At 41.5% G+C, this 115343-nt stretch carries 112 protein-coding genes; 52 read left to right on the forward strand and 60 right to left on the reverse strand.

Features of this window, described 5'->3' with window-relative positions:
- Positions 1-258: 258 nt before the first annotated feature.
- From secB to cysE, 3 genes are all read left to right on the forward strand, one after another.
- Positions 259-735, forward strand: a complete 477-nt coding sequence (gene secB / locus AC4IFT_RS13605; protein ID WP_273804047.1) for a protein-export chaperone SecB — start codon at positions 259-261, stop codon at positions 733-735.
- Positions 735-1763, forward strand: coding sequence for an NAD(P)H-dependent glycerol-3-phosphate dehydrogenase (gpsA, locus tag AC4IFT_RS13610; protein ID WP_273827516.1), 1029 nt, complete (start codon positions 735-737; stop codon positions 1761-1763). The genes secB and gpsA overlap by 1 nt, the downstream gene beginning before the upstream one ends.
- 62 nt (positions 1764-1825) lie before the next feature.
- Complete coding sequence (cysE, locus tag AC4IFT_RS13615; protein ID WP_219245111.1) at positions 1826-2647, forward strand: serine O-acetyltransferase; 822 nt, start codon at positions 1826-1828, stop codon at positions 2645-2647.
- Between the two features lie 45 nt (positions 2648-2692).
- Here the strand turns inward: cysE and AC4IFT_RS13620 are convergent, their stop codons facing one another.
- From AC4IFT_RS13620 to cpxR, 26 genes are all read right to left on the reverse strand, one after another.
- On the reverse strand, positions 2693-2863 hold the full coding sequence (locus AC4IFT_RS13620; protein WP_273827517.1) for a type II toxin-antitoxin system Phd/YefM family antitoxin: 171 nt from the start codon (positions 2861-2863) through the stop codon (positions 2693-2695).
- Between the two features lie 110 nt (positions 2864-2973).
- Positions 2974-3477, reverse strand: a complete 504-nt coding sequence (gene trmL, locus AC4IFT_RS13625; RefSeq protein ID WP_490751578.1) for a tRNA (uridine(34)/cytosine(34)/5-carboxymethylaminomethyluridine(34)-2'-O)-methyltransferase TrmL — start codon at positions 3475-3477, stop codon at positions 2974-2976.
- 143 nt (positions 3478-3620) lie between these two features.
- The gene (gene galE / locus AC4IFT_RS13630; protein WP_490751579.1) at positions 3621-4643 is read right to left on the reverse strand and encodes a UDP-glucose 4-epimerase GalE; all 1023 of its coding nucleotides are present in this window, start codon (positions 4641-4643) and stop codon (positions 3621-3623) included.
- Between the two features lie 17 nt (positions 4644-4660).
- Positions 4661-6739: a polysaccharide biosynthesis tyrosine autokinase gene (locus AC4IFT_RS13635; RefSeq protein WP_490751580.1), complete on the reverse strand. Its 2079-nt coding sequence runs from the start codon at positions 6737-6739 to the stop codon at positions 4661-4663.
- A gap of 35 nt (positions 6740-6774) precedes the next feature.
- Entirely contained in the window at positions 6775-7203 is a 429-nt protein-coding gene (locus AC4IFT_RS13640) for an arsenate reductase/protein-tyrosine-phosphatase family protein (RefSeq protein WP_490737748.1), read from the reverse strand.
- Between the two features lie 5 nt (positions 7204-7208).
- Positions 7209-8363 (reverse strand): polysaccharide export protein, encoded by a 1155-nt coding sequence (locus AC4IFT_RS13645; protein WP_490751581.1) that lies wholly within the window; start codon positions 8361-8363, stop codon positions 7209-7211.
- A gap of 57 nt (positions 8364-8420) precedes the next feature.
- Positions 8421-10325, reverse strand: a complete 1905-nt coding sequence (locus AC4IFT_RS13650; RefSeq protein ID WP_490751582.1) for a polysaccharide biosynthesis protein — start codon at positions 10323-10325, stop codon at positions 8421-8423.
- 22 nt (positions 10326-10347) lie between these two features.
- Positions 10348-10899: a sugar transferase gene (locus AC4IFT_RS13655; protein ID WP_166267096.1), complete on the reverse strand. Its 552-nt coding sequence runs from the start codon at positions 10897-10899 to the stop codon at positions 10348-10350.
- Positions 10896-11825, reverse strand: coding sequence for an NAD-dependent epimerase/dehydratase family protein (locus tag AC4IFT_RS13660; protein ID WP_490751583.1), 930 nt, complete (start codon positions 11823-11825; stop codon positions 10896-10898). Before AC4IFT_RS13660 ends, AC4IFT_RS13655 begins: the two co-directional genes overlap by 4 nt.
- Before the next feature lie 102 nt (positions 11826-11927).
- Complete coding sequence (locus AC4IFT_RS13665; protein ID WP_490751584.1) at positions 11928-13094, reverse strand: nucleotide sugar dehydrogenase; 1167 nt, start codon at positions 13092-13094, stop codon at positions 11928-11930.
- 16 nt (positions 13095-13110) lie between these two features.
- Entirely contained in the window at positions 13111-14541 is a 1431-nt protein-coding gene (locus AC4IFT_RS13670) for a phosphomannomutase (RefSeq protein ID WP_490751585.1), read from the reverse strand.
- Positions 14542-14608: 67 nt separating this feature from the next.
- On the reverse strand, positions 14609-15364 hold the full coding sequence (locus AC4IFT_RS13675; protein WP_490751586.1) for a glycosyltransferase family 2 protein: 756 nt from the start codon (positions 15362-15364) through the stop codon (positions 14609-14611).
- Positions 15365-15419: 55 nt separating this feature from the next.
- Positions 15420-16829, reverse strand: coding sequence for a mannose-1-phosphate guanylyltransferase/mannose-6-phosphate isomerase (locus AC4IFT_RS13680; RefSeq protein WP_275075991.1), 1410 nt, complete (start codon positions 16827-16829; stop codon positions 15420-15422).
- A 6-nt stretch (positions 16830-16835) separates the two neighbouring features.
- Complete coding sequence (locus AC4IFT_RS13685; RefSeq protein WP_166267086.1) at positions 16836-17312, reverse strand: GDP-mannose mannosyl hydrolase; 477 nt, start codon at positions 17310-17312, stop codon at positions 16836-16838.
- A 14-nt stretch (positions 17313-17326) separates the two neighbouring features.
- Positions 17327-18289: a GDP-L-fucose synthase gene (gene fcl, locus AC4IFT_RS13690; RefSeq protein WP_490751587.1), complete on the reverse strand. Its 963-nt coding sequence runs from the start codon at positions 18287-18289 to the stop codon at positions 17327-17329.
- Between the two features lie 10 nt (positions 18290-18299).
- Complete coding sequence (gene gmd / locus AC4IFT_RS13695) at positions 18300-19406, reverse strand: GDP-mannose 4,6-dehydratase (RefSeq protein WP_490751588.1); 1107 nt, start codon at positions 19404-19406, stop codon at positions 18300-18302.
- A 1-nt stretch (position 19407) separates the two neighbouring features.
- A complete protein-coding gene (locus AC4IFT_RS13700; protein ID WP_490751589.1) occupies positions 19408-20256 on the reverse strand; it encodes a hypothetical protein in 849 nt (282 codons plus the stop codon).
- A 10-nt stretch (positions 20257-20266) separates the two neighbouring features.
- Positions 20267-21013 carry a glycosyltransferase family 2 protein gene (locus AC4IFT_RS13705; protein ID WP_490751590.1) on the reverse strand — a complete coding sequence of 249 codons (747 nt, stop codon included), beginning with the start codon at positions 21011-21013 and terminating at the stop codon, positions 20267-20269.
- Between the two features lie 23 nt (positions 21014-21036).
- Positions 21037-22254 (reverse strand): EpsG family protein, encoded by a 1218-nt coding sequence (locus tag AC4IFT_RS13710; protein WP_490751591.1) that lies wholly within the window; start codon positions 22252-22254, stop codon positions 21037-21039.
- Between the two features lie 26 nt (positions 22255-22280).
- Complete coding sequence (locus tag AC4IFT_RS13715; RefSeq protein WP_490751592.1) at positions 22281-23543, reverse strand: glycosyltransferase family 4 protein; 1263 nt, start codon at positions 23541-23543, stop codon at positions 22281-22283.
- On the reverse strand, positions 23540-24448 hold the full coding sequence (locus AC4IFT_RS13720; protein WP_490751593.1) for a hypothetical protein: 909 nt from the start codon (positions 24446-24448) through the stop codon (positions 23540-23542). The genes AC4IFT_RS13715 and AC4IFT_RS13720 overlap by 4 nt, the downstream gene beginning before the upstream one ends.
- A gap of 18 nt (positions 24449-24466) precedes the next feature.
- A complete protein-coding gene (locus AC4IFT_RS13725; RefSeq protein ID WP_490751594.1) occupies positions 24467-25777 on the reverse strand; it encodes a phenylacetate--CoA ligase family protein in 1311 nt (436 codons plus the stop codon).
- A complete protein-coding gene (locus tag AC4IFT_RS13730; RefSeq protein ID WP_490751595.1) occupies positions 25774-27159 on the reverse strand; it encodes a flippase in 1386 nt (461 codons plus the stop codon). The genes AC4IFT_RS13725 and AC4IFT_RS13730 overlap by 4 nt, the downstream gene beginning before the upstream one ends.
- A gap of 579 nt (positions 27160-27738) precedes the next feature.
- Positions 27739-29178, reverse strand: coding sequence for a capsule assembly Wzi family protein (locus tag AC4IFT_RS13735; protein WP_490751596.1), 1440 nt, complete (start codon positions 29176-29178; stop codon positions 27739-27741).
- Between the two features lie 485 nt (positions 29179-29663).
- Positions 29664-31034 carry an envelope stress sensor histidine kinase CpxA gene (cpxA, locus tag AC4IFT_RS13740; protein ID WP_047756819.1) on the reverse strand — a complete coding sequence of 457 codons (1371 nt, stop codon included), beginning with the start codon at positions 31032-31034 and terminating at the stop codon, positions 29664-29666.
- Positions 31031-31729, reverse strand: a complete 699-nt coding sequence (gene cpxR / locus AC4IFT_RS13745) for an envelope stress response regulator transcription factor CpxR (protein ID WP_219245090.1) — start codon at positions 31727-31729, stop codon at positions 31031-31033. Before cpxR ends, cpxA begins: the two co-directional genes overlap by 4 nt.
- Positions 31730-31879: 150 nt before the next feature.
- Between cpxR and AC4IFT_RS13750 the strand changes: the two genes are divergently transcribed.
- Complete coding sequence (locus AC4IFT_RS13750) at positions 31880-32455, forward strand: Spy/CpxP family protein refolding chaperone (protein ID WP_490751597.1); 576 nt, start codon at positions 31880-31882, stop codon at positions 32453-32455.
- Between the two features lie 274 nt (positions 32456-32729).
- Here the strand turns inward: AC4IFT_RS13750 and AC4IFT_RS13755 are convergent, their stop codons facing one another.
- The gene (locus tag AC4IFT_RS13755) at positions 32730-33707 is read right to left on the reverse strand and encodes a phage integrase (RefSeq protein ID WP_490751598.1); all 978 of its coding nucleotides are present in this window, start codon (positions 33705-33707) and stop codon (positions 32730-32732) included.
- 66 nt (positions 33708-33773) lie between these two features.
- On the reverse strand, positions 33774-34067 hold the full coding sequence (locus AC4IFT_RS13760) for a helix-turn-helix transcriptional regulator (protein WP_369474697.1): 294 nt from the start codon (positions 34065-34067) through the stop codon (positions 33774-33776).
- Between the two features lie 129 nt (positions 34068-34196).
- Here AC4IFT_RS13760 and AC4IFT_RS13765 point away from each other — a divergent pair, with 129 nt between their 5' ends.
- From AC4IFT_RS13765 to AC4IFT_RS13810, 10 genes are all read left to right on the forward strand, one after another.
- A complete protein-coding gene (locus AC4IFT_RS13765) occupies positions 34197-34469 on the forward strand; it encodes a Cox family DNA-binding protein (protein WP_490751599.1) in 273 nt (90 codons plus the stop codon).
- 1 nt (position 34470) lies between these two features.
- Positions 34471-34653, forward strand: a complete 183-nt coding sequence (locus AC4IFT_RS13770) for a KH domain-containing protein (RefSeq protein WP_219245085.1) — start codon at positions 34471-34473, stop codon at positions 34651-34653.
- 1 nt (position 34654) lies between these two features.
- The gene (locus AC4IFT_RS13775; protein WP_490751600.1) at positions 34655-35089 is read left to right on the forward strand and encodes a DUF5347 family protein; all 435 of its coding nucleotides are present in this window, start codon (positions 34655-34657) and stop codon (positions 35087-35089) included.
- Positions 35090-35163: 74 nt separating this feature from the next.
- Positions 35164-35385: a DUF2732 family protein gene (locus AC4IFT_RS13780; RefSeq protein ID WP_369474690.1), complete on the forward strand. Its 222-nt coding sequence runs from the start codon at positions 35164-35166 to the stop codon at positions 35383-35385.
- Complete coding sequence (locus AC4IFT_RS13785; protein ID WP_490751601.1) at positions 35378-35599, forward strand: TraR/DksA family transcriptional regulator; 222 nt, start codon at positions 35378-35380, stop codon at positions 35597-35599. The genes AC4IFT_RS13780 and AC4IFT_RS13785 overlap by 8 nt, the downstream gene beginning before the upstream one ends.
- 1 nt (position 35600) lies before the next feature.
- A complete protein-coding gene (locus AC4IFT_RS13790) occupies positions 35601-36434 on the forward strand; it encodes a DNA adenine methylase (protein ID WP_490751602.1) in 834 nt (277 codons plus the stop codon).
- Positions 36434-36757: a hypothetical protein gene (locus tag AC4IFT_RS13795; RefSeq protein ID WP_435557599.1), complete on the forward strand. Its 324-nt coding sequence runs from the start codon at positions 36434-36436 to the stop codon at positions 36755-36757. Before AC4IFT_RS13790 ends, AC4IFT_RS13795 begins: the two co-directional genes overlap by 1 nt.
- Positions 36750-39146, forward strand: coding sequence for a replication endonuclease (locus AC4IFT_RS13800; protein ID WP_490751603.1), 2397 nt, complete (start codon positions 36750-36752; stop codon positions 39144-39146). The genes AC4IFT_RS13795 and AC4IFT_RS13800 overlap by 8 nt, the downstream gene beginning before the upstream one ends.
- 3 nt (positions 39147-39149) lie before the next feature.
- The gene (locus AC4IFT_RS13805; RefSeq protein ID WP_210848713.1) at positions 39150-39401 is read left to right on the forward strand and encodes a hypothetical protein; all 252 of its coding nucleotides are present in this window, start codon (positions 39150-39152) and stop codon (positions 39399-39401) included.
- Positions 39398-40246 (forward strand): terminase large subunit domain-containing protein, encoded by an 849-nt coding sequence (locus AC4IFT_RS13810; protein WP_490751604.1) that lies wholly within the window; start codon positions 39398-39400, stop codon positions 40244-40246. The genes AC4IFT_RS13805 and AC4IFT_RS13810 overlap by 4 nt, the downstream gene beginning before the upstream one ends.
- A gap of 447 nt (positions 40247-40693) precedes the next feature.
- Here the strand turns inward: AC4IFT_RS13810 and AC4IFT_RS13815 are convergent, their stop codons facing one another.
- Together AC4IFT_RS13815 and AC4IFT_RS13820 are read right to left on the reverse strand one after the other, a co-directional pair.
- Positions 40694-41725 carry a phage portal protein gene (locus AC4IFT_RS13815; protein WP_490751605.1) on the reverse strand — a complete coding sequence of 344 codons (1032 nt, stop codon included), beginning with the start codon at positions 41723-41725 and terminating at the stop codon, positions 40694-40696.
- Complete coding sequence (locus AC4IFT_RS13820; protein ID WP_490751606.1) at positions 41726-43444, reverse strand: terminase large subunit domain-containing protein; 1719 nt, start codon at positions 43442-43444, stop codon at positions 41726-41728.
- A 147-nt stretch (positions 43445-43591) separates the two neighbouring features.
- Between AC4IFT_RS13820 and AC4IFT_RS13825 the strand changes: the two genes are divergently transcribed.
- From AC4IFT_RS13825 to AC4IFT_RS13900, 16 genes are all read left to right on the forward strand, one after another.
- Positions 43592-44440, forward strand: a complete 849-nt coding sequence (locus AC4IFT_RS13825) for a GPO family capsid scaffolding protein (protein WP_490751607.1) — start codon at positions 43592-43594, stop codon at positions 44438-44440.
- Positions 44441-44469: 29 nt separating this feature from the next.
- Positions 44470-45522, forward strand: a complete 1053-nt coding sequence (locus tag AC4IFT_RS13830; protein WP_490751608.1) for a phage major capsid protein, P2 family — start codon at positions 44470-44472, stop codon at positions 45520-45522.
- A gap of 54 nt (positions 45523-45576) precedes the next feature.
- Positions 45577-46374 carry a phage terminase small subunit gene (gene gpM, locus AC4IFT_RS13835; protein WP_490751609.1) on the forward strand — a complete coding sequence of 266 codons (798 nt, stop codon included), beginning with the start codon at positions 45577-45579 and terminating at the stop codon, positions 46372-46374.
- A 93-nt stretch (positions 46375-46467) separates the two neighbouring features.
- Positions 46468-46953, forward strand: a complete 486-nt coding sequence (locus AC4IFT_RS13840; RefSeq protein ID WP_490751610.1) for a head completion/stabilization protein — start codon at positions 46468-46470, stop codon at positions 46951-46953.
- On the forward strand, positions 46953-47153 hold the full coding sequence (locus AC4IFT_RS13845; protein WP_490751611.1) for a tail protein X: 201 nt from the start codon (positions 46953-46955) through the stop codon (positions 47151-47153). The genes AC4IFT_RS13840 and AC4IFT_RS13845 overlap by 1 nt, the downstream gene beginning before the upstream one ends.
- Before the next feature lie 2 nt (positions 47154-47155).
- Complete coding sequence (locus AC4IFT_RS13850) at positions 47156-47437, forward strand: hypothetical protein (RefSeq protein ID WP_206085896.1); 282 nt, start codon at positions 47156-47158, stop codon at positions 47435-47437.
- Positions 47437-47982, forward strand: a complete 546-nt coding sequence (locus tag AC4IFT_RS13855) for a lysozyme (protein ID WP_490751612.1) — start codon at positions 47437-47439, stop codon at positions 47980-47982. Before AC4IFT_RS13850 ends, AC4IFT_RS13855 begins: the two co-directional genes overlap by 1 nt.
- Positions 47983-48025: 43 nt before the next feature.
- Positions 48026-48481, forward strand: a complete 456-nt coding sequence (locus tag AC4IFT_RS13860; RefSeq protein ID WP_490751641.1) for a lysis system i-spanin subunit Rz — start codon at positions 48026-48028, stop codon at positions 48479-48481.
- A 151-nt stretch (positions 48482-48632) separates the two neighbouring features.
- A complete protein-coding gene (locus tag AC4IFT_RS13865) occupies positions 48633-49043 on the forward strand; it encodes a phage tail protein (protein ID WP_490751613.1) in 411 nt (136 codons plus the stop codon).
- Positions 49044-49057: 14 nt separating this feature from the next.
- On the forward strand, positions 49058-49699 hold the full coding sequence (locus AC4IFT_RS13870; RefSeq protein WP_272569586.1) for a phage virion morphogenesis protein: 642 nt from the start codon (positions 49058-49060) through the stop codon (positions 49697-49699).
- The gene (locus AC4IFT_RS13875) at positions 49696-50325 is read left to right on the forward strand and encodes a phage baseplate assembly protein V (protein ID WP_490751614.1); all 630 of its coding nucleotides are present in this window, start codon (positions 49696-49698) and stop codon (positions 50323-50325) included. The genes AC4IFT_RS13870 and AC4IFT_RS13875 overlap by 4 nt, the downstream gene beginning before the upstream one ends.
- Positions 50322-50660: a GPW/gp25 family protein gene (locus AC4IFT_RS13880; RefSeq protein WP_490751615.1), complete on the forward strand. Its 339-nt coding sequence runs from the start codon at positions 50322-50324 to the stop codon at positions 50658-50660. The genes AC4IFT_RS13875 and AC4IFT_RS13880 overlap by 4 nt, the downstream gene beginning before the upstream one ends.
- Positions 50661-50663: 3 nt before the next feature.
- Positions 50664-51572, forward strand: a complete 909-nt coding sequence (locus AC4IFT_RS13885; protein ID WP_490751616.1) for a baseplate assembly protein — start codon at positions 50664-50666, stop codon at positions 51570-51572.
- Positions 51565-52176 (forward strand): phage tail protein I, encoded by a 612-nt coding sequence (locus tag AC4IFT_RS13890; protein ID WP_490751617.1) that lies wholly within the window; start codon positions 51565-51567, stop codon positions 52174-52176. Before AC4IFT_RS13885 ends, AC4IFT_RS13890 begins: the two co-directional genes overlap by 8 nt.
- Positions 52173-53849, forward strand: a complete 1677-nt coding sequence (locus AC4IFT_RS13895; protein WP_490751618.1) for a phage tail protein — start codon at positions 52173-52175, stop codon at positions 53847-53849. Before AC4IFT_RS13890 ends, AC4IFT_RS13895 begins: the two co-directional genes overlap by 4 nt.
- Positions 53849-54466, forward strand: coding sequence for a tail fiber assembly protein (locus tag AC4IFT_RS13900; RefSeq protein ID WP_490751619.1), 618 nt, complete (start codon positions 53849-53851; stop codon positions 54464-54466). The genes AC4IFT_RS13895 and AC4IFT_RS13900 overlap by 1 nt, the downstream gene beginning before the upstream one ends.
- Before the next feature lie 35 nt (positions 54467-54501).
- On the opposite strand, the gene AC4IFT_RS13905 is transcribed toward AC4IFT_RS13900, so the two are convergent.
- Genes AC4IFT_RS13905 through AC4IFT_RS13930 form a run of 6 tightly spaced genes read right to left on the reverse strand, consistent with a single transcriptional unit; the run spans position 54502 to position 59959 of the window.
- A complete protein-coding gene (locus tag AC4IFT_RS13905) occupies positions 54502-54930 on the reverse strand; it encodes a phage tail protein (protein WP_165880252.1) in 429 nt (142 codons plus the stop codon).
- Positions 54931-54935: 5 nt separating this feature from the next.
- Positions 54936-57752 (reverse strand): phage tail tape measure protein, encoded by a 2817-nt coding sequence (locus AC4IFT_RS13910; protein WP_490751620.1) that lies wholly within the window; start codon positions 57750-57752, stop codon positions 54936-54938.
- Positions 57749-57901, reverse strand: coding sequence for a GpE family phage tail protein (locus AC4IFT_RS13915; protein ID WP_336432368.1), 153 nt, complete (start codon positions 57899-57901; stop codon positions 57749-57751). The genes AC4IFT_RS13910 and AC4IFT_RS13915 overlap by 4 nt, the downstream gene beginning before the upstream one ends.
- Complete coding sequence (locus AC4IFT_RS13920) at positions 57901-58200, reverse strand: phage tail assembly protein (RefSeq protein WP_349484342.1); 300 nt, start codon at positions 58198-58200, stop codon at positions 57901-57903. The genes AC4IFT_RS13915 and AC4IFT_RS13920 overlap by 1 nt, the downstream gene beginning before the upstream one ends.
- Before the next feature lie 55 nt (positions 58201-58255).
- Positions 58256-58768 carry a phage major tail tube protein gene (locus AC4IFT_RS13925; RefSeq protein ID WP_210848729.1) on the reverse strand — a complete coding sequence of 171 codons (513 nt, stop codon included), beginning with the start codon at positions 58766-58768 and terminating at the stop codon, positions 58256-58258.
- Between the two features lie 3 nt (positions 58769-58771).
- A complete protein-coding gene (locus AC4IFT_RS13930) occupies positions 58772-59959 on the reverse strand; it encodes a phage tail sheath subtilisin-like domain-containing protein (RefSeq protein WP_490751621.1) in 1188 nt (395 codons plus the stop codon).
- Between the two features lie 155 nt (positions 59960-60114).
- On the opposite strand from AC4IFT_RS13930, the gene AC4IFT_RS13935 reads away from it, so the two are divergent.
- A complete protein-coding gene (locus tag AC4IFT_RS13935; RefSeq protein WP_490751622.1) occupies positions 60115-61239 on the forward strand; it encodes a phage late control D family protein in 1125 nt (374 codons plus the stop codon).
- 50 nt (positions 61240-61289) lie between these two features.
- Positions 61290-61541 carry an ogr/Delta-like zinc finger family protein gene (locus AC4IFT_RS13940; protein WP_112860265.1) on the forward strand — a complete coding sequence of 84 codons (252 nt, stop codon included), beginning with the start codon at positions 61290-61292 and terminating at the stop codon, positions 61539-61541.
- Between the two features lie 30 nt (positions 61542-61571).
- On the opposite strand, the gene AC4IFT_RS13945 is transcribed toward AC4IFT_RS13940, so the two are convergent.
- Positions 61572-62306: a hypothetical protein gene (locus tag AC4IFT_RS13945; RefSeq protein ID WP_490751623.1), complete on the reverse strand. Its 735-nt coding sequence runs from the start codon at positions 62304-62306 to the stop codon at positions 61572-61574.
- 298 nt (positions 62307-62604) lie between these two features.
- Between AC4IFT_RS13945 and AC4IFT_RS13950 the strand changes: the two genes are divergently transcribed.
- From AC4IFT_RS13950 to AC4IFT_RS13985, 8 genes are all read left to right on the forward strand, one after another.
- Positions 62605-62907, forward strand: a complete 303-nt coding sequence (locus AC4IFT_RS13950; RefSeq protein WP_225820369.1) for a type II toxin-antitoxin system RelE/ParE family toxin — start codon at positions 62605-62607, stop codon at positions 62905-62907.
- Complete coding sequence (locus AC4IFT_RS13955; protein ID WP_273804020.1) at positions 62904-63188, forward strand: addiction module antidote protein; 285 nt, start codon at positions 62904-62906, stop codon at positions 63186-63188. Before AC4IFT_RS13950 ends, AC4IFT_RS13955 begins: the two co-directional genes overlap by 4 nt.
- Positions 63189-63267: 79 nt before the next feature.
- Entirely contained in the window at positions 63268-63849 is a 582-nt protein-coding gene (locus AC4IFT_RS13960; RefSeq protein WP_490751624.1) for a HutD/Ves family protein, read from the forward strand.
- A 226-nt stretch (positions 63850-64075) separates the two neighbouring features.
- Entirely contained in the window at positions 64076-64828 is a 753-nt protein-coding gene (loiP, locus tag AC4IFT_RS13965; RefSeq protein ID WP_490736221.1) for a metalloprotease LoiP, read from the forward strand.
- Between the two features lie 217 nt (positions 64829-65045).
- Positions 65046-65687 carry a lysophospholipid acyltransferase family protein gene (locus tag AC4IFT_RS13970; RefSeq protein WP_490736223.1) on the forward strand — a complete coding sequence of 214 codons (642 nt, stop codon included), beginning with the start codon at positions 65046-65048 and terminating at the stop codon, positions 65685-65687.
- Complete coding sequence (locus tag AC4IFT_RS13975; RefSeq protein ID WP_490736225.1) at positions 65684-66628, forward strand: phosphatidate cytidylyltransferase; 945 nt, start codon at positions 65684-65686, stop codon at positions 66626-66628. The genes AC4IFT_RS13970 and AC4IFT_RS13975 overlap by 4 nt, the downstream gene beginning before the upstream one ends.
- 395 nt (positions 66629-67023) lie before the next feature.
- Positions 67024-68001 (forward strand): 6-phosphofructokinase, encoded by a 978-nt coding sequence (gene pfkA / locus AC4IFT_RS13980; RefSeq protein WP_490736227.1) that lies wholly within the window; start codon positions 67024-67026, stop codon positions 67999-68001.
- A 411-nt stretch (positions 68002-68412) separates the two neighbouring features.
- Positions 68413-69426 carry a sulfate ABC transporter substrate-binding protein gene (locus AC4IFT_RS13985; RefSeq protein ID WP_490736229.1) on the forward strand — a complete coding sequence of 338 codons (1014 nt, stop codon included), beginning with the start codon at positions 68413-68415 and terminating at the stop codon, positions 69424-69426.
- A 140-nt stretch (positions 69427-69566) separates the two neighbouring features.
- On the opposite strand, the gene AC4IFT_RS13990 is transcribed toward AC4IFT_RS13985, so the two are convergent.
- The 5 genes from AC4IFT_RS13990 to AC4IFT_RS14010 all read right to left on the reverse strand — a co-directional run bounded on the left by AC4IFT_RS13990 (position 69567) and on the right by AC4IFT_RS14010 (position 75756).
- Positions 69567-70523, reverse strand: coding sequence for an OmpG family monomeric porin (locus tag AC4IFT_RS13990; RefSeq protein ID WP_490751625.1), 957 nt, complete (start codon positions 70521-70523; stop codon positions 69567-69569).
- 113 nt (positions 70524-70636) lie between these two features.
- Positions 70637-72517 carry a glycoside hydrolase family 3 protein gene (locus AC4IFT_RS13995; protein ID WP_490751626.1) on the reverse strand — a complete coding sequence of 627 codons (1881 nt, stop codon included), beginning with the start codon at positions 72515-72517 and terminating at the stop codon, positions 70637-70639.
- Positions 72518-72942: 425 nt separating this feature from the next.
- Positions 72943-73887 (reverse strand): autotransporter outer membrane beta-barrel domain-containing protein, encoded by a 945-nt coding sequence (locus AC4IFT_RS14000; protein WP_490751627.1) that lies wholly within the window; start codon positions 73885-73887, stop codon positions 72943-72945.
- Positions 73888-74192: 305 nt separating this feature from the next.
- Complete coding sequence (tpiA, locus tag AC4IFT_RS14005) at positions 74193-74963, reverse strand: triose-phosphate isomerase (RefSeq protein WP_219245045.1); 771 nt, start codon at positions 74961-74963, stop codon at positions 74193-74195.
- A 178-nt stretch (positions 74964-75141) separates the two neighbouring features.
- Entirely contained in the window at positions 75142-75756 is a 615-nt protein-coding gene (locus AC4IFT_RS14010) for a DUF1454 family protein (RefSeq protein WP_490736238.1), read from the reverse strand.
- Between the two features lie 51 nt (positions 75757-75807).
- On the opposite strand from AC4IFT_RS14010, the gene AC4IFT_RS14015 reads away from it, so the two are divergent.
- Positions 75808-76227: a DUF805 domain-containing protein gene (locus tag AC4IFT_RS14015; protein WP_490751628.1), complete on the forward strand. Its 420-nt coding sequence runs from the start codon at positions 75808-75810 to the stop codon at positions 76225-76227.
- 46 nt (positions 76228-76273) lie between these two features.
- On the opposite strand, the gene fpr is transcribed toward AC4IFT_RS14015, so the two are convergent.
- Entirely contained in the window at positions 76274-77020 is a 747-nt protein-coding gene (gene fpr / locus AC4IFT_RS14020; RefSeq protein ID WP_490736242.1) for a ferredoxin--NADP(+) reductase, read from the reverse strand.
- A 438-nt stretch (positions 77021-77458) separates the two neighbouring features.
- Between fpr and emrD the strand changes: the two genes are divergently transcribed.
- Complete coding sequence (gene emrD, locus AC4IFT_RS14025) at positions 77459-78643, forward strand: multidrug efflux MFS transporter EmrD (RefSeq protein WP_490751629.1); 1185 nt, start codon at positions 77459-77461, stop codon at positions 78641-78643.
- A 36-nt stretch (positions 78644-78679) separates the two neighbouring features.
- Here the strand turns inward: emrD and AC4IFT_RS14030 are convergent, their stop codons facing one another.
- The 3 genes from AC4IFT_RS14030 to AC4IFT_RS14040 form a co-directional block, all read right to left on the reverse strand.
- Positions 78680-82384 carry a hypothetical protein gene (locus tag AC4IFT_RS14030; protein ID WP_490751630.1) on the reverse strand — a complete coding sequence of 1235 codons (3705 nt, stop codon included), beginning with the start codon at positions 82382-82384 and terminating at the stop codon, positions 78680-78682.
- 197 nt (positions 82385-82581) lie between these two features.
- Complete coding sequence (gene glpK / locus AC4IFT_RS14035; RefSeq protein ID WP_490751631.1) at positions 82582-84108, reverse strand: glycerol kinase GlpK; 1527 nt, start codon at positions 84106-84108, stop codon at positions 82582-82584.
- Between the two features lie 3 nt (positions 84109-84111).
- Positions 84112-84972, reverse strand: a complete 861-nt coding sequence (locus AC4IFT_RS14040; protein ID WP_206085966.1) for an MIP/aquaporin family protein — start codon at positions 84970-84972, stop codon at positions 84112-84114.
- A 310-nt stretch (positions 84973-85282) separates the two neighbouring features.
- Here AC4IFT_RS14040 and zapB point away from each other — a divergent pair, with 310 nt between their 5' ends.
- Positions 85283-85522 (forward strand): cell division protein ZapB, encoded by a 240-nt coding sequence (zapB, locus tag AC4IFT_RS14045; RefSeq protein WP_004265299.1) that lies wholly within the window; start codon positions 85283-85285, stop codon positions 85520-85522.
- A 432-nt stretch (positions 85523-85954) separates the two neighbouring features.
- Here zapB and rraA read toward each other — a convergent pair whose 3' ends face one another.
- From rraA to priA, 7 genes are all read right to left on the reverse strand, one after another.
- On the reverse strand, positions 85955-86473 hold the full coding sequence (gene rraA / locus AC4IFT_RS14050) for a ribonuclease E activity regulator RraA (RefSeq protein WP_219245038.1): 519 nt from the start codon (positions 86471-86473) through the stop codon (positions 85955-85957).
- A gap of 120 nt (positions 86474-86593) precedes the next feature.
- The gene (locus AC4IFT_RS14055) at positions 86594-87517 is read right to left on the reverse strand and encodes a 1,4-dihydroxy-2-naphthoate polyprenyltransferase (protein WP_219245037.1); all 924 of its coding nucleotides are present in this window, start codon (positions 87515-87517) and stop codon (positions 86594-86596) included.
- A 186-nt stretch (positions 87518-87703) separates the two neighbouring features.
- Positions 87704-89038, reverse strand: a complete 1335-nt coding sequence (hslU, locus tag AC4IFT_RS14060; protein ID WP_353244369.1) for an ATP-dependent protease ATPase subunit HslU — start codon at positions 89036-89038, stop codon at positions 87704-87706.
- A gap of 11 nt (positions 89039-89049) precedes the next feature.
- Complete coding sequence (hslV, locus tag AC4IFT_RS14065) at positions 89050-89580, reverse strand: ATP-dependent protease subunit HslV (RefSeq protein WP_004265304.1); 531 nt, start codon at positions 89578-89580, stop codon at positions 89050-89052.
- Positions 89581-89746: 166 nt separating this feature from the next.
- Positions 89747-90562: a cell division protein FtsN gene (ftsN, locus tag AC4IFT_RS14070; RefSeq protein ID WP_490751632.1), complete on the reverse strand. Its 816-nt coding sequence runs from the start codon at positions 90560-90562 to the stop codon at positions 89747-89749.
- A gap of 73 nt (positions 90563-90635) precedes the next feature.
- A complete protein-coding gene (gene cytR / locus AC4IFT_RS14075) occupies positions 90636-91664 on the reverse strand; it encodes a DNA-binding transcriptional regulator CytR (RefSeq protein WP_219245034.1) in 1029 nt (342 codons plus the stop codon).
- A gap of 349 nt (positions 91665-92013) precedes the next feature.
- Positions 92014-94212: a primosomal protein N' gene (gene priA, locus AC4IFT_RS14080; RefSeq protein ID WP_490751633.1), complete on the reverse strand. Its 2199-nt coding sequence runs from the start codon at positions 94210-94212 to the stop codon at positions 92014-92016.
- A 218-nt stretch (positions 94213-94430) separates the two neighbouring features.
- Between priA and rpmE the strand changes: the two genes are divergently transcribed.
- Positions 94431-94646, forward strand: a complete 216-nt coding sequence (gene rpmE, locus AC4IFT_RS14085) for a 50S ribosomal protein L31 (protein WP_430263186.1) — start codon at positions 94431-94433, stop codon at positions 94644-94646.
- 88 nt (positions 94647-94734) lie between these two features.
- Here rpmE and AC4IFT_RS14090 read toward each other — a convergent pair whose 3' ends face one another.
- From AC4IFT_RS14090 to metJ, 3 genes are all read right to left on the reverse strand, one after another.
- Positions 94735-95457: an outer membrane protein gene (locus AC4IFT_RS14090; RefSeq protein WP_490751634.1), complete on the reverse strand. Its 723-nt coding sequence runs from the start codon at positions 95455-95457 to the stop codon at positions 94735-94737.
- 249 nt (positions 95458-95706) lie between these two features.
- On the reverse strand, positions 95707-96450 hold the full coding sequence (locus tag AC4IFT_RS14095; RefSeq protein WP_490736261.1) for a hypothetical protein: 744 nt from the start codon (positions 96448-96450) through the stop codon (positions 95707-95709).
- A 210-nt stretch (positions 96451-96660) separates the two neighbouring features.
- Complete coding sequence (gene metJ / locus AC4IFT_RS14100; protein ID WP_004265315.1) at positions 96661-96978, reverse strand: met regulon transcriptional regulator MetJ; 318 nt, start codon at positions 96976-96978, stop codon at positions 96661-96663.
- A 315-nt stretch (positions 96979-97293) separates the two neighbouring features.
- Here metJ and metB point away from each other — a divergent pair, with 315 nt between their 5' ends.
- The 3 genes from metB (at position 97294) to ppc (ending at position 103950) form a co-directional block, all read left to right on the forward strand.
- On the forward strand, positions 97294-98454 hold the full coding sequence (gene metB / locus AC4IFT_RS14105) for a cystathionine gamma-synthase (RefSeq protein ID WP_490736263.1): 1161 nt from the start codon (positions 97294-97296) through the stop codon (positions 98452-98454).
- An 11-nt stretch (positions 98455-98465) separates the two neighbouring features.
- Positions 98466-100907, forward strand: coding sequence for a bifunctional aspartate kinase/homoserine dehydrogenase II (locus AC4IFT_RS14110; RefSeq protein ID WP_490736265.1), 2442 nt, complete (start codon positions 98466-98468; stop codon positions 100905-100907).
- A gap of 403 nt (positions 100908-101310) precedes the next feature.
- On the forward strand, positions 101311-103950 hold the full coding sequence (ppc, locus tag AC4IFT_RS14115; protein WP_490751635.1) for a phosphoenolpyruvate carboxylase: 2640 nt from the start codon (positions 101311-101313) through the stop codon (positions 103948-103950).
- 247 nt (positions 103951-104197) lie between these two features.
- Here the strand turns inward: ppc and gadC are convergent, their stop codons facing one another.
- The gene (gene gadC / locus AC4IFT_RS14120; RefSeq protein WP_490751636.1) at positions 104198-105745 is read right to left on the reverse strand and encodes a glutamate/gamma-aminobutyrate antiporter; all 1548 of its coding nucleotides are present in this window, start codon (positions 105743-105745) and stop codon (positions 104198-104200) included.
- 101 nt (positions 105746-105846) lie between these two features.
- Positions 105847-107247, reverse strand: a complete 1401-nt coding sequence (gene gad / locus AC4IFT_RS14125; RefSeq protein WP_490751637.1) for a glutamate decarboxylase — start codon at positions 107245-107247, stop codon at positions 105847-105849.
- A gap of 668 nt (positions 107248-107915) precedes the next feature.
- Between gad and AC4IFT_RS14130 the strand changes: the two genes are divergently transcribed.
- Complete coding sequence (locus AC4IFT_RS14130; protein ID WP_490736273.1) at positions 107916-108197, forward strand: hypothetical protein; 282 nt, start codon at positions 107916-107918, stop codon at positions 108195-108197.
- 231 nt (positions 108198-108428) lie between these two features.
- Here the strand turns inward: AC4IFT_RS14130 and metF are convergent, their stop codons facing one another.
- Positions 108429-109313, reverse strand: a complete 885-nt coding sequence (metF, locus tag AC4IFT_RS14135) for a methylenetetrahydrofolate reductase (protein ID WP_490736275.1) — start codon at positions 109311-109313, stop codon at positions 108429-108431.
- A gap of 232 nt (positions 109314-109545) precedes the next feature.
- Positions 109546-110700 (reverse strand): acetylornithine deacetylase, encoded by a 1155-nt coding sequence (gene argE / locus AC4IFT_RS14140; RefSeq protein WP_490726793.1) that lies wholly within the window; start codon positions 110698-110700, stop codon positions 109546-109548.
- A 102-nt stretch (positions 110701-110802) separates the two neighbouring features.
- Here argE and argC point away from each other — a divergent pair, with 102 nt between their 5' ends.
- From argC to argH, 4 genes are all read left to right on the forward strand, one after another.
- The gene (argC, locus tag AC4IFT_RS14145) at positions 110803-111807 is read left to right on the forward strand and encodes an N-acetyl-gamma-glutamyl-phosphate reductase (protein ID WP_490751638.1); all 1005 of its coding nucleotides are present in this window, start codon (positions 110803-110805) and stop codon (positions 111805-111807) included.
- 12 nt (positions 111808-111819) lie between these two features.
- Positions 111820-112596, forward strand: coding sequence for an acetylglutamate kinase (gene argB / locus AC4IFT_RS14150; protein WP_490736279.1), 777 nt, complete (start codon positions 111820-111822; stop codon positions 112594-112596).
- A gap of 44 nt (positions 112597-112640) precedes the next feature.
- On the forward strand, positions 112641-113861 hold the full coding sequence (locus AC4IFT_RS14155; RefSeq protein WP_490736281.1) for an argininosuccinate synthase: 1221 nt from the start codon (positions 112641-112643) through the stop codon (positions 113859-113861).
- 79 nt (positions 113862-113940) lie between these two features.
- Positions 113941-115317 (forward strand): argininosuccinate lyase, encoded by a 1377-nt coding sequence (argH, locus tag AC4IFT_RS14160; protein ID WP_490736283.1) that lies wholly within the window; start codon positions 113941-113943, stop codon positions 115315-115317.
- The last annotated feature ends 26 nt before the right edge of the window (positions 115318-115343 follow it).

Consider the following 115343-nt stretch of genomic DNA (forward strand, 5'->3'; position numbering starts at 1 on the left):
GTTACAGGTAGGCAGCAAGTGAAGGTATCCAAGGAGCATACATCAGTATGTGACTTGGGTAACGCAATGCAGCGAACCCCCTTGTAGCTCAGAATAACAGGGTTTCCCTTAAATTATTTGAGTTACAGGTAGGCAGCAAGTGAAGGTATCCAAGGAGCATACATCAGTATGTGACTTGGGTAACGCAATGCAGCGAACACCCCTGTAGCTCAAAGAATAACAGGGAAAACTCATATGGAAGTTAAAAGGTACTAACTTATGTCAGAACAAAACAACTCAGAAATGGTTTTTCAAATTCAACGCATCTACGCAAAAGACGTTTCTTTTGAAGCACCGAACGCACCACATATCTTTCAACAAGAGTGGCAGCCAGAGATCAAATTAGACTTAGATACATCTTCAAGCCAGCTGTCAGAAGGCGTTTATGAGGTTGTTTTACGTGTGACGACTACGGCAACTTTAGGTGAAGAAACCGCATTCCTGTGTGAAGTTCAGCAAGCAGGTGTTTTCTCTATCGAAGGTATCGATGGCACACAAATGGCACATTGCTTAGGTGCATACTGCCCGAACATTCTGTTCCCATATGCGCGTGAAGCGATTACTAGCTTAGTGGGTCGTGGTACATTCCCACAATTGAATTTAGCGCCAGTTAACTTTGATGCTCTGTTCATGAACTACTTACAGCAGCAACAAGGCGAACAAGCGCAGAACTCAGAAGCTCAACAGGACGCTTAATGAATACTGCTTCAATGTCAGTGATCGGTGCCGGCTCATACGGCACCGCTTTAGCCATTACGCTTGCCCGTAATGCGCACCAAGTCGTGTTATGGGGCCATGACCCAAAACACATTCATCAATTAGAGCAAGACCGTAGTAATCAGGCATTTTTGCCTGGCGTTTCTTTCCCTGATAGTTTATCTCTCGAAACGGACTTAAAACGTGCCGTTGAGGCGAGTCCCAATATCTTGATAGTCGTACCGAGCCATGTTTTTGGTGATGTACTCAAACAAATCCAACCTTACTTGCGTGCTGATTCACGTATTATCTGGGCAACCAAAGGCTTAGAAAGGGATACGGGGCGTTTGTTGCAAGAAGTGGCACGTGAGGTATTAGGTAACGAAATTCCGTTGGCAGTGCTATCGGGGCCGACATTTGCTAAAGAATTAGCGGCGGGCTTACCGACAGCAATTTCAGTCGCGGCAAGTGATAGCCAGTTTGGTGATGACTTACAAAAGCTGTTTCATTGCGGCAAAAGTTTCCGAGTTTACAAAAACCCCGATATGGTTGGTGTACAACTTGGTGGCGCAGTGAAAAACGTGATTGCGATTGGTGCGGGGATTTCTGATGGCATGGGCTTTGGGGCTAACGCACGTACGGCGTTGATTACCCGTGGTTTAGCTGAAATGAGCCGCCTTGGCGCTGCATTGGGTGCAGATCCTTCAACCTTTATGGGGATGGCAGGGTTAGGTGACTTAGTGTTAACCTGTACCGACAACCAATCCCGTAACCGTCGCTTTGGTATGATGCTAGGCGATGGCGTGACGGTTGAAGAAGCAGAAAAAGAGATTGGCCAAGTGGTTGAAGGGTATCGGAATACCAAAGAAGTCCGCGCACTCGCTGAACGCGCAGGTGTGGAAATGCCAATTACGGAGCAAATTTATCAAATCCTCTATTGTCACAAGAATGTGTTAGAGGCGGCGCAAGCGCTATTAGGCCGTGCGACGAAAGATGAAATTGCGGATATGCCAAAACTGCATGATTAATAAAAATTAACCTAATTAAGTTATACCATAGGGTAAATATAAAAATAGATAGGTGAGTCATTATGTCGCGTGAAGAATTGGATAGAATTTGGGGCTTCATTAAAGAAGAAGCGAAGTCGCTTGCTGACTGCGAACCACTCCTAGCCAGTTTTTTTAACGCGACGTTACTCAAGCATGACAACTTGGGCAGTGCGCTCAGTTATATGCTGGCGAACAAACTCAGCTCACCTATCATGCCAGCGCTTGAAGTTCGCGAAATCGTTGAAGAAGCGTATCGCAATGATGAACAAATGATTTTCTCCGCTGCAATGGATTTATCCGCTGTCCGCCTACGTGACCCTGCCGTCGATAAATATTCCACGCCGTTACTTTATCTAAAGGGCTTTCATGCGCTGCAAGCTTATCGTATTGGTAATTGGTTGTGGAAAGAAGGCCGTCAAGCACTCGCGGTTTACCTGCAAAACCAAATCTCAGTATCTTTTGGCGTGGATATCCACCCAGCTGCTCGCATTGGTTGTGGCATCATGCTCGACCATGCGACAGGTATTGTGATTGGTGAAACAGCTATCGTGGAAAACGATGTGTCGATTTTACAGTCTGTTACCCTCGGCGGGACAGGTAAAACTTGCGGCGATCGTCATCCCAAAGTCAGAGAAGGGGTAATGATTGGGGCAGGGGCAAAAATTTTAGGCAACATCGAAATCGGCCGTGGTGCCAAAATTGGTGCGGGTTCGGTTGTTCTTCACCCTGTACCTCCTCATACCACAGTGGCGGGTGTTCCTGCACGTATTGTTGGCAAACCAACCAGTGATAAGCCATCCTTAGAAATGGATCAAAACTTTAATGGTAGTATTTGGGGGTTTGAAAATGGGGATGGGATTTGAGTTGTGGAAAGGCGTAAAAGATAGGTTAGTTGCTCACTATCGTTGTTATTCTTCAATAGGTTGCTTTTTAAACACATTTCCCATTTTAAACTGAGTAATCGATTTATTTAAATGTTCGGCATTAGCGGGTGAACGTAATAAATAAGTGGTTTCATCAATACTATCTAATGGGGTATTAGTGGGTTGCTCAGTTTGTTTAGTAACGGTTTCTTTCATTAATATATCTCTCTTATGCTCAGAGCTATCCTCTCAATAATTCGAGCGGTATGTAGCTTGGGTGTCGGAGTGAAGCCTCACTCATACCGCTTGAGGTATATCGAGTAATTCTAGTCTTTTAGCAATGCCCCCGGATACCCCAATTGCCTCCATGCCTCAAACACGACAACAGCAACTGAATTGGATAAATTCATACTGCGGCTATCGGCCAACATTGGAATGCGAATTTTTTGTTCCATTGGCATATTATCGAGCACATAAGGTGGCAACCCGCGCGTTTCCGGGCCAAACATCAAATAGTCATTTTCTTGGTAGCTGACATTACTGTGGCTTGGCTTACCTTTGGTGGTTAGAGCAAAGACCCTCGCACCACTTTCAGACTGGTTATTATCTGGGTTTAACCCTTCACTTTTTAAAAAGGCATAATAATCATGATGATGTTTGATATCGACAAACTCGCTGTAATCCAGCCCAGCACGGCGTAAGCGTTTATCATCCCACGTAAACCCTAGCGGGTGGATAAGGTGCAAACTAAAGCCCGTGTTAGCACAAAGGCGAATAATATTACCGGTGTTTGGTGGTATTTCTGGTTCGAATAAAACAATGTGTGGCATAGCGTTTGATTGATTTTATGATGATAAAAATGATGGGAAGAGTGTACGCGCAAATCGTATTATTTTCATGCGGAACTTTTATTTGCGCGCCAAAAACAAAAAAACGCGCCATAGAGGCGCGTTTATAAAGTCGCTAATTGAGGTTAGCTTTTATAACCGTTTGGGTTCATGGACTGCCAACGCCAAACGTCATCAGCCATATCTTGAATGGAATATTGTGCGGTCCAACCTAAATCACGTTGTGCTTTCGCTGGCGTTGACCAATATTCCGCGATATCACCAGCGCGGCGCTCAGAAATGGTATAAGGGATGGGGTTACCAACTGCTTTTTCAAAAGCAGCGACAACTTCCAATACACTTGTTCCTGTGCCTGTTCCTAGATTATAGATATGAAGGCCTGCTTGTTGGCTAACTTTATTCAAAGCAGCAATGTGACCATCCGCTAAATCCATCACATGGATATAATCACGTACACCTGTGCCATCTTTAGTTGGGTAATCCCCACCAAATATAGCGAGCTCTTTACGGCGACCTACTGCGACTTGGGCTATAAATGGCGTAAGGTTATTTGGAATACCATTCGGGTCTTCACCCATAAGGCCTGAATTATGAGCACCTACAGGGTTAAAATAGCGCAGTAATGAAATGGACCATGTATTATCGGCAATATTTAAATCAGTCAGAATACGCTCAACCATATACTTGCTGGTACCGTATGGGCTATTGGTATTACCCACCGAAGCGTCTTCCGTTAATGGAATATGCTCAGGCTCACCGTATACAGTAGCAGAAGAGCTAAAAATTAGGCTTTTTACACCCGCTTTTTTCATGCTCTCCACTAACACTAATGTGCCATTGACGTTAACGTCATAGTATTCAATCGGTTTTTCAACCGACTCACCCACTGCTTTAAGGCCTGCAAAGTGGATCACTGAATGAATTTGGTGATTAGCAAAAATGCTGTCTAAAATTTGGCTATCACGCACGTCACCTTGGTAAAACACGGGTTTTGTTCCCGTAATCACTTCAATACGGTTAAGGACCTCAAGGTTGGCATTATGCAGGTTATCTAAAATAATCGGCTGCATTCCTTGCTGGATCATTTGCACACAGGTATGGCTACCAATGTAGCCAAGGCCGCCGGTGACTAGAACTTGATTATTCATCAATATATCCCTAATTCTTAATATTCGTAGTGATAGTTATAATCGTCAGACCTTGCGTCGATACCATTGAGTATCACACCAGTGATTTCAATATCATTTTGCTTAAAGCGTTTGAGTGATAAATCCACGTCTTTCACGGTGTTCACACCATAGAACGCAATTAGCAGTGAAGTGCCGACATATTTACCAATAATGGCCGAGTCAGTGATGGCTAAAATAGGTGCGGTATCAATCACCACGATATCGTATTGGTTTTTCACTTTATCTAGCAACTGCTTAAAGCGTTCACCCATCAGTAATTCTGACGAGTGAGTGACGTTTTTACCACGGCAAATCACATCGAGGTTTTCAATCACATTGGTATGAATGGTTGGGGATTCTAGACTTTGTTGTGATAAATATTCAGATAGCCCAGTTTTGTTATTTAAACCAAATGCTTTATGTAGACGGCCTTTACGTAAGTCGGTGTCGATTAATAACACTTTTTTACCTGCATTAGCCAGTACCACCGCCATATTGGAGGTGACAAAGCTTTTCCCGACCCCTGGTGACGCACTGGTCACCATCACCAAGTTATTCCCTTGGTTCATTACCGAGAAGTAAACGCTGGTACGCAGTGAGCGAATAGCTTCAACCGCAGTATCTGCAGGGTTTTCAAGGGCTAATGGGTTTTTATTCCCTGCCTCAATTAGTTTTTTCTCATAGGTAGAGAATGGAATTGTGGCATACACATTCACGCCTAGCGCATCAATATCTTCCGTGCTTTTAATTTTGTTATTAAAGAACTCGCGGGCAATCACATAAGCACAACCAACAATAAAGCCAAGGATTGTGGCAAGTACAACAATCAGGGATTTTTTCGGTGCAACTGCATTTGGTTGGGACTCAGCGGAGTCAATAATACGCACATCTGCAGTAATACCTGAATTGAGTACACTGAGTTCTTGTTGTTTTGAAACCAGTTGAGTATAAATGGCTTGTTCTGCTGCTACATCGCGGGTTAAACGCACGATCTCTTGTTGGGTATTGGGTAGCTTTTGGATGTTTTTACTGATTTTTTCTTTTTCACGTAACAACTGCTGGCGTTTATCTAGTAGGGACTGATACGCAGGGTGGTTACGGGTGTACAGTTGCTGAATTTCTACTTCTTTAAAGGTTAACTCATTGAGTTTTTCTTCCACTTGCAACGCCGTATCTAACGCGGCTTTAGCTTCTAATGAGAGGTCAATAGATTCATTCTTTTTACGGAACGCATTAAGCTGGTTTTCGTAGTTATCCAGTTTTGCTTTAATGGTGGGTAAATAATCATTTAAGAAGACTAAGGTATTGTTGGTGACTTCTTTTTTACGCTCGGTATTTTGGTCAACGTAGTTTTGGATAATGCTGTTGAGGATTTTAACGTTTTCTGTTTTATCCGCGCCTTTGATTTCTAGGTTTATGATACCTGTGCCTTTACCTACCTCAGCAATAGTTAAGGTTCTGCGTAAATCTTCAATGGAAGAGTAGCGGGCATTTTTTACCAGAGTAAATTCATCACCTGCTTTTGCTGATGAACTGGCAACCAGTAAATTAATTTCACCTTGTTTAAGGACTTGGCCAACGTTACCGTCAAAAATTTGATCATCAATATTCAGCGAGTAGGTTTTTTCGCTGGTAAATGTCAGCGTTGCGGGCTCTCCTACTAAGTGATCAGGCAGTTGATATACCGTGATGGTTAAAGGTGCTGTTTCGCCAAGCAATTTACTGGCAAAACCGGTCGGTGCAGTCAGTGTATCAAGGTTTAAATCCGCCACAGTTTTACCTAACACCATACGGGATTTAATGACTTCGATTTCGGAATCCACTTGGTTATTGCTGTTACCAAATGGCATTACATCACTCATTTGGTCGAGTAATGACACCTGACCTAACTTGTCATACTGTAAGGTCGCATTGGCTTGGTAAATTGGCGTTGCGAGTAGGCTATAAGCCACTGCAATTACCGCAAAGATAACTGTGAAAAACCCAATTTTTATCGTGTTGGATTTCAAAACTTTAAACAGGGCGAGCAGATCGATTTCATCTGAGGCTGGGGAGCTATTTTTTGTTGTGTTCATAATAGGTTAAATGTTAAGTCATCCAATAAATAAAATTAAATTTTTCCTTGCCAAGCGATGGCGGCTTTTTCGATTAACTGATAAACATGTTCAAACATTTCATCACTGCGTTTATGGGGGTCAGGGATTTCGGTTTTATTAATCCATTGCCCAAATAACATCACTTTGCCACGTGTTTGCGGAAACTGTTGGTGGATTTTAGCAATATGGTCGTTTTCCATCACTAGGATTAAGTCTGCTTTATGGCATATTTCGCTGGTTAACCGGCGTGATTGATGGTTTTCCAAGGAAAGCTGATGCTGCGCAGCAATACGGATGGCGCTGTCATAGGCTGGGAGATCATTTTTGGCGATAATCCCTGCGGAATCGACTTTTTTGGTGGGGAAATATTGTTGCAATAAACGCTCCCCTGTCGGGGAGCGGCAAATATTACCCATGCAAACAACTAGGATATGATTAAACATGTCGATTACCAATCGTGAATACGTTTGGTGCCTTCCGTTAATTGGTTATATGAAGCTATCGTTGGTAGTAATTGGGTAATCAGGCGATTCCAACGCACCACAGGGGCTGCGGTAACATAGACTAAGTCATACGGTTGCAGTTTAAACTCGGTGCCCATCACCAGTGATGTGGCATCCGATAAATCTAACTGATAGACCGCTGCCATTTTTTTCGGCAGTAATGCTTCAAGCTCTTTATCTGCGGCTGGCTGGTTTTTAATTGGGCGAATAACAAACACGCCTGTTGCATTGGCAGTGTTTTGATTTAGGCCACTGGCTTTGCTCAGTGCTTCAGTGATACTCATCCCAGCACGGTCAATAGTTAACGTGGTTGGCTGGCCAACTTCACCCATCACAAACACTTTTTGTGAGTCATTACGAGGTACATACAGCACATCACCTGGTAGCATCAGGTAGTTTTGGGTTAAATCCCCATACTGAACTAAATCCTGTAATGAGACTTTAATTTCTTTGCCATTGCGGGTTAGTACCACATTATCCCAATCGGCTTTTTCGGTTAAGCCACCTGCATTATTAAAGGCTTCTAAAATCGTCAACGGCACGTTAGTGATAGGTAATGTCCCTGGCTTTGTCACTTCACCGGACACATACATTTTCTGTGAACGGAATGCGGCAATACTGACATCCACTTGTGGGGATTCAATATAGGTAGCTAAACGGCTGCTGATCAGCGTACGGATTTCAGTGACGGTTTTACCGATAACTTTGACTTTACCGATATACGGGTAGTAGATGGTGCCATCAGCGTGAACCCAGTTACCTGCTTCTGTAGCACTACGAAAAGAACCCGCAGGGATAGTTAATTCAGGGTGGTCCCAAACAGTGATGGTTAATACATCACCTGCGCCCACACGGTACTCATAGTTAGTCAGTTGTTTTTCTAACTGTGAATTTGGTTTGGCAATGGTTGGGGCTGTGTACATGTCATCGAGTAATTTTGGTGAAATCGGGTAGATATCAACCAATTTGGTAATATCACGGTCACCTGTATCAACCACATTTTTGCCAGAGGTCGACATATAGGCACCAGGGGTAACGGTACAGCCTGTAAGTAAAATACTCACTGCTAATAGAGTCAGTGGAAGGCGCTTGCTAATCACTTGAGTATCCTGTTAAAAGTTAAATAATTATTTTTAAAATGAAGAATATTATTATGATTAGTGTTTGGCATTCCACACTAAATCACCAATGCCATCCGTTGGGTTAAATTCAGTTGGCGTTTCAAGTAAAATCTGGCGTATCGCTTCAAGGTCGTAATTTTGACATGCAAGATTTAATTTATCTAATATTTTAATGAAATCATCTAAAGGGATAAAGACTTCATTGGCAGCCATAATACGCTGATGTTCTGTTGAGTGGACATTATCACCGATTAAGAGCTCTTCATACAGCTTTTCACCTGGACGAAGACCTGTAAATTTGATCTCAATATCACCATTCGGATTTTTCTGGCTTTTTAACTCAAGGCCAGAAAGTTGAATCAGGTTTTTCGCTAAATCAACAATTTTAACGGGTTCACCCATATCCAATACAAAGACATCACCACCTTGGCCCATTGCTCCGGCTTGTAATACGAGCTGAGCAGCTTCAGGGATAGTCATAAAGTAACGGATAATATCTGGGTGTGTGACGGTAATGGCTTTACCAATCGCAATTTGTTGTTTAAACAGCGGGATCACAGAGCCTGAAGAACCTAATACATTACCAAAACGAACCATACAAAAACGGGTTCCGTTTTCTTTAGCGCTTTCTTTTTCAGACAGCGCTTGTAGCCCTAATTCTGCCATTCGTTTTGACGTGCCCATTATATTGGTTGGGCGAACCGCTTTATCTGTGGAAATCAGCACAAAAGATTCAACATTTGCTTCAATTGCCGCTTGTGCTGCATTGTAAGTACCAAAAATATTATTACGTACACCTTCAACAACATTATATTCCACTAAAGGAACGTGCTTGTAGGCGGCGGCATGGTAAACGGTTTGGACATGGAAAGTTTCTAAGGCATTTTTTAAACGCTCAAATTCTTGAACGCTACCTAACAATGGAACAATTCTAACTTTTAATTTTTCGGCGTTAACAATGTTATTTAGCTCTTTATCAATTTCATACAAATTGAATTCTGAAATTTCAAATAACACGATTGTAGTTGGTTTTTGGCGAACAATCTGTCGACACAGCTCTGAACCGATAGAACCCCCAGCGCCTGTTACCATAACAACTTTATTTGTGATATTGGCACCGATTAAATCTGGGTTAGGGGCAACAGGGTCACGACCTAAAAGATCTTCAATAGCAACATCTTTTAAGTCATCAACTGTGGCGTGGCCTTCAACGATGTCGTTAAAATCAGGAACCGTCAAGACTTCAACAGAGAGGTGTAATAAGCCGTTAATAATTGCTTTACGTTCTGAGCGCGATGTTCGAGGCATCGCGAGTAAAATTTTCTCAATGCCAAGCTTATTCACAAGTTCTTCGATTTTATCTGAAGAGTGCACGGTAATACCTTGAATAACAGTATGGTGTAGTGAAGGGTCGTTATCAATAAAGCCCTTAACTTGGTAAGAAACGGCATTTCGTAAAGCAATTGCTAGCTGGCGACCCGTGCTACCCGCTCCATAAATTAGTACGGGTTCACAACCCTTACGGCTTGCTTGCACAATCATCGAACGTACTAACATTCTTGCCCCGCCACATAATAAAATGAGGAAGGTCATATAGATAAATGGAATAGTACGCGGAATGTTTGCTTCTAAGTAATAAGAAAATGTCGTGATGGAAAATGCAGAAATTAATGCGCCTACCATGGCCACAGTTAATGCATGGAAAGTGAGGTAGCGTAAGACTGCACGGTATAACCCTAATTTTACAAAGGCTAGCAGGGTCACGATAATCGTACCCAGCAAGGTTAGCCAAGTATGATAAGACAGGTGAATAACAACCTCACCCAGCCTTACCCACAGGGCGAGAAAGAATGAAACAATAATAAGTAGCGTGTCGATACCCAAGCCAATGAGCCTTTTATAAACTCGGGGTAGAGACCAGATGCGATTAAGTTTATCCATAATGATTACTTCTTTTTGTTTTTCACTTGGCAGCAGCATCGCCGGAACCACTGCCGGTGACTGTCATCATGATATATTTAAAATAATTTTTAAGGTTCAGGTTATCTATCATTTCTTTATCTGTAGCCGCTAATAGCTGCGGAGTAGACATATCAATATTTTTAATTTGTGCTAACCCAGTTATACCTGGGCGAACATCATAGATATTTAGTGCTGAACGTTGTTGTATTAATTCTTCTTGGTTAAATAAATTAGGCCGAGGGCCGACTAAACTCATCTCACCTTTTAATACATTAATTAATTGTGGAAGTTCATCTATTTTGGTTTTACGTAAAATAGTCCCATATTTAGTTATAGAGTTAGTATCAACTAAATGACTGGCGACAGATGAAGTACCAACTTTCATTGTTCTAAATTTAACTAACTTGAAGGGTTTTTTATTTTTGCCAACACGAGTTTGAATAAAAATAGGTGAACCTGTTTCAAAATAACCAATAATAGAGGTAATAAGTAGTACAGGAGATAAAACGATTAACCCAATTAAGGCTGAAAAGAAATCAATTATACGTATCATTTCTTGTTGTTTCCTAAGTAACTCATTGTTTGCTCTATGGTATAAGGTGGAGTCCAGCCGAGTTCATTGAACATATTTGAGGAGTCGACCTCTAAATTTTGATAAAGCTGGGTAAAAAGACCTTGCTTGCCAATGGCACTTAATAGGGTCTTCATTAGGAGCTTAGGAACGGGTAGTTGAATGATATTCTTTCCTAGGCTTGTACCTATAACGCTAGTGAGTTCTTTTGTGGAAAGGTTTCTTCCATCTGAAACTAAAAAGATTTTACCGGCAGCATTGGGGTGTTGAGTGCATATTGCAATAAAATGCGCTAAGTTCTTTACAGATATATAACTTCGTGAGTTATTCGTTAGCCCAAAAGGTAACATAGGTATTTTTTGTATCAACTTTAAAAGAAGAGCAAAATTACCAGGTGCATTTTCACCATAGACTAAAACAGGGCGTATGATCACGAGTTCCATACCTGTTTTGGCACAGATCTCAGAGAGGCCCTGCTCCGCAACTAATTTAGATCTAGCGTATTCATTATGTGGTGCTGGTGTGTCTTGTGGGGAGAATGGCTTTTCATGTGTGATATTACCATTTACACCAATGGAGCTTATAAACACAAAGCGTTTGACACCCGCTTTAGCTGCCTCATTTGCGAAATGCAACGTTCCTTCGACATTTACACTCCATAATTCCTTTTGTTCATCATCATTTGGTGTTTTTACTTTCGTACGATGCGCAATAGCTGCAAGATGAATAATACTATCTATATCATCAAATGCACCATTCCAATCTGTATTTTGATTAAAAGATTGAATGGTAAAACAGTCATTTAATTCAGATGTATGATTTCGAGTAATTATTCGATAGTTACTTTTTAATTCTTTAAGAACTGCTTTTCCAATAAATCCGGTAGATCCGCTAATTAAAGTTTTCATGCATATGTGAACCATGTTATATCTAACATATGTGCCATTTATGCCATACTTATTATAAATATATAAAATTTAATATTATGATATGGCTATGGAATAGCTGACTTAATCATTACCAAATAAATCGCGTGTATACACTTTGTCTGCCACATCTTCAATTTCAGGCACCATGCGGTTGGCCAAAATGATGTCGCATTGAGCTTTAAATTCCGCTAAGTCATTGACCACTTTGGAATGGAAAAATTCACTTTCCTTCATCACTGGCTCATACACCACCACTTCAATACCTTTGGCCTTGATGCGTTTCATAATACCCTGCACCGCAGAGGCGCGGAAGTTATCGGAGCCTGCTTTCATCACTAAGCGATAGACACCCACTTTACGTGGTGCTTTGGCAATAATTGCGTCAGAGATGAAGTCTTTACGAGTACGATTAGATTCAACAATTGCGTTAATCAGGTTATTCGGTACGTCATCGTAGTTGGCCAGTAATTGCTTGGTGTCTTTCGGTAAACAATAACCGCCGTAACCGAATGATGGGTTGTTATAATGGCTACCAATACGTGGGTCTAACGATACACCTTCAATAATTTGGCGTGCATTTAAACCACGGCTTTCTGCGTAAGTATCTAGCTCATTAAAGTAAGCTACACGCATCGCTAAGTAGGTGTTCGCAAACAGCTTAATGGCTTCCGCTTCCGTTCCATCCGTGAATAACACTGGGACATCTTTTTTGATGGCGCCTTCAAGCAGCAAATCGGCAAAAATTTGTGCACGCTCAGAGCGCTCACCCACCACAATACGGGACGGGTGCAGGTTATCCCACAATGCGCGGCCTTCACGTAGAAATTCTGGGGAGAAAATCACGTTAGTGTAACCAAATTCTTCCCGTAAACGTGCGGTAAAACCAACAGGGATAGTCGATTTCACAATAATCGTCGCAGTTGGGTTAATTTCATTCACATCGTGAATGACCGATTCCACTGACTTGGTATTAAAATAGTTGGTTTTTGGGTCGTAGTCCGTCGGTGTCGCGACAATGACGTACTGTGCGCCTGTATAGGCTTCCACTTTATCTTCCGTAGCACGGAAATTCAGTGTTTTTTCCGTTAAAAACTGTTCAATCTCCGTATCAACAATCGGCGATTGGTGGTTATTTAACATCGCCACTTTTTCAGGAATGATATCCACAGCGACCACTTCGTGGTGTTGTGACAGTAACATGGCGTTAGATAGACCGACGTAGCCAGTCCCTGCGATTGCTATTTTCATAAGTGAACCAAATAGATTAAATTTCAGAGAAGGTTTGAATATTTTTTAAAGATAGTTGCACAATTGACTGTGCAGTCTGATGATCGTTTGCTTCGGCATAGCACCTTAATTCCGGGGCATTACCTGATGGTCTTAAATGAACAATATTGCTATTTGATAATGTCATTCTTAGCCCATCAATTGTATTCAAATCTAGTAGTTTCTCATCACCAAAACCTAAACATTGCAATAAGTGTTTTGGGTTTTTTGTGGCTTTTTCAATGATAGCTTTACTTTTTTCTGTTGCGAAGTTTTGTATTCTATCGCTAAAGGTAATACGCTGTGGCAATGAATTAACTAATTCAGCAATTCCATTCTCTTTTGCGGCAGATAACAACATTAAGAAGGGTAATACGGCATCTCGGGTTGGTAGTGCTGACAATTGCTTACCATTAATTTCAATGTTAGCCCCTAAAAGAAAACCTCCATTGGCTTCAAAGCCTGCAATTTTCTTATAGTCTCTAGCTAAATCAGTAAATGCTTCAATAACATAAGGCGAGCCAATTTTAGTTTGTTTTACGCACTTAAAAGCTTTATGAGATGAAATGATCGTATTGCAGCTAACAGGGATTGCTAATGCTTCTATGTTCATCTCTAATGCACATAACAAACCTAATATATCCCCTCGTAACCATTCACCATTTTCATCAGCTACAAGTGGGCGATCTCCATCTCCATCGGTAGAAAAAATAGCATCAAGTTTGTGTAGCTTTGACCAATTTCTTGCTTTTACTTTGTCTTCTTCAGAAACAGCTTCTGTATCAATAGGAACAAATTGGTCACTACGTTCTAGAGAAATAACTTCAGCCCCAAGTTTTTTGAACAAAATAGGGTATATATCGCGCCCTGCACTAGAATGTTCGTAAATACCAATACGTTTACCAGCTAATAGATTTTCATCAAATATAGATAAATAACGATTGAGATACTCTTCAGTCGCTGATGTATTTATTGATAGGGGGTGTAGCGTTATATTGGAAATTTCAAATTGAGAGTTATTATTTAAAATAGCTACTTCATCAACTTTAGTGATTTCACCATCTGGGCGATAAAATTTTAGTCCGTTTCTATCAAAAGGAATATGGCTTCCGGTTACCATGATGCAAGGAATATTATTTTTCATTGCAGTATATGCAAGGGCAGGTGTTGGAATTACACCGTAATATAGGGGTTCTATTCCTTGTTGCTTTATTGCCTCTATACAAGCAATCGCAATAAATTCACTACTTGGGCGATTATCTATAGCGATGGCTATTTGGTCAAAACTAAATTTGCTTTTGATGCTATTAATAAATGCATGGGTAAATGCAGCACATGATTCTTCAGTAAATTGAGAGACTAATCCACGGGCTCCGCTAGTACCAAACTGTATGCCTGAATCAAGGATGATGTTTTTAGTGGTATTCATAATTATCAAAATTTACTTTTATAGAGAGATACTTTCACCATGATATAAGTGGCGATAAGATTAGGTATTATTTAATAAGCAATTTATTGATTATTTTTAAAGGAATTAAAAATAAAGGTGGAGCTATATTATTTTTCTTCCATGATAAATAAACCTCCTTACTTCCTATATATCTGCTTTTAAAGCCAGAAGTGCTTTCTCCACCCATGCGCATAGCAACTAAATATTTATTTAGAATAGAGTGTTTGTAGTTATTTATAAAGATAGCTCGTAGAAGAAATTCATAATCAGAAGAAATTTTAAATTCACTATGATAATAGCCTATTTCTTTATATACCGAGAGTTTTACAAATGTGGATGGATGTGGTGGTTGTTTTCCTTTTTTCCACTTGGCTTTTGAGTTCATATCTTCACAAGGATATTTTCTAATGACCTGACTAGGGTCATTATTGAAATAGTATAAATTGCCAGAAACAAGGTCAGCATTGTTTTGATTAAATTCAGCAAGCACATCAGATAATACATAATCGTTTATATACAGGTCATCAGAATTTAATATAGCTACAATCTTTCCTTTTGCTTTAGCTATACCTTTATTCATAGCATCATATAAACCTTTATCAGGCTCTGAGCTGTATTTCAGCCTGCTATCATTATTATTATTCAATATATCAATGGTTCCATCCGTAGATGCACCATCTATAATAATATATTCAAGTGTTACTCTTTTCTGGTTTAATACAGATGATATTGTTTCTTGTATTGTACTCGCAGAATTATAGCAAACAGTTATAACAGTAAAGTCAAGGTCATCTTTAAGCATATTGTTTAACTTAAGTATGTTATTTATAAAAGAGTAGAAAACCATTCAGTAATAGCTAGTTATGGTTTTTACCATACTCTTCTAGCCTAATGATATCGTCTTCTTGTAAATAATTACCTGAGCGAACCTCAATTAAATGTAGGTCAACTTTACCAGGATTTTCTATTCTATGAGGAGATCCAATAGGAATATAAGTGGATTCATTTTCGCTAATTATGAACGTTTTATCGCCATTGGTTACTTTTGCAGTCCCTTGTACCACAACCCAATGTTCAGCTCGGTGATAGTGCATTTGTAAGGCGGTTTTTTCTCCAGGTTTTACTTTAAGATGTTTAACATGGAAACGTTGGCCTTCAGCGATATCATCATGGGTTCCCCATGGGCGGTATGCTTCGCGATGTTGTTCGCATTCAGAACGGCCTGCATTCTTTAATTGAGCAACAATACTTTTTACATCTTGAACGTTGTTTTTATTGGCGACTAGCACTGCATCTTTAGTTTCTACTATCACCAAATTATCAATACCAACAGTGGATACGAGTTTATTTTGGGAGTAGATATAACTGTTTGTTGTATTTTCTGTTAATACGTCACCAACAATGACATTAGATTGTGTATCTTTGGGGGAAACCTCCCAAAGTGAACTGAAAGAACCAACATCACTCCAGCCTGCATCCATCGGAACGACTTGAACGTTGTTTGCCTTTTCCATCACAGCGTAATCTATTGAGTCATCAGGGCACGCACTAAAAATGTCTGGTTGTATACGAATAAAGTCCAAATCATTTTGTGAATTAAGAATTGCTTGTTCGCATATTTTTAAAATATCGGGGCAGTGTTTTTTTAATTCATTGAGATAACAGGATGCCTTGAAGAGAAACATACCGCTATTCCAGAGGTATTCACCGCTTGAAAGGTAACTTTCAGCGGTAGTTAAATCTGGTTTTTCAACGAAGCGTTCGACTTGATAAGTTGCAATATTAACAGGGGAGCCTTTTTTAATATAGCCGTACCCAGTTTCAGGTGTTGTTGGAATGATACCAAAAGTAATTAAAGCACCTTCTTCAGCAGCCTCAATTGCGTTTTCAATAGAATGAGTAAATCCTGCTTGGTTTTGTATGACATGATCTGCGGCTAAAACTAATAATAAAGGGTCATTTCCATTCTGTATTGCCCTAATAGCCGCTAATGCTATAGCAGGTGCTGTATTTCGACCAATGGGCTCTAAAATGATGCCACTGTGCTTGACATTTTCTTGCCGTAATTGCTCTGCAACAATAAAACGATGCTCTTCGTTGCAGATAAATACAGGGGGCTGATGTTGCAGCGTTTTTAACCGCGCTGCAGTTTCTTGCAACATTGTTTTTTTGCTAGTTAGGCTAATAAACTGTTTTGGATATAGGCTACGAGAAAGAGGCCATAAACGACTACCTGAGCCTCCTGCCATAATAACAGGCAATAACATAATAATTTACCGTAAATTTAAATGGTTATTAATAAAATAGGCTTTTGTATTATCGTGTACTTTAGATGAATCCAGAAGTTCGTTGATATCCCACCATTGATAGTTTCTATGTTGTTCCAAAGGTAATTTATTGAGATCAAGGTCTTCTTTAATTAAATATCCCAAGACGACATAATGAGTAGAAAAATTATCCTCTGAAAAATTATCTTGATAGAGATGCTGGTAATGACCAATAAACTTTGCATCATTGATATTATAACTGATACCAAGCTCATCAATCGTTAACCGCCGAAATGCGATGTCAAATGTTTCATCTTTGCAAATACGCCCACCTGGTACAAACCAATAACCTTGGGCGGGACGATTATTTCGTAGCCCTAACAATGCTTGGTTTTTTGAATTACAAATGACCAGATCAATAGAAACTAAAGGAGTAGATGCAACGATAGTTTTAAACGTATTTAATGCTAATCGCTGCGCCATATTTATTTAATCCGTTATTTACGAAAATTTTGCTGATTTTGCAGGAACCACTGGTAAGTTTCACTTAATCCATTTTCAAGCTCGACAGAATATGTCCATCCTAGGTTTTTTAAACGAGATACATCCATTAATTTTCTAGGGGTTCCATCTGGTTTCGTGCTGTCGAATGTAATTCTTCCCTTAAAGCCGACAACTTTAGCCATAGTTTCAGCCATTTCACGAATCGTGCAGTCGACACCTGTACCAACATTAATGTGGGATAACATTGGTTGAGTGTTTGCTTGGTATGTTTCTTTGTTTAATTCCATAACATAGACTGAGGCTGCAGCCATATCATCGACATAAAGAAACTCTCGCATAGGTGTTCCTGTACCCCAAACAACGACTTCTTCGTCATTATTCAGCTTAGCTTCATGGAAGCGGCGCATTAACGCAGGAATAACATGTGAGTTCTCTGGATGAAAATTATCGTTTTCACCATATAAATTAGTTGGCATTACACTGCGGTAATCACGACCATATTGTCGATTATACGATTCACAAAGTTTAATACCTGTAATTTTAGCAACAGCATAAGGCTCATTCGTTGATTCAAGAATACCCGTTAACAGTGCATCTTCAGACATCGGTTGTGCTGCTAACTTTGGATAAATACAAGATGAACCTAAAAACAGTAAATGTTGAACATTATGTTTATGAGCAGAATGGATAATGTTGCATTCCATTATTAAATTTTCATAAATAAAATCTGCTGGATAGGTATTATTTGCGTGGATGCCACCAACCTTGGCCGCGGCTAAATAGACCTCATCAATTTTATTCTGCTCAAAGAAATGTTCAACTGCGGCCTGATTAGTGAGATTTAATTCGTGACGTGATTTTGTTATTAATTCAATATCGTTACGATTTTGTAATTGTCTAACTATTGCAGAGCCAACCATGCCATTATGACCAGCAACAAAAACTCTTTTTTTCACGGAGTGATCCTTAATTCTCTAAAGAAATAGCAACATCAAACCCATTAGCTTTAAGTAAAGCATGCTGTTTTGCTTTTTCTATATCAGATGCAACCATTTCTGAGCACATTTCTTCCACGGTGATCTCTGGCACCCAACCTAATTTTTCTTTTGCTTTAGAAGGATCGCCTAGAAGGGTTTCAACTTCTGCAGGGCGGAAGAATTTTGGGCTCACACGGACTATGATATCACCAATATTTACATTTGGTGCCAGTGTGTTATTTACGCTAGTAACGGTTGCAATTTCATCTACACCAGTGCCACTAAATGAGAGCTCAATTCCAGCCTCTTTAGCAGACATACGTACAAATTCACGTACGGAAATTTGTTTACCTGTAGCAATAACGAAATCATCAGCGTGATCTTGTTGTAACATCATCCATTGCATACGAACATAATCTTTTGCGTGTCCCCAATCACGTAAAGCATCCATGTTACCTAAATATAGGCACTGCTCTAGGCCTTGTGAAATATTGGCAATAGTACGTGTAATTTTACGTGTAACGAACGTTTCACCGCGGCGCGGGGATTCATGATTAAATAAAGTACCATTACAAGCATACATTCCGTATGACTCACGGTAGTTCACTGTAATCCAATAAGCGTACATTTTCGCTACGGCATACGGTGAGCGAGGGTGGAAAGGGGTTGTTTCCTTTTGTGGTATTTCTTGAACTTCACCATAAAGTTCTGATGTTGATGCTTGATAAAAGCGAGTTTTCTTTTCTAGGCCGTTAATACGGATGGCTTCTAATAAACGTAGTGTACCGATAGCATCGACATCTGCAGTATATTCAGGAGACTCAAAAGATACAGCCACATGGGACATTGCACCTAAGTTATAAATCTCATCTGGTTGGATTTCTTTTACTAAACGGATTAAGTTCGAGGTATCAGTTAAATCACCATAGTGTAATTTAATCTTATCACTGTTATTAACGACAGAGTCAATTCTCTCCGTATTGAAAGAAGAAGCTCTACGAATTAAACCGTGAACTTCATAGCCTTTTTCTAAAAGAAACTCAGCTAAGTAAGAACCATCTTGTCCAGTGATGCCAGTGATTAATGCTTTTTTCATACTACAAATCCTCATTAAAAAAGCCTTGAAAACGATGACGTAAAATTTTTAAGGAATTAGGTCTTAATAATAAACAACGAAAAAAAGAATTCCCAAAAAATAGAAAAATGTCACGACAAATTGAAGGTGTTTTATTGTTTGATAATAAAATTCTAAACATTTTCCCTTGACCTAAGGCGTAAGTTAAATGTTTTGAATACTGCGAATCTCTTGGGGGATGGTATATTTTTGCATTTTTATTTGTTAGAACATGGAAGCTATTATTATTAAAGTAATCAAATAAAAATAACACATCCTCACCACTTTTAAATCTTGTGTACTGCCCTGGACCAAAATTTTCATTAAAATATAAATCTTTAATTTTATCTAATGAGAATAGGTATGACCAAACATAAGGTTCATAAATAGGATTAATTTTACATTTTGTTGCGGTGAAATGAAATTGTGAATCATCATGAAAGCTGCTAAAAGAAACATTTGCTTTTAATGTAATGTTTTTTTCTCTATTTTTATGAAGAAAATAGGCGGCAGAATTTGTCCATGAAATAGATGCATCATGAAATAGGATGAATTTCACTTTCAATTCTTTTGCTTTTTTTATACAAGCATTTCTTGCTGTTGATACATTTTCAATAGGTGTATATAAAATTTTTTTGTTTTTATCTAGATTTGTTTCTGTTTTGCTTAAAAAATTTTTATTCTGGATTACTATATAGAAAATACAATCGTTCTTCCAGTGTTTTTCTATGCATGAAAGAGAATGAAGTATGCTATTTTTATAGGATATCCAATCTTTCTCAGTAACACACACACCGACTAATAGTTCAATTTTTTGATTTTTTAATGTCATAGTAAATTTGCTACTTCTTGAACATCATTCTGATGGAATGGAATGGTATTGCTATTAATCCTTTTGATATTAAAAATAACTTAATATAAAAGTTAAGATCTGATGATAAAACTGCTATGCAACGTTCAATCCACATTTTTCTAACATTATATCTTTGAGAGCTAATGCCAGTATTATCAAAGTTAGTAATACAGTAATTTAATTTTTTAGTGATAATTGTCGTGTAGTTGTGTATGAGGTGTGCATAGTCAGCACAAAATATATAATTAGTGTTATAAAGTGATTTTTTAAAAAGATTATGATGATAAAAAATGCTTTGATGATTAATCATTTTAGTTCGAAGAAATGATAAACTAATGCTTTGAGAGAAAATATTGTTATTACTTATATAGTCACCATAGATAAAGTTTGTTTTTTTTTCGCTATTGCTGAGGCATTCGTTAAACTTAGCTAAAACTTTTTTATCAAAGAAAGTATCTCCAGAATTAAGGAATATAATCCAATCTCCATTAGCTAGCTTGATCCCTTTATTCATTGCATCATAAATTCCGTTGTCATCTTCAGAGATGAATTTATTGATTATATTTAGATTGTAATAGTGTTTTATGATTTCTAGAGTTTTATCTTTTGAATTACCATCAACTACAATATATTCTATTTCAAGGCTTGGTGTTTTATCCTGCTCAATTAGACTATTAATGGTTTTCTCTAATCCTAGAGAGTTGTTAAAAACAACTGTTATTATTGATAGTTTCATAATTTATGAATTTTAAAATAGTGTTATAAGTACAGTAATGTTTTAACAAAACCAGTAGATAAGTGTAGGAATGAGTTATTATTAAGTATTTTTAATATACTCTCACTGTTGGTAAAACTGATATAGCTTGTGTTAATGAGGGCTAGAATTGCTAATAAAAATATAACTAATATAGATATCTTAGGATATTTAATGCATCGATAGTAACTCATAAAAAAATACAGATACATAGTCAAGGGCAAAGTTAGTAAATTAACTCGAGCTAAAAATGACCAGTTTCCCCATGCCCAAAATAATGATTGTAATAAGATAAATGAAAAAGCTATTTTTTTCACGTTATTATTTGTTGAGTAATACAACATGCATAAATTAGCTAGAATTATAAAAAGACTTAATTTATCAAATGATACATAGTTATCATTACTCATATAATAATCTGTTTTATATTCTAGCTCACCAATGGCATTAGGAAAAAAATAAAGAGAAAGATATATAAGCAAGAGTGATATAAAAGCTAAAAATAATATTGATGATATTTTTATTAGAATATTTTTTCTTTTATTTAAGAAAAACACACTCATTTCCATTAGAAATATAGGGATAAATACGAACGCTGCCGTGTTATGCGATAAAAATGCAATCATAAAAAAGAAAAATGATTTTTTCTTGTTTTCGTGTAAGTAATAATAAATGGATATCATCAAAAATAATGTTGCTAAAGCTTGCCTATATATATGAACTAGAGTGTATATATTTGAGTGAAATAAAAAGAACAATATGTATATATATATAATGCTGTAAGCTTTAAAAGGGCGGATAGCATAAAAAAGTACACACATCATAAAGACATTCACAATTAATGTAAATGAAAAAAAACTTAGTTTACCAACTAGTAATGATATTAAGTCCAAAGGTAGCCAAAAGATAATTTCTCGATTGAAACTAGCTGAGATATCTCCGAGCCTCTCAAGATACCAATAATAATAAGTTGGAGCATCATCACTGGCATCACCAAATAAAAAACCATATTGTCGCATGGTAAAGGATAAGCAAAAAAATAGTAAATAAAACAGAAGGAAAAAAATAGAAAATATGTTAGTTACTTTTTTTTTAGCCGTAAATATCAGAGCTAACCCAATGATAAACATTGATATGTATATACTAGTTGATAGTATAATCGCTAAACTCGAAAGGAAAAAAAAGAAAAAATAAAATTCACTGTTTATGTGAACTTCTTTCATTTTCCAAAACTTATAGAGCATATAGTTTATTTCCTATGCAAAAATAATATTTCTTTATATAAATTGTGATATTGAGAAATTACAGTTTGGGTTGACCAAAGATGAACTGCTCTTTTCCTTGCTTGTATAGAAAAATTATCATTATTATTTTGTTCATTTAAGATTAGCTGGATTCCATTAGCCATGTCTTCAGTATCAAATGCTTTAGCTAAATAGCCTGTTTCTAGATGGGCAATAATATCTTGTAATCCTGTTGTATTAAATGCGATAACGGGTATGCCACAAGATTGAGCTTCTGTTGCTGTTTGTGGTAGGTTATCTACTCGCGATGGTACAATCATGACATTCGCAGAGTTATATAGTAGTGAAAGTGTAGTATCATCATAAAGGTGACCAAGCCAAAGAGTAGTAAATGGCAAATCAGGTAATTTGTATGGCTTACTTTGTCCAAAAACTACACAAATAGTTGACTTAACATCAATCTTGCTTTTAAGCTTACCTAACGCATTAATGAGTAAATCGTAACCCTTTCTAGGATCATTACCTCCACCTATTGCACCAAATAAAATTATATTTTTTCCTTGTGGTAACTTTAGGATATCTCTACAGATCTTTTTATCTAACGGTTTGTAAATGTCAGTATCTAAAGGATTTGGTATGACGGTGATAGGCCTGTTTTGGAATAATGAGCTTTGCTTGGCACATTCAGCCAACCATTGACTAGGTGAGACCGTATATATATTAGTTTCTTTCCAAGCTTTGGTTTTTCGCAACCAGACTAATTTATCAATATCAATTTTACTATCATTATTTGATCTATTTCCTTTTGTATATCCAGACCGCCATCTAGCATTTATGCTATCTTCAGCATAATGCTCAGCTCCACAAAATGGCCACATGTCATGCATGGTCCATACAATAGGTTTTTTTATTCGACCAATATCTCTTATTGATAAAGTTTCGTTACCAATCCAATGGATGTTAACTAAGTCAGCATCGCTTGAATTAATTTTGTTTGCCCAATTTGAAGGAAGCCAGTTACCAGAACGCAGGTTAATATTTTTTGACTTCTGTAACTTATTTATATAAGAACCGATTGTTGGACTGAATGTGTATGCTAACTTGCTTAAATGAGACTTTGGATTAAGTATTGTCCAATCATCAGTTTTTTTGACGCGTACCATCATTTGGGAATCAATATCTGAATTTAAAAGGGCTTTATGCAACCTATATGAAGCTCTGGCCGCACCCCCTACAATATCTGAATGGGAGATATGAAGGATTTTCATAAAAAAACTCGCTTTATCTTACTTAAAATACGTCGAATATAGTTAGGTTGATTAGCTTTGTAAAAACGCTTAATTAGTTCTAAAGTATTCAAGTCTTCAATAAAAATATTAGGCCAAATAGTTGGTTTTTTTTGAGCTAATTCACTTTTATAAATGTCATTATGCCCACAGTTTTCACCACTACCATCATTACCAATATTTACAACATAACTTTTTGTTGGATTTAAGCATAGGCCATTATGTGTATATATAGTTGCATACCAAAATATTGCCCATGTATCTAATTTTCCAGTTATATTTTCTTCGATTTGTGAAAAGAAATTGTAGGAACCGTCAAGATTGAATTTATATATAGTCTCACTATCCCAATTTTTTTTAATGTCTTTTGGTTTTTTTTCAAAATATTCCCATCTATCTTTCCATGTAGCCCAGCCCCAACAATTCATTGTTCGCCATAAAAAACAGTCAGGTAATTCGGTGGTATCCTTTAATGGATAATTCCAACCACTGATATGCCACACTTCTTTTGTATTTTGATATTTAGTTAGTGCAGAGTTCATGAAGCTTAAGAAAAATGGAGATGTAACAATGTCATCTTCTAGGATAATCGCTCTTCCATATTGTTCACAAACAGCGCTAACACCCTCTATAATATTTTTGGCAAGACCATAGTTTGCTGTTCTACGGTTAATAACTACACTCTTAAAACCTGTAATATCAGTAATAATGTTATTGACTAATTCGACCGATTTCAGTTGTTCTTCATTTTTTGCTGCATCTGCATATATGATTAAATCTGTGTTTTTCGCTTCTGGGTTTTCTAATAGTGCAGAAATGGTTTTTTTTGTATGCTCTGGTCGGGCAAATACAAATAAAACAACTGGAGCTAGATTATTTTTTTTCATGATATAATTTTAGATAAATTATCTGACGATTAATTTATGTTTTCCATTAACTGTTTTTTTAATTTCATTAACATAATTTATTTGTACATTAAATCTATTCTCAAAACTTAGTTTCGTCTTGATTTCAAACTCATCATCAGAATTGAAAGATTGTCCTTTTACAATATTTACAACTAACTTACCTGCCTCTTGGTTCTCTATTTGCCAAGCTATAATATTCTTAAATGCTGAAAAATGTTGCCCAAAAACAAGCGCTGTTACGGATAATTCATTGTGATTTTTATCAATTACATAATCTTGGGCTCGACCTATGATCTTATAAGCTTTAACTACACCATTATCGGAGTCTTTATAAATAGCAAGATCCCCAGTATCATATCGTATAAAAGGACGCGCATAGTTGTGATATGAGGTAACTACGATTCGACCTTCTTCCCCTTGATTAACGTGGTTACCAGTGTCATCAAGTATTTCTACATGACCATATAGTGGTGAAAATGAATAAAAATTTTCATTTGGGTGTTTAGATGCTATTACAGATGCTTCAGAGTGCCCATATTGATAATAAATTATGTTTCCCCAGTAGTCTTGGATTGCTTTCTCTTGTTGTGGAGATATACTTTCTGAGGTTAACTGTATTCCTTTTAAATTAAATGGCTTAGATTCAAACCCTAATTCAATCAGTAATGATGTTAAGTCACACATTGATGACGGGTAGCTGCGAATGAAATTAGGTGGATTTTGTTTTAATTCATCAAGAAAATATTTGATATTCTTTTTATTTAAAAAATGAGAGCTAAATTCCTTACTTCCGAAAGGCATTTGTTTTTTATTTTTTCTTTCGCGCCAAAATTTATTATTTTTTATGTCTAATTCGTCAGGCATAAAGCCGTTAATAGTGTATATTTTATCACCATCGGTAAATCCAGCTTTTATATGTTGGCATTCTTGATGGATGTTATCTATATATCCAGCTTGTGTACCCACATAAAAATGAAATGGCTCACCTGTACTTCCACCTGTATTCATTCTATATCGTGCCATTAATGGAAAGTACCTAGATAAAAAGTCATTCTCATTTTCAGATTGAAAAAGTGATTTTGAGGTAACCGGGAATAGCTTTAAATCAGGGCTTGAAATTTTTTTGTAATATTTTACATTCGAACTTGTATAATTAAGTATTTTATTTTTTAAACTATCACTATATTTTTCAAAACTCATATTTTTTTTTGATAGATAAAAAAGGTGAATTGATTTTTCTAATTTATTCAATGATAACGTATATTTGAAAATTGCTAATTTATTTATTATTTTATTTATAATTTTCATGGCTTATATTTTGTCCTTATTAGGAAAATAGATAAAATTTGAACTTTGAAAATCGATGGTGCAAAAATTATATTTAGGAGTACGCTAGAAAAGGCTTGAGTTAGAACAGCCGAAATGGCAGCTCCTAGAAGACCAAACTTTGGAATTAAAAAAATATTTAGCATAACTAAAAATGCGGCACCTAAACATGTCCTTATTAAACTTAAATGACCTTTTTTTTCATTAATAACCCAAAATCCAAGTGCTACTCCACTACAAATAAATAAATTAGTGAAGACATATATGGATAATACATGACCTCCAATAGCATATTGCTCACCATATAATATTGATACTATGTAGGGAGAAAGGAAATACATGGGAATACAAGTGAGCCAGCCAATAATAGAGTATATCCAAAAGAGATTGCCTAATAAACTACAATATTTGTCTTCACTCTCATGCTTTGCTCTACTGGCTAAAGGCATCAAACTGGTATATAAGGACATAGGTATAACTTGCCAGAGTGCGGATAATGGTAGAATAGCAGCGTATATTCCTAATTTCTCTGCGTCTAAAAGATCATCAATCATTATTATATCTATCCTCATATAAATAACAACTGCTAATCCACTAAGTAGAAAAGTCCATGATTCTTTCAATAAGGATTTAATTAAATCAAATGTTACTGACCATTTTTGCGGGCAAGGGTATTTTCGATATGCATAATATAAACTTATTGCATTTATCATTGCTTCAACTGCAGTAACAACAGCAAAGTATATCAATGAGCTATTAGAGAGAATTAATATTATTTTTAATCCATTTGAAATAGCATAAGCTACCAATTTTGCTAAAACTGTACGTTTACTTTGGCTTTGACTTTGGAACCATAGATCGATCGTATCCGCGGCTTGAAATACTAGACCAGCTCCAAGAATGGCAGTTAAAATAACGCTTTGGTCATTAAAACCATTCATTATTGACATTCCGATGATAGCGGCAATCCAGCAAATACCTCCAGCTATACTTTGCAAGAAGAAGCTAGTACCTAAAATATTTCCTGATTGCTCATCATGTTTTGAAATATCTCTTACAACAATTCCATTTACACCTAAAATCGCTACGGCTTGAAAGAATGCAAGATAGGTTAAAACAAAAGCTAATTCTCCATATTGGCTTGGACCTAAATAACGAGCAACCCAAGCCCCCACTAATAATCCTAATATTAGTCTAATTAGTTTATCAAATAACAACCAACCACTATTGTGAATTATTTTTTTTATTTGAGGATTTTTAGATAGTTTTTTGATAAAAAAATTGGGGTGAATATTTATTTTCACAGCCTGCTCTAAATTGATATTTAAAACTACAGTACATTTTGAGCTGTAATTAAGTTTCATAGCTACCGCACTGGGTTATCGGGTCCCAGAGCACCATTGAAGTTGTAAATGCATACTTATTAATTGAAAACGTTACATTTTTTGCTATCGTGTTCAATTGATAAGCATAGCTTATTGTTTTTTGCCGCCCAAAGGTATGCCTCATGGCGAATCGGGTCAAGCAAAAGCGCTTAATAATACCACCAAACCTAGGTAGTGACTATCACTGCGATTGTCTTAGAGAATAGTCCTAATAGGAGTATCAAATGAATAAGTTATTTTAAATTATCAGGTTATAATTCTTATTATACGCGTGTACCGTGATTAAATATTTTGCTTAAGTTAAGTCTTTTATATCATTAGGATTAGTGTGGGCATAATTAGCTCAAAAATAAAACGTACCTATTTTTACGCGGATTTGGCGTTGTAATAGATTAATAATATGAGTGATTGGTAATATTAATTTACGTAATTTTTATGTTCATTTTTCAGCCAGATATGTTTTGTTGTAAAACAGAAACAAATTGGCGAAAAAAAAACGGATTATAGTGTGCATATAATCCGTTTTAATAAGAAGTATGGATTGTGACTATAAGGTGATTACCACTTAAATGGCACGTTTATCGTCACTGCGGCGCCTACGTCATTGCGTGTTTTATAATCGGTTTTAGAAACCCACACTTTTGCATCAGTGCTGACGTCGTTATCAAAGTTATGCCACCAACCCATATCGACACCTTTAATGGTTTCAGATTTAGGGAATAACTTGTTACCGTCAAAGTTAGATTTATTGACTTTGGCATACACTAAACGCGTACTTACACGGTTATCATCATCAAGGGTATATTCCACTTTGGTGGTTAGCATACGGCCATCACCACCCATGCCATGACCAAGAGCGGCGCCTTGTTGGTAGTAACCATCTTTATAAATGAAGTGGCGGTACATGATATTATCTTTATCCCATGTGCTATGGGTATTTGCACCTTCAATATACCAGTTTAACGGTTGACCCCATAATGTATGGTAGCCTTCAATACCCCCCATAAATGCATTTTGAGATGGGAAGAAGTTATTCACATCTTCACCCACCACCTGTCCATAAAGGCTAACTGGTAGGTCAATTAATGGGTAAAGTTTCAGTTTAAAGTCTAAACCTGCTAATTGGTTGCCTGGGTCTTTATTTTTATCGCCTGTATTATCATCGCCTTTAACGGCATCCCAGAACGAGCTCCAGTTATTTGGTCGCCCATCGCCGCCCCACATAATCACACGGGAGCCACCCAGTTCGAAGAAGTCGGTTGGGTTCATCGTCATGCGCAAGCCAACCAGTTTGGTTTCAGGTACTGCAGCATATTGCTTAATCTGCCCCGCAGTGAGCTGGTATTGCCAAGAACCAATCCAAGACAACCATGGGGTTTCAAATGGGCTTTGGTCGGCGCGTTGAAGTAAAAAGCCAGTGACAGGGCGGGCGGCATCGGTACGGATTAAGCTTCCGTCATGGCCGGGGCCCCACCATTGTGGGATTTCACCGAAGGTCACCCACTGGTTCCAAATTTTAACGCCGCCGTATGAACCGTTCAGGTTGTAGTCTGACCCGTTTTCAACACGCAGGGCACGCTCGCCGTTGGCAGTGAGGTTTAAGTCCACATCATCGGTACTGTAGTTACCCGAAACGGTGTAACGGATGTCACTTTTTTCACTTTGGGCGAAGCCTTGTGGCATCGAATTGTGGCTAGAAGCAAAGTGTGTTTCCAGCTGAACGCTGTTTTTTTTGCGGTCTAAATTTTTCTTAATGCGTTGAATAATCGCTTCTTGTTCGCTATTGGTAATATTCGCATTATTCAAAGAACGGGTGATTTCTTCTTGGGAGAGCGGCCAAGTGGATAAGCTAATTTGAATGACGTTACGTTCTGAAAGCCATGCTAAATCGCTACGTAAGTTATCATTGGGTAAAACTAATCCCCCTGCCACACTGTGTGCGCTCATTGCGCCTAATACCGCAAGCATTGCCAGCTTGGTAAGCTTGAATTTTTTCATTGATAAATCCGTTTGAAGTTGAGTTCGCCTAATATTGAACAGGTTAATAAAGATAAATAAGTCTCTAAAAATTAAACCAGTATAAATGTGGTGATATTTTTTATTATAAGTGTGTGAAAGCTAATGATTTGCTCACCTATGCTTTTGTGTCGAGAAGCAATCATCACAATTTAATTAAGTAAAAGAGAATATCAGATTAATACATTCGGCATAGGGATGGGTAAGCTATTAAGATATATAGCAATGCGATATCAATTAGTTTTATCTGTTGGTTATATTGAATTAATAAATTATTAATTTTGTTTGAAATGCTTATTTTTTTGTAAACAGATTAATATTTGGCTGGATGGTTTAGGATTTATTGCTCTGAGAACACAATATAAGAATATTCTATATTAGGCGCTTATAAATTTATTCGGTAAATAGAAGTGAAAAAGCCCTCTATTTAACATAGAAGGCTTTTGGGATGGAATATCTGTCAGCGATTAACGACCATGTTCAGGTAACCAGATCTGTAACCGTAACCCGCCCAGAGGGCTGTCATCGGCTTTCACCCAGCCTTTGTGCTGCGTAATCGCTGTTTCAACAATTGCTAAGCCTAAGCCTGTACCACCTGTTTCACGGTCTCGCGCTTCATCTGTGCGGTAGAATGGGCGGAAGATATGTTCACGGTCAGCAGGGCTAACACCTGGGCCATCATCATCCACAGTGATCAGAATACCGTTGTTTTCTTCTTTAAAATCAACAGCGATATGTGTGTGTGAATAACGGAGCGCATTACGGACGATATTTTCAAACGCACTGCCCACCGCTGATGGGTTGCAATACAGCGGCCAAGGGCCCGGATTAGAGGTGATATCGAGCGTTTTGTTCATCTGCTCCGCTTCGAAGCTAGCATCATCTAAGATATCCCCCCAAAGTTCATCAGCTTTGATATTTTCACGCAGGATTTCATTTTTATGTTGGCTACGCGAGAGCACCAACAAGTCATTGATCATGCTATCTAAACGATGTGTTTCGGTTTCGATACGCTCCAACTCCTTACTTTCGCCATGGCGACGGCGTAATAGGGCGGTTGCCAGTTGTAAGCGAGTGAGTGGTGTTCGTAATTCATGTGAGATATCAGAGATTAAGCGTTGCTGGGCGCTAACCATGCCATCGAGCGCGCTGATCATCTGGTTGAAACTGTTCCCTGCGGACAGAAACTCTTGAGGCCCTGCTTCCAGTTCAGGGTGGGGGCGAAGATTCCCTTTGGCCACATCATCCGCTGCCATTTTGAGTTTTCGCGCAGGTCGAGCCAAGCTCCAAGATAGCCATAATAACAGTGGTGCACTGATTAACATGGTGGCAATTAAGAGCAGGAATGGCCTATCGAACAATAGGTTAATAAAGTCAGATTGTGGGCTGCTGGCAGGACGCACTAAATAGAGTTGGTAGTGATCCTCGCCATCACGAATAGAGAACGGCCCGAGAATTTCAGCTCGGCCATATTTTTTCTTTTTGGGGTGATCGGCGTTATCGGATTGACCGATAAAGTTACGGATCACCTGCATTTCACTGGGCATCGCACCAATAACACGGCCTTCACTGGTGACGATAATTAGCCGCTGACCCGGCGGCGCCCATTTTTTGATGGCGTTCGAAATTCGACGCCACCAAAGTAGGTCATTCATAGGAGCTTGTGCGAGTTCGGCTTCAATATGTTGCTCAAGCATCTCCCCTTGGCGCTGTTCACTTTCCATTAGGACGGTGATTTGCCGTGAGTCGAGCTTGGGCACCATCAGCACTAGCATCAGCACTAGTGCGAGGGTAAACCAAAAAATCGCAAAGATCCTTGCGGTTAAGCTATTGATCATGTGGCAGAAACCATTAAGTAACCACGGCCACGTAAGGTTTTAAACCATGGCTGACCGTCGGTGCGTTCTGGCAATTTACGGCGCAAATTCGAAATATGCATATCAATCGCACGGTCAAACGGTGTTAGGCGTTTACCCAGCACTTCTTGGCTAAGGTGTTCCCGTGAAACCACTTGGCCTAAATGCTGTGCTAACAGATATAACAAGGTAAATTCGGTGCCAGTTAAATCCAAAATTTCATTATCGAAACTGGCTTCTTGGCGACCCGGGTTGAGTTGCAGTTTATCAACTTGCAATACAGGGGTATTGCTGTTGCTGTCCTGTGTTTGTTCACTCCAGTTTGAGCGGCGTAATAACGCACGAATACGCGCCACGAGCTCACGGTCATTAAACGGTTTTGGTAGATAGTCATCCGCGCCCAATTCTAAGCCCAGCACTTTATCTAACTCACTACCGCGAGCCGTTAACATAATGACTGGGGTTTGATGAAGTTGGCGCAATTCTTTGAGTGTCTCAATACCATTTTTCTTCGGCATCATGACATCCAATAAAAGCAGATCAATGGACGAGTCAATCTGTTGCAATGCCTGTTCACCATCATAAGCGATGACGACATTGAAACCTTCCATTTCCAGCAGTTCTTTTAAGAGCGACGTGAGTTCACGGTCGTCATCAACTAATAGGATTTTATGCATTTTTTAAGTCCTCCACCTGCCAAAATACGATAACAATCTGTACGATTCCATGACTTTACGTTCTTTTACATGCTCTGACGCTAGTTTGCAGCCACAGGTGTATATTTATTCACATTGAATCACGAGCACAGTTCGGAGACAAGGTGTCAAATGCTTAGAACAACACATAGCAAAGTACATAATACAGTACATAAAACCGCAATGTTAGTTTTAGCTTCTGCATTTGTGTTCGGGCCAACAATTGCTTTCGCAGAAGTTTCACAAAACATGGCGAATGATGAAAGCTCAGCGCCATTAATGTTGCAGATGCAGCCTGAGCAAGCACCTTCAACAGTGCATCAAGTTGTGGTGCCATTTCAATCACATGAAATGTTTAGCAGTGAAGAACGTGCCAGCACCTTTATGTTTAATGGCATCACATTAAATGAAAAGCAACGTCAACAGCTACGTGATTTGATGGCAACACAGCGCCATTACCACGTTGATAACACGGCGTTAGTGCAAGAGCGTGAAGCGTTACATAAATTAATTATAGCGGATAGCTTTGATGATAAAGCGGTTCGTCAGCAACTTGAAAAAAGAATGCAAAAAGAGTTGGAACAACGCGTAGAAATGGCACGAATTCATCATGAATTATACCAATTATTAACGCCTGAGCAGAAAAGTGAGCTTGAACAGATTCACCAACACAAAATGGCTGAATATCAAGCGATGCAGTTCCAATAAATCAGATTGAGAGTACCCGCAGTTGTAGTTGAGTAAGCAAGTTAATTTCAGATCCTTAATTTTGAAGTAAGTAGTGAAGTAGCAACAAATGAAGTTTTTCCTTGCCATAGACACCATCCCTGTCTTTTATAGCCCCTGTTAGGGGCTTTTTTTTCAATAAGTTATATTCTCAACCCTTTGAAAACAGCAACTTATCAATTTTTAAAAGGCTATGAAAGTTCATCAAAGTTCGCAGAGGTGGACGGAAAGTGGACGGTCGCCCACCTCAATTTAATTAAATTTTCATGCCATTTAGTGGATTAAGTTTTATTGCTAACTGCAAATAATCAGGTGCTAAATGAGCATAGGCCATTGTCTGGTTAATGCTCGCGTGTCCTAATATTTCTTTCAGTGCAACAATATTTCCTCCATTCATCACAAAGTGGCTAGCAAACGTATGTCGTAAGACGTGAGTTGCTTGTCCGCGTGGCAAATCAGGTTTTATTTCCTTTAGCTTTTCTCTAAAGGTGTTGTAATCCACTTTAAATAATTTTCCTGATTTCTTGGTTTTGATTTGGCTTACCAATTCGTCAGAAATAGGGATAACCCTTTTCTTGCCGTTCTTCGTTTGTAAGAACGTAACTCGCCCATTTTGGACTTGTTCGCTATGCAATGTTTCAGCTTCGCTCCACCTTGCACCAGTGCTTAAACAAAGTAGGGCGATAAGCTTGTAATCACCAGCCACAGAGCTAAGTAATGTTTCTATTTCATGATCGCTTAAAAAAGTTAGCTCGGGCTGTTTTTCTTTAAGTGGTGGTAAGCCATTTATCGGATTTTTGCTCTTGAATAATTCTAGCTTTTCAAGGGCTGTTAACATCCCAGATAAGCGATACAAGTCTCTGTTAATTGTTGCAGGGCTAATACCGTCAATTAGCCGAGAGCTACGATGTTCAAGCAGTGCGTGCTTATCTAATTGGTTCATCGTTGGATTACCGAGGGCTTTTACTGTTTTGAGCAAGTGCCTTTTTTCGATAACACCGTTTTTTAACGTTTGACCATGGTATAACCACCATTTATCAAGTAATTCTTTCAGTCTTACCTTCCCAGCCTGCTCTATGTCACCTGAGAATTTTTTAGCATTTGCTATCGCGTATTTTTCAAATGTGACAGCTTCTACTTTCCGATCAAATATCCGTCTTAATCGTTTTCCATCTTTCCCGTTCGGGCGTAAATCCACTTCGTATCGACCATCATTGAGCTTCTTAATTGCCATAAGTAAGCCCTCCGATGTAACTGACTGACTGTGACCAGCAGTAATCAGAATATAGATATAAAACGTCTAACCAGTTTTCTTCTCTGATTGGCGTGAGGTTTCTTTCTCTAGCCCATTGTGTGCGAGAGTCGGTGCTATTTGACCAACTTCAGGGGCTGTCTTGCCTGTCATTAGCCAAAGGCTATACTTTTCAAATCTGGGGTGCTCCGTCATTTTCAATAAATTCAATCCACTAGGTTCATATACTCCAGTTTCATATTTACCAAGTGTGCTTATAGATAAATCAATCATTTCACATAACTGAGTTTGGCTAAGACCCTCCGCTATTCTGATGGCCTTAACTTTTTCGCTCAATTTCATTTGACACCTTCCTATATAGGATGTAGATTTATCCGAAACATTCCTATTTAGGATGGTTTCGGGCAACGGAAAACCCTTTAAAACTACTTATAAATGGTTTTAAAGGGTTTGATCTAACGAGGGTAGCAAATGAACAAAGAGCAAATCAATGTCAAATATCCGGTTAATGCAGTGCCATTAGCAAAATTTGCGGAGATGATCGGTAAAAGCAAAGGCGCTGTTGAGTCAATGGTAAAGAGTGGAAAGTTACCAATCGTAGAATTTCGCGACCCAACGAAGCCAAAAAGCAGGGCTGGAGAAATTTGGGTAAGTATTACTGCGTTTAATAAAGGCATGGATGAGGCTCATACAAATAGGCCAAAAGAACAGCGCGACGCATGGTTATTATGGTTGGGGCTGTAATATGCAAATATTACAGCTTAAATCTCATTGCTTTATTTATCGTGGTTTCACGATAAAAAAAATACCACGGAATAAATTACGCCAGATAACGCGCTATCAAGTTTCACAGAATGAACAATCATTCGGGTTATTTGATGCAATGGCGGAAGCAACAAAATATATAGATAAACTTTACGGGGTTTAATATGGGTAACACGGCGATGAAAGAAATAGATAATAAAGGCGAGAAAGTAAATACAGCCGAGATTATTAGTTTTCAATCAAAGCTGGCTGATGCCCCTAACATAAAAAGAAAGTCTTATGATCGGTACTCTAATGATGGAGGAACACTCACAGAGCGTACCGCAGCACTGAACAAAACGGCAGAGTTGAGAACTCAGTTACTAAAATGCCGTAATGAAGAACCAAAAAATCAACAATTATCAGGTTTCATTGATTACTTACGTAAACAAGATAAAAGAATATTAGATATGATTTTTCATCTTGCAAATCTAAGTGATAAAAAAGAAATGAGATTTGACGATTTAATTATTAGCGAACAAAAACAGTTTATTAATGCACTTAATCAAATAAAGGCATTAAACGCATTATTGCCAACACATATAGTAATGCCAATTTAATTTAAATTTAGTTATTAAAAAATAATGACGTTTATTCGTCAGGGCTTTTTACAATCAAAATATAGGTAATGAACATGAGAACATTTCCTGATCCAATATTTACCCCTGTAGCAGAAAACATAAAAGCTAATCGAGAAGATGAGCGCAAATCAATATTTGACAAATTTTCACATCATCTTGATTCGATTGCACACAAAGCACGTAAAGAACAAATGACCTCAGATGAAATTATTCAATTAATTCATGATGAGTCTGAGCATTATTCAAATCTGGCTGCGGAGTTAGATCATGTCTAAAGAAATTGACCGCGCTAGTGACCACGAAATGTTAATCCGTGAACAGCAAATAAAAGCAATTACTGACCGCCCGCGCGGTGTATCGGCTTTCTTTTGTGAAAGTTGCGGAAAGCCAATCCCTGAAAGCCGCCGTATTGCGTCCATTGGTTGCACTTTGTGCATTGACTGCCAAACGGTATCAGAGCTTAAAAGCAAGCATTATCGGAGTGTGTGAGATGGCGAATAAAACAATTCTAAAATGGGCGGGATCTAAAGTTCGCATTATAGAGAAGCTACGTCCGCACTTGCCAAAAACTAAACGCTTAGTAGAGCCGTTCGCCGGCTCATGTGCCGTTATGATGAACACTGACTATGAGCAATATTTAATTGCTGATGTTAACTCTGATTTAATTAATTTATATATTCAGATAGTTGAATCACCACAATTATTTATTGCAGATGCTAAAGAATCTTTTGATGGTAACAACAACGAATGGTCATATTACTATTCAAGGAATATGTTTAATATTCTTAAATTTGCTCTGCCTTATATTGAGAAACCCGCACCATTAGAACTAGCTAGTTTGTTTTTTTATTTAAATCGTCATTGTTATAACGGACTTTGTCGTTATAACTCTAAAGGTGATTTCAATGTACCTTTTGGTAAATATAAGAAACCTTATTTTCCAGAAAGAGAAATTATCGCTTTCAGTAAGAAAGCGATAAATGCTGTTATTGCAAAACTTGAGTGGCAGGATACGCTTTCATTAGTTGAAGATAATGACGGTATCTATTGTGATCCGCCATACATGGGCGGGCGCGATAGCTTCACTCAATATCATACTGCTGGCTTTACCGATGCTGACCATGAAGCGTTAGCTATTGCATTAAAAGATATTAATGACAATCAAGGTAATCCGATCACCGTTTCTAATTCACCAGTAGCTAAAGCACTTTTCGCTGACCTTGGTTTCACTATTCATGAAATAGAAGCGCCTCGCACAATCGCGGCAAATGGTAATCGTAAAGCAGCAAAAGAGATTATCGCTGTTTTAGAGGGGGTTAAGTAATGATGCTTGATCCTATCAATGGCGTTTACATTAGCGGGACGCGCTTTGCTATTCAGCGACATGTTGATACTGAAAACAATAAAATTATTTGGCGGTTACTGTCATATAACCGCCGTACTCGCTGTTATAGCCTCGTTTGCTGTCATTCTGATCCGTGGATGCTGGCAATTGATTTAGTTTCTTATCATGTTCAAAACGTTAAAGGGCGAGGCATTAAAACATTAGATGTTTATCGTGAAGCGGTAGATATCATTTCTCGCCGGTGTGAAACCGCGATTAATCTTTTAAGACCTGAAACATTAGGCGGGGCGCTTAATGTCTAAGGTATTAGATTTCACCACGCTACCGCTGACTTATACCGCGGATATGGTATTTCCTTATCCGTGGAATAAGCCCAAAGATAATGATTACTATAAATCCGATATAGAAAGACCGCTTACCCGTGAACAAATTGTTCAGGGGCAAGCGATTTTAAGTGATATTCAAACATTGCCGCGCGTTCTGCGCTATCGATATCAAAAACACTATGACAACTTATTAAAAGAAAGTGGGCTACGTAAAGCCTACGATTTTTTATATTACCGTTTTCATGAGCAGATATGGCAAAGATTGCTTGTTATCAATGCACGTTATGAAATTGAAACAAAAGCATTATTAACAATATCAACTCGTTTATCGCCTGATGTTAGTCAATATAACCGGTTGTTTGATTTGAATGATAAATCGGTGAAAAAGTTGGCTGAAATTATTGCTACTGGTTTCTTCAATTTATACGAAACCTATTGCGATAAGTTTACAAAACAGAATAACGGTGATCGTGAAGTTATCTATCAAGATTCAGTACAAACAGAAATTTACGGGCGTTTGGCTGAGTTGGGGCAAGGGCTACATGTTGCACCGCTTTATTATCAAGCTTATTGCCGAGTTTTGAAAAATCGTAAAAAAGGCAAAGGTAAACAGCATTTAGATGTTCGAAAAGTTATTGCGGCTGTGTCTCGCTTAGTTAACGTCGATTATTGGAACCGTAAATTAAAAGCCCATCGTACTCAATGGCTAGAAGCCTTAATGATTGCCAATATGGATGTTTGCCAAAATCGCAACCCATATGCGAGTAAACAAGCTATTCGCGCAGTGCAAGCGCAGCGATTGTCTAATATGCAATACCTGCAAGGTATGGATATTCAAGATGTTGAAACGGGTGAGCGCTTTGATCTGTTCGATAAAGTTATGGCGAGTGTTTCAAATCCTGAGATTCGCCGCATGGAGCTTATGGCTCAAATGGCGGGGATTGAACGCATAGCGAAAGAACGTGGTGATATTGGTATGTTTATTACCATGACTTGCCCGTCAAAATACCACCCAACAAAGCTACGTAAACGCAAAAAAGACGTGATCGCAGTACTTAACAGCAAATGGAAAAATGAGGCCTACACACCAAAGGACGGGCAACAGTACTTAGTCAAAGTTTGGTCGCGTATTCGTTCGGCATTTAATGACAATAACATTGATGTTTATGGTGTTCGTGTTGTCGAACCGCATCATGACGGGACACCACACTGGCACATGCTGCTTTTTGTTGATAAGGCAAGTAGGGCAGATGCCATTGATATTATGCGTAAACGTGCATTAAAAGAAGATGGTGACGAGGCCGGCGCACATAAATACCGTTTTGAATGTAAACACATGAACCGCGGCGGCGCAGTAGGCTATATCGCAAAATATATCGCTAAAAATATCGACGGTTACGCCCTTGATGGTGAGATAGACCACGAAACCGGTAAAGATTTAAAAAGTATGGCGGCGGCTGTTACTGCGTGGGCTTCAACTTGGCGTATACCACAATTTCATTTTTATAAACTCCCATCAAAAGGCGCTTATCGAGAGTGCCGTCGTTCTTGTTTGCGTGGCGTTTCTATTGCTGATCAGCTTGGTGAAGTTGCAGAACGCGTACGCGCGGCAGCAGATAGCGGTGATTTCTTTGAATATGTTATGTCACAAGGTGGCCCATGTATTCGCCGGAGTGAAGAAACGATACGCGTTGCTCGTGAGATCAGTGATGTAAATGTCTACGGTGAAGATGTTCAGAAAGTTGTTGGTATCTACAACCAATTAAAAGCCGGTACTCCAGTCATTAAAACACGTGACAGAAAGTATCAAATCGTCAAGAAAAGCGCCGTTGACGTTGACCTTAATCTTTTAAGAAGCGACAGCGGAGCGCCTCGGAGTCCTGTCAATAACTGTAGATCGCGGATCACGTCCAATCTATCAGATGTGCAATTTTACGAGCCTGAACAGGGTTCAGGTGAAGTATGCAACATAAAGGAATACGGTTTCGCGTTTATAGAAACAGACGCTAATAACGCCGCAGGTAGCGAAATATCACAGGGTAATCAGCAAAGACAGATATCAAAAATTGAATTAAGCGAGAGTGATAAAGAAATTCAGTCGGAAATAGTTACTTTTGCCAATGAGGTTGGCATTGATTTCAATATTCCACACGTTGAAACCATGTTTACGAAAGGTATGGGGGTTAGCGACGGTAACTATTATCTGAAATTAGACGGGGAACGGCTGAGGTTAGAGTTAACAGAAGATGGAAAAGAGCAAAGAAAACAAGATATAGCAGCACAAAACAAGGCTAGAAGTCAGAAGTATAAACAACGGTGCGCTGATGCATTGGCGCGAATTAATAAGTTAAGGAAAGGGGAGTAAATTATGAGTACTTTTTTAAATATATGGTTTATAGGGCTGATTTTATTTTCATTAGTTATTAGCTTACATTATAGAAATAAAAGTGACGATAGGCTTTCGTTTGGTGGGACATTATTTATTCTGATTCTTTGGCCACTAACGTTTATTTCAATTTTATTTTTATTAATTCTTTTTTGGATAGAGGAAAGATGCGAACCAAATGACGATATTCATATCCATGTGGTTATTAAAAATAAAGAGGATACTAAAAAATGAATTTTAAAATAGAAGTGACAACCGAGTTATTAATCGATTTGTATGCAAATTTGGAAAACCTTTTACCTTGGCAATCGCGGTGGTATCAGCACCGATTTGATAGGTTTCGATTTTTACACAAAGGCCGGCAGATTGGGGCTAGTGATTACTTTTCTCTTGAGGCATTGCTAGACGCTTGTTTAACTGGGGAGAATAAAACGTTTATTGCTCCAACTTCAAGTGATGAAGATGATTTTATGTGCAGTGAATTTTATTACATGATTCGTCATGCGAAAGTGGATGAATCACTATTAGGTAATGAAAAAATAATACAGTTATCGAATGGTGCCAAAATTTATTTTTTGTCTGATAAAGACGAAATATCGGATGATTGCGGAGATATATATTTATCTGAATGGGCTTGGTTTGATAATCCTAATAGAACCTTAGAAACAACAAAGATAATGGCCTCAACTAATGGAATTATTATGATTAATGATTCAGCCTTGCAGGGAGCTGAATTTGAATTATTGGTTAAAAGCTTAAAAGAAGCTCACAACAAACCGTTTAAAAATCTATTTGTTTATGGTGAGAAAAATAACCGAAATATTGAAATTATTCCGTTAAGCAAACTATCAAATAAAGGACGAATAACACTTTATTCATCACGACATGAAAATGACCAAGGGCATTGCTTGGAGCCCGAACAAATGTTTGCTGGTTACTATGATGTGGTGCCTAATGTGGCATCTGAGATAGGTAATAATTTTATCGACGCTGAAATAAGAAACTCTCAAAGGTTGGCGTTTGGTGACGAGTTATTTAACCAGCTATTCCTTTGCCACCATCCCGCGAAAAAAGCATAAAAAAAGCCCCGCAGGTAAGAAATTGCGGGGCTTTTCATTTCAATCATAGACGTTGCCATTTTATCGCTGATACCGGAAAAATACCAGAATCATTTCGCTTTATTGACTGTGTAAATAGGGTCACAATTTCGCATCAAATTGCACAAATTTAGCCTTGACTTATTTTCTGCTTGGTACCTGTACTGGTGCGGGTTTTGGTGATCGGCACAACTGCACAAAAAAGCACACCTTTTGTGTGCGGGCGAGGCGGGGGAGCAATCGCGCGCAATGGGTTGTAGGTGGGGTTGTTTTTTCGCACGTTTGAGGCATAAAAAAAGGCGCTTTTTTGCGCCTGTGTGGGGTAGGTTGATGCGTTTTGATTTAAAACGAGGCTAGCTATAAGTAATAATTGAAAGCGGTGTGATAGCGTACAGCTTGATACAGAGGATAATTACTTTTATCTCGCTATCACTTGCTACCCAGGGCATCTAACAAAGCGTACGTATTGAAGCGTACAACCTCTTCGCCTAGCCATTCATTGATTGACTTCAAGCTTTCAATGATGGGGGATAATTCATTGATAGAAAAGACTTTAGCGGCTTTTTCAATATCACCAAAGTTACTTGAGCCACTTGGCACTATACCCATCAGTTGAGGGGGCACGCGGTGCATGGCGAGCAAGTCATCGCGGGTTGTATCTTTCACGCTCATGAATTCATCTTTCGCCGCGATTTGGCTAAATGGTAATATTTGAATCCCGTCTTTCTTACCGCCGGCAGCGTAGACAAAGAGATTTTTAAACGCACCGCCTTGCCGTGATTTTTGCAATGACTCTTTTAAATCATTGACACCGTTGGGATCGGCGAGGGTGTCATTAAGATAAACAATCACACCGGCGTGCGAACCATTTTCATAATAGTTAACACGAAATGTTGTGGCTGAACGGTTGAGGGTGGCAGAGATAAGGCCGGCGAGATATTCAGGTAGGCCGTATACTTCCTGGTTAATATCGGGATTGATTAAGTGAAAGACATGACCGCGTTTAAATTCGTGAGCGTCACGAAAGTTTTGAACAAAAAAATAGTTATCCAGGTCAACACCACGGCGAGTATATTTAGCCGGCGAGCGTTTTAGCTGCAGTAAACCGCCCAGGCGATTAATGCGCTTCTCAAAGTAAGCATTACCGAATACCAGGTAATCCAATACATAAGCGCTCATTTCTTTATAGGTCAGTGCCTTATGTGGAATAAAGCAACTCATTATTACATTACGCTTAAAAAATAGCGGCGATTGGTGATGCACTGCAGAATGAAAGGCGCGCGCAATGCCGTAAAAATCCAGTGGTGTCTCATACCACTTGCCATTTTTGGCACACTCCATGCAATCCAGTAAATCATAGGCGCCCATAATGGGTATGGGATTATCAAAAGTGAATGCGGCGCATTGATTTTCAGCAGGTAAGTTTGTTGTGTTTGTGACAACGGGTAATTCAGTTTCCATTTAAAACTCCGATATGCAGGAACCTTCATTTGCAGTTTCACTGCCAATAGGTTCGCCATATAAAACATTCATGATTGACCAGGCAATGTCACCGTGATCAACGCCGCGTGTTCTTTCCGATACGTAGGTAACAATGCCGCCTGGGGTGATTACCTTTTTAATTGTCATAAACGATGAGGCAATGTGTTGTGCGCCGGCATCATATTCAAGGCGACCATTACGAATTAACATTTGTGTTTTGAGGACCATTAGCCGTTTAACCGGTGCGGAGTAACCAATCATGGTTGCCGCTGGATAGAATTTTTTAACCAACTCATAGACGGCCTCACCCGTACCGCCAGTGCCGTCAATCGTGATCCCGATAACGTTATAACGCAGGGTTAATTTTTTGATTTCTTCGGCTTGTTTTTCAAAGGCCATACCACGAAAGCGCAGGGCTTCAACAACTCGCCATTTACTGCCAGTGACTGCAGGCGGGGAAAGAACGGCAATCCCTAAGCCGTCACCATTGCCGCCGGTGCCGGTTGGGTCAGCACCGATATGCACCGGTTTATTGCCAAGCGGGCGGTTAGTGTAAGGTTTCCAATCAGGCCAAACGTCTCGGTTATACCCGTCAACACCTCGCGCAATAAGGGCGTTATAATCAAAGGCACGCTCACCGGCTTTAACAAACTGGCAGTTGTATAAGTTTTCAAAATCATCAGGGGTATTTTCGCTTTCGATTTCTTCCAGGGAAACAAGGTCAAAGCCAGAGTTAAGCGCATCATGAATCGTGACGATTTGGCGCCAGATATTATCACCGCCTAACTGCCCGTTTTTTAATGTCTTATGGCTGGTATCAATGAGAATTTTTTTACTTTCAGCGCGTGCATTATTAAAGAAATCCCCCGTCCAGAACGGATAGGCTTCATGTTCTTCTGACGAGGGTGTCGAAAAGTAAGTACGGCGCAAACCAATTTGCGTTGCCATTGCTGCAGCGACTTTACGCAGCTCCATAAAATTCGCTGTCCAAAAGAACTCATCAAAATGGAGATCGCCAGTGTATGACTGTGCAGTAGCCGCCGATGTGCCAAGGAAAAACAGCGTTGCACCATTAGCTAAAATAATTTTATCGCCGCCTTTTAATTCAACACCGACAAGCCGTGCGAGGGCCTGAATAAAAACTTTAAATTGCAATGCCTGGGCGCGGCTAGCCGATAGAAATATTTGGTTATTTCCAGTTTCTAGCGCATGAATTAATGCTTCCCTGGCAAAATACCAAGTCGCCCCGATTTGCCGTGACTTTAAAATCATCCGGTTACGGCGGTGTTTTTGTTTGTACCATTTCTTTTGATGTTCATAGAGTGAATCCAACACGAGGTCGCGCAATTGGTCTATTTGTTCATCGGTGAAATGGTTTTTCGGGGTTTTCGGTTTCTTTTCTATTTCGTGCTGCTCATTCGATTTGTTAAAGCGTTCTAGTTGACGCCCTAAAAAATCAATGACTTTGAAATCATGAGCGGTCAAATTCTCTTTTGACATTAAACGCAATATACGTACGTGGGTCTCATCGCTAAGGCGCTGCATTACCTCGGTTTCATCCCATTTATCGCGCCGACGCCACGAATAAATAGTGTTCGCACTCACATTTAAGTGAGTGGCAATTTGTGAAATGCTGTAGGCCTGCCAGTAGAGGCTTTTCGCTTCCTGTCTCGGATCGCGTAATGAGTCTGTCATCATGTATCAACTTTCCCACATCGCGCGCGTAGTCCTCCACGGTTTTAACTTGTCACATTGACACGACAAGGCAAAGGTTTTGAATCATAAACAATCAGTTGCGAAGATATAAGCACACAGAATTGTCGCTATCTTCGGAGTAAAAACCCAATGCCAAAGGACAATAAAACACTACAAGTCATCGTCTGTACGGAGGGTGGAACGCTTAACGGCTTTGCTGTATCGCGTGACCAAATCCAGCAGATGGCGGACAACTACAGCCCGCAACTTTATGCTGCACGAATTAACTTAGAACACATCACCAGTATTTTCCCTGATAGCCAATGGCGCCATTTTTCCATGGTCGATTCCGTTCGTGCTGTTGAATTGGAAGATGGGCCATTAAAAGGAAAATTAGCCTTAGAAATTACCGCGACCATTGATCCCGTAAAAGACGCTGGATTATTAGCGCTTAATCAAAGTGGTCAAAAAATCTTTTCCAGTATCGAATTTTTACCGGATTGCCCGAATGATGCCGCAAAAGGGGCTTATCTGACCGGTGTTGCGTTAACAGACACACCGGCGGCATTTGGTACGCAAGTTATCAAACTGAGTAACCGCGAACGTGGCTTACCAGATGATGCAAACAACACGTATACGGCATCCCTGGAAACCGTTGTAAAGCTAACGGCGGCGGCAGTGAAAGATAAAGCTGATAAGCAATCATTATCAGAGCAATTCTTGGATGGGATAAAGAAAGTATTAGGTATTCAGCGTGATACGGCATCACAAGAAATTTCCGCGCTTAGAGAGGGGATTAACCTCACGGCAACAACGTGTGCCAATGCGTTAAAAGAGGTGGAAGCTCTCACGGCGAAAAATGAAACTCAAGCGGGTGATATCAGCAAGCTTACGCAAGAGCTGGAAGCCCTGAAAACGCAGCTGAGTAATTCTGATGCGGGCGGTGAACAACGTCAACTTTCCACCGGTAACGGCGGGTTTGTTCAGTCTGAGTATTAATTAAACCCGACTATTAAGGAATGGCCTCAATGTCATATACACCACAAGTACAAAAGGCGTTTTTATCCTATTTGGATAACCAAGCGCGTCTAAATAACACCGTCAGAACTGATGATAAGCTGCAGTTTTCGGTTGATCCGTCTGTCCAGCAAAAAATTGAAAAAGCGGTGATGGAGAATCATCCATTTCTAAAAGAAATCAACTCGTTCGGTGTCACCGAGCAAAAAGGCGAAACGATTCTAATCGCTGTAAATAAGCCTATTGCGGGTCGCAACACTTCGACAACTGATCGCCGTGAACCACAGTCAGTACATGATTTAACTACAAATCGATATTCATGTGAGCAAACCAACTTTGACACCATGATTTCTTATACGCAGTTAGATGCCTGGGCGGGTCATCCTGAGTTTCAGAATTTGATTAATCAGCAAATTTTACAGCGTGAAGCCTTAGACCGCTTGATGATTGGTTTTAACGGTGAGAAATGTGCGCTGAAATCTGACCGTGACACCTACCCATTACTGCAAGATGTCAATATCGGTTGGCTGCAATTAATGCGTGAACGTGCGCCGCAACGTGTGATGAAAGGTATCACCCTGACTTCTCGTGATGAGGACGGAAAAATCATCACTAAAGGGCAATATGCCAATATTGATGCGCTCGTTTTCGATGCTGCGAATAGCTTGCTTGATCCGTGGCACAGACAAGCCGTGGGGCTTGTTGCAATTGTCGGTCGCCAACTGGTCACACAGAAAAACTTCAAAGTTATCAATCAGCACAGCCAGCAAAATCCAAATATGGAACTGCTCGCTGGTAATGAGTTGTTAAATCTAAGTGCTTTAGGTGGCATTCCTACGGTTCAAGTGCCTTACATGCCTGATGGTGCAGTGTTTATCACCACCATGAAAAACCTGTCGTTGTACTGGCAGAAAGGAAAGTTAACCCGCTTTATCAAAAATGAACCGGAATATAACCGTATTGCAACTTATGCACAAAGCAATGACGGCTATGCGGTTGAAGATTACGGCTTAGGTTGTCTGATTGAAGACATTACCTTTGCTGGTGCTAACAGCGGCGAGTAACAGTAAGACCACCGGTGTCATTGTGGCACCGGTATTTTTCACGGGGAACATGCAATGGAACAACTTACACCGGCGCAAAAACATTGGCGCCAAGTTATGGCAGAACGCCGAGGCGATGAACATACAGCCGAAGATATGACGGCATACGAACAAATTTTACACCGTTTACGTCACGACCAAACACGGCTTAGCAATATTCAAGGTACGGAATTTAAAGTTGAGTATAAAAAAACAATACTTGAACAGTATGAGCCTTGGATTGACGGCGTGTTATCGGCTAACACAGGGCAATCAGACGAAGTATTTACAACGCTCCTAGTCTGGCAAATTGATTGTGAAAATTATGACCGTGCGCTTGATATGGCTGACTACGTTCTCGCCTATAACTTGCCGTTGCCAGAACGTTATAACCGCACGCCGGCAACGATGGTGATTGATGAAATTTGTGATAGATCGCTGACGCTATTTGCGGCGGGTGTTGATAAAGAAAAATTAATTTCTATCAATGTATTAGAGCGTTTAAATGGCCTGACTAAATCATACGATGTGCCTAATGAAGTTCGTGCAAAACTCTATAAATCATTGGCTTATACATTGCGTTTAAATGATGACATTAACGACAAGTCACGCGCGGTTGAGCTGATGCAAAGCGCAGTGTTACTGCATGAAAAAGTGGGTGTTAAGCGTGATATTGAATTACTGCAGCGAGAAATCAAAAAAGCCACAGTAAAACAAGATGATGCTCCACCACAAGAGCCTGTCATTGCCGAAAAGCCTGAGCCTAAAAAGGCGGCAGTGAAGAAAGCCACCACGAAAAAGACAACAACGACACGGAAAAAAGCCGCGTCTTAACCGAATGCACCCCCGTGTGCCACGGCGGCACGATGAAACAGGGTAAATAACGTTGTTTCATCGTCCACCGCCGTTTTTTATTGAGGTGACCCAATGAACGGGCTAGTTGCGAAGAAAACCATTGCGCCAACGGATGAAACCATCGATATCAATGACCAGGGCGAAACGGTTAAAAGTATCCCTTTTTACCCTGAGATTAAGCTTTCGGATCTACGCTGGGCGATGCGTATCAATGGCACAGTCACAACCGCCAGGCTAAAACATGCCGCCACGAATTCGGTTATCTATGTCAATAATTTATTAAGTCACTGGCAAACTAAGCAAACAGTTGATGCATTGGAAAAAATACCGTCACCGCCCGTGAATAACGAAACCAATCATACCTTTTTGTATCGTCATGCGGTGTACAGCTACACAAAAGCATACTTGATTGAAAATTATCGTGATATTGACACAACGCGCGATGGTGAAAAGCACGCCGAGGCGTTGAGCACTCAAATTGATGATTTAAAACGTGATACCCAAAATGCAATCCGTGATTTGACCGGAGAGAAACGCATGATTGCGGAGTTAGCATAATGAAAGTTCAGGCACATCAAGGCGATACCGTAGATTTGTTGTGTTTTCGCTATTACGGGCGCACGCATGGTGTTGTAGAGCAGGTTTTAGAAACTAACCCTGGATTGTGTCTGACAACCGAATTAAACGCGGGTCAATGGGTGGATATGCCCGATATTACCGAGCCTAAACAGAAAGACATTATTCAATTGTGGGATTAGGGATGGACGAACTTTACAGCGAACTTCATAGCAAGCTTACTTATTTTTTCGCCACCGTTGGCGCGTTCTTTTCTGGTTTCACACTTTATGAAGTTGGCTTTCTATTTGGGCTTATTGTCAGTGTTGTTTTGGGCGTTCTGAATTATTTGCTTAATCGCCGTTCACAGCAAAAAAGGACGGAAATATGGGCCGATTATGTGAACACCTTAAAAAAACAAAGTGAATTAGGTAATGCCTCCGAGTCAGTGAAAGACTTTATTACCGCACCTAAACAGGATTTGTAATGCGACAAAATAACGTGAACTTATTCAGTAAAGCCATGATTGGCTTGTTATTAGGTGGAGCTGGTGCAACAGCAATCCTTGACCAATTCCTTGATGAAAAAGAAGGGAACTTGCTGACGTCTTACCAAGATGCGGGTGGTGTTTGGACAATATGCCGAGGCGTTACACGAATAGATAGTAAACCCGTACAAAAAGGCATGACGATGACCGATGAGCAGTGTGCCAAAGTTAACCGTATTGAAGCTGAAAAGGCGGTTAACTGGGTGTTGCGTAATGTCAAAGTGCCATTAACAGACGCGCAAGTCGCCGGTATTGCCAGTTTCTGCCCCTACAATATCGGTCCTGGTAAATGCTTTACTTCGACATTTTATAAAAAGCTTAATAGCGGCGATAAAAAAGGCGCTTGCCAAGAAATTAAACGTTGGATTTTTGATGGAGGTAAAGATTGCCGCCAAACAAAAGGCCAGAAAAACGGCTGTTACGGGCAAGTATTACGCCGGGAGCAAGAGTCAGCGCTAGCGTGTTGGGGGCTTGATGATGAATAAAAGCGGCCTTTCAACGTACCTCATTATTGGGCTGGCCTTGTTGGTGATCGTAGGTAAATGGCATTACGACAAAAAGATAGCGGTACAAACGGCAATGCATGAAACAACCATTACCGCGATAGCCCTTGAAGCAAAGATGCACAGTGATGCGGTGATTGAGCGTATGAAGTCAGCACAACGTACCGCCGCTGAATTAGATGCGGAATATTCAGGAAAACTTAAGCATGAACTTAATGAAAATGATCGCCTTCGTCGTTCCCTGGCTAATGGTGATAAGTGGTTGCGGTTCGCCAAAGCCGACCTTGCTACCTGTAAGTTGTCAGCAAGTCGAAATACCGGCAGCGGCAGCGTGGGCGATGGAACCGAAATCCGATTCTCTGCAGAAGCTGGACAGCTTATTTACGATATCCGAGCCGGCATTATCAGTGACCAAGCCAAACTAGATTATTGGCAAGCCAGGGCGATAAAGCTTGAAAAACAATGCAGGTTATTGCCATGAAGAAAGCACTTTGCGTTATCGGTATCATTTTATATTTGTGCGTTTTTTGGGGATTTAGTTTTTATATTTCCATCGATAGCACATGCAAGATTGACAAGCCGAGCTTAGAGAAACGTTGTGTTCGTGCCATTGAGCATTATCGGGGGCAGTGATGTTAAAGCCGAAATTATTAAGGGAGTTTATCGCAAAAAGTGATCCCTTTTTTCAGCAAAGTGTCGAAGCGCTTGAAGTCTATGTGACTGAGGGGCAAGTCATTGCCACCGGAACGGCGAGCAATTCATTTTTGTATCGTTACAAATTGAATGTATTAGCAATGGACTACCCGAACCCTTTGGATAATTTAGCGTTGGCAGTAATGAAGTGGGTTCGTGAACAGCAGCCTGATTTGATATTCAACCCTGAAAAACGCGAAGCTGGTATTCGCTTTGATGCCGATATTTTAGACAACGATACCGCTGACATTTTGATTGTTTTGCAAGTGACTGAACGTGTCACCGTTGACAGTTCCAGCGGTAAAGATGTGATCACGCACTTACCAGAACCGAAATTTCAACCTAAATAATGCGGGGGTAAATCGTGAGTAATGAAAATTCACTGTTTGCACAGCTAGATGATGAATTATCACGGTTGCTTTCAACAACAAGCCCTGCTTATCGTCGCCGGTTATCTGCCAGGCTGGCAAAAGCGATTAGAACAGACCAACAAAAACGTATTCGCAGTCAAAAAAATCCTGATGGATCAGCGTACCAGGCAAGAAAAACAAAAGTGCTTCGGTCAAAGCAAAGTGTTGAGTTTTTATATAAAGGCGAGGTTCGCCGGTTGCGTAGTTGGCGCAGTACGAAAGGTCGTAATGGTCGGATGATAACGGGATTTGATGAGGAGCGCGGCGCGCTAAGGTCATTCTACCGTAGTGATATTGACCGATTTTTAGCGATTAATTTATCAGAAACACGGCGTAGCACTAAGCGACCTGATCCCATGTTTCAACGGTTACGCACCGCCAGATTTTTACGGATGCAATCAACGCCAGCCGCTGCCGTTGTTGGTTTTCAAGGTCGTGCTGCGGCGATTGCAAGGCAGCACCAATACGGGCTTAACGGAACGATTAACGAACTGGCAAAAACGCAGTATCCACAGCGTGAATTATTAGGGTTATCACCTCATGAACGAATTGGATTACTGGAAATCATTTACCACGATTTAATGAGTGCAAAATGAACGTTACTGAACTTGAGCGCCTAATTTCAAATATTTTGCGGGTCGGAATTGTTGAAGAAATCGACTTAAAGGGAAAAGTGTGTCGCGTAAGGACAGGCGAAAATTTTACCGATTGGATCATGTTTGGTGCAGACCGTGCCGGTGCGGGTCGTTCTTGGTGGGCGCCAAGTGTTGGCGAGCAAGTGTTGATTGGTGCGATTGGTGGTGAACTAAGTACCGCGTTTATTTTGTGCTCGTTGTATAGCTTTACTCATGATGCGCCAAGCCATTCAGCAGAGGCCATGCACAAGACGTTTAGTGATGGTGCCGTGATTGAATATGAGCCAGCCACGGGGCAATTATCAGTGACCGGTATTAAAAAAGCTGTCGTTAATGCCAGTGATGCCATTGACGCAACGGCGCCAACCGTCACGGTTAATGCGAGCAGTCAAATTAATTTCAATACGCCAAAAGTTGTGTGCTCAAACAATCTAACTTGTGCCACGTTGAATGTTGAAAAAGGCGGTGAAATGACCGGTAACTTTAATCATAAAAACGGCAGCATTAAATCGAATGGCATCACTTTGCATGATCATAAACATGGTGGTGTTGAGCGCGGCGGCAGTCAAACGGATGGCCCTCAATGATGTATAGCGGATTTGACAGAAACACCGGGCGGAAAATTAATGATGATGCGCATATTTGCCAAAGCATTAATGACATTTTGATTACTCCAATTGGTTCGCGAGTGATGCGCCGTGAATATGGTTCACTTTTGATGGAATTGATTGACCAAGCTGATAACAAGCCACTGCGATTAAAAATAATGAGTGCCTGCTATATGGCGTTATTACGTTGGGAGCCTCGTGTAAGTTTGCAAAAAATCGAGGTGAAACAAAACGATAAGGGCGTTACAACGCTTTACCTGCAGTGCATGAAAAATGACGGTCAACCTTTAGCAACAACAATCCCCGTGAGGTAAGCCATGCCAACGATTGACTTAAGTTTATTACCGCCGCCGGATGTTGTGGAATCGCTTGATTTTGATATTTTATTTGCAGAGCACAAGGCGGCATTGATTGAAGCTACGCCAGAAGAACAGCGAGCCGCTATTGCGCGAACATTAGAATTAGAGTCTGAGCCGCTAGTTAAGCTATTACAAGTTAACTGTTACCGTGAGTTACTTTTGAGACAACGTGTGAATGAGGCGGCAAGGGCTTCAATGGTCGCGTTTGCAACAGGGGCAGACCTTGATCAGTTAGCCGCCAATAATGGCGTTAAGCGCTTGGTGCTATTTGCCGGTGATGAAACTGCTATTCCACCTATTCCGCCAGTGTATGAATCTGATTCTGATCTCCGCGTGCGTATACCTGGTGCATTTGAAGCGTTAAGTGTCGCTGGCCCTATTGGCAGTTATGAATATCATGCCCGTAGCGCTGATGGTCGTATCGCCGACGCATCCGTGATTAGCCCAAAGCCGGCTTATGTCACTGTTACGGTGTTATCCCGTGAGGGGAACGGCACCGCACCGGTTGATTTGATTGAAAAAGTGAATGTGGCTTTAAACGATGAAGATGTTAGGCCAGTGGCTGATCGGGTCACAGTGCAATCCGCAAAAATAGTGAATTATGAAATTGAAGCGATGATTTATTGCTATCCAGCGCCTGAATATGAACCCATCACCGAAGCGGCAGAGGCACAATTAAAGCGCTATACCACACAACAACACCGGTTAGGCCGTGACATTGTGTTGAGTGCCATTTATGCGGCCTTGCACGTTCAAGGTGTTCAGCGGGTCGAAATTAAAAAGCCGGCTGCAGATATCAAATTGGATAAAACGCAGGCCAGTTACTGCACCAATATTAATGTGATGCTAGGGGGATCTGATGAGTAGCCAATTGTTGCCTGTTGGTTCATCAAAGCTAGAAATTGCAGCGGCAGAGGCTTGCGCTCAGCTTGAAAAAGTCCCTGTGCCTATTCGTGAATTGTGGAACCCTGATCTATGCCCTGTACATTTACTTCCCTATTTAGCCTGGGCGTTCAGTGTTGACCGTTGGGATAAAAACTGGACTGAAAAAGCCAAGCGTGACGCAATTAAATCCGCGATGTTTATTCATAAACACAAGGGCACGATAGGGGCATTACGCCGTGTGGTCGAGCCGTTGGGCTATTTAATTCGTGTTGTTGAATGGTGGAAAACCAACGAGACACCAGGCACGTTTCGCCTTGATATCGGGGTACTTGAAACGGGTATTACCGAGGAAATGTATCAAGAGTTAGAAGCGCTTATTTTTGATGCTAAACCCGCGAGCCGTCACTTAGTCGGGCTCACTATTCAACTTGAAACACGCGGTAAGTTTTATTGTGCGGCTTCTAGCTATGCCGGTGACTCACTCACTGTTTATGCCTATACACCGCCTTTGATTTCTGTATCTGGCCTTGATGTTCAAGGTGCTGCAGTACACCTGATTGACGAAATGAGGATTAACCCATTATGAAATATTTTGCATTACTGACTAAGTTGGGTGAAAACCTGCTCGCCCAGGCAACCGCACTGGGTACAAAGATTGAATTGACCCAAATGGCGGTGGGCGATGGTGGCGGGAGTTTACCAACGCCAGATACCAATCAAACTAAGCTGATTGCCGAAAAACGCCGCGCTGCAATTAATACATTGTTTATTGATGATAAAAACAAAAATCAAATTATTGCTGAACAAATTATTCCGGAACAAGAGGGTGGTTGGTGGATACGTGAAATCGGCTTGTTTGATAAAGCGGGTAATTTAATTGCTGTGGCAAACTGCCCTGAAACGTATAAGCCACAGCTTGCCGAGGGTTCAGGCCGTACGCAATCAATTCGAATGGTGTTAATAGTCAGTCATACTGAATCGGTAACACTAAAAATTGACCCATCAGTCGTACTGGCAACCCGCGAGTATGTGAATACTGAAATTACGGTACTAGATAAAAAAATTGATGCTCTATCAGCGCAAACCAAACTTGATTTAAATAAAAAATTCGATAAAGCGAATATTTCAGGCCAGAAAGGCAACGATAACGACAAAGTCCCTAGCTTGGGTTTATTCACCACAGAAACCGGAAAGTTACAGCCTAAAGGGGATTACGCGACTAAGGATGAGGTAAATAAGAAGCTTGATACATCAGGCGGAGCAGTAACAGGGCCATTGAATGTTCAACGCTTAGAGTCGAACAGGTTAAGCGGTGCCAACAAGCAAATTATGAGTGCCAGTACAAATGCCGTTTATGTGGGAAACCCGACTGATGTTAGTGAAATTAGACTGCAAACAAATAATGGGAATGTTCGGGTTGATATAGGGTCAGCAAGCTATTCTGCCTATCATGAAGCAAATGTGAGAAAAGACCCTAAGGGATATCTCTGCGGATTATCATCGAATGGAGAGGTTCTACTCGTTGGTGAAAATGGGATAGGCACCGAAGTTACATTTAAAAACGTCCCTAGAGATTCAGAGGGTTGGCCTTTTGGTAGTGTTGGAGGTGGTCAGATGCTATCTCCACCAAATTCAGCAGCATTCCAAGCTGTGCTGTGCTGGACGAAAGGAGGCACCTTTCGTTTATCGGGGCGAACATCAAACGCCAGTGGTGCCCCTGGTGATTTTGTTGAGTTTTACTCAACTGGAAATACCAAAATAGATAGAAATGGATATATCCGCACATCAAATACAACGGAAGATATGCAAAGTGTGCCTATTGGCGCATCTGTTATCTGGAATTCATCAGCACCAATCCCTAGTAATTTTTGGCCTAATGAGGGACGTTCATTTTCCGCGGCAGAATACCCTGAGCTTGCAAAAGTATTTACAAATTTAAAGGTTCCAGATGACCGCGGGTATGGTATTCGTGTCGCGGATAATGGTAAAGGGATTGATACGGGGCGAACCGTTGGCACCTATCAAGAGGATGCCGTGCAATCTGTGACAGGGTCAGTCAGAAACTTAGCGGCAACCAGTGCTGATTATCAATATGCAGGTGCATTTTTTGGGTCAGATAAGGGAGGTATTGAATATGCCTCTGGATCATCAGGACAGCGATTTAGAACATTAGAGTTCGATATTGGCCGTGTTGCAAGAACAGCAAATGAAACACGTATGAAAAACGTGGCAAAAATTTTAATAACGAGAGTGAAATAATGAAATATTCAACTGAAATTCAAAAGGCACAATTGGACGAACAAGGTTTAGCTATCATTGCTGGCTGGGTGGAAGTCTATCTATGCGATTCAATGACTCGTGAATATGTTCGCGCATCATTGGATAATGTTCCCTTTGGTGGTTCAGTAGTTGCTGATGCTTACACCGATAAGCCAGAAATTCCGACTAAATCAGGCATTGCAATTATTCGTAGTGAAGATGAGAAAACATGGCTTCATGTTGCTGACTATCGTGGTAAAACTGCGTATGGCACGGAAACGCGTCAGCCTATTGTAATTAATTTTATCGGTGAACTGCCGACAAATTTAACCTTGCTAGAGCCAAAAACCGAGTTTGATAAGTGGAATGGTAAAAAATGGGTAACGGATATAGAAGCGCAAAAAGCTGCATACGTTACCGAGGCTGATAGTGAAAAGGCTAAGCGCTTAGAGGAGGCAGAGAAAAATATATCAATGCTTGAGCGCAAGGTGCGCTTAGGTATGGCAACTGATGATGAAAAAGAGTTACTAAGCCAATGGGAAATATATAGCATTAATGTGACTGATATTAACACATCAACAGCGCCAGATATCGATTGGCCTATTAAACCCGAATAAAAAAAGGGGCGTTTCGCCCCTTAACTATTTATAAACTAAAGTGAAAGTATATCGTTTAAATCCATGCCAGCTAGTTTCTCTCTCGAATCCTCATTTACCCTGGTCAACGTAATCGTAAATTCGATTCGTTTGGCTTTACCGTCACCAAAAAATAACGTTCTGCCCTCGCTCATACTATCCATGACATACATACCATAAATTAAGCCAGTGCCTTCAATTAGTGGATAAGGGCGCCCGCGATAAGCGGAAGTGCGTAATAGTTCCAGGGAAATATCCCCGCCGGTCACTTCGGGAACCAACACGCCAGTTAATGTGATCTTATCTTCACCGGCGCCAATGTATTGATACGATGCCGAACGACCAATCAGGTCATTTTTGGCATAACGCCAGTTCATTGAGCGTTGTAAGTTTTGATAAGGTATGGTTTCCAACATAAAAACAAACATACCAAAAATCATCATCATAGTGATTATCCTATATCGGTTAACAGAGAACGCCGGCGCGTATCGGTTTCGCGTTTAAGTTTTTCCAGTTCCTGGCGAACAATGGAGGCGATACTTTTTGCGTCTTTCATATCAACACCGTGAAAATGCAATTCGTACTTATTTCCCTCTTGCTTGATATCTTGCTTAACAGGGCGTTGCATTTCCATTTTAGCCGGTGCAACGTCAGAGGCTGCGAGCACATTAGGCACTGAAACCCCGCGTACAGTTGGGTCTTGGTAAAGTCCATCCACCGCTTTAATGGCAGGAAAGTTTTTGAAAACAATTTCACCAAGTTTATTCGGGTCCCGTATTTCTTTATCGGGTGTGGAGATACCGCCACCACTAGAACCTTTATTTTTGGCTTCGCCTGGGTTGTAAACATCCGTTCCAAATTCAGGTACTTTGACTTTTGGTGGTGTGATGTTGCCACTTTCGACATTTTCATTGTGCTTCGCGGTCTCTTGGTTGGTTTTGGCTTGTTCCTGGTTTCCAGCTTTGATAACGGCGGCAATCCCTTGAAGTGGTGAACTGAATGAATCCATGACCGCTTTGGTTTCGGCTGTCAGTTCAACCGGCTTCATTTTATTAATTTGGTTTACCGTATCACTGGCAACCTGTGGCGCCATGCCTAGCGCTTCAAGTATCCAGTTAATCCCTTTGGCAACCATCGTTATTGGTGTCATCAATGCCGAAATAGCGAATCCGACAGCCTCGCCAAACGTTTTACCCGCCTCGGTACAATCTTTTAATGCTTCGTCAGAGGCTTTAATAGGGGCAAATAATTCAGTTAACCATTGCCACACTTTCTTAACGGCTGACCAAATTGCATCAAAAATAGGGGCAACGGCTGAAAATGCACCACTGAATGCCTCACGTATTGGTGCAAGGCCAATCATAAGACCATCAAAGAAACCACTAAAGAAAGCCTTGATGTGATCCCAATACTTATAAATTGTGAGGGCGGCAATTACCAGGGTGGTAACAACTAAGCCAATTGGGCCAAACATTGTTGTTAGTGCCACACGAGCAATAGAACTGCCGACTTTTATCACATTGAAGAAATTAGAGAATGCGCCTTGAGCCCCAAGTAAACCTTGACCACCAGTTAACAGTGTGAGGCTTAAACGCAAGGCCGCAAAGGGTAGCATTACCGCAGCAGCGCCAATTGCCAAAGTTCCTAATGCTGCAGTCAGACCAGCAATGATGAGTCCGGTTTTTATCAACATAGACGTTAATTGCGGGTGCGCTTGCATCCACTTGCCAATACTGGCGACAGCGTTGGTTATGCCTTGAGTCAAGCTACGTAGCGGGGAATCAACGCTTTCTTGCATTTGAATGCCGAGATCTTCCCAGGCTGATTCCAGTTGTTTCAAGTCACCTTTTAAGTTATCAATTTTTATTTTTGCATTTTTATCGGCTTCGCCAAGTGCGCCTTGGTTGGCTTTGAGAAGTTCGTCATATCGCCCGCTGAGAGTGGCATCAATGACGGCCCCCATACCCACCATGGCTTCTTCACCGAAAATGTCTTTTTTAATGCGGATCTGGCTAGCCTGGTCATATTTCCGTAGCGCCTTACCCACATCTTTTAAAATATCGCCGGTATCACGTAATTTACCGTTGGCATCCTTTACAGAAACGCCTAGGGCACTCATAGCGGCTTGCCCTTTGCCTAATGGGGCTACGAGTCGAGATAAGCCCGCTCGCATGGATGTACCCGCCATAGAGCCACGAATACCGTTATCTGCCATTGTGCCCGCCATTGCTGCCATGCTTTCAAGGCTAACGCCAAGTTGTGCAGCAACGGGGCCAGCATACGTCATCGTTTCGCCGAGCATTCGTAAGTCAGTATTGCTTCGGGTGAATGTGGCGGTAAGTACGTCTGATACACGGTTCATTTGGTCTGCATCAAGCTTGAACTGAGTCAGAACGTTAGAGCCAATGTCTGAGGCTTCACCGAGATCCATATCGCCGGCTAAGCCCATATTTAAAACACCAGGCAAAGCGGATTTAATGGCGTCGGGTGTAAAACCCGCCATTGCTAAAAACTTTTGACCGGAGGCAACATCTGTTGATGTATAAGCTGTACTTGCGCCAAGTTCACGCGCTTGTTGGCGTAACATCGCCAGTTGAGGCGAATTTTTATCTAGTCGGGTGAGGGCTTGAACACCTGACATACCCTCGTCAAAATCACGACCAGGTGCCATGACGCGCGAGGCTGCATAAAGAGCACCGCCACCAGTAGCAACCGCAGTTGCACCGCCCATTGCTAACTTATTACGGGTTTCTTTGGCTTTTTGATACTGAGATTGTGCGCGGGTAACGGATGCCAGCCGTTGCCGCTGCATGTCAAGTTGCCGGTTATACGCTTCGGTACGTCGTGTGATTTGGGCGGTAGCGTTATCGCTATTTCGAATAGAAATACCGTGCCGATATAGCTGCGCAGCAGCCGATTGTAATTTTCGTTTTTCACTATCCAGTGAACGGCCTAGACGGTCACGGGCAAGTCTCGCTTGATCCAGTGCGCGTTTTTGTTCTTCGGTGCGTTGATTTAATGCGGGGTAACTATCACGTAGTGCCTTAACTTTCGTTTTTGCTTCTTCATACGCCGTATTGTTGCGTTTAACTGACTGTGAGAGACGGTCAAATGTGCCGGCTTGGCTTGCCAGGTTTCGAATACTGTTTTGTGTGGCTCTGATTTGAGAAGCAAAACCGGCAGCACTGCGTTGTGCAGCACTAACCGGTGATGTAAGACGATTTACGGCGCTGAGAGATACCCGAATGTTGAGATTGCGATCTGTCATTCGTTTTGTCCTATGCGAGCCGCCGCGAGCCTATGCCACTTTATCAATTCTGAAATTGTCATTTCATCAAAAGAGGCGGGAGGCCAATGAAACACCATCGCAATATCGGCGATGATGTCATCAATATCGATTGCGGGTATTTCGGGGATTAGTTTTCCTGTGCGTCCGTCTCGTCGAGTGGGGCACTCGGCGCTAAAAAAGTTGCGACCTCATTGGCTAATTGAGCAAAACAATCAATTGGCATTGAGGCAATATCTTGTTCCGTGAGGCGAGGTTGAGTGACGCGAGGTAACAGCGTGATCAGTGAGTTAACATCACCTGTGGCAACTTCCCACAATTTTAAACCACGCAACGCACCAGCTTGTCGCATCGTATCGGTGATGGTCACTTCTTCAATTTCGCGACCACCTTGGATTTTTACAGGGGTATTAAATTTAACAATAGACATTATTTACTCTCCAACAAAAAAGGGGATTAGCGCCACACAGTGACGCTATTAAAAATTAGTGACCAATATTGGCGCGGTGCTCGGCAAGGCGATCAGTACCGCCGACAATCCATTTCATATTGAGCAAATCAATCTCAATAAGCGTTTCACCATCTGCCGTGATCTTGCAGTAGGTGTTTTTCAGCGTGTACTTATGCTGAGTGTTATCACCTGCTTTCGCAGTTCCCTGGTCAAGTTCGTTGAAGCGTCCGCGGGTTTGAAGTTCATAGGCTGTAGTTTCACCCGTTGAATCATCATAGTAAGAGCCAGCGAAACGGAACTGTGTACCGTCAATGGTGCCGCCCCAATCTTTGATGAGTTCAATATTCAGCCCACCCATCGTGATATCCATATCTAACGCGCCAGCTTCAAAACCGAATTGCGGTGCAACGGCGCCGAGCATTCCCCCACCTTGGTAATCTTCCGTTTTTAACGTAAGTTTCGGGGGCGTGACCTCTTCTACTTGTCCAAGGTAGGTTTGACCGTTAATGAAAAGGTCAAACATATAGAGTTTTTTAGGCATTCCCATGTGTTACGCTCCTGAGCCTAATTGGTCGAATACGGCGAAATACTCATCGGTGAAGGTCTGCTCTAATCCAAGACGCTCAAGCGGTGGTACTGGCGTGTATTTATATTTAATGATGGCGTGACCATCACGTAATTGTGTTGTTGGGTTTGCCGATGGGTCATACCAACAGTTAAAGCCCAGTAAGCGGCCTTGCGTAGTCAGTTGATCCCCTTTCTTTTGAATGCCGTCAATCACATCTTTTATCAATGATGGAGTGAGTGGCTTATCAACATAGGCAAAATGCGCCTCTGCGATCATTTCAGCTAAGATCTGCGCCGTGCGGGTATATACTTCAAAAACATAAATATCTTCATCGCACGTACGGTTGCCCCAAAAACGATAACCTTGGTACTTAATTAAGGTGGTAATGCCTTTTTCGTTAAGGTCGTTTGAGTCGGTATCTTTGTCTTGCAATGACCAATAAACATCAGCGGAGATGCCGAGAACGCCATTAACTGGCACGTTAGAAAGTGATTTATGCCAACCCTGCTCATCATCAATACGGGCACGTAGGCCAGCAGCAATTGCCGGCGCTGCAATCACTTCATTTTTACCCGTTTCAGTGTTGAACCCTAAGTAATCAGGGTAAATCACCATCACTTCACGTTGGCTAAAATCTTTGCGGTATTCTTTCGCCTCTGAAATTGTGACGCAGCCATTTGCCGAAACATAAGCAAATGCTTTGAGTTTTTCGGCAAAGATAGCCATTTGCAGTGCAACGGGTTTAGTGTCTAGCCAAGGTGCAATAAGAATACGTGGCTGTTCATCCACTTTCGCTTTTGCAGTTAACCAGGCATACATACCGGTATAACGACCATCAGCACCATTGCCGCCAATCACAAGCTGGTCTTGCGTTTTTGTTACGCCATTTTCGGGCTTCACATTGGCAGCATCGGCAACACGAACCACAACCACTTTTGGGCTGCACTGGTCAGAAATTGCTTTGAGCGTTTTATACAATGTGCCGGTTTTACCTGCTTTACCTAACACATTATTAATGCGCGTAATTAATACGGGTGTATCGAGAGGAAACAAGCTTTCATCCGCATCATCACCCGTACAGACAACACCAATTGTTGAGGTGTTTAAGTCACGAATTAATGTGGTGAGTTTTGTTGTCTCTTTGACTTCCACGCCGTGATGATAAGTCATAATTGAGCCTCACTAGAATAATATCAGTCACACTATTGTCTTAATAAAAACCTGTAAAATCATGCGGTTTGACTTGTCACATTCACACGACAAGGAAAAGCTATACCAACTCGCGCGCGCGATGTGGGAAAGTGTCGGCATACGGGGAGGTAATTATGTTTGAGCAATATTTTGATTCTGAGCTAGTGAAGCAACCAGCGTTTGATATCACGATAGGCGGTAAGCAAATACTGAGTTTAAATGATCGGTTAATTGGCCTGACGATAACCGACAATCGTGGGTTTGAAGCTGACACACTGGAAATCACCATTGATGATACTGACGGAAAAATAGAACTGCCGCCGCGCGGTGTTGAGGTCAGTATCGCAATTGGTTGGCTAAGAGAGCCATTGATACACAAAGGTATTTTTACCGTTGATGAAATCAGCCATAGTGGGGCGCCTGACCAGGTGATCATTACTGCCAGGTCTGCAGACTTTCGCCAAGAATTTAACGTTAAGCGCGAATATAGCTGGCATGATATCAAAGTCGGTAAAGTTGTGAGTGCTATCGCGGGGCGCTACAACTTAACCCCTGCAGTCAGTAAACAGTTAATTGATATTGAAATTGACCACGCAGATCAAACAAACGAGAGTGATATTAGTTTCTTATCCCGTATGGCTGAAATGGTTGGGGCCATTGCGACGATTAAAAACGGTAACTTACTGTTTATTATTCCCAATCGTGGTTTAACACAAAGCGGAACGCCCATACCCGAGGTGGTAATTAAGCGTGATGTGGGTGACAAGCACAGTTTTAGAGTCGCAGACCGTGACGCATATACCGGTGTTAAAGCTAATTGGTTAGACTTGAATTTTGGTAAAAAGCCCGCAACGAGTGTTAAGCGAAAAAAGAAAAAAACGACCACGCTGAAAAAAGAGAAAAAGGCGAAATCCAGCAGTAAAGAGGGCGAATATTTAGAAGGGGCAGAAGGTAATGTTTATGTGTTGCGCCAGACCTATAAAACCGAAGAGACCGCTAAACGGGCAGCAGCGGCAAAGTGGTTAAAGCTGCAAAGAGGCGCCGCAGAATTCAATATTACCCTAGCAAGAGGACGAGCCGATTTATACCCCGAAATGCCAGCAGCAGTTGTTGGTTTTAAAACGGTTATTGATAGCCACCGGTGGATCATTTCTCGCGTAGTGCATCAAATCAGTGATAACGGATTTCAAACACAACTAGAATTAGAATTAAAAATTGATAATGACAATATGGTAGACGGTGATAATTCAGCCAATTGATATAACGTGTTATAATTAGGCTAGGCAAACCCAAGAACCAAGGCTTTACAATGGCGTTTAATTGTCCAAAATGCGGCGCCGCATCTTACACTCGCACGAGTGAGCCAGTAACAGAAGAAACAAAACGCAGTTATCATCAGTGTCAAAATGTTTTATGTGGTTGTACGTTCACGACATTACAAAGTGTCGAACGCTATTTAACGATACCCAACCCTCAACCGTTACCAGCTGATTTTAAATTACCAGGTGATGCGTTTCCGAAAAGCCATTATGGCGAGAATCAACTTTCGTTGCTGATATAGAAATAACCCCTCAAAATGAGGGGTTACGTTTTATTGGGGGATAATTTCTAAAATATCGCCTGTAGCAATATCTACTTTTACCTTCATATTGTTTTTGACCATTGCGCCATAAGCATTTTTTCCTCTAAAGGTTGTACTGACAATGGCATAAGGTGGTTTTGCATCAAGCATTAAGCGAAACGTTGTTTCATCATGCTTATAGCTGTCGTCATCATTCATATTATTTTTGATGAGCTTTTCTAAAGGTCGGTATGACCCATCCCATTTACTAAAGTTTGAAACAAAGACATCTAAATTAACTCTATCACTGAGTGAATTAGGGTCGCGGCTAAAGTCTGCATAGCACCAGCCTAACGTTTCGTTTAGCTTTAATTCAGGTGCTTTTGTATATGAAAGCTGACTGATACAGGCATAAAACAGAGGTTTATTGGATAGAGGAAGTTGTTTGTGTTCCAAGTAGTTATTAACTATTTTTTCACGCTCTTTTTGAGTCTCATCTTTATATTCTTTAAGAGTTAGCTCCGCGTATTTGAAAGGCTTTTCTATTGGCTGGATTTGCTGTGGTTTATCTTGTTTGGTTGTTTCTGTTGTAGTGTTTTGGTGTGGGTACAACACAGAACCAAGTACAGCAGCACCAAGAAATACAGCTAAATAAATCAGAGAAGAAGTTTTTCTATTAGGCATGAAAACTAGTTTCGGTTTTATTAAACCTAAAATGAATGCGATAAATCCAAGAGAGGATATTGCAACAATGACCTTTTCCATTTGTTCACCATATGTTTTAAGTAAAATCAACATATGGTCATGCATCAAATTTGAAATAGCAAGCCGCTTAAAAAAAGCGGCTTTTGGGTCAATAATGGTCGATGTGGACGGAACGTGGACGGTGTGAATTATAAAGCTTTAAATAACAATAGCTTACTTTAAAATAATGAACACCATCCCTGTCTTTTATAGCCCCTTTTAGGGGCTTTTTTTTTGTTTAAATAGATTGAATGTTAACTATAGTTGACAATTTGTGGAGGGTGATTAAGATACAAGTATCAAGACAAGGAGACGTCTTATGATAACAGTATTAACGACCGATCTATTCGACAACTGGATACGGGATCTCAAGGATTTAAGGGCGAAAACCAAGATTCAAGTGAGAATTCGGCGACTAAAAAATGGAAATTTTGGCGATATTGAACCGATTGGTGATGGCTTTTCAGAGCTGAGGATACATGAGGGGCAAGGGTATCGTGTTTATTTAAAACAGAAAAATAACGTTATGGTTATTTTGCTCTCCGGTGGGAGCAAAGGTACCCAGCAAAAAGATATCATCAAAGCCAAACAGGTCTTTAGTCAAATTGAAGGTGAATTATGACCATTAAATTAAAAGAATATGATATTGCTGAGCATTTAAATAGCGAAGAAGAAATCCAATTGTATCTTAATGAGATCTTGGAGGAAGGTGATCCTGCTTTAGTATTATCAGCCCTCGGGGATATAGCAAAAGCTCGAAATATGAGTCAACTAGCTAAAGAGGTAGGGATGAGCCGTGAAGGTTTATATAAAGCATTGTCAGGTCAAGGTAATCCTACATTCAATACAATAATAAAAATAGTTAACTCTCTTGGTTTGAAGCTACAATTTAAAAGTATTTAACACTCTATTTTTATTGAAATAAATGTTTATTATTTCAATACCTTGCTATTACCTCTCTACTAAAAAATAGGATAACGTTATGGTTCACGTGTTAACCGCTCAGGATTATCGCAGTATGCCTTGGAAAAATGGACAAGGCGTCACGTTAGAAGTGGCGAGAAGCCATGGCGAAGGGCTTGATGATTTTGACTGGAGAGTCTCTATTGCAGACGTGAAAGCAGCGGGGCCTTTTTCTCATTTTTTAAATCGCCAACGTATTATTGGTGTGCTGGAAGGGGAAGGAATGGTTTTGCATGTGGATGACCAGAATCCAGTGACGTTACGGCAAAAAGCGTTTTTTGCCTTTAAGGGTGAAAGTCATGTGCATGCAGAACTGGTCAAAGACGCTATTCGTGATTTCAATTTGATTTATAACCCTGAAAAATATTCAGCACGCTTGCAGTGGATTTGTTCATCGTCAGGCACTTCATGGATTAGCGATGCAGCCCAGATTCTCATTTTCAATACTGCGCCAAGTCTGAGTATGAAAGTGAACTCGCAACCATTTGTTTTAAATCATTTTGAAACGTTGTTAGTGAGGGATAATATCCAGCCGCTGCAATTTTCAACTACTCTGCCTACAGAACAGGATTTTTGCATAATAGAGTTATTTATTAAATAGTTAGATTTTTAATGCTATTTATCGGGGTAATTTTGCAATATTTTTAATATCAATTCGTTTTTAAGATGGAATATTGCTCTGTCGATTACGCGATTTCAGTAAAAATGTTATCAAATTCATAGAACACGTAATTATGGCTTTATTCCTATTGTTATTTTCCTCAGAATTTATAGTCTTTAGCGTCACTAAAAAAATAATAACGGTATTTTTAAAGGAAAAATATTCTATGAAAATGAAAGCGCTTGTAGCAGTTGCTGTTTCTGCTGTGATTTTGACAGGTTGTAAAAATATTGACCAAGGAATGCTGACGAACTCTGGGATGCAATTATTCCAAGCAGCAACACTGAGTGATTCAGATGTTAAGCAATTAAGCGACCAATCTTGTAAAGAGATGGATGCACAGAACAAAATTGCACCTGCATCAAGCAAATATTCCAAACGTTTAGATAAAATCGCTAAAGCTCTGGGTAACGAAGTTGATGGTACCCCAGTTAACTATAAAGTTTACATGACTAACGATGTGAACGCATGGGCGATGGCAAACGGTTGTGTACGTGTATACAGCGGTTTGATGGATGTGATGAACGACAACGAAGTTGAAGGCGTACTGGGCCATGAAATGGGTCACGTTGCATTAGGCCATACTCGTAAAGCAATGCAAGTTGCTTATGCAGCTGTTGCAGCGCGTACAGCGGCAGCATCAGCGGGTGGCGTAGTTGAACAACTGAGCGCTTCTCAAGTTGCTGCGCTGGGTGAAAAACTGATCAACTCTCAGTTCTCTCAACATCAAGAAAGCGAAGCGGATAACTTCTCTTATGACTTACTGAAAAAACGCGGTGTGAAAACTGACGGTTTAGTCACTGGTTTTGAGAAATTAGCAAAAATGGGTAGCCAAGAGACAAGCATGTTTGACTCTCACCCGCCTTCAAGTGAACGTGCACAAAACATCCGTGACCGTATTGCAGCTGACAAAAAATAATTTTTAATTATTTTTGATAATAAGGTGTAACAGTGTAAATAGGCACTGTTGCACCTATCGTTTATTTCTTACCAATATTCCTATTTCAGCGTTAGAAATCGGAACTTACCCCGTTGTGCTTCCCTCAATCACTCACTATCTTATTCCTTAAACAAGATTCAGGTTTTTTCAGAGTGTTGCAGTTTTACGTTTGATAAAACGCTAGCAAGGAAAAATGATGGAAAAAGTACAGAAAATTTCCCTTCTTGCGAAGGGGATGGGAATGCTGTTATCGGGTACTTGCCGTTTATTAACAGGAGTTCGTACTCGTTGGGTTGGTTGCCAGCCTGCCATAACTCCGCGTATTTATTATGCTAATCATTCAAGTCATCTTGATGGGTTGGTTATTTGGTCTGGCTTACCGCCGCTGATGCGCCACTTTGTTCACCCTGTCGCAGCGAAAGACTATTGGGATAAAACACCCTTTCGCCGTTATTTAGTGAATAACGTTTTTCGTGCTGTTCTTGTGGATAGAAAAGGGGACAAACCTGCGCAAGGTAATATCTTGGAGCCTCTTGAATCCGTTTTAGCCGCTAAACATTCATTGATATTTTTCCCAGAGGGAACTCGCGGTAATGGCGAGGAGCTAAGCCAATTTAAGAGTGGCCTGTACCATTTAGCTAAAAAATACCCCGATGTTGAAGTCGTCCCTATTTACCTAGAAAACCTTAATCGTGTATTGCCTAAAGGGTCAAAATTAGTCGTGCCGGTTATTTGCTCTGCGGTCGTCGGTAAACCTATCGCTCCTTTAACTGAAAATGAAAATAAAACTGAATTTTTACAACGCGCGAAAGAAGCATTAGAGGAGTTGATACCATGAGCCTGTGGGACAGCGAATTAGCTTTATTATTATCTGGTGTATTTGGGATATTGGTTTTTGCGAGTGTAGTGGGTGGAATTTTGGCCTACCGTTACTCTGGTGATAAAAGTAATCCAACGATTGATAACCTGAATGCTCGTATTCGGGCATGGTGGGTGATGTGTATCATCTGTGTATTAGCGGTCGTACTTGGCAATATTGCAGTTGTTATTTTATTTGCGTTGATATCCTTCTTTGCACTGCGGGAGTTTATTACGTTAACGCCAACGCGGCGAAGTGATCATGAAGCGCTGTTTTGGTGTTTCTTTGTTTTCATACCGTTGCAATACCTTCTTGTCGGCATCGAGTGGTATGGGATGTTTTCAATTTTTGTGCCTGTATTTGTTTTTCTCTTTTTACCTACACGTATTGCACTTGCTGGGGACACTTTCCACTTTCTTGAACGTACCGCAAAAATTCAATGGGGAATGTTGGTAACAGTTTTCTGTTTAAGCCATGTTCCAGCACTGTTGATGCTGAAGATTGAGGGTTACGAAGGGGAGGGTGTGAAATTATTGCTCTTCTTAATTATCGTGACGCAAATTTCGGATGTATTACAGTATGTATTTGGCAAACTAATGGGTAAACGGCCAATTGTTCCAAAATTAAGCCCAAACAAGACGGTTGAAGGCTTTGTCGGCGGTGTTTTATCATCGGTGCTGATTGGGATTTGCTTGTACTGGGTCACTCCATTCAGTTGGTGGGTGGCTGGCTTAATGTCACTGGCGATCACTATTATGGGGTTTGTGGGCGGGCTATGTATGTCAGCCATTAAGCGAGATAGCGGAATTAAAGATTTTGGCGCAATCATTGAAGGCCATGGCGGAATGCTAGACCGAATAGATTCACTGTGTTTTGCTGCACCCATTTTTTTCCATTTAACGCGTTATTATTACACTTAACGGCGTTTAACTTTCGTTTTTGTTCGTTCACTAAGATAAGGCACCAAATGGTGCTTTTCTTTTGCTTTGTGGCTACAGCACGCAATGAATTAAAGTGGTATTATCTGTACTTAATTTGTGTTTCAAACTAAGGCACCTGTAGTGTATTGTTGCTTTAATTTATTTAGAACCTCTTTTTAGAGGGGAAAAGTTTACCTATTGAGGTCATTGACTAGAATTATGTAAACTGGATCACAATAAAACACAAAAGCTTGATGGAAAGCAGATGCATAATCTTAACTTTGCCGTATTATGCCATTTGTTGAATCAATTCAGCTTTGGGTTTTAAGCGAGTTATGTGCGGTCGAGCGGTTTTTATAGATTTGCAATTTTATGTTCATTAATCAGAGGTCATCATGGTCAAGCAGATTAAAAGAATTGGAGTTTTAACGAGTGGTGGCGACGCACCAGGCATGAACGCAGCAATTCGCGGCGTAGTACGTGCTGCTTTAGGTGAAGGCTTAGAGGTGATGGGTATTTTTGATGGATACCTCGGGCTATATGAAAACCGCATGAAACAATTAGACCGATACAGCGTATCGGATATGATTAACCGCGGTGGCACCTTTTTAGGCTCAGCTCGTTTCCCACAATTCCGTGATGAAGAAGTGCGTGCAATTGCCTTTGAAAATCTGAAGAACAACCATATTGATGCGCTAGTTGTAATCGGTGGTGATGGCTCTTATTTGGGAGCGAAAGCGCTAACAGAAGCGGGCTTTCCTTGTATAGGTCTACCTGGCACAATCGATAATGATGTTGCAGGAACGGACTATACAATCGGTTATTTTACCGCTCTTGAAACCGTTGTTGAAGCGATTGACCGCTTGCGCGATACCTCTACATCCCATAAACGAATTTCTATCGTCGAGGTTATGGGGCGTTACTGTGGTGACCTGACACTGTCTGCGGCGATTGCAGGTGGTTGTGAATTTTTAGTGTTACCAGAACAAGAAATGCCATTCGACCGTGAAGAATTATTATCTGAAATTAAACAAGGTATTGAAAAAGGCAAACGCCATGCGATTGTTGCCATTACCGAGCATGTTTGTGACGTTGATGAGTTAGCTAAATATATTGAGCAAGAAACCAAACACGAAACTCGAGCCACAGTGCTAGGCCACATTCAACGCGGGGGGTCACCTGTCGCGTATGATCGTATTTTAGCATCACGCATGGGAGCCTACTCAATTCAATTATTGCTTGAAGGCTACGGTGGTCGTTGTGTGGGGATCCAAAATGAAAAATTGGTTCACCATGACATTATTGATGCGGTAATGAATATGAAGCGTGTCTTTAAGAAGGATTGGTTTGAGACAGCTAAGAAACTTTACTAGCATCTTCTTCATATTCCGAACTGTAGGGGGGTTGGCTACGCTCACTAACCCTAGTCACATACTTATGTATGTGACTAGGGATTAGCTTTGCTTGCTGCCTACCTACAACTTGAACTATTTAGAAGATGGATCTTCGTCATACTTTGAGCTGTGACGTTGTTGGCTGCTCTCGGCTACTCGGGTCACATACTTATGTATGTTCCCCAAGCTATCCTCGTTCGCCGCCTAGTCACAACTCAAATTATTTAGAAGATGGATATTTGTCCATTAACCCAATCCTAGTCACAACTAAACCTCCCTCTTGCCTGTTCATATATTCCCCATAAGCATAAGTTTTTCTTTTTAATTATTTCCAGTAACTGATGCTATCTGTCAGCCTCATCCTATCGACAATTTGATGAGGAATCGATGATGGCAAGTTCATGGCAGGTCAAAAAATCGCAACTAACAACGGCATTGTTATTGGTATTGGCAACAGGGGCTTGGGCGAAAAATATTCAATTGTTGAATGTGTCTTATGATCCCACGCGTGAGTTCTACCAACAGTATAATCAGGCGTTCAGTGATTACTGGAATAAAAAAACAGGGGATACCGTTACAGTACGTCAATCCCATGGGGGCTCTGGTAAGCAAGCTATTTCAGTTATCAATGGGTTAGAGGCGGATGTTGTTACGTTAGCCTTAGCATATGATGTGGATGCGATAGCGCAAAGCGACCGCATAGATAAAAACTGGATAGAAAAACTTCCTGATAACTCAGCCCCTTATACATCAACGATTGTCTTTTTAGTGCGTAAAGATAATCCGAAGAATATTCGAGACTGGGATGATTTAATTCGCAAAGACGTCTCCGTGGTGACGCCTAATCCAAAAACATCAGGCGGTGCACGCTGGAATTATTTAGCTGCGTGGGGCTATGCATTAAATAAAAATCAGCAAGACCCTGAAAAAGCGAAGCAATTTGTAAAGCAACTTTACCAAAATGTCGAAGTGTTAGACTCGGGAGCTCGAGGAGCAACAAATAGTTTTGTTGAACGTGGGATTGGTGATGTTTTGATCGCGTGGGAAAATGAAGCACTACTTGCTATCAATGAATTAGGCGAAAATGGTCAATTTGAAGTCGTGACACCAAGCATTTCCATATTGGCAGAGCCGACAGTGGCAGTCGTCGATAAAACGGTTGATAAACGTGACCGCAGAGAAGTTGCAGAAGCTTATCTAACACACCTTTATTCGCCAGAAGGGCAAGAAATTGCCGCTAAAAATTATTATCGGCCACGAGATAGTGAAGTCGCAAAAAAATATCAGCAACAATTCCCTGAGTTGAAGTTGCTAACAGTTGATAAAGATTTTGGGGGCTGGCAAGCCGCGCAAGCAACGCATTTTGCGAATGGAGGGGTGTTTGACGAGATAATCCAACGCTGATACTCGTCATATTTCAATTTGTAGAGGTGTTGGCTTCGCTTACTAACCCTAGTCACATACTGGTGTATGCTCCTAGGGTCGAGCAAGCAAACAAACTTCCCTAACCTGTTAGAAGTAGGCTAGGGGGGTGATTTATCAGTTTACTGCCATTGGTATTTAACACCTAATTGGCCCAGGTAGAAGGTTTGACGATTATTGCTACCGGAAGTAATACCTGCATTTTTTTCATTTTCCCATGTACTTGGCTCAACAGCAAAGCCTCCCCATAAGGTCAGTTTCGGTGTTAGGTTGTAGAAAACTTGAGTTCCAACTCGATAACCCTCTTTCACTTTTTGAGTCGTGCGTTTGTTGCTGTCATAGTTATGTTCGTTTAAATAGTAACGAAAATAAGGCATGACACTCCAATCTTGATTAAGTGTAATTGGGAAATAGCCACGAATTTGGTTTTGTTCCCATGTTTTGTTGAAATCTTTATCCCATGTCCAGTCAGTATACATATAGACTTTTGCTGTCGCTGAATCATTGATTTTATAAACTAAACCGTGTTCAGATTCCCACTCGTAGCTATTTGGTGCGTGAAAATTATCATAGTGATACACCGCATCCCAGAAGTTAAAGGCCCATTTATCTGTAATATTGTAAGTACCACTCGGCATCAACCAGAACATGGTATTGGATGGTCGGGCCTGAGTTCCAGGGGCTGAGTCATTAGATTCTTTTCGATAAGTGACATTCAGATTGAATTGGCCAATATCACTGGCATACATTTTTCGAGTCGCACCAATTTGTGTACGGTTACGAATAAATGAGTCTTTAGATGTCGAAAAGTCGTGGTTATAGCTTCTTAATGATTCTTTGTGTTCAAGGAAGAAGCTCCACTTTGATTCAGGATTAACTAAAAAGAGTTGCCCCACCATGGTTGTTTTGTCATAAACTTTGCGACCACTGGTGTTATGGTGCCCTTCAAATTTCTCTAATTCCATATAAACGTTAGATGATATGCGCCAGTAATCATTTGTGGCGGGTTCTGCGGCGAAAGCGGTGATACTTAGTCCAGATAGCGTAACAAGAAGTAAACCATTCAATGAAGTTTTCATTTTAACCCTTTAATTTTTATCTATTTTTGTTTTTTTATGCCTTCGTGAAGGCGTAAGTATCTCGCCTTTACTCTGTGGTGACATAAAGGCTAATTAATTGATGATTAAAGTCATTACTGTGCAGTGTGGTAAGTTTCACCATGGCCATAAGGGAAGAGAATTTTGTTCCCTTGTGGATTTTTGATATTGACGGGTAATAAGCCTTTAGGTGGATTTAGTGGCTGAGAGTGGCTATCGGCAAACAAGGTACGCAGTCCACTACGAATGTTGGTTTCCAATGAGTTACGGTTATTATTAGTAATATCAAACCCAGTGATCCCGTAAATCGCGATATTTGCTTTGACGCCGTTTAAATACGCGATGTCGTAAGGGTTACGAGAGGAAATCACGACCAACGGTGTCTTGGTTTTATTTGCTGCATCAATGATGAACTGGGCATTTGTGGGGGTATCTTTTAGGTTATAGGTTGTGAGTAAAATTAAATCTTGATTGGCAATGAGTTGCTCGGCATCACTTTTTGACAGTGTATTTTCATTCAACTTTACAACGTGCTCATTACTTTTGATGTTAACGCCTGTTTCAGCGGCGATATCATATAAGTGTTTTTCGATAAGCGTATTACGTGGTTTTTCGTCAGAAATGACTAAAATACGGTTTTGGGGTTTCAATATGTAAGGCAGTACGTTGTCATTTTTGATCAATGTGATTGCTTGCTCTGAAACCATATTTTCAAGGTCTTTATGGCTTTTAGACGCAACAACGTGTTCAGCTACATTGATATCAACTGGCTGTGCGGTAATTTGTTGCTGAAGTTTTTTCAGAACGACACGTTTTGCTGACTCATCAATTCGTTTTTGTAGTTCTGGATTTTTCGCAGCTTGTACCTCTAAATAACGGTACATGTTATCAAGACGTGTGACTGCTTCTGTATCCCACATTTTGATCGGCATTAGCACAATATCGGAGCCCGCAAGCAGCGAGGTTTCTACTGCCCAATTAATATCGAAATTATCCGCAATGGCACCCATGTCCATCGCATCCGTCACTATCAGCCCCTCAAATTTGAGTTCATCACGTAAGATGCCATGTAAAATAGGTTTTGATAATGTTGCCGGTATACCTACTTTTTTGCCTGTTAGCGTGGTGATTTTATTATCATCAAGGGCAGGAACAATAATGTGCGCGGTCATCACCGCATCAGAACCATGAGCAAGAGCATATCTAAACGGCGCTAATTCGGTAGAACGCCAAGTTTTGGCATCAGAGTTTACAATAGGTAAATCAACATGAGAATCAGAGGAAACATTACCATGACCAGGGAAATGTTTAAGAGAAGTCAATAGGTTATATTTATGGATCCCTTTGATGTAGTTAGTGGATAAGGTTTCAACTAACTCTTTGTTGTCAGAGTATGAGCGAACACCGATTACTGGATTATTTTGGTTATTATTGACATCGACAACAGGGCCAAAGTTGATATTGAACCCAAGGCTGGCGAGCTCATATCCATGGATCATTCCCGTCAGTTCGGCGAGTGCTGGGTTGCGAGTTGCGCCCAGCGCCATGTTTCCCGGCATCTCAGTACCAACTCGTAGGCGAGTGACATATCCGCCTTCTTGGTCGGTACCGATGAAAAGAGGTAAGTTGCTACGTGATGACTGCAACTGATTGATTAATTTAATGGTTTGTGGTGTATCAATAAGGTTTTCACGAAATAGGATGACAGACCCGAGATGATATTGGGAAATAACTTTAGCAACCTCATCATTCATGGCAAGAAATGCAGCAGGTTCTCCATTGCTGTCCTTGTTCCAATATCTAAAGTCCAGCATAAATAACTGACCAATTTTTTCCGCTTCTGACATCTTGTTAACGATTTCATCAGCAGATTTTTGTTTATCTTTCCATAGCTCATTGAGCTGAGCTTGAGTTATTGGATCAGCCATGGATAACGCGCTAAAAAGGCAAGCGGTGAGTAGGGTAAGCTTTTTCATATTATTCTCTCTAAGTTATTTTTCGAGGAATAATAAGTACCCGGGTTTATTTATGATGTGAGTAGAATCACAGTTGGTGGTATTCTTGATTTGTGAATAATAAGAATACAAGATAAATACGGACTTATAAATACCTGATTTATTTGCATGATATTAAAGGATAATTAAAACGGAATGGTTTGATTTGAACTGGAATAATTTCATTTTGGTATTATTTGGTTATGTGATCGATTACTTAAATATAGTTAAACAATATTTTTTATTTAAATTAATATTTTTTCTTTGATTTAATTTTACCCAATTTCAATATTGTCATATTTGATGTTGTTAAAATATAAAACGATAGTACAAAACAAAATAAGTCACATCTTGCTGCGTGTGACTTATTTTTTTTAGAAAAATAACTGAAGCTAATCAATTGACGTTTACCAAAGGTATTTTACACCAATTTTTCCAATATAAAGCGTCTGCTTATTGCTATTGCCGGATGTCGCACCGTTCTCTTTTGGGTTTTTCCATGTTGAAGGTTCATAGGCAACACCTCCCCATAGCGTTAAGGATGGGGTGGCTTGGTATTCGACGTTGGTGCCTAGGCGAAAACCGTTATTAATTTTTTGAACAAGATAGAAATGTTTATCATAAGTATCTTCTTGTATCGCGTAGCGAATATAAGGTGTGATATGCCAATTGGACTTTAAGGTAAAAGGCAAATAAGCACGAATTTGTGATTGTAGGAATCGAGTGCTGAAATTTTTATCCCATGCTTTGTCGTAATAAAAAGTCAGCTTTGCTTTTAAATTGTCTGAGTGTTGGTAAGTCGCTCCAAATTCAGTTTCTGCTTCATGGCTATTATTATTAAAATAATTACTGTAATAATAATAAGAAAGCCAAAAATTAAAGGACCATTTATCATTAAAATAATAGTTACCCGCTGGTGTTAGCGCATATAAGCTACTGGAGGAGCGAACTTTTGTTTCTGGTGGGGAGTCATTGGATTCTTTTCGATACCGTGCACCAATTTCGAGGTCAGTTTTCGGCGTTTTAATAAATTGTTTTGTGATATCGAGCTGAGTACGGCTACGAAGGTAGGAATCACGTGAGGCACTGAAGTTACGCCCATGGTTTCTCATGGATTCACGGTGTTCTAAATTAAATCGCCATAGAGACTCTGGGTTTGTTAGGGCTAATTGGCCCACGGTACTTAGCTTATCGTAGACTTTATTTTTATATGCATCTCGCTGCCCTTGGTATTCTTCTATTTCCATATAGACATTGGTTTTAATGCGCCAAAAGTCATTATTTATTTCAGAAAAGCAAATAGCCGGGAATATAATTATGATGCTATATATTAAACTAATTATATATTTCATTTTTATCCTTTGGAGTAATCTTTATTAAGTTTTACTGATTTTTTAGGCAGGATAAATTTGTATTAAACTTTGCGTGGTGTCTATTGTTATTATTTGATAGAGGATAAGCTGAATGGGTGAAAATAATATTTATAAATTTGAATTTTAAGGTTTTTATTTTGTTTTTATTTTTGTGATATTATGGGGCTCTCAATCGTTTGATTTTAAATTTGATATTAATTCAAGTTATATTTATTTAATTACATCGATAATTAAATAAAAAACCGCCAATAAATGGCGGCTAATTATAAAAAAGTAAAATAAGTTTATTTTGCTTTTTTTGCTTCCGCAGCGGCTTTAACAATCACAGCAAATGCATCAGCTTTCAAAGATGCACCACCAACTAGCGCACCGTCGATGTCTGGCTGTGTAAACAGTTCAGCAGCATTGCTTGCATTCACTGAGCCACCGTATTGAATGATGACTTGTTCAGCAATTGCAGCATCTTTCTTCGCAATATGGGTACGAATGAATTTGTGGATAGCTTGTGCTTGTGCTGGTGTTGCAGATTTACCTGTACCGATAGCCCAAATTGGTTCGTATGCGATGACGGCGCCTTGGAATGCTTGCGCACCTTGGGAGTTCAACACTGCATCGATTTGACGAGCGCAAACTTCTTCAGTTTTACCCGCTTCGTTTTCAGCTTCGGTTTCACCAATACACAGAACAGGAATTAAGCCTTGTTCTTTAAGTACAGCAAATTTTTGAGCAACAAATTCATCGCTTTCTTTGTGATAAGTACGGCGCTCAGAGTGGCCAATAATGATGTATTTTGCGCCAACATCTTTCAGCATTTCAGCTGATGTTTCGCCAGTGAATGCGCCAGACAGATTGACGTCAACGTTTTGTGCACCTAATGCAATGCGGCTGCCCGCCAGAGCATGTTTTGCTTGAGTCAGGTAGATTGCTGGTGGTGCGATAGCTACATCACAGCCATCAACGCTGCTCAGTTCGTTACGCAGACCAGCGATCAGGTCATTGACCATATGGGTGCTGCCGTTTAATTTCCAGTTACCCATTACCAATGGATGTCGCATGTTATTTCCTCCAACCAGAGAGTTTGAATGATTAATCAATAAGTTATTCATTGCGCATTAATGTTGCCGGCGCAACGTGACAGTTTTGTCGCCATTCACCTTAAGTATTATAAGAACATTAAGGCATAATAGCTTTGCTTTTCATCATGCTTGTTCTTAGAGCGTGATCACAGTCTGTTTAGGGTGTTTGTTGTTCTAGCTTAATCGGTTCAACAGCAAAAGTAAGCACATTATTGTCACTTTTTACTAAAATATATCGCAGGCCGCCTAATCGAGCCTCTTCCGCATGAGTTGGGTTTTGATCCGCCATAAATTTATTTAAGGCAGTGGTCAGCTCAGGGGCTTTATCTAAAGAAACATCTGGAGCGAATTGATGGATAATCGCAAGGGTATAGCGCTCCATTAATTGACGGTTTTCTTGGGCTTCTTGTGCGTTATCTGTTGGGAGCAAGGTGATTTGTAAGCTTTTTATTTTTTCGCTACCGCGCTCAAGCACTGCAGAAGAATAGATTTGTTGGTTGATACGTGATGCCGCACGAATATAAGGTGCGGCAATATCTTGGCTCGCAATGACTTTATATTCATGAAGATATAAATCTTTATAGGCTTGGTTAAACTGATTGCGTAATTCAGGGATGGTGAGATCAAAAGAAGCGGCGTCGGGGGCTAAGTAAGCCACTTCAAAGTCAGTATCAGGCAAGGTCGGCACTTTTTGCGCGATTGCCAAAGGTGGCGCACTGAGTACAAAAATGGTTATGATGGCGGATATCGAACGAATTAAGGTTTGAGTCATTTTTTTGCCACTCATTCTTTGGGTTTTCACATTGTATCAGGATTATAGGTAATGACATTACAACAATGGGCTTTTTCCTTCAAAGGTCGTATAGGCCGTCGGCCATTTTGGGCGGGTATTGCTGCCAGCTTTATTTTAGTGACCGTGATTGTCCTGCTACAGAATACATTTTTATTACCTGAAATGGTTACCCTCTTTCTTTTTGTCCTACTGCTTTATCCTTTAGCGGCTATCTTTTCAAAGCGCTTACACGATAGAGGGAAATCAGGGGGGTGGTTCGCATTAATTATTTTGGCTTTTGCACTGTATTCCATGGATGTCAGTCAATTTGACCCTGTCTGGCAGTGGGGGATTGGGCGGTTTTTACCCTTATTTATTTCGATGATTATGCTACTGGATTGTGGTGTTTTTGTGGGAATGGATAGCGCAAATAAATACGGTGAAAAAACAGAGCCGGTGAATTATTTATAAGAGTGCAAACTACCCTGAAATGACTCAGGGTAGTGTTTAGCTCTATTTACCAGTATTGTTCGCTGGAAATATGACCCGGTTTGCGACGTAAATGCTTAATCATACCGTGACTATTTTTTAGCATATCCCGTGTGTCACGCACCATTTCAGGGTTACCACATAGCATTACATGGCACGTTTCTGGTGAAAGGGATAAACCAACGGCATTTTCGAGCGCATGGCTTTCGATGAGGGCGGGAACTCGGCCATGCAAAGATGTTTGTGTTTGTTCACGGCTGACTACTGTGACAATTTTTACTTTCCCTTGGTATTGTTGTTCAAGTTTTTGCATTAATGGCAGATAGCTCAAGTCTTTTTCATATCGAACAGCATGTAATAAAACGATTTTTTCAAAACGTTCGAGGTCTTTGCCTTCTTGTAGGATAGATAAGAATGGGCCAATAGCAGTTCCTGTCGAAAGCATCCATAAATTTTTGCACTCTGGAATTTCATCTAAGACAAAGAAACCAGCAGCTTCATCGGTTATTTGCAATGTATCGTTAGGTTTCAGTTGCGCTAATTTAGGGCTAAGCTTGCCCTCGGGAACAATGACAAAATAAAACTCAAGTCGGTTATCGCTGGGGGCATTCACATAAGAATAGGCGCGTTGAACTCGTTCTCCCTCAATTTCAAGGCCAAGTTTTGCATACTGTCCTGCGGTAAAAGGCTTAATGGGGGCGTCGATGACAAGGCTAAACAATGTATCCGTCCAAAACTTGGCTTCAATCACTTTCCCAGTTACCCAATTTGCCATAAATCCACCTCTTATTATTCCAAAATCAATCCTACTAAGTGGGTGATGTTTCACCTTAATTAGTTAGGGCATCGCTCATTAGGATTTAATACTAAAGCAGTTCACTATTTATGCTTATCGATAACGTGTTCCAGTGATTTATTCTTAATAATAGTTATTTCTTAATTTTAATGTACAGTTATGTTGACAGGTGTGGCGAATATGGCTGCCATTGATATATAAACTAAAATGTCGAGCTACTTAGAAAAAGTCGTAAATTTTGCTATCTTAATCACATTAGAGCAAAACGCATTATTTGCTGTTTATCTGAGTCAGCGCTAATACGTAAAACAACATTTAAATATTCGTCATTAAATTCCAACATTCGGTTTGTATTATTAATCTTTAATAATACAAAGTTGCTGTGTGTCTGGAGTTTTTGCTGTATCCGAGAGAAAAATGAGAAAGCTGGAACATTTCAATCTGTTAATAATGCTTATTGCATTGGCGGCTGTCGGCCAAATGACACAAACTATTTATGTCCCTGTAATTGCTGAAATTGCAGTCTACTTTAATGAGCCTTCTGGAGCTGTTCAGAAGGTGATGGCGGCATACTTATTTTCATATGGTTTTTCGCAATTATTATATGGCCCATTATCTGACCAAATTGGTCGTAGACCCGTTATTTTAGCAGGGCTAACCATTTTCTTATTTTCGACAATAGTGGCGATTTTTGCGCCAACTTTAAATACGCTCACTATCGCAAGCGGTATGCAAGGGCTTGGCACTGGCGTTGCGGGTGTAATGGCGAGAACCATGCCCCGAGATTTATATAAAGGCACCGCATTACGCTATGCAAATAGTTTATTAAATATGGGGGTGCTAGTTAGCCCATTATTAGCGCCGATGTTCGGTGGAATATTGGCACACTTTTTTGGCTGGCATGCTTGTTATATTTTCCTGTTTATCCTCGGTGGGAGTGTGTTATTTAGCATGTACCGATGGCTACCAGAAACACGCCCAGTATCACCAGAAAAACGTAAGATGCTGGCGTCATACCGTGAATTGCTCTCTAATGGCGCTTTTTTATCTTACTTAGCTATGTTAATTGGTGCGCTGGCGGGGATTGCCGTTTTTGAAGCGAGTAGCGGTGTTTTAATGGGCGGCGTATTAGGCCTCAGTAGCATCACCGTCAGTATCTTATTTATATTACCAATTCCTGCGGCTTTTTTTGGAGCGTGGTATGCAGGGCGTGAAGGAAAAACGTTTTACAACTTGATGTGGCAATCCGTATTAATTTGTTTGCTGGCAGGTTTAATGATGTGGATACCGAGTTGGTTTGACATTATGAATACATGGACATTGTTAGTGCCTGCAGCGGTATTTTTCTTTGGCGCAGGTATGTTATTTCCCCTCGCGACCACTGGGGCAATGGAGCCATTCCCATATTTAGCTGGCGCGGCAGGCGCGTTGGTAGGCGGCTTACAAAATGTCGGTTCTGGTGTGGCAACATGGGTTTCCTCATTAATGCCACAACACGGGCAGTTTAGCCTTGGTTTGTTGATGTTTTTGATGTCGGCCCTAGTGCTTTTATGTTGGCTGCCGTTGGCTCGCCGTATGGGGCATTCAGAAAGAACGGTTTGATATTGAAAAATTAGGCGGAGCTCTCCGCCTAATGGGTTATCGAATAGGCGCACTGATTAAGCGTGATTCGGGTGTGGGTATGTAGGATGGTGAAACTACCATATGTGTTTCCTGTTCTGGAAACGCAGATATAAGCTCTGCTTGATTGGCGGGCGAGTTAAAAACAACAGGGCGGTCATAGTTTAAAAACGTTTTATCTTCCGCTAGGTGAGCGCTTTTATCTTGTACAAGCCAAATTTCCCTTGCTTGAATACCATCTTGTAAATGCTGATCGACATGGATAACAATATCAGTGCATTCTAATTCAGGTGTGCTGTCAATGGTTCCTCTTACTGTTAATGTCATTCCTTCACGTGAAAAATACCAATTTTCTAACGGTGCCCTCTCTTGTTGTTCGCCATCATTATCAACCATTCGCAATGTTACCCAATATCGGTATTCCCCGTTTGGCAATGATAAGTTAGTAATATCAATCTTCTGGTGGATATTCATGTCGGATATTAATTGTTGTTCAGCACGGACAGCAATGGATTCAATTTCCTGTGATGTTTCTATTTGCTTATCGAGGTGATTTATCGGGATGAATGGTTGATAGGTATAAACGCTATTTTGTTGGCCAAATGGGTCGGATAATGAAAAATAGTGTTGATGAAGTTTGCCATCTGCTACCCAAGTCGCTTTCAGTGCGCTCAGGGTCGTGATTTCTTGCGTATTGATTTTCCCTGTTGAAATATCGACTACGTTTTCCTCTGTGCTTGCCCAAAAGAGTGCATTGCCTTGCCAATAATCATCAAGAATGAGTGTATCTGGCAATGAATCGGTATGACTATTGGCAAACACTCTATTTGCTAATGATGAAGGGTTGGAATATCGGGCTATCTCTTGCCCCAGTTCTTTGTGTGGATTGAGTTGGTATAACGCGAATTTAACCAGCTCACCTTTATCGGCAATATTTAAGCTAATATCATTCTCGTGCACTTTTACTTGGAATTTTTCTGTGATTAAGCCACTCGGTGTTGCATAAGTCACTACAATTGCATGGCTATGATAGGGGAAATAAGCACGACCTGTGCCAGTTTCTAAATTATGGTAATCAGCGGGTAGATTGCCTACTGTGCGGTCAACCATCAGCGTATTATAAGGATGAGGAATACCTTCATTGATTGCGAGCTGACCGCGCAGCCAGTATATAGGCACATCTCGCTGATGAGGCCATTCATCGATATTTTCTTGCGGATAATATTGGGCGAAATTACCTTGTCTTAAGGTTTCCCACTGCATTTCCGATTCATGCCAGCGTTGGTAAAAACCGTCTCCCGCAAAACCACCATCCTCAGTATCTTCCCCTTTAATACGATTAGGTTGCCAGCGTGTTTTTTGGCTTAAAAACTGCTGAATGCGCCGATTAAAATAATCGGAGTGTGGCAAAAAGGCATCATATTGCTCGCTAGTGAAATAAGTATGTGTGGCGTACATCGTTGGCTTAAGGTTGGGAATATCACCTGAGGATTTATAAGTAACATAGTGCTGCCGATGTTGGTTATAGGCAGGGTTTGGACCATGCGTTGTGGGGTTATAGGGGTATGCTGTATCTTTAATATTGGTATGGGGCAAACCAAATCCATGGCCAAAAATTTCATGCCACAACGTCGTTGGTTCATGTAACCCGCCCCCTGCATGAGGTATCGCTAAACCGAGAGTATGGTAATAGAGCGAAGCGGTTAACGGTTGAATAGCCGTATAGTGGTAAATTGAATCGGTGCGATTTGCATGGTGAAATTGTGAACTGTTTAAATATGCCCAACTGATTTGCGAGTCGAGGTGATGAGGGATCTTTTCAGGGGCATCGTATTTCGGGTGAATTAAGCTTTTTGCATCATAATAAGGGGTAATGTAAGGGTGCACGCTGGGGTTTCGTGTGGTTGCGGGGAAGTTATACAGAGTGAATTGCTTAATTGGTAATATCGCCGCCGCTTCTTGCCCCCAGCTCAGTGGTGAATAGGTATAAATACCATGCCCCTGTTGATATAGGCTATGGTTATCAACATAGGCGGTGATATGGCTATCTAATGTGACATTAGGTGAGATAAAACCATCTGAGCTGGTTTCTTGAGTCGTAATGGGTTGGTCGTTTATGACTATCTGAATAGAAACGCCAGGTTGCACCCATTCCCCCTTTATTGGTGCAGTAAAGCTTTGAGCGTGCTGGTGGTAGGCTAAAGGATTCGAAGTATTAGGGAGTGGCGTTAATTGAGAGGGTAGGTTATCTGGCCCCGTCAGAATGATTTGCTCTAATATTTCATTTTTTCTATTGCTGACAATGGCCACTAAATCAGGAGAACTCGCTGAATAGGGATGCGTGATATCCACTTTGAGCAGTGCCCAGCGGTTAGCCGTAAGGCTAAAATAAGGGTCATTTGGTGACTGCAAGTGAGTTTGTGCCAGTTGAATACTATGAACATACATATCATCAGGTGTAGGGTGATAACGCCGTTTGGGAGCTTTGTAAATCGGGTCTGAAATGGTAAAAGTTCGCTTTCCAGGAATAACAACTTGGGGGGCTTCATTCGTTTGTAGATGAATAGAAATCGGCTCGGATTGATGACCATCATGGCTAATCGCGACAACGTCAAACTGATCTGCATTTGATCTCAATAGGGCTTCATGGGGGATATAGATCCACTCTCCAGTTTGTTGATCGATGACCACATCACCAAATTTAGCCTGCTCAAGAATTTGATATCGCAAAACATTATTATGTTGAGCCAATTTTCCTGTTACGGCACCAATAGTCAGCTGATTGGGAAGCTGGTGGGGGTTTTCAGCCACTAAAATCGGCAGTACTTGCTCCCCTTGTTGCTGTTTCAACTGAAATTGAGAAAAAATAACCTGCTTTCCTGTCATCTTCAGCATGTTATTTTGATATCTCACCGTGATGGGGTTTTGTTGTAACGCTGCCATCTCTTGATTAACTCTTGATTCAATTGCTTGAGCTATAGCATCCCATGATAAGTGGTGACCAAGGGTAATATCGTGCTGAGAGATAAGCGGATTACCATCAACATCATGAATGATGATTGAAAAATATTGCGTATCTCCCAATAGCTCATCGGTTAATTTCAGTGAGTTGATTGAGTTAGGGGGAAGTGTGATTGTTTGTTGAAAACCGCGATGTTTTGTTGATGACAGTTGAATGTTATGGGGCTCAACAGGGGTTAATTCAGCGATTAATTTCTGTATCGATGGCGATGTTTCTTTTTGTCGATCTTTAATAATTAATACGCTACCCCCTGTTAATTGCAGGTAGTGGCGAACCAGCTCAACCTGTTTGTCATTGGCGCTTTGCGATAAAACAACGGTGTCATAGTGGCGATGCCATTGGCCGCTGGGTAGCAGCAAATCGGCAATTTGCTCTTGAGGGCGGGGTTCACCTTCACGCCATTCATGGGGTGAATTAAAACTCTCAACAAACAGGCCTTGTTGTGGGTGAAAATTAAAACCAGAAAATGATTCTTCAGATAGGGTACTCAGTATAAAGTGATGCTTAGTTTCTCCAATCATTCTCGGCTTATCTATTAGCCAGCTAAATAGGTCATATGATTTGTTTGCACTTTGAGATGCTGAGGGTGCTTTTTGTAATGAAGTCAACCATGGCGAACCCGTATCTAACACTGCGACTCTGCCTTTATTCCGATACAGTCCTAACTGTAATACATCCTGTTGTTTTTTTTGGTTATCCATAACCTTTCCTATTGTTAAAACTTGTCACTTTATGAGTGTATAGCGCAACGATTTTAAACAAGGAAATAGAGCCTTTCTAATTTATTATTAGTCTGATTATTGTGATTCTATTTATTAGCGAATTGATTTTATGGAAATAAAAAAGGCGGTACCGAAGCACCACCTTTGTGACAACGAGATAAATTTTCAATCAATAATTACGCTTTATCTTCCCACTCTTGCGCTCGTGCGACCGCTTTTTTCCAGCCTTCGTATTTGAAATTACGCTCAGTGGTTTCAATACCTGGTTTAAAGACGCGTTCAATGATCGCTTTGCTTTGCAGCTCATCGAGGTTATTCCAGAAACCCACCGCTAAACCAGCAAGGTAGGCGGCACCCAGCGCAGTACTTTCACGCACTTCAGGGCGTTCAACTGGTGTGCCTAGAATGTCAGATTGGAACTGCATCAAGAAATTGTTTGCTACGGCGCCACCATCAACACGCAGTGCTTTTAAGCGTTCGCCAGAGTCGGCTTGCATCGCATCGAGCACATCACGAGTTTGGTAAGCGATAGACTCCAACGTTGCGCGGATGATGTGGTTACGGTTAGCGCCGCGTGTTAATCCGAAAATCGCTCCTCGGGCGTACGGGTCCCAATATGGTGCGCCTAAACCAGTGAAAGCAGGCACAACATACACGCCGTTACTGTCTTTGACTTTGGTAGCGAAATATTCAGAGTCTGTGGCTTCATCAACCAGTTTTAATTCATCACGCAGCCACTGGATAGATGCACCGCCAACGAACACCGCGCCTTCTAGGGCATAGTTCACTTCCCCTTTTGGCCCGCAAGCGATAGTGGTTAACAGACCATGGTTAGAACGAACCGCAGTTTCCCCTGTATTTAGCAGTAAGAAGCAGCCTGTTCCATAGGTGTTTTTCGCCATACCTGGTTTTACGCACAGTTGTCCATACAGTGCTGCTTGTTGGTCACCTGCCATACCTGAAATAGGAATACGTGTTCCACCTTTACCCCCAATGTTGGTTTGGCCATACACTTCAGACGACGGGCGAACTTCAGGCAACATAGCTCGTGGGATATTCAACGCTTTGAGGATTTTATCATCCCACTCTAAGTTGCGGATATTAAACAACATAGTACGAGACGCGTTAGTGTAGTCGGTCACATGTACGCGGCCTTGGGTCATTTTCCAGACTAGCCATGTATCGACGGTACCAAACAGTAATTCGCCTTTTTCAGCTCGTTCGCGAGCACCTTCGACGTGGTCTAAAATCCACTTAACTTTCGTTCCTGAAAAATAGGGGTCAACGACAAGGCCAGTATTTTGGCGAATATACTCTTCTAAATCTTTTTCATTTTGTTTGAGGTGGGTACAGAAATCCGCGGTACGGCGGCACTGCCACACAATGGCATTATAAATCGGTTTACCTGTCGCTTTTTCCCAAACAATGGTGGTTTCACGTTGGTTGGTGATACCAATCCCTGCAACTTCATCGGTACGAATATCCGCTTTGGCTAATACTTCAACCAGTGTTGAACTTTGTGATGCCCAAATTTCCATTGGGTCGTGTTCTACCCAGCCCGGCTTAGGATAAATTTGGGTGAATTCACGCTGTGAAATGCTCACAATATTCGCATCGTGGTCGAGTACGACAGCTCGAGAACTGGTTGTGCCTTGATCAAGTGCAACGATATATTTTTTTTCAATGGTGGTTTCAGTTGTCATAATTTAAGCCTGTTCCGAGGATTTTGGATTTTTGACGGATAATTTTTCTGCTTTGGTCTCTTCTTCACATACCATGCACGGTAAGTGGCGACCGATTAATTTGCGATAACCGAAGGCTCCTAGCAGACCACCGACAATCGGTGCTGTCAATGGGACAAGGAAATAAGGGATATCGCGGCCACCTGTAAAGGCGATGTCACCCCATCCAGCGAGATAAGCGACAACTTTAGGGCCGAAATCACGCGCTGGGTTGAGGGCGAAGCCTGTCAATGGGCCGAATGAACCGCCAATAACCGCGATTAAGATACCAATTAATAGTGGGGCGAGAGGGCCACGGGGTACACCATTGCCATCGTCAGTTAAGCCTAAGATTAAGCAAACGAGAATGGCGGCGATGACGACTTCAATAAAGAATGCGTGGAAGACACTAATTTGCGGAGCAGGGTAAGTCGAAAATACCCCTGCGGTGAATAAACTTTCTTGCGTACCACGGATAATGTGGTGAACTTGTTCGTAATCGAAAAAAACAGGGGAGTACATGGCGTAAACCAATGCAGCAGCACAAAAACCGCCTAGCATTTGCGCAATGATATATGGCACAACTTTGCGCTTATCAAAGCAAGCAAATAGCCACAAAGCAAGGGTTACAGCGGGGTTAAGGTGAGCGCCTGAGATACCTGCGGTGAGGTAAACGGCTAAAGCGACGCCAAACCCCCAGATAACACTAATTTCCCAGAGGCCAAGCTGCGCCCCTGCTATTCTTACGGCGGCAACGCAGCCTAAACCAAAAAATACCAGTAATGCAGTCCCTAAAAACTCCGAGATGCACTGACCAGTGAGTGATGTTGAGGTCATTTGGCTCATATGTTCTATCCTACGAAAATGAAAATGAAAATTATTGTAATGTTTTTTTAAGTTAAGATTTTCTAATCGAAAACCCTTGGCTGTAAATTTATCGTTAAAGAACATAAACGAGAAATATCGAAATTGAAAAATGCGTGTTACATCACTAAAGCGAACAAAAACAAACAAAAATAGTGATGGAATCGACCTTTGTGATGTGATCCGACCAGTGTTTTTGCAACAACAATATGCGGAATCAGATGGATGGCGCTGGACACAGAGGATCATGCTACTTACAATCGTGTTAAAGCTGATAAGGGAGACCAGAAACATGTCATTTGAAGTATTTGAGAAACTCGAATCCAAAGTTCAACAAGCGATTGATACAATCACCCTGTTACAGATGGAAATCGACGAATTAAAAGATAAAAACGGCGCATTGAGCCAAGAATTAGAAACTGCAAAATCAGGGACCGATTCATTAGTGCGTGAAAATGAGCAACTGAAACAAGAGCAACAAGCTTGGCAGGAGAGGTTGCGGACTTTGCTAGGTAAGATGGAAGAAGTGTAATTTCTCGTCATACTTCGCGTTGTAGGGGTGTTGGCTTCGTCTCTTCGCCCTAGTCACATACTTATGTATGCTCCTAGGGTCTTATTGACTTGCCGCCTACCTGTTTCCTCGTCATATTTCGGTTCGTAGGGGTGTTGGTTACACTGTGCTACCCAAGTCACATACTTATGTATGCTCCTTGGGTTAGCGTCGTTTACCGCCTACCTACGAAGCGAACTATTTAGAGGAAATATTGGTTTTTCTCGAACGATAAACACCAAAAGAAAACCCAGTATGCAAATGAGGTCACTGTGAAGTGACCTTTTTTATATTTATAGCAACTTTCGAATTCAATCATCGTTGCATTTGCTGTAAAAATAAACGAGCGTTTGTTTTATAGGCAAAAAAATAAGGGCGATTGCCCTTATTTATCGAATTTTTTATTTGTGAAGACTATTCGTCGATAACGTCGTTAAATTCATCGTCATTACTGGTGCTGAGCGGTTCTTCAGACAAAATCATACCGGTATTATCCGCATACAGATAATCACCCGAGAAGAACGTAACGCCACCAAAGTTAACGCGGATATCGCTTTCGCCGATACCTTCATCAGGGCAGCCCGCTGGCATCGCAGCGATGGCTTGAATGCCAAGGTCGAGTTCCATCAGAGCATCAACTTGACGCACGGCACCATAAACCACAATGCCTTCCCAATGGTTATCAACAGCTAACCTTGCCACTTCGGCATCGATTAACGCTTTACGGACAGAACCGCCACCATCAACGAGTAGAATACGGCCAGCGCCTTCTTCTTCCAGCAAATCATACAGGAGGCCGTTATCTTCAAAGCACTTCACTGTAATGATTTGACCGCCAAATGAAGTACGTCCACCAAAGTTGGAGAAAAGAGGTTCTACCACGTTAACGCTTTCTTGGTATATATCGCAGAGTTCGGAAGTATCATATTTCATAGGATTTAGGTCTTTTTTTGCTGCAAGAGAATACCAGTATATCCCTTTTGATCCGCACTTGGCAAAATTCCCCGCCTAAAAATAGGCGGAAAAAGTCAAAAAATGGTCAAATAACGCAGGTTATTTACTCATTACCACGCCAATAGCGAATAAAACGTTCGTCACAAGGGCGGCTTTAACCATGTTCTCAAGAAGAGGGCGCATCCCTTCTGGGGTCGGATCGGTTAGAACGCGACGGAGGTGATTGAGCAGTACTGGAACTGCCAATAAGAATAACCAACCACTCCACCCTGATAGGTAGATAAGTTTAAATAACACTAAACACAAGATGGCAACGATGATAATAATTGCATGGTAAATACGCGCACCTTGTGGCCCTAAACGCACAGCTAAGGTGTTTTTCCCTGCTTTGATATCGTTTTCAATATCACGCATATTGTTGATATTTAATACGGCGACAGAAAGCAGTCCACATGCTGTTGCAGGCAGTACGGTGATGATGTTGAATGTATTGGCTTGCAAATAATAGGTGCCAATAACACTTAGCCAACCAAAGAAAATTAAAACAGAGATGTCGCCTAACCCCAGATAGCCATAGGGTTTTTTGCCCACGGTATAGGTAATCGCGGCAACAATCGCCACAAGGCCTAGTGCAAGAAAGCCAAAGGCATCTTCGGGCTTTTCGCAGGCGACAATAATCAACAATAAGCCAGATAAGCAGGCGGCGGTGATATTAAGTTTCAGCGCTTTTTTCATATCCGCTTGGGTAATCACCCCTTTTTGCATTCCACGTAGTGGCCCAATGCGCTCAGCGGTATCTGACCCTTTCACAGCATCGCCGTAATCATTCGCAAGGTTCGATAAAATTTGCAATAAGCCTGCTGTAATCAGCGCAAGCAGGGCGACAGGCCATTTAAAGTTACCTGTTAGATAGGTGAGTGCAGAGCCAGTGACAATGGCGATAACCCCGAGAGGTAGGGTTTTAGGGCGAAGACTTTCAATCCAAGCTTGTTTACGACTTATTGTTGTGGATGTCGGCTGCATGCAGTTACCTATAATTCAAACTCTTTGAGATGCGTTTTTATCAATGTAATAACCCACTGCATGAAGGAATATCTGGGTATATTCAATGCAATGGGCTGAATATTTCATAGAAAAAAGTGCAGCGATAAAAGCTGCACTTTAGTCGATGTATATTAAGGATACATGAAAACCTGATAATTAATAAGATTATAAAATAAATCTGCTCAAGTCTTCGTCCGCAACCAGCTCATCTAAGTGCTGTTTCACGTATTGCGCATCAATTTGGATGGTCTGGCCATTACGGTCGCTCGCATCAAAAGAGATGTCTTCCATTAAACGCTCAAGCACTGTATGCAGGCGGCGTGCACCGATGTTTTCGGTAGACTCATTGACCTGCCATGCCGATTCCGCAATTTTACGGATACCGTCAGTTGTGAACTCAATATTCACGCCTTCAGTCGCCATCAGCGCTTTATATTGTTCCGTTAAAGAGGCATTTGGCTCCGTTAAGATACGCACAAAATCTTCAGTGGTCAGTGCTTGTAACTCAACACGAATTGGCAAACGGCCTTGCAATTCAGGAATTAAATCCGACGGGCTAGAGACTTGGAACGCACCAGAGGCAATAAACAGGATATGGTCAGTTTTTACCATACCGTGTTTAGTGGAAATAGTACAACCCTCGATAAGTGGCAGTAAGTCACGCTGTACCCCTTCACGAGAAACATCAGGCCCTGAGCTTTGCCCACCGCGTTTACAGATTTTGTCGAACTCATCGATAAACACGATACCGTTTTGCTCAACGGCTTCGATAGCTTGTTCTTTTAACTCTTCTGGGTTAACGAGCTTGGCCGCTTCTTCTTCCACCAGCAGTTTGAATGCCTCTTTGATTTTCATCTTACGAGGTTTCTGTTTTTGTCCTGCGAGGTTTTGGAACATTGATTGCAGCTGGTTGGTCATCTCTTCCATGCCGGGAGGTGCCATAATTTCAACGCCCATTGGCGATGCAGCGACTTCAATCTCAATTTCTTTATCGTCTAACTGACCTTCACGTAATTTTTTACGGAAAGTTTGGCGCGCTGGCGAATGCTCGTCTGTTGGTTCAGATTGGCCCCAGTTGTTTTTCGCGGGTGGAATTAATACATCCAGAATGCGCTCTTCCGCCATTTCTTCCGCGCGATAGCGGTTTTTTTCAATGGATTGCAGACGCACCATTTTCACTGCGGAGTCAGTTAAATCACGGATAATGGAGTCGACTTCTTTACCCACATAACCGACTTCAGTAAATTTGGTTGCTTCAACTTTGATAAATGGCGCATTGGCTAATTTTGCAAGGCGGCGGGCAATTTCAGTTTTACCGACCCCTGTTGGGCCAATCATCAGAATATTTTTCGGTGTAACTTCATGGCGTAACACTTCGTTTAACTGCATACGGCGCCAGCGGTTACGCAGGGCTATCGCAACAGAACGTTTAGCTTTGTTTTGGCCAATAATATGATTGTCGAGTTCGCTGACAATTTCGCGTGGAGTCATTTCGGACATGCTAACAATCCTTATGATTTTGAAGAAATTTCTTCAAAGTTGACATTATGGTTGGTGTAAATACAGATATCACCCGCAATGGCGAGTGCTTTTTCCGCGATTTCTTTCGCGCTTAAATCTGTATTTTCTAACAGTGCACGTGCGGCAGATTGTGCATAAGGACCACCTGAACCGATAGCGATCAAATCGTTTTCTGGCTGAACGACGTCACCATTACCAGTAATGATGAGGGAGGTATGTTCATCCGCTACGGCAAGCAGTGCTTCCAGCTTGCGCAGCATACGATCTGTACGCCAATCTTTAGCGAGTTCTACGGCCGCTTTGGTTAAATGGCCTTGGTGCAGTTCGAGTTTGCGTTCGAACAGTTCAAAAAGCGTGAATGCGTCTGCGGTGCCACCGGCAAATCCGGCAATGACTTTATCATTATAGAGACGGCGAACTTTGCGGACATTGCCTTTCATGACGGTATTACCCATCGTCGCCTGTCCATCACCACCAATTACGACCTGGCCATTACGGCGAACACTTACGATTGTTGTCATGAGTTAGCCCCTGGTTTTATTACAAAAAAATGCAGTTGAGTTTTATTTTCGAGAGACAAAACCCAAGTGATAGTTGTTGATTAGCTATCACTTGGACTAGGTTGAAGATAAAAACAACCGCTCATGAGTGCGTTAAAACAGTAGATGGGGTGGGGGATGGGGTTTTTCAACCCCCTGATGCACGAAGAATACAACCGGAAACGCCAACACCTGCTGCGCGGTCGCGCATTTTCTCTGCGGTTGACTTGGAATAAGGGCCAAGAACAATGCGATGCCAGCCACCACCTTCGGTCACTCTGCTTTCAATCCCAGCAAACGCTAATGTTGCACGAACAGACTCCGCTTGGTCGGCAGTACGGAATGAGCCACATTGTACCAACATGTTTTGCATGTTATTGGCAGGTTTTGGCTCCGCGGGTGTCGCTGGCTGTACTGGGGCAATTGGCGTGGCAGGGCGAGTTTCTGGTTTCGGTTCAGTATTCACAACGGGTTTGCGTTGAACAGGTTCAATCGGTTGAGCTGGCTCATTAATGATCACTTGTGAACGTGGAACAGGCTTGCCATTGGACGGAACCTCTTGCAGGTTTGTCACGGGTTGGCGCCTATCGGAGTCCATTTGCTCTAATAGCTGGCGTTGTTCAGGGGTTAAATCTGAAGGGCGCAGAATATTATTACCCGAGCTAGGTTGCTGGGTACTTGGCAAATCAACGCCGCGGCGTTCTAATTCTTTAATATAGCGCCAGCGTTCTTCAGGTTTAGGAGGAAGCGTACTACCCGCAGGTGCTGAAGGCGTGGCAACTTGCGGCTGCGGCGCATCCTTTTTATTGTGGGTGATATAAAACAGGCCGCCAACAAATAGCACAACGATCGCTACGGCAACAACCAACGTGGTCATTGGTAGCCCTTGTGCTTTTTTTGATTTCCCTTTGCCTTTTTTACGGGCGGCTGACCGCCCTCGAGCTACATAATCTTTTTGTGCCACGCTATTAATTCACTAGTTATCAATTGTTAGCCATCATTTGGATTAACATGTTACTTAACCTGAACAATTTTGACTAGCTTTTAGGCGCTTTTGTGCTCTCTCTGATGATTAAATCAGAATCTAGGAGACGCGAACCCGGTGTTACGTTGTTGCCATGGATCTGTTCGAGCAATAATTGCATTGCATGATGACCAATTTCTGCGCGAGGTTGGTTCACGGTAGTTAATGCAGGCAACGTATATTTTGCTTGCTCTAGATTATCGAAGCCGACAAACGATAAATCATCCGGTAGGGTTAAGCCCATTTTTTTGGCTTGCCACATTGCGCCAATCGCCATGATATCACTTTGGCAAAAAATCGCAGTGGGTGGCTCAGGGAGTGATAACAGCGACTTCACCGCTTCAGCACCGCCTTCATGGGTAAAATCACCGCGAATAATATATTCTTCCCGCAGTTTTTCCCCTGTTCTCAGCATCGCTTTTTTGTAGCCTTCTAAACGGTATTGGCTCAGTGGCATATGCGATGGGCCTGCAATACAGGCGATCAGCTTGTGGCCTTGTTTTTGCAGGTAATGCGTCGCATTAAATGCCGCGGTTAAGTTATCGATATGCACCGTAGGCAGTTTTAATTCAGGGGCAAACTCATTCGCCATCACAATTGGTGGGAGGTTTTTTTGCTCTTCCGTCGAAATATCGAACGGGATATTAGAACCGAGCAACACCATGCCATCAATTTGTTTAGTAATAATCAGATTAATAAAGGCATTTTCTTGTTTTTCTTGGTGCTTACAGTCACCAATCAACACAAAGTAACCTTCTTGCGCGGCAATTTCTTCAATGCCACAGACCACATCACTAAAAAATGGGTCACGGATATTGGGAACGAGTACAAGAATCGTTTTTGATTCATTGCGTTTATAGCTTCTTGCTAAGTTGTGAGGATAGTAGCCAACATCCATAACCGCTTGTTCGACTTTCTGGCGGGTCTGTAGGGAGACCTTTTCAGGGTTCATTAATGTTCTGGAGACCGTCGCTGTCGAAACGCCCGCGGCACTAGCAACATCTTTCATTGTTGCCGTGTTATTGTGTTTTTTACTTTCCACAACGCCTTCCTTAGATTGATTTAATCGTTTGCTTTTTTGAATGGCGCAAGCACGTCATTATTTATGATTAGAAGTTATTCTAATTAGATTCTCAATAATATCTGTTACCTAGTTTGCATAAAAAGTGTGACACGCATCATTTTTTAGAGCTGCTTCGCAAATTTCAAAAATAATTTAAGGGATTAAAAGATAAGTGAATCTCAAGTTGGTCGAAATTCACACAAAACAGGGCGTTTTATACAAAAAAAAGATAGTTCACAATATCAACAAACTGGAAGCGGAAAAGCGAAAGATTACTTATTGGACACTAAGGGTAAAATAAAATTTACCCTTTAAATTCGGTAATGCTTTAGCCATCCGTTGGGTCGACATCCACATTCCATTTTACTTTGCGGCTTTCTGGCTGTTTGAGAATTTCAGGTAATAATTGCGCCATAAAGTGTTGTAAGTAAGGGCGTGATGGGTGCTGTAGCAGGAGCTGCCAGCGGAAACGACCACCCCGTTTTGCTTGAATCGACGGAGATGGCCCTAAAATCCACAGTTTTGCATCACTTTGTGGATGCTCAGTGATGTACTGACGGACATTTTGTAAGAATTGCCGTGAGTCTTGGTTATTGTGATCTTCAGAGCGGATCAAAATATGGTTGGTGTAAGGCGGGAGCATAGCCACATGGCGCTCTTCCATTGCTTCTTGAGTAAATGCATCATAACCACTTTCCAATAACGTCAGCAGCAAAGGGTGCTCGGGGTGGTGCGTTTGTAAAAAGACTTCCCCTTGCTTGCCTGCACGACCGGCACGTCCTGAAACCTGTACATATAGCTGAGCAAAACGCTCCGCGGCGCGAAAATCACTGGAAAACAACGCACCATCGACGTCCAGTAATGCCACTAAAGTGACATCGGGGAAATGGTGCCCTTTCGCTAACATTTGCGTGCCAATTAAAATACGCGCGCCGCCTTCATGTACTTGGTTTAAGTGCTGCTCAAGTTCCCCTTTTCGGCTGGTCGTGTCACGGTCAATACGTGTGACAGGGGTATCTGGGAACAGCTCGGATATGCCTTCTTCAAGCTGTTCTGTTCCCATCCCAACAGGCACTAAATGTGTTGAACCACATTGTGGGCATTGCCGAGGCACTGGGCGCTGGCTATCACAGTGGTGGCAGCGTAGCTGGTGGAAGTTTTGGTGCAACGTATAGTAATGGTCGCAGCGTTGGCACTCGGCAATCCAGCCGCATTCATGGCAAATCAAAGCGGGGGAATAACCACGGCGATTTAAAAACAAAATCACCTGATTATTTTGTGCTAGATGCTCTTTGATGTGCTGGATAAGCAAGTGTGAAAGACCAAATTTCAGTGGCTGGCCTTTTAAATCAATTAAATGCTGCGTTGCAGGACGAGCATTCCCCGCACGAATGGTCAGATTAAGCTGGCGGTATTTTTGCTGCTTCACATTGAGCAAGGTTTCGAGTGAAGGGGTTGCGGTACCCATCACAATGGGGATGTTATTTTTTTTCGCGCGAAAAACGGCTAAGTCCCGTGCGTGGTAACGCCAGCCATCTTGCTGTTTATATGAACTGTCGTGCTCTTCATCGATAATAATAATGCCAAGGTTGGCAAAGGGGGTAAAAAGAGCAGAACGCGTGCCAATAATGATGGCTGTTTGGCCTAACTTAGCGCGTAACCAGACGGCTAAACGCTCGCTATCATTAAGTGCTGAATGCAGCACATCCACAGGGGCGTTAAACCGTTCGCGGAAGCGGTTAATGGTTTGTGGTGTTAAACCAATTTCAGGTACCAAAACAAGCGCTTGTTTTCCTTGCGCCAGCACATTTTCGAGCACGCTCAAATAAACTTCCGTTTTCCCTGAGCCGGTGATCCCCGCCAGTAGCCAAGGTGAAAACTCATCGTCTTGAGCGCGTATTGCCCCGACAGCCGTGGCTTGTTCGCTATTTAGACGTAACCGTTCACCACAGACTTCAAAAGTTGGCTGCCATTTTTCGGCGCTTGGCTGTACAGGGTGCAACTCGATATAATCTTTCTTTTTAAGGGATTGCAGGGCGCTTTCACTGATTTCAAGCTCACTGACTTGATGACGATAAACTGCGCGGCGCTTGAGCAACGCTAACGCTTGTTGCTGTTTGGGCGATCGCTTAAATTCATTGAGATCGGCTGCGATCCCCGTTTCAGTCACTTGCCATTGCCAGATTGGCGTAAACTCAGCCGCTTTTCCTTGGCGCAGTAAAGTCGGTAAGGCATGAAAGAGCACTTCACCTATTGGGTAATGGTAATATTGAGAAGACCATAATAAGAGTTGCCACACATCATCAGGAAACAGCGTTTGCGTGTCGAGAACCAGTTCGATGGTTTTAAGCTGGTCTTCTGCAAATTCGCTTTTATCACTATGTTTGACCACGATCCCAAGGGCTTGGCGTTTACCAAATGGCACCATCACGCGGCTCCCCACGACAGGAAGCGGCATGTTATCTGGGAGTCGATAATCAAAAGTGCGGTTCAAAGGAACAGGTAAAGCCACCTGAACGACGATCATAACTGGATTTCCGTCTGTTTTTTGTTCGATGTTAAGCGCGATAGCCAACTAGAATATCACAAAATTTACGCGTTTTTCATTGCGTGGCAAATAGAATTTCTGTATGATCCGCCGCCTTTGGTACTTAATTTTACCAATACATTAAATTCAATCAACACGACGTGTGGTGTCCGGCGTTAGGGCTGGAATGGCGACACGGCCTTATTAGAGGTTCTCCCATGAAAAAAGGTATTCACCCTAAATACGAAGAAATTACTGCAACTTGTTCTTGCGGTAATGTAATGAAAATTAATTCAACTGCTGGTCACTCGCTGAACCTGGACGTTTGTGGTAACTGCCACCCGTTCTATACTGGTAAACAGCGTGATGTTGCGACTGGTGGTCGTGTTGATCGCTTCAACCAACGTTTCAGCATCCCAGGTTCTAAGAAATAATCGAACTTGTGAAATGCGAAAAAAAGGGAAACTGAGTTTCCCTTTTTTAATGCCTGAAATACGTGTTTCTTGTTTTTAACTGAAGAAATTAGAAACGGTAAAGTACGCCAAACATGAAGTCATTACTACGAACTTTTACTTTAGACTTGAGCGTATCGCCATCATCGTTATAACTAACATCAGATTTGCCTGCATCTAAGAAGCGATAGCTTAAGTCCAATGAAAGGTTATCATTAATCGCATATTGCGAACCTAAACCTAAACTCCAAGCAAAATTACTGTTGGTTTTTGATTTCGAGAATGCATCGTAATCACTGCCGCCTGAATTGGTTTCAGTATAGGTATATTGTGCTTTATGCTTAATGCTCGCTAAACCTAAGCCCACAGACACATACGGTGTGAAATTGGTTTGGTTTTTAAAATCATAATATGTATTAATCATAAAGGTATTTAATGTAATATCATTTTTAGCATCTTCACTATCTGAATAGAAAGAGCCGCTACCATTATCCCATGAGCTCGTTGCTATGTTGTGTTTAGATGAGGCTTTACCACGCAGGGTAATATCTAATTCGGTACGTAGAGGTAAAGAGGTTGCATCATACAGGTCATAACCAAGAGCAATACCCCCACCAAATACGCCTTTTGTTTTGCTGCCCCCGCCAACGCTACCATCTTCATCAGACCATTTTTGGTCAGACAGTTTAATGATTGAAGTTCCAATCTTACCGGAAACGTAAAAACCGCTGCCAGATGCCATCGCCATACTTGAAATTAAACTCAGAAGAGACACTGCAATTATTTTTTTCATTGTGAAATACCATCCTGTTAGTTCATTAGTAACTGGTATTTATTATATGTTAAAATAATTTTATAGATTAAGGTAAATTATCGATATTTGTTTAAACGGTAGAAATTCCCGAGTTGCATGAATAAATATCATGAATTCAGAATTAAAATATAAGAAAAATTGATAATTTTGATTTTTGTTTGGCAAGTTTGTGTGTCATAAAATGAAAAAGCGCAACTGAGAGGTATACGCTTTTGCGTCTTTGGTCATTTACCGCTTACGGCACGGTGCTGGTGCGTATTGCGTATCTGCTGGGAACGGGTTGGCTTCGCAATCGGGTAATTCTTCACGGACTTCAAAGAGTGCGAAACCAATAACACCAATATTCCGTTCATCGCCTTGGGCATTTTGGTTCACATAGGATTCTTCAGGGGCGGCAAAGCGGAATGCAGCAACTTGGTCTTGGCTTTTACGAAAACCTTCAATAGTCACTTCACTTCTTGGGCGAATTAAATATCCGCTATTTTGATAAGAACCCGCGCGGCCATTTAATACATCAATCCCATCGACGCTTGTTACGACCTCATAAATGCGATTTCTATCGGTATTTTTGATGGTTAATTGATACCGTTGGCCTTCTTGTGCAGGCAAAATATATTGACCTTGGTTATTACGGTACATCGGCATCTTACGGCCACGTTCATTCGTCACCTGAATTTCGATAGGGGATAACGCGATATAATTCATGGTTTGAATATTATTCGGAACGCGTTCGCCACGGTAATAGATAGCGGCAGTATCAAAAGGAGTATTGGTTAAGCGTGTGGCATTAACGGTGGTGACCGCAGAATTGACATCCTCCCCCCATTTTGTCCCAAGCTTTTTCGCTGAAGCTTGAGATTCTGCAACATCTTTATAGTCTTGGGACTCTACATATGGGCGATTCCCACACCCTGCAGTGACCATCATTACGCCGCTTAGTAGTCCTATTAAAGCCAGATTGTATTTATTCATTGCGCGACCCTTCGTGATTTTAATTATTAGCTATAGATATGGATTAATAGCCAAAAGTGTAGAGTGTGCGAGTGAATAAAGCCTGAGGGGGATTCTGAATTAAACATAATTCAGAGGAATCTAGCGAGTTTTTTGTCTAGATAGAGGCACTACGCCACGGGGATGGTGGCGTAGTACGGATTTTGGAATGCGTAAGTCTCGTCGTAAGAATTAATATTCCCACGTTTCTGGGTCGATACCCAATTCGCGCATAATTTCTTTTGCGGCTTCAGGGATCTCGTCATTGCGCTCTTTACGCAGATCTTCATCATTTGGCAGTGGTTGGCCGGTGAATGCATGTAAAAATGCTTCACACAGTAATTCACTGTTAGTGGCATGACGTAAGTTGTTAATCTGACGACGAGTACGTTCGTCAGTTAAAATTTTGAGTACCTTCAACGGAATAGATACTGTAATTTTTTTTACTTGCTCACTCTTTTTGCCATGTTCAGCATACGGACTGACATATTCACCATTCCATTCAGCCATGAGATACCTTGGATATTTTCAGTAATAATAAAAAATAATATGCATATTCTTTTTCATAGAAACTTATTCTAAGCTCTAAATCGAAAAAAACGGCATATATGTTAGGCGCGACTTAACGTAGTTTATCACAAAATGTTATGTAAAATTAACGAGCTAAGTCCACTTATGCGATTGACTATCAATTTACACATAATTATTAGGGCTGATTATTCCATTACTTGATATAAACGTAAAGAGGTTTAGACGTCTAGATATGTTGACGTCTAAACATCCGATGGGTATGATTTGATCTATCACTGTTCAGGAGAAGCGTTTATGACTTACAAGCCGTCAACCATCGCAATTCATAATGGATTAAATGAAGACCAACAATTTGGTTGCGTAGTGCCTCCCATTTATTTATCTAGCACTTATAATTTTACTGACTTTAATGAGCCCCGCGCCCATGATTATTCACGCCGTGGTAACCCCGGTCGTGATATTGTGCAAAAAACATTGGCGCAACTGGAAGGCGGCAGCGGTGCGGTGATGACAAACAGCGGTATGTCGGCGCTTCACCTGATTTGCACTGTGTTTTTACGTCCGGGGGATTTATTAGTCGCCCCTCATGATTGTTACGGTGGTAGTTATCGTTTATTTAACAGCCAACATGAGCGCGGGGCATACCAAGTTCAATTTGTTGATCAAAGTGATGAGGTGGCGTTAAAAGCGGCGCTGGCGAAAAAACCAAAATTAGTCCTCATCGAAACGCCAAGTAACCCGTTATTAAGAATTTTTGATATCCAGCAAATTGCTCAATTAGCCCACGAAGCGGGGGCATTAGTAGTGGTGGACAATACGTTTTTGAGTCCAGTACTTCAGCAGCCTATTTCACTCGGTGCCGATTTTGTGGTGCATTCGTGTACAAAATACCTTAATGGTCACTCAGATATTGTGGCAGGGGTAGTGGTTGCAAAAGAGGAGAAATGGGCAATAGAATTAGCCTGGTGGGCCAATAATATTGGTGTAACAGGTGGGGCGTTTGATAGCTATTTATTATTAAGGGGTATTCGAACCTTGTCTCCGCGTATTTTACAGCAACAACAAAATGCGCATGAAATCGTAAAATATCTTAAAGCTCAGCCTTTGGTCAAAAAATTGTATTATCCTGCATTGAAAGATCATCCGGGCCATGAAATTGCACTCAAACAACAAAAAGGGTTTGGGGCGATGCTAAGTTTTGAATTTGCAGGTGATGAGGCTCAACTACGCCATTTCTTGCGTGCACTAAAGCTGTTTACATTAGCCGAATCATTGGGTGGGGTCGAAACCTTGATTTCACATACAGCAACAATGACCCATGCAGGGATGTCAGCACAGGCGCGTTTCGAGGCTGGCATTACAGACAGTTTATTGCGTATTTCAGTCGGGATTGAAGATGCGCAGGATTTAATTGCAGATTTAGACCAAGCATTTAAGGTTGCGGCACAACGTTAGCGGAGTTTTTGATGAGTGTACTAACAGCGGTTGAGGTGGCACCTTGTCACCGTCAGTTACATAAGTTTGGGGGAAGTAGTCTCGCGGATGCAAAGTGTTACCAGCGAGTTGCGACTATTATGGCAAATTATAGCCAACCCGGTGATTTAATGGTGGTTTCCGCAGCTGGCAGTACAACTAATCAATTGATTAATTGGCTAAAGCTGAGCCAAAGTGATCGCATATCAGCCCATCAGGCACAGCAGTCTTTACGTCGTTACCAACTGGATTTAATCGAAAGTCTTCTTCCTGAAAAACAAGCGGCGGTATTGAGCCAATTATTTATTGAAGATTTAGAGCGTTTAAGCGCATTGCTTGACCAACCGATTAACGATGCAACGTATGCCGAAGTTGTTGGGCATGGTGAAATTTGGTCAGCGCGTTTGATGTCAGAAGTGTTAGCACAAACAGCGATGCCAAGTGCATGGTTGGATGCACGTTTATTTCTACGTGCAGAGCGTGCCGCGCAGCCACAAGTTGATGAAATACAGTCTCGTTATTTGCTACAGCAACAGTTAACGCAATTGCCTAATCGCCGTATTGTTGTGACTGGGTTTATTTCACGTAATCAACAGGGTGAAACTGTTCTTTTGGGGCGTAATGGGAGTGACTATTCCGCGACTCAAGTGGGTGCACTGGCTGATGTGGCGAAAGTAACCATTTGGAGTGACGTTGCTGGGGTGTACAGTGCGGATCCCCGTAAAGTGAAAGATGCGTGTTTGCTGCCTTTATTACGTCTTGATGAAGCAAGTGAATTAGCGCGACTTGCAGCCCCTGTTCTGCATACGCGCACGTTACAGCCTGTATCGGTGAGTAATATCGATTTGCAACTCAGATGCAGTTACCAGCCAGAACAAGGTTCCACAAAAATTGAGCGTGTTTTGGCGTCTGGTGCAGGGGCAAAAATTGTCACCAGTCATGATGATGTGTGCTTAATTGAGTTACGTATTGCGGCCAGTCGTGATTTCAAACAAATCTGCAAAGATGTGGATTTATTGCTCAAACGTGTTCAGTTACGCCCACTTGCGCGGGGAATTCATGATGACCGTGCGCTAATTCAGCTTTGTTATACCTCTGAAATTGTTGAAAGTGCGCTAAATGTGCTTGAAGAAGCGGCTTTACCGGGGTCGTTATCCTTACGGGAAGGCTTTTCTTTAGTCGCTTTAGTTGGTGCGGGTGTGTGTAAAAAGCCGCTACATAGCCACCGTTTCTATGAAGAGCTTAAAGGCCAACCGGTCGAATTTATTTGGCACTCTGAAGATGCCATTAGCCTAGTTGCCGTGCTGCGCACTAACCAAACTGAGCACCTGATCCAAGGCATGCACCAAAGCTTATTCCGCGCCGAAAAACGCATTGGCTTAGTGTTGTTTGGTAAAGGGAATATTGGGGCGCGTTGGTTAGAACTTTTTGCGGCAGAACAACACAATATCTCCGCTCGCAGTGACTTTGATTTTGTGTTGGCAGGCGTGGTGGATAGTCGCCGTAGTTTATTGAATTATCAAGGTATCGACCCAAGTCGTGCATTAGCGTTTTTTGATGATGAAGCCGTCGAACATGAAGATGATAACTTATTCCTTTGGATGCGTTCCCATCCTTATGATGACCTCGTGGTTCTCGATGTTACTGCCAGTGAAGCATTGGCGGAGAGCTATGTGGATTTCGCGAGTTATGGTTTCCATGTGATCAGCGCCAACAAAATCGCTGGGGCGGCACAAACAGAGCAATATCGCCAAATTCGTGATGCCTTCTCAAAAACAGGCCGTCACTGGTTGTATAACGCAACGGTGGGGGCAGGGTTACCCATCAACTATACTGTGCGCGATTTAAAAGAAAGTGGTGATGGGATCTTAGCCATTAGCGGTATTTTCTCAGGCACATTGTCTTGGCTATTTTTGCAATTTGATGGCTCAGTACCCTTTAGCGAACTTGTCGAGCAGGCATGGCAACAGGGCTTAACGGAGCCTGACCCACGCATTGACCTTTCAGGGCAAGACGTGATGCGCAAGCTGATTATTCTAGCGCGTGAGGCCGGTTATGATATCGAACCCGATGAAGTGCGTGTTGAATCACTTGTGCCGAAACAAGCACAGACAGGCTCTTTAGATGAGTTTTTCGAAAATAGTGCAATCATCAATGAGCAAATGCAGCAACGCTTAGAAGCGGCGCAAGAGCTCGGGTTAGTGCTGCGTTATGTTGCGCGGTTTGATGCGGTGAAAGGGAAAGCGAAAGTGGGCGTGGAAGCGGTAAAACCCGACCACCCACTGGCCTCATTATTACCGGGGGATAACGTTTTTGCTATCGAAAGTCGCTGGTACCGTGATAACCCATTAGTGATCCGTGGCCCAGGAGCGGGGCGCGATGTCACCGCTGGGGCAATTCAGTCAGATTTAAACCGACTTTCCCAATTGTTGTAGTGATTTTTTGCGTGTATTGGTGCTCTTATTTTTATACAGAGCGCCAATACATCATGAAATTTTTTAATTCTCGCCCTTTTTTCCCTCTTTTTATTCTGATGATTTAATTCTTCAACATTATTCATGTCTTAAAAGTGCTGAATCGACGATATATTGCGCTGAAACAATACTTAAATAAGAAAAATTAATAAAAATAAGGCTGTAATTAAATTTCAGAAAAATCCCCCAAAGCCATTTTTTTCTGATATGAATATACACTCAAGGGTAAATTTAGCGGGCTGCATCACAAAACGACAACTCTAACGCAGCCGACTGAAATTTTGTTACAGGAAACAGGTCGCAGTCTGTTAACCGTGCTTAGTGCGGGGATGCATTCTGCCAGAAGCACAAGGTCAGGAGTCTCATGAATCAGCAATATTCCGCAATGCGCAGTAATGTCAGTATGCTGGGTAAGCTACTCGGCGATACCATCAAGGAAGCACTAGGCGAGGACATACTTGATAAAGTTGAATCCATTCGTAAGCTTTCCAAATCCTCCCGTGCAGGTAATGAAGTTCAGCGCCAAAAGTTGCTGATGACATTGCAAAACCTCTCGAATGATGAATTGCTTCCCGTTGCAAGGGCATTTAACCAATTTTTAAACCTGACTAACGTGGCTGAGCAATACCACAGTATTTCTCCACACGGTGAAGCTGCAAGCAACCCAGTGGCATTGAAAAAATTATTCAGCCGCTTAAAAGACAAAAGCTTTACCGATAACGATATTCAAAAAGCGGTGGAGCAGCTATCCATTGAGCTAGTGTTAACCGCGCACCCCACTGAAATTGCGCGCCGTACACTGATCCACAAACTGGTTGAGGTAAATAATTGTTTATCGCAACTCGACCACGACGATATTGCTGATTACGAACGCAATAACATCATGCGTCGTCTACGCCAATTAGTGGCTCAATCATGGCATACGGATGAAATCCGTAAAATTCGCCCAACGCCAATTGATGAAGCAAAATGGGGCTTTGCGGTTGTTGAAAACTCGTTGTGGGAAGGTGTCCCTGCATTTTTGCGTGAGTTTAATGAGCAACTGGAAGAGTCTATCGGGGCTGTTCTCCCTGTCGAAGCCAACCCAATCCGCTTTACATCATGGATGGGCGGCGACCGCGACGGTAACCCAAATGTGACAGCTGATGTCACTCGTCACGTGTTGCTATTAAGCCGTTGGAAAGCTGCCGATTTATTCCTGAAAGATATTCAGGTGCTGGTGTCTGAGCTGTCCATGACAGAGGCTACACCTGAACTGCGTGCTTTAGCCGGTGGGGATGATGTCGACGAGCCATATCGCCAAATAGCGAAAAACCTGCGTAGCCAATTATTCTCTACTTTAGAATATTTAGAGCGCCGCGTGAAAGGCGAACAAGTTCTGCCACCCGCAGATCTGTTAACGGATAACGCCCAGTTATGGGACCCACTATACGCTTGTTATCAATCATTAATTGCCTGCAATATGAAAATTATTGCCAATGGCCAGTTGCTGGATACCTTACGCCGCATTCGCAGCTTTGGTTTACAACTGGTACGCATTGATGTGCGCCAAGAGAGTACGCGTCATACGGATGCAATTGCAGAACTCACTCAATATTTAGGGTTGGGTGACTATGCACAGTGGTCTGAAGAGGAAAAACAACAATTCCTGTTAACGGAATTGCAGTCCCGTCGCCCATTGATCCCACAAGATTGGCAGCCAAGCGCAGAAACTCAAGAAGTGTTTGAAACCTGCCGTGTGATCGCAAAAGCGAAAAATGACTCTATCGCAGCGTACGTCATTTCAATGGCAAAAGTGCCTTCAGATGTTTTAGCGGTAAAATTATTGCTCAAAGAAGCAGGCGCCTCCATTCGCCTGCCTGTTGCACCGTTATTTGAAACCCTTGAGGACTTAAATAACGCCGAAAGCGTCATGACAAAACTGTTAAGCATTGACTGGTATCGTGAGCTTATCGACGACCGTCAAATGGTGATGATTGGCTATTCAGACTCTGCGAAAGATGCGGGTGTGATGGCAGCATCATGGGCACAATACCGTGCGCAAGATGCATTAATCAAACTGTGTGAAAAAGAGGGCGTGACGCTGACATTATTCCACGGCCGTGGCGGTACCATCGGTCGTGGCGGTGCGCCAGCACATTCTGCGTTACTGTCCCAACCACCGGGAAGCTTAAAAGGTGGTTTACGTGTGACTGAGCAAGGGGAAATGATCCGCTTTAAGTTCGGTCTACCACAAGTCACTATTAGCAGCCTTGCGCTGTATGCAAGTGCGATTTTAGAAGCGAATTTATTACCACCACCAGAGCCAAAAAATGAGTGGAAATCTGTTATGGATTCGCTGTCTGATGTGTCTTGCGCGATGTACCGTGATTATGTGCGTGAGCAACCGGACTTTGTCCCGTATTTCCGTGCGGCAACACCAGAGCAAGAGCTTGCTAAATTACCATTAGGTTCACGCCCTGCTAAACGTCGCCCAACGGGTGGTGTGGAAACCTTGCGTGCAATCCCATGGATTTTTGCATGGACACAAAACCGCTTAATGCTGCCAGCATGGTTAGGCGCTGGAGCTGCACTGAAACATGTTATTGAGCAAGAAGGCAAACAATCTGTGCTCGATGAAATGTGGCAGCAGTGGCCGTTCTTTAATACGCGCATTGCGATGTTAGAGATGGTGTATGCCAAGGCTGACCTGTGGCTGGCGGAATATTATGATCACCGTTTAGTAGAAGAGCGTTTATGGCCATTGGGTCAAAAACTGCGTGACCAGTTATCGGATGATATTAAAAGCGTGCTGGCGGTGTCGAAAGATGAAGCGTTAATGGCAGATTTGCCATGGATTGCAGAATCTATCGCTCTGCGTAACGTATATACCGACCCACTTAACGTGTTGCAGGCTGAATTACTGCACCGTTCTCGCCAACAGGAGCACCCAGATCCGCGTGTTGAACAAGCCCTGATGGTGACCATTGCGGGTGTGGCGGCAGGGATGCGTAATACGGGTTAGTTTCTTATTGAATTATAAGCAGTAACATGGTTTTATCAGGCCTAAGTAAACCACCCGAAAGCGGGTGGGTCAGACTGCTGACAAACCGATTAGGTTTGGCTGCAGGTTGGATAGGTTTTGAAAATAGACGAGGAAAATCAATTCTTTGATTTTCAGCTGATAACACAAAGCAGGAAAAACCACGCTTTTATCCTGCTTTGTCAACAACCTCACCACCCGCAAGCGGGTGGTTTTTTATATCAGCCTATTATTTCGGATTGTTCTCTTGGCTATCATGATGAATTAAATGATAGGTAGAACGAGCTCTAGGGTGGATAAAAAAGTGATTTTTTGGGGCGTTATGCGCCTTAATATGCACCAGTGAGACAGGGATGGTTTTACCTTGTTTACTGTGGAATGCGTAAATAACAAATGGCAACAAGAAAATAATCACAAAGCTCACTGCAAGTAGCGTGACATACGTATTATCACTTGTTCCACTCGGTAGCGAACTTGGCGGGAAGAATGAAACGACGAATGCCAAGATGGAAATAATTAAGCCAACGACAGCCACGAGGACTTTAAAGCTTTTTCCACCCGGAATATTGAATGCACGTTTTTTCTCAGGTTGTTTACACACTAAATGGATATAACCTAAGAACAGCATAAAATAGCTACATAAGTAGATAACAACGGTCAAGGCCAAGGCAATTAAGAAGGACATATTACCGCCGCCACCTGTGTTAGTGAGTACAACGATGGCAATCGTGGTAATAAGTAATTGAGAAATCACTAAGGTGACAGGTACCCCATTTTTATTCACTTTTGCAAAACTTTGCGGCAGGATGCCTTTTTGAGCAGCCACATACATCCCTCTTGAAGGTCCAACAATCCATGACGCGATTTCAGCTAATACTCCAAGCAACAGCAATGCTGCGATGATCCGTACTGCCCACTCAAGTGTTGAGTTAAAGTGAGTCACCAGAACGTTAAAGGTTTGTACAACGCCTGCGGAGAGGTTGATCTCACTATTTGGGATCACCGCTGCGACAGATAAGCCCCCTATCGAACTTAAACAAATGGCGGCAATCATCAGTAGAAACATCGCTGCGGGATAGTCTCTACCCGGGTTTTTCATTTCATTAACGTGGGTTGCTGACGCCTCTACACCCATATAACTTAAGATAAAGGCGACAAAAACAACCAATGTCCCTATTTTAGTAAAATCAGGGAAAAAAGTAGAGGTACTGATTTCAATCGCAAGCGGTGCTCCACTGGCTAAATAGCTAACAGCTAAAAACACTAAAATGAGTGCAGGGAGTAAAATACCGGCGAAAAAACCGACTTTTGCAATCGTGGCAGTATATTTTGTCCCACCGAATTGTGTGAAGGCCAAAACCCATAGAATAACCAGTGCACCTATTGTTTTAGTCACAGGATCGGTGTTGAGTTCAGGCCAATTAAGAATGTATGACAGTGCCCCTAACACAAAATACAGCATGGGAATAAAGCCGATTGCAATTTGCAGGTAGCCAAAGGAAATAGCCGCAAATCCCCAGCGTTCCCCGAGGGTGTTTGAAACCCAAGCAAAAACACCACCTTCCTCCCAACCTTCAACTGTCGCCATCTCAGCCGCACAAAGTGCGACAGGAATAAACCACAGCAATCCACCCAATAATAAGAAAAATACCAAACTAAAACCCGAGGTTGCGAATGTCGGGTATTCGTAGACTGCCATTACCATAGAAGCAGTAATTGCAAAGAAGCCTAACAATGTCAGCTGTTTTGCGGCTGGAGCTGTCGTTGTTGTTGCCATACGAGTTCTCCTTAAATCCAGATATAATCTGCCTGTTTAGCGCAGATCCGAATAGAAGCCAAAGAACCTGAAGTTCTTTGGCTTAATAGACAAAAAATACATTAACTGTGGTTGAAGCCGCCGCCTTCTTCTTCAGTGAGTGGTTTATTGACAGGGTGTTTATCAAAATAATCGAGGGTTCGTTTAAAGTCATCGATAAGCAGTGCGGCTAAGTCTAGGCTCACACCATGACGTACTAAAATACGTTGAACGACTAAGTCTTCACGATTTGCAGGCATTGAATAGGCGGGAACTTGCCAACCACGGCTACGTAGTTTATCGGCAATGTCGTATAAGGAATAGTTGCTGGTGGCTGCACCTTTTTTGAGCTTCCAAGCAAGTGCAGGGATCCCTTGTTGGCTGTCACCATCAAAAATCATTTCAAATGGCCCTAATTTCTCTATTTCACGTGCGAGGAATTGTGCGGTTGCATAACAGGCATTATGAATTTTTGCGTAACCTTCGCGACCCAGCCTGAGGAAATTATAGTATTGCGCAATAATTTGCCCGCCAGGGCGAGAGAAGTTAAGTGCGAAGGTTGGCATGTTGCCACCTAAGTAGTTCACGTTAAAAATCAATTCTTCAGGTAAGTCTTTTGCTTCACGCCAGATTACCCAGCCAGCACCAAGTGGTGCTAAGCCAAATTTATGGCCTGAAGAGTTAATGGATTTTACGCGAGGTAAACGAAAATCCCATTCTAAATCTGGCGCACAAAATGGCGCTAAGAAACCACCACTTGCACCGTCAACGTGAATAGGAATATCAAGCCCCGTTTCTTTTTGCAGTTTATCGAGTGCATCATGAACGGCTTTTACTGGCTCATATTGGCAGGTAAATGTGACTCCTAAAGTTGGCACAACCCCAATGGTATTTTCATCAACCCGTTTTAAGACCTCTTCAGGGCTCATAATGAGACGCTCGCCTTCCAATGGTATCTCTCGGAGCTCCACATCGAAGTAGCGAGCAAATTTATGCCAACATACTTGAACGGGTCCGCAAATCATATTTGGTTTATCGGTTGGTTTACCTTGCGCAGCACGCTTCTTACGCCATTGCCATTTTAGTGCCAAGCCACCCAACATTGCGGCCTCTGAAGAACCAATCGTTGAGCACCCAAGGGTATTTTCTACATCAGGTGAATGCCAAAGGTCGGCCAACATGCGTACACAACGGTTTTCTATTTCGGCTGTTTGAGGGTATTCGTCTTTATCTATCATGTTTTTATCAATAGATAAGTCCATAAGATCTCGAATCTCATCATCCACCCATGTTTGACAAAACGTGGCGAGGTTTTGACGCGAATTACCGTCTAACATTAATTCATCACGCACTGCGCTAAATACATTACGCGGGTCTTGTTCTTTTAATGGGAATTTATTCTTCGGTAAAGATTTGGATAATTCGAGTGATGCATAAATATCATCTATCCCACTATGTTTTGAATTTGAAACGTTATTACTCATATCTAAAACCCCTCAATAACTATGTGGTGATTATTTCATGTTGGTTTTTGAGCTCAATATTAAATATACGCCAATTTTCGGTTATACCCAAAGATATAAATTTAAAAAATAAAATAAATTTGAATCCTCACTTGAGGGGTAATTAGGTATCGATATGTTTAATATAAGTTTTTAACTAATGTGAAAATTATTAAATATCATTTTCTTTACTTCGTTAATAGGCACTTTGTGAAATTTAATGCTGTCATGTTTAATGAATTAAGCTTTGTTATCCATTTTTTTACCTATTTTGTGATTTTTGTTTTATTTGTGTTGGTGCTGTGGCTCTGAGAGATTATCCGCTATAGTTTATGTATATATAAAATTTCATTCATGTTAAATGTTGTAATGATATTTAAATGATGGTTTTCATGATATTAAAAGTTATTTAAATTTATTTAAAATGATAACTATCAAATATGAGGTATCTAAATGAAATGTCATTTTTTGATTATTATTGGAATATTTCATTATTATTATTTTTATTCAATGTGATGGGATTTAACGCTTATCGTTGTATGGTTTATTCTCTATTTTGAAAAATGTAGGCTGTGTATAATCTGATAATGATTGTTTATAACACAATGTTCTTATAACTATCAAAAATAGATTGTTTATTAAGGGGGGGGATGTTAACAAGTGATGCCCACTATCATGCTTTTGCTTGTACTTCATTGGCAATCACTGATCAACACAAACATGTTTATCATGGAAGGACATTAGAGTTTTCATCAGATGAGCCTGAATCAATTTTGGCTTGTTACCCCAAATCACATGTCTTTCAGAGAAAAGCACCGGATGGGGTGTGGGCTTTGTCACAATATGCAATGGCAGAGTTAAAAAAACAATCCCTAAAAATGTATCAGTGGATCCGTTATTGGGAGAGGATGACATCTTCAAACTGTATTTAACGGAGCTCTCTGTCTGGACGGTACTGACCGATCTTCAAAGGGGAATATTGTTATTTCGGGGTTATAACAACCTTAACTATCAAAAGTTCACGTTAGAGCAGTTTGTCAATGAAAAAGAGCCTGTATTCATTCAGGTAAATATCCCAGACTCAGTTCTGGTTTAACGCTTTCATTATTTAAAGGTAATTCGGTGATAAAACAGCAGTTATATGTTTTATCACCGTGAATTGATTAAGGCCTAACCCCTAAAGTATGGCAGATGGCATAGGTGAGCTCAGAACGGTTCAGTGTGTAAAAATGAAAATCTTTCACACCTTCGCGGCTGAGGATCTTCACCATGTCCATGGCGATGGATGCCCCAACAAGGTTACGGCTTTCTGGGTCATCATCTAACCCTTCATACATTTTACTCATCCAAGCTGGAATGCGTACATTAGTCAGTTTGGCAAAACGCTCTAGTTGACGGAAGTTGGAAACGGGTAAAATACCCGGCACAATTTCCACATCGATACCTGTGGCCACACAGCGGTCACGAAAGCGCAAATAGCTTTCGACATCAAAGAAAAATTGGGTAATCGCACGGTTAGCGCCTGCTTCAATTTTCTTTCTCAGGTTGATTAAGTCAGCTTGCGCGCTTTTGGCTTCAGGGTGAACCTCAGGGTAAGCCGCCACAGAAATATCAAAATCGGCTTCACTTTTTAATAATTCAACCAAATCTGTCGCATACATATCGGGCTTATGGCTGCTATCAGGGAAATCACCCCGTAAGGCAACAATATGGCGAATACCATTATTCCAATAATCACGAGCGATAGATTTTAATTCATCTTTGCTGGCATCAATGCAGGTTAAGTGTGGCGCAGCCACTAATCCCGTTTTGTCTTTGATATCTTTAATGATGCTATGGGTTCTGTCCCGTTCGCCTGAGTTAGCACCATAGGTGACAGAGACAAATTTCGGTTTCAGGTTTTTGAGCCGATCGATGGATTTCCAAAGCGTCTGCTCCATCTCTTCACTGCGAGGTGGGAAAAATTCAAATGAAACATTAATTTGTCCATCTAATTCAGCTAAATTTTGATTTAGCGCTTCGCGCTGATTTGCGTGAAAAAAACTCATACCCTGTAACCTCGCAATTTTGCAGACTAACTATTATCTTTGTTAATTATTATATCCATGTATGCATCTATACGTTTAGACGTCTAAATAGAAATTACCAGATCGGTATCAATAGTCAATACTTAAATTAAATTATCGCGCTGATGTTTTTTCAGTCAGAACAAGAAAAAAATTCATGATAAAAAAACGCGACCCTTTTCAGCGTCGCGTTGATGTGAGTAGCTAGTTTGATTTATTCCGTGAAGCAGAAATGCTCAATCATTTGGCTAATTAACTGGCGGGTAGGCTCAATAAAGCGCATATCGATAAACTCATCGGGTTGATGGGCTTGTTCAATAGAGCCGGGGCCCAGAACTAAAGTTGGGCAAAGTTCTTGAATAAACGGCGCTTCGGTGCAGTAATTCACCGTATCGGCTTTTTGACCCAGCAACTGTTCTATCACCGCCACCATTTTGTGATCTGTCGGGCATTCATAACCTGGTATCGGTGGATGCATTGACTCAATGGCTAAGCGACCCGGCCATTTTGCCCGAACAGGTTCGAGGGCATCATTCAGTAGCTCATCCAAATCTTGCAATGTCAGCCCTGGTAATGGGCGAATATCCATATGTAATTCACAGCAACCACAAATACGGTTTGCCGCATCACCGCCATGAATATGACCAAAGTTCATGGTGGGATAAGGGATCACGAAAGCCGGGTTATTAAAACGCTCTTTCAATGTGTTACGCAGCGTCATTAAATGAGAAATCGACTCATGCATCAGCTCAATGGCATTGACACCACGCTCCGGGTCACTTGAATGTCCCGATTGCCCCGTAATGCGGATAGCGTTAGATAAATGGCCTTTATGTGCGCGTATTGGTTGTAATGAGGTCGGCTCACCGATAATGGCAAAGTCAGGGCGCAATGCAGTGTTCGCCGCAAAATAACGGGCTCCCGCCATCGAAGTTTCTTCATCTGCAGTCGCAAGGATATGCAGTGGGCGCTTGAGCTTCGCAAGATCCATATCACGCAGCGCATCGACAATAAAAGCAAAGAAACCTTTCATGTCTGCGGTACCGAGGCCATAAAGTTTGCCATCGTGTTCTGTCAGCTCGAAAGGGTTTTTGCTCCAGCGGCCATCATCAAAAGGCACAGTGTCGGTATGGCCACATAACATCAGGCCACCATTACCCTCGCCAATGGAAGCTAGCAGGTTATATTTATCACGTGTTTCCGGTACGGGTTGAATATTGACCGAAAACCCCAGCGTCTCTAACCACCCACCAAGGAGTTCCACAAGGGCTTTATTGCTCTGATCCAAATGAGAATCAGTCGCACTAATCGATGGAGTGGCAATTAATTGACGATAAATCTCAATAAATGCAGGTAATTTAATATTCACTGTTGACAGCCTTAATCCATAATAGTATCAATATTCATGCACTTTATTTGAATAAAAATACACATTAAACTGTTTGGGTCACGAGTACAAGGTAGAAAGCATATGTTGAACACACTCATTATCGGGGCCAGTGGCTATACTGGAGCAGAATTAGCCGCTTATTTGCAACGTCACCCTGAAATTAACCTTCAAGGGTTGATGGTATCGAAGCAAAGTGCCGATGCAAATAAACGTTTTTCTGATTTATATCCCCAGTATAAAGGCATTATTGACCTTCCTGTCCTGCCACTCACTGATGTGGCAGAGGTAGCAAAAGGCATTGATGTTGTTTTCCTCGCCACGGCACATGAAGTGAGCCACGACATCGCCCCGCAATTTCTTGAGGCGGGTTGTGTGGTGTTCGATTTATCGGGTGCTTACCGCGTTCAAGATCCTGCGTTCTACACCCAATACTATGGCTTTGAACATACAAATACCGAATGGTTAATGCAAGCAGTTTACGGTTTAGCGGAATGGCAAGCGGATAAAATTCGCCAAGCCCAGTTAATCGCGGTACCGGGCTGTTATCCAACCGTTTCGCAACTTGCGTTAAAACCGTTAATTGAAGCTAAGTTACTGGATAACAGCATGTGGCCTGTTATCAATGCAACCAGTGGTGTGTCAGGGGCAGGGCGCAAGGCTTCAATGACAAACAGTTTCTGTGAAGTGAGCTTACAGCCGTATGGTATTTTCACTCACCGCCATCAGCCTGAAATCTCAACGCATTTGGGGCAAGAGGTGATTTTTACGCCGCATCTGGGCAACTTCTCAAGAGGGATCCTCGCCACTATCACCTGTAAGGTAAAAGCGGGCGTCACAGCAGAGAAAATTGGCGAAACGTTTAAAGAAGCCTATCAAAACAAACCCTTGGTGCGTTTATATGATAAAGGTGTTCCTGCATTGAAATCTGTCGTCGGCACGCCATTTTGTGATATCGGTTATGTATTGAAAGGGGAACACCTGATTTTAGTCGGTACAGAAGATAACCTACTAAAAGGTGCCGCGGCACAAGCTGTACAGTGCATGAATATTCGTTTTGGTTTCAATGAAACCCAGTCATTACTTTAATAAGGACAAGCCATGCAACCCTTAGTGATTAAATTGGGCGGTGTGTTACTGGATAGTACTGAAGCGTTAGAAAAACTGTTTACCGCTATTCAAACTTATCGCCAAGCACATCAACGCGAGCTGGTGATTGTCCATGGTGGTGGTTGTTTAGTGGATGAATTAATGCAGAAGTTGCAACTTCCCGTTGTGAAGAAGCAGGGGCTGCGGGTTACACCGGCGGATCAAATCGACATTATTACGGGGGCTTTAGCTGGGACGGCAAATAAAACCTTACTGGCATGGAGCATCAAACACCAATTACCCGCAGTGGGGTTATCACTTGGTGATGGGCAAAGTGCGGTTGTTACACAGTTGAATGACGAGCTCGGTCATGTTGGGAATGCAAAACCGGGTGATGCCAAGCTATTGAAATTGCTTCTCGGCGCGGGATATTTGCCCATCATCAGTTCTATTGGTGTCACCGCACAAGGTGAGCTAATGAATGTGAACGCAGACCAAGCCGCAACCGCTGTAGCCCAAGCACTCAATGCCGATCTGGTTTTATTGTCGGATGTGAGTGGCATCTTAGATGGCAAAGGCCAAAAAATTGATGAGATGACGACGCAAAAAGCGCAAAAACTCATCGACCAAGGAATTATTACAGATGGAATGATTGTGAAGGTGAATGCTGCGTTAGACGCTGCTAACGCACTGCAACGCTCCGTCGATATTGCAAGTTGGCGTCACGCTGAACAACTTCCTGAGCTGTTTAATGGAACAGCAATCGGAACTCGGATCTTGGCATCGTAATTGAGCCATACACATAATAAATTAATTGAGCGGATAGGTACGTTATGAAAAAGGGCATTAAAAAGATTGTATTAGCATACTCAGGTGGTCTGGATACATCGGCAATTATTCCATGGTTGAAAGAAAACTATGACGGTTGTGAAGTGGTTGCATTCGTTGCCGATGTGGGACAAGACAGAGAAGATTTAGTCGGTGTTGAGAAAAAAGCACTGCAATCTGGCGCATCAGAATGCTACGTCGTTGATTTACGTGAAGAGTTCATCAAGGAATACATCTATCCAGTATTAAAAACGGGCGCATTATATGAAGGTAGCTATTTATTAGGTACATCAATGGCTCGCCCAATTATTGCGAAAGCACAAGTTGAAATCGCATTAAAAGTCGGTGCTGACGCAGTTGCTCATGGCGCAACAGGTAAAGGAAATGACCAAGTACGCTTCGAAAGCACCTATACGGCGTTAGCACCACAACTGCAAGTGGTTGCACCATGGCGTGAGTGGGATTTACGTTCCCGTGAAGCGCTGCTCGATTACCTGAAAGAGCGTAATATTCCGACAACCGCCAGCCTTGAAAAAATTTATAGCCGTGATGAAAACGCATGGCATATTTCCACCGAAGGTGGCGTATTAGAAAGCACATGGAATGCAGCCAACCAAGATTGTTGGGTATGGACTGTCGATCCGCAAGATGCGCCAGATGAAGCAGAGCTAGTGACTGTCGGTGTAAAACACGGCGAAGTGGTCTCTGTTAACGGTAACACATTGTCTCCATTAGGTTGTTTGGAAGCACTGAACACATTAGGTGCGAAACACGGGGTCGGCCGTATCGATATCGTTGAAAACCGTTTAGTGGGCATGAAATCTCGTGGTTGCTATGAAACCCCGGGAGGTACCATCATGATGGCTGCGCTACGTGGGATTGAGCAATTAGTATTAGACCGTGATAGCTACAAATGGCGTGAGCAGTTAGGCTTAGAAATGTCATACGTTGTTTATGATGGCCGTTGGTTCGCTCCATTACGTCATTCATTACAAGCTGCGGCAGAATCCTTAGCACAAGATGTGACGGGCGAAGTGGTACTGAAACTGTATAAAGGCCAAGTGACAGCGATTCAGAAAAAAGCGGATAAGAGCTTGTATTCTGAAGAGTTCGCAACGTTTGGTGAAGATGAAGTTTACGACCACAGCCATGCTGGTGGCTTTATCCGTCTTTATTCCCTGTCTTCACGTATTCGTGCGTTGAAAGAACAAAACAAAGCAAAATAAAGTCAATCGTAGTAACCCGGCAGCTAATATTGCTGTCGGGCGTTAAACACTTATTTTATCAATCAGGTAGGGATTTGTTATGGCACTTTGGGGTGGACGTTTTAGTCAGCAGGCCGATCAGCGGTTTAAACAGTTTAATGATTCATTGCGTTTCGATTATCGCTTGGCGCAACAAGATATTATCGGTTCAGTCGCATGGTCAAAATCATTGGTCACGGTAGGTGTGTTGACAGATAGCGAACAACAATCTTTAGAACAGGCACTAAATGCACTGTTAAAAGAAGTGCAAGATAACCCTGAAATTATTTTGCAAAGCGATGCGGAAGATATTCACAGTTGGGTTGAAGGCAAACTGATTGATAAAGTTGGTGATTTGGGCAAAAAACTGCACACAGGCCGTAGCCGTAATGACCAAGTGGCAACAGACTTAAAATTGTGGTGTAAAGACCAAGTTGCATTATTGCTTGAAGCGGTCACTGAGCTACAAAAAGCGTTAGTGGTTACCGCTGAAAATAATCAAGATGCTGTCATGCCAGGTTATACCCATTTACAACGTGCTCAGCCAGTAACGTTTGCTCATTGGTGTTTGGCATACAGTGAAATGCTAGCGCGTGATGAAAGTCGTTTAAAAGATACGCTAAAACGTTTGGATGTTAGCCCGTTAGGTTGTGGGGCATTGGCGGGAACCGCGTATGATATCGACCGTGAACAACTCGCCTCTTGGCTTGGCTTTGCCTCTGCCACTCGCAACAGTCTAGATACAGTTTCCGATAGAGACCACGTACTTGAATTATTATCTGACGCCAGCATTGGCATGGTACATTTATCGCGCTTTGCGGAAGATTTAATTTTCTTCAATAGCGGTGAAGCTGGTTTCGTTGAGTTATCTGACAAAGTTACGTCAGGTTCTTCCTTAATGCCACAAAAGAAAAACCCCGATGCATTAGAACTGATCCGCGGCAAATGTGGGCGAGTTCAAGGTGCATTAACAGGTATGATGATGACCTTAAAAGGGTTACCGCTTGCTTACAACAAAGATATGCAAGAAGACAAAGAAGGCCTATTTGATGCGATGGATACATGGTTAGATTGCATGCATATGGCCGTGTTAGTTCTTGATGGTATTCAAATTCGTCGACCACGTTGCGAAGAAGCCGCAAAACAAGGCTATGCAAATGCAACCGAGCTGGCGGATTATTTAGTGGCCAAAGGCGTTCCATTCCGCGAAGCGCATCATATTGTGGGTGAAGCGGTTGTCGCGGCAATAGCGCAAGGTAAGGCTTTAGAGGAAATGGCATTAAGCGATCTGCAAAAATTCAGTGATACTATTCAGTTGGATGTGTATGAAATTCTCTCGTTGCAATCATGTTTAGATAAGCGATTAGCAAAAGGTGGAGTGTCTCAGAAGCAGGTGGCGAGTGCCATTGAGGAAGCAAAAATACGGTTAGGTTTCTAAGCGGTAATTTGTGGACGAAAAATGGG

It is taken from the genome of Providencia sp. UF-183 (genome assembly GCF_058246155.1).

Excerpts from the sequence above, each read along its gene's own strand:
- secB (WP_273804047.1), top strand. The coding sequence starts at position 259 with ATGTCAGAACAAAACAACTCAGAAATGGTTTTTCAAATTCAACGCATC.
- gpsA (WP_273827516.1), top strand. The coding sequence starts at position 735 with ATGAATACTGCTTCAATGTCAGTGATCGGTGCCGGCTCATACGGCACC.
- cysE (WP_219245111.1), top strand. The coding sequence starts at position 1,826 with ATGTCGCGTGAAGAATTGGATAGAATTTGGGGCTTCATTAAAGAAGAA.
- AC4IFT_RS13620 (WP_273827517.1), bottom strand. The coding sequence starts at position 2,863 with ATGAAAGAAACCGTTACTAAACAAACTGAGCAACCCACTAATACCCCA.
- trmL (WP_490751578.1), bottom strand. The coding sequence starts at position 3,477 with ATGCCACACATTGTTTTATTCGAACCAGAAATACCACCAAACACCGGT.
- galE (WP_490751579.1), bottom strand. The coding sequence starts at position 4,643 with ATGAATAATCAAGTTCTAGTCACCGGCGGCCTTGGCTACATTGGTAGC.
- AC4IFT_RS13635 (WP_490751580.1), bottom strand. The coding sequence starts at position 6,739 with ATGAACACAACAAAAAATAGCTCCCCAGCCTCAGATGAAATCGATCTG.
- AC4IFT_RS13640 (WP_490737748.1), bottom strand. The coding sequence starts at position 7,203 with ATGTTTAATCATATCCTAGTTGTTTGCATGGGTAATATTTGCCGCTCC.
- AC4IFT_RS13650 (WP_490751582.1), bottom strand. The coding sequence starts at position 10,325 with ATGGATAAACTTAATCGCATCTGGTCTCTACCCCGAGTTTATAAAAGG.
- AC4IFT_RS13655 (WP_166267096.1), bottom strand. The coding sequence starts at position 10,899 with ATGATACGTATAATTGATTTCTTTTCAGCCTTAATTGGGTTAATCGTT.
- AC4IFT_RS13660 (WP_490751583.1), bottom strand. The coding sequence starts at position 11,825 with ATGAAAACTTTAATTAGCGGATCTACCGGATTTATTGGAAAAGCAGTT.
- AC4IFT_RS13665 (WP_490751584.1), bottom strand. The coding sequence starts at position 13,094 with ATGAAAATAGCAATCGCAGGGACTGGCTACGTCGGTCTATCTAACGCC.
- AC4IFT_RS13670 (WP_490751585.1), bottom strand. The coding sequence starts at position 14,541 with ATGAATACCACTAAAAACATCATCCTTGATTCAGGCATACAGTTTGGT.
- AC4IFT_RS13675 (WP_490751586.1), bottom strand. The coding sequence starts at position 15,364 with ATGCTTAAAGATGACCTTGACTTTACTGTTATAACTGTTTGCTATAAT.
- AC4IFT_RS13680 (WP_275075991.1), bottom strand. The coding sequence starts at position 16,829 with ATGTTATTGCCTGTTATTATGGCAGGAGGCTCAGGTAGTCGTTTATGG.
- AC4IFT_RS13685 (WP_166267086.1), bottom strand. The coding sequence starts at position 17,312 with ATGGCGCAGCGATTAGCATTAAATACGTTTAAAACTATCGTTGCATCT.
- gmd (WP_490751588.1), bottom strand. The coding sequence starts at position 19,406 with ATGAAAAAAGCATTAATCACTGGCATCACTGGACAAGATGGTTCTTAC.
- AC4IFT_RS13700 (WP_490751589.1), bottom strand. The coding sequence starts at position 20,256 with ATGACATTAAAAAATCAAAAAATTGAACTATTAGTCGGTGTGTGTGTT.
- AC4IFT_RS13705 (WP_490751590.1), bottom strand. The coding sequence starts at position 21,013 with ATGAAACTATCAATAATAACAGTTGTTTTTAACAACTCTCTAGGATTA.
- AC4IFT_RS13710 (WP_490751591.1), bottom strand. The coding sequence starts at position 22,254 with ATGAAAGAAGTTCACATAAACAGTGAATTTTATTTTTTCTTTTTTTTC.
- AC4IFT_RS13715 (WP_490751592.1), bottom strand. The coding sequence starts at position 23,543 with ATGAAAATCCTTCATATCTCCCATTCAGATATTGTAGGGGGTGCGGCC.
- AC4IFT_RS13720 (WP_490751593.1), bottom strand. The coding sequence starts at position 24,448 with ATGAAAAAAAATAATCTAGCTCCAGTTGTTTTATTTGTATTTGCCCGA.
- AC4IFT_RS13725 (WP_490751594.1), bottom strand. The coding sequence starts at position 25,777 with ATGAAAATTATAAATAAAATAATAAATAAATTAGCAATTTTCAAATAT.
- AC4IFT_RS13730 (WP_490751595.1), bottom strand. The coding sequence starts at position 27,159 with ATGAAACTTAATTACAGCTCAAAATGTACTGTAGTTTTAAATATCAAT.
- AC4IFT_RS13735 (WP_490751596.1), bottom strand. The coding sequence starts at position 29,178 with ATGAAAAAATTCAAGCTTACCAAGCTGGCAATGCTTGCGGTATTAGGC.
- cpxA (WP_047756819.1), bottom strand. The coding sequence starts at position 31,034 with ATGATCAATAGCTTAACCGCAAGGATCTTTGCGATTTTTTGGTTTACC.
- cpxR (WP_219245090.1), bottom strand. The coding sequence starts at position 31,729 with ATGCATAAAATCCTATTAGTTGATGACGACCGTGAACTCACGTCGCTC.
- AC4IFT_RS13750 (WP_490751597.1), top strand. The coding sequence starts at position 31,880 with ATGCTTAGAACAACACATAGCAAAGTACATAATACAGTACATAAAACC.
- AC4IFT_RS13755 (WP_490751598.1), bottom strand. The coding sequence starts at position 33,707 with ATGGCAATTAAGAAGCTCAATGATGGTCGATACGAAGTGGATTTACGC.
- AC4IFT_RS13760 (WP_369474697.1), bottom strand. The coding sequence starts at position 34,067 with ATGAAATTGAGCGAAAAAGTTAAGGCCATCAGAATAGCGGAGGGTCTT.
- AC4IFT_RS13765 (WP_490751599.1), top strand. The coding sequence starts at position 34,197 with ATGAACAAAGAGCAAATCAATGTCAAATATCCGGTTAATGCAGTGCCA.
- AC4IFT_RS13770 (WP_219245085.1), top strand. The coding sequence starts at position 34,471 with ATGCAAATATTACAGCTTAAATCTCATTGCTTTATTTATCGTGGTTTC.
- AC4IFT_RS13775 (WP_490751600.1), top strand. The coding sequence starts at position 34,655 with ATGGGTAACACGGCGATGAAAGAAATAGATAATAAAGGCGAGAAAGTA.
- AC4IFT_RS13780 (WP_369474690.1), top strand. The coding sequence starts at position 35,164 with ATGAGAACATTTCCTGATCCAATATTTACCCCTGTAGCAGAAAACATA.
- AC4IFT_RS13785 (WP_490751601.1), top strand. The coding sequence starts at position 35,378 with ATGTCTAAAGAAATTGACCGCGCTAGTGACCACGAAATGTTAATCCGT.
- AC4IFT_RS13790 (WP_490751602.1), top strand. The coding sequence starts at position 35,601 with ATGGCGAATAAAACAATTCTAAAATGGGCGGGATCTAAAGTTCGCATT.
- AC4IFT_RS13795 (WP_435557599.1), top strand. The coding sequence starts at position 36,434 with ATGATGCTTGATCCTATCAATGGCGTTTACATTAGCGGGACGCGCTTT.
- AC4IFT_RS13800 (WP_490751603.1), top strand. The coding sequence starts at position 36,750 with ATGTCTAAGGTATTAGATTTCACCACGCTACCGCTGACTTATACCGCG.
- AC4IFT_RS13805 (WP_210848713.1), top strand. The coding sequence starts at position 39,150 with ATGAGTACTTTTTTAAATATATGGTTTATAGGGCTGATTTTATTTTCA.
- AC4IFT_RS13810 (WP_490751604.1), top strand. The coding sequence starts at position 39,398 with ATGAATTTTAAAATAGAAGTGACAACCGAGTTATTAATCGATTTGTAT.
- AC4IFT_RS13815 (WP_490751605.1), bottom strand. The coding sequence starts at position 41,725 with ATGGAAACTGAATTACCCGTTGTCACAAACACAACAAACTTACCTGCT.
- AC4IFT_RS13820 (WP_490751606.1), bottom strand. The coding sequence starts at position 43,444 with ATGATGACAGACTCATTACGCGATCCGAGACAGGAAGCGAAAAGCCTC.
- AC4IFT_RS13825 (WP_490751607.1), top strand. The coding sequence starts at position 43,592 with ATGCCAAAGGACAATAAAACACTACAAGTCATCGTCTGTACGGAGGGT.
- AC4IFT_RS13830 (WP_490751608.1), top strand. The coding sequence starts at position 44,470 with ATGTCATATACACCACAAGTACAAAAGGCGTTTTTATCCTATTTGGAT.
- gpM (WP_490751609.1), top strand. The coding sequence starts at position 45,577 with ATGGAACAACTTACACCGGCGCAAAAACATTGGCGCCAAGTTATGGCA.
- AC4IFT_RS13840 (WP_490751610.1), top strand. The coding sequence starts at position 46,468 with ATGAACGGGCTAGTTGCGAAGAAAACCATTGCGCCAACGGATGAAACC.
- AC4IFT_RS13845 (WP_490751611.1), top strand. The coding sequence starts at position 46,953 with ATGAAAGTTCAGGCACATCAAGGCGATACCGTAGATTTGTTGTGTTTT.
- AC4IFT_RS13850 (WP_206085896.1), top strand. The coding sequence starts at position 47,156 with ATGGACGAACTTTACAGCGAACTTCATAGCAAGCTTACTTATTTTTTC.
- AC4IFT_RS13855 (WP_490751612.1), top strand. The coding sequence starts at position 47,437 with ATGCGACAAAATAACGTGAACTTATTCAGTAAAGCCATGATTGGCTTG.
- AC4IFT_RS13865 (WP_490751613.1), top strand. The coding sequence starts at position 48,633 with ATGTTAAAGCCGAAATTATTAAGGGAGTTTATCGCAAAAAGTGATCCC.
- AC4IFT_RS13875 (WP_490751614.1), top strand. The coding sequence starts at position 49,696 with ATGAACGTTACTGAACTTGAGCGCCTAATTTCAAATATTTTGCGGGTC.
- AC4IFT_RS13880 (WP_490751615.1), top strand. The coding sequence starts at position 50,322 with ATGATGTATAGCGGATTTGACAGAAACACCGGGCGGAAAATTAATGAT.
- AC4IFT_RS13885 (WP_490751616.1), top strand. The coding sequence starts at position 50,664 with ATGCCAACGATTGACTTAAGTTTATTACCGCCGCCGGATGTTGTGGAA.
- AC4IFT_RS13890 (WP_490751617.1), top strand. The coding sequence starts at position 51,565 with ATGAGTAGCCAATTGTTGCCTGTTGGTTCATCAAAGCTAGAAATTGCA.
- AC4IFT_RS13895 (WP_490751618.1), top strand. The coding sequence starts at position 52,173 with ATGAAATATTTTGCATTACTGACTAAGTTGGGTGAAAACCTGCTCGCC.
- AC4IFT_RS13900 (WP_490751619.1), top strand. The coding sequence starts at position 53,849 with ATGAAATATTCAACTGAAATTCAAAAGGCACAATTGGACGAACAAGGT.
- AC4IFT_RS13905 (WP_165880252.1), bottom strand. The coding sequence starts at position 54,930 with ATGATGATGATTTTTGGTATGTTTGTTTTTATGTTGGAAACCATACCT.
- AC4IFT_RS13910 (WP_490751620.1), bottom strand. The coding sequence starts at position 57,752 with ATGACAGATCGCAATCTCAACATTCGGGTATCTCTCAGCGCCGTAAAT.
- AC4IFT_RS13920 (WP_349484342.1), bottom strand. The coding sequence starts at position 58,200 with ATGTCTATTGTTAAATTTAATACCCCTGTAAAAATCCAAGGTGGTCGC.
- AC4IFT_RS13925 (WP_210848729.1), bottom strand. The coding sequence starts at position 58,768 with ATGGGAATGCCTAAAAAACTCTATATGTTTGACCTTTTCATTAACGGT.
- AC4IFT_RS13930 (WP_490751621.1), bottom strand. The coding sequence starts at position 59,959 with ATGACTTATCATCACGGCGTGGAAGTCAAAGAGACAACAAAACTCACC.
- AC4IFT_RS13935 (WP_490751622.1), top strand. The coding sequence starts at position 60,115 with ATGTTTGAGCAATATTTTGATTCTGAGCTAGTGAAGCAACCAGCGTTT.
- AC4IFT_RS13940 (WP_112860265.1), top strand. The coding sequence starts at position 61,290 with ATGGCGTTTAATTGTCCAAAATGCGGCGCCGCATCTTACACTCGCACG.
- AC4IFT_RS13945 (WP_490751623.1), bottom strand. The coding sequence starts at position 62,306 with ATGGAAAAGGTCATTGTTGCAATATCCTCTCTTGGATTTATCGCATTC.
- AC4IFT_RS13950 (WP_225820369.1), top strand. The coding sequence starts at position 62,605 with ATGATAACAGTATTAACGACCGATCTATTCGACAACTGGATACGGGAT.
- AC4IFT_RS13955 (WP_273804020.1), top strand. The coding sequence starts at position 62,904 with ATGACCATTAAATTAAAAGAATATGATATTGCTGAGCATTTAAATAGC.
- AC4IFT_RS13960 (WP_490751624.1), top strand. The coding sequence starts at position 63,268 with ATGGTTCACGTGTTAACCGCTCAGGATTATCGCAGTATGCCTTGGAAA.
- loiP (WP_490736221.1), top strand. The coding sequence starts at position 64,076 with ATGAAAATGAAAGCGCTTGTAGCAGTTGCTGTTTCTGCTGTGATTTTG.
- AC4IFT_RS13970 (WP_490736223.1), top strand. The coding sequence starts at position 65,046 with ATGGAAAAAGTACAGAAAATTTCCCTTCTTGCGAAGGGGATGGGAATG.
- AC4IFT_RS13975 (WP_490736225.1), top strand. The coding sequence starts at position 65,684 with ATGAGCCTGTGGGACAGCGAATTAGCTTTATTATTATCTGGTGTATTT.
- pfkA (WP_490736227.1), top strand. The coding sequence starts at position 67,024 with ATGGTCAAGCAGATTAAAAGAATTGGAGTTTTAACGAGTGGTGGCGAC.
- AC4IFT_RS13985 (WP_490736229.1), top strand. The coding sequence starts at position 68,413 with ATGGCAAGTTCATGGCAGGTCAAAAAATCGCAACTAACAACGGCATTG.
- AC4IFT_RS13990 (WP_490751625.1), bottom strand. The coding sequence starts at position 70,523 with ATGAAAACTTCATTGAATGGTTTACTTCTTGTTACGCTATCTGGACTA.
- AC4IFT_RS13995 (WP_490751626.1), bottom strand. The coding sequence starts at position 72,517 with ATGAAAAAGCTTACCCTACTCACCGCTTGCCTTTTTAGCGCGTTATCC.
- AC4IFT_RS14000 (WP_490751627.1), bottom strand. The coding sequence starts at position 73,887 with ATGAAATATATAATTAGTTTAATATATAGCATCATAATTATATTCCCG.
- tpiA (WP_219245045.1), bottom strand. The coding sequence starts at position 74,963 with ATGCGACATCCATTGGTAATGGGTAACTGGAAATTAAACGGCAGCACC.
- AC4IFT_RS14010 (WP_490736238.1), bottom strand. The coding sequence starts at position 75,756 with ATGACTCAAACCTTAATTCGTTCGATATCCGCCATCATAACCATTTTT.
- AC4IFT_RS14015 (WP_490751628.1), top strand. The coding sequence starts at position 75,808 with ATGACATTACAACAATGGGCTTTTTCCTTCAAAGGTCGTATAGGCCGT.
- fpr (WP_490736242.1), bottom strand. The coding sequence starts at position 77,020 with ATGGCAAATTGGGTAACTGGGAAAGTGATTGAAGCCAAGTTTTGGACG.
- emrD (WP_490751629.1), top strand. The coding sequence starts at position 77,459 with ATGAGAAAGCTGGAACATTTCAATCTGTTAATAATGCTTATTGCATTG.
- AC4IFT_RS14030 (WP_490751630.1), bottom strand. The coding sequence starts at position 82,384 with ATGGATAACCAAAAAAAACAACAGGATGTATTACAGTTAGGACTGTAT.
- glpK (WP_490751631.1), bottom strand. The coding sequence starts at position 84,108 with ATGACAACTGAAACCACCATTGAAAAAAAATATATCGTTGCACTTGAT.
- AC4IFT_RS14040 (WP_206085966.1), bottom strand. The coding sequence starts at position 84,972 with ATGAGCCAAATGACCTCAACATCACTCACTGGTCAGTGCATCTCGGAG.
- zapB (WP_004265299.1), top strand. The coding sequence starts at position 85,283 with ATGTCATTTGAAGTATTTGAGAAACTCGAATCCAAAGTTCAACAAGCG.
- rraA (WP_219245038.1), bottom strand. The coding sequence starts at position 86,473 with ATGAAATATGATACTTCCGAACTCTGCGATATATACCAAGAAAGCGTT.
- AC4IFT_RS14055 (WP_219245037.1), bottom strand. The coding sequence starts at position 87,517 with ATGCAGCCGACATCCACAACAATAAGTCGTAAACAAGCTTGGATTGAA.
- hslU (WP_353244369.1), bottom strand. The coding sequence starts at position 89,038 with ATGTCCGAAATGACTCCACGCGAAATTGTCAGCGAACTCGACAATCAT.
- hslV (WP_004265304.1), bottom strand. The coding sequence starts at position 89,580 with ATGACAACAATCGTAAGTGTTCGCCGTAATGGCCAGGTCGTAATTGGT.
- priA (WP_490751633.1), bottom strand. The coding sequence starts at position 94,212 with ATGATCGTCGTTCAGGTGGCTTTACCTGTTCCTTTGAACCGCACTTTT.
- rpmE (WP_430263186.1), top strand. The coding sequence starts at position 94,431 with ATGAAAAAAGGTATTCACCCTAAATACGAAGAAATTACTGCAACTTGT.
- AC4IFT_RS14090 (WP_490751634.1), bottom strand. The coding sequence starts at position 95,457 with ATGAAAAAAATAATTGCAGTGTCTCTTCTGAGTTTAATTTCAAGTATG.
- AC4IFT_RS14095 (WP_490736261.1), bottom strand. The coding sequence starts at position 96,450 with ATGAATAAATACAATCTGGCTTTAATAGGACTACTAAGCGGCGTAATG.
- metJ (WP_004265315.1), bottom strand. The coding sequence starts at position 96,978 with ATGGCTGAATGGAATGGTGAATATGTCAGTCCGTATGCTGAACATGGC.
- metB (WP_490736263.1), top strand. The coding sequence starts at position 97,294 with ATGACTTACAAGCCGTCAACCATCGCAATTCATAATGGATTAAATGAA.
- AC4IFT_RS14110 (WP_490736265.1), top strand. The coding sequence starts at position 98,466 with ATGAGTGTACTAACAGCGGTTGAGGTGGCACCTTGTCACCGTCAGTTA.
- ppc (WP_490751635.1), top strand. The coding sequence starts at position 101,311 with ATGAATCAGCAATATTCCGCAATGCGCAGTAATGTCAGTATGCTGGGT.
- gadC (WP_490751636.1), bottom strand. The coding sequence starts at position 105,745 with ATGGCAACAACAACGACAGCTCCAGCCGCAAAACAGCTGACATTGTTA.
- gad (WP_490751637.1), bottom strand. The coding sequence starts at position 107,247 with ATGAGTAATAACGTTTCAAATTCAAAACATAGTGGGATAGATGATATT.
- AC4IFT_RS14130 (WP_490736273.1), top strand. The coding sequence starts at position 107,916 with ATGTTAACAAGTGATGCCCACTATCATGCTTTTGCTTGTACTTCATTG.
- metF (WP_490736275.1), bottom strand. The coding sequence starts at position 109,313 with ATGAGTTTTTTTCACGCAAATCAGCGCGAAGCGCTAAATCAAAATTTA.
- argC (WP_490751638.1), top strand. The coding sequence starts at position 110,803 with ATGTTGAACACACTCATTATCGGGGCCAGTGGCTATACTGGAGCAGAA.
- argB (WP_490736279.1), top strand. The coding sequence starts at position 111,820 with ATGCAACCCTTAGTGATTAAATTGGGCGGTGTGTTACTGGATAGTACT.
- AC4IFT_RS14155 (WP_490736281.1), top strand. The coding sequence starts at position 112,641 with ATGAAAAAGGGCATTAAAAAGATTGTATTAGCATACTCAGGTGGTCTG.
- argH (WP_490736283.1), top strand. The coding sequence starts at position 113,941 with ATGGCACTTTGGGGTGGACGTTTTAGTCAGCAGGCCGATCAGCGGTTT.